At 70.6% G+C, this 115,343-nt stretch carries 82 protein-coding genes and 7 pseudogenes (2 of these 89 only partly in view); 43 read left to right on the top strand and 46 right to left on the bottom strand.

The features are described 5' to 3' along the window. The 4 genes from WMF39_RS08425 to WMF39_RS08410 form a co-directional block, all read right to left on the bottom strand. Positions 1-655, bottom strand: partial view of an amidohydrolase gene (locus WMF39_RS08425; RefSeq protein WP_437745031.1) — the beginning only. 674 nt of this gene lie to the left of the window's left edge; 655 of the gene's 1,329 nt are visible here — the first part of the coding sequence; its start codon is at positions 653-655; its stop codon lies beyond the left edge, outside the window. 213 nt (positions 656-868) lie between these two features. Continuing rightward, positions 869-1,240 (bottom strand): VOC family protein, encoded by a 372-nt coding sequence (locus tag WMF39_RS08420; protein WP_437745030.1) that lies wholly within the window; start codon positions 1,238-1,240, stop codon positions 869-871. Positions 1,241-1,672: 432 nt separating this feature from the next. After that, positions 1,673-3,610, bottom strand: coding sequence for an RICIN domain-containing protein (locus tag WMF39_RS08415; RefSeq protein WP_437745029.1), 1,938 nt, complete (start codon positions 3,608-3,610; stop codon positions 1,673-1,675). A gap of 88 nt (positions 3,611-3,698) precedes the next feature. Next, a complete protein-coding gene (locus tag WMF39_RS08410) occupies positions 3,699-4,637 on the bottom strand; it encodes a LysR family transcriptional regulator (RefSeq protein ID WP_437745028.1) in 939 nt (312 codons plus the stop codon). A 173-nt stretch (positions 4,638-4,810) separates the two neighbouring features. Between WMF39_RS08410 and WMF39_RS08405 the strand changes: the two genes are divergently transcribed. The 5 genes from WMF39_RS08405 (at position 4,811) to WMF39_RS08385 (ending at position 11,513) form a co-directional block, all read left to right on the top strand. Continuing rightward, positions 4,811-5,671, top strand: coding sequence for an NAD(P)H-binding protein (locus tag WMF39_RS08405; protein WP_437745027.1), 861 nt, complete (start codon positions 4,811-4,813; stop codon positions 5,669-5,671). Between the two features lie 604 nt (positions 5,672-6,275). Then, on the top strand, positions 6,276-6,620 hold the full coding sequence (locus tag WMF39_RS08400; RefSeq protein ID WP_437745026.1) for a YciI family protein: 345 nt from the start codon (positions 6,276-6,278) through the stop codon (positions 6,618-6,620). Continuing rightward, positions 6,617-7,858 (top strand): RNA polymerase sigma factor, encoded by a 1,242-nt coding sequence (locus tag WMF39_RS08395; RefSeq protein ID WP_437745025.1) that lies wholly within the window; start codon positions 6,617-6,619, stop codon positions 7,856-7,858. The genes WMF39_RS08400 and WMF39_RS08395 overlap by 4 nt, the downstream gene beginning before the upstream one ends. A 410-nt stretch (positions 7,859-8,268) precedes the next feature. After that, a complete protein-coding gene (locus WMF39_RS08390) occupies positions 8,269-9,666 on the top strand; it encodes a hypothetical protein (protein ID WP_437745024.1) in 1,398 nt (465 codons plus the stop codon). Next, entirely contained in the window at positions 9,663-11,513 is a 1,851-nt protein-coding gene (locus WMF39_RS08385) for a prolipoprotein diacylglyceryl transferase (protein WP_437745023.1), read from the top strand. Before WMF39_RS08390 ends, WMF39_RS08385 begins: the two co-directional genes overlap by 4 nt. Positions 11,514-11,557: 44 nt before the next feature. On the opposite strand, the gene WMF39_RS08380 is transcribed toward WMF39_RS08385, so the two are convergent. The 6 genes from WMF39_RS08380 to WMF39_RS08355 all read right to left on the bottom strand — a co-directional run bounded on the left by WMF39_RS08380 (position 11,558) and on the right by WMF39_RS08355 (position 19,451). Continuing rightward, the gene (locus WMF39_RS08380) at positions 11,558-12,142 is read right to left on the bottom strand and encodes an O-methyltransferase (RefSeq protein ID WP_437745022.1); all 585 of its coding nucleotides are present in this window, start codon (positions 12,140-12,142) and stop codon (positions 11,558-11,560) included. A gap of 285 nt (positions 12,143-12,427) precedes the next feature. Beyond that, positions 12,428-16,330: a protein kinase domain-containing protein gene (locus WMF39_RS08375; protein WP_437745021.1), complete on the bottom strand. Its 3,903-nt coding sequence runs from the start codon at positions 16,328-16,330 to the stop codon at positions 12,428-12,430. 63 nt (positions 16,331-16,393) lie between these two features. Beyond that, positions 16,394-17,092 (bottom strand): acireductone synthase, encoded by a 699-nt coding sequence (mtnC, locus tag WMF39_RS08370; protein ID WP_437745020.1) that lies wholly within the window; start codon positions 17,090-17,092, stop codon positions 16,394-16,396. A gap of 2 nt (positions 17,093-17,094) precedes the next feature. After that, entirely contained in the window at positions 17,095-17,637 is a 543-nt protein-coding gene (locus tag WMF39_RS08365) for a 1,2-dihydroxy-3-keto-5-methylthiopentene dioxygenase (protein WP_437745019.1), read from the bottom strand. Next, on the bottom strand, positions 17,634-18,272 hold the full coding sequence (locus WMF39_RS08360; protein WP_437745018.1) for a methylthioribulose 1-phosphate dehydratase: 639 nt from the start codon (positions 18,270-18,272) through the stop codon (positions 17,634-17,636). Before WMF39_RS08360 ends, WMF39_RS08365 begins: the two co-directional genes overlap by 4 nt. Positions 18,273-18,374: 102 nt before the next feature. Further along, the gene (locus WMF39_RS08355; protein WP_437745017.1) at positions 18,375-19,451 is read right to left on the bottom strand and encodes a glycosyltransferase family 2 protein; all 1,077 of its coding nucleotides are present in this window, start codon (positions 19,449-19,451) and stop codon (positions 18,375-18,377) included. Between the two features lie 403 nt (positions 19,452-19,854). Between WMF39_RS08355 and WMF39_RS08350 the strand changes: the two genes are divergently transcribed. After that, positions 19,855-21,483 (top strand): N-acyl-D-amino-acid deacylase family protein, encoded by a 1,629-nt coding sequence (locus tag WMF39_RS08350; RefSeq protein WP_437745016.1) that lies wholly within the window; start codon positions 19,855-19,857, stop codon positions 21,481-21,483. A gap of 525 nt (positions 21,484-22,008) precedes the next feature. Here WMF39_RS08350 and WMF39_RS08345 read toward each other — a convergent pair. The 9 genes and pseudogenes from WMF39_RS08345 to WMF39_RS08305 all read right to left on the bottom strand — a co-directional run bounded on the left by WMF39_RS08345 (position 22,009) and on the right by WMF39_RS08305 (position 36,301). After that, entirely contained in the window at positions 22,009-23,739 is a 1,731-nt protein-coding gene (locus WMF39_RS08345) for a hypothetical protein (protein WP_437745015.1), read from the bottom strand. A gap of 9 nt (positions 23,740-23,748) precedes the next feature. Beyond that, positions 23,749-27,699, bottom strand: coding sequence for an RHS repeat-associated core domain-containing protein (locus WMF39_RS08340; RefSeq protein ID WP_437745014.1), 3,951 nt, complete (start codon positions 27,697-27,699; stop codon positions 23,749-23,751). Positions 27,700-28,607: 908 nt separating this feature from the next. Then, a complete protein-coding gene (locus WMF39_RS08335; protein ID WP_437745013.1) occupies positions 28,608-30,506 on the bottom strand; it encodes a hypothetical protein in 1,899 nt (632 codons plus the stop codon). 271 nt (positions 30,507-30,777) lie between these two features. Beyond that, positions 30,778-31,599, bottom strand: a pseudogene (locus WMF39_RS08330) (transposase); the annotation flags it as partial. Positions 31,600-32,018: 419 nt separating this feature from the next. Next, positions 32,019-32,786, bottom strand: a complete 768-nt coding sequence (locus tag WMF39_RS08325; protein ID WP_437745012.1) for a glutathione S-transferase family protein — start codon at positions 32,784-32,786, stop codon at positions 32,019-32,021. A 241-nt stretch (positions 32,787-33,027) separates the two neighbouring features. Continuing rightward, positions 33,028-33,713 (bottom strand): annotated as a pseudogene (locus tag WMF39_RS08320) (phage integrase N-terminal SAM-like domain-containing protein); the annotation flags it as partial. Between the two features lie 337 nt (positions 33,714-34,050). Beyond that, on the bottom strand, positions 34,051-34,200 hold the full coding sequence (locus WMF39_RS08315) for a hypothetical protein (RefSeq protein WP_437745011.1): 150 nt from the start codon (positions 34,198-34,200) through the stop codon (positions 34,051-34,053). A gap of 467 nt (positions 34,201-34,667) precedes the next feature. Beyond that, complete coding sequence (locus WMF39_RS08310) at positions 34,668-35,111, bottom strand: hypothetical protein (protein WP_437586157.1); 444 nt, start codon at positions 35,109-35,111, stop codon at positions 34,668-34,670. A 743-nt stretch (positions 35,112-35,854) separates the two neighbouring features. Beyond that, positions 35,855-36,301: a YciI family protein gene (locus tag WMF39_RS08305; RefSeq protein WP_437745010.1), complete on the bottom strand. Its 447-nt coding sequence runs from the start codon at positions 36,299-36,301 to the stop codon at positions 35,855-35,857. A gap of 445 nt (positions 36,302-36,746) precedes the next feature. Here WMF39_RS08305 and WMF39_RS08300 point away from each other — a divergent pair. Continuing rightward, positions 36,747-36,965, top strand: a pseudogene (locus WMF39_RS08300) (transposase); the annotation flags it as partial. Positions 36,966-37,090: 125 nt separating this feature from the next. Here the strand turns inward: WMF39_RS08300 and WMF39_RS08295 are convergent. From WMF39_RS08295 to WMF39_RS08285, 3 genes are all read right to left on the bottom strand, one after another. Continuing rightward, on the bottom strand, positions 37,091-37,240 hold the full coding sequence (locus WMF39_RS08295) for a hypothetical protein (protein ID WP_437745009.1): 150 nt from the start codon (positions 37,238-37,240) through the stop codon (positions 37,091-37,093). A gap of 286 nt (positions 37,241-37,526) precedes the next feature. Continuing rightward, positions 37,527-38,735, bottom strand: a complete 1,209-nt coding sequence (locus tag WMF39_RS08290) for an RCC1 domain-containing protein (RefSeq protein ID WP_437745008.1) — start codon at positions 38,733-38,735, stop codon at positions 37,527-37,529. 272 nt (positions 38,736-39,007) lie between these two features. Continuing rightward, a complete protein-coding gene (locus tag WMF39_RS08285) occupies positions 39,008-39,982 on the bottom strand; it encodes a hypothetical protein (protein ID WP_437745007.1) in 975 nt (324 codons plus the stop codon). A gap of 423 nt (positions 39,983-40,405) precedes the next feature. Between WMF39_RS08285 and WMF39_RS08280 the strand changes: the two genes are divergently transcribed. Next, positions 40,406-40,732, top strand: a complete 327-nt coding sequence (locus tag WMF39_RS08280) for a hypothetical protein (RefSeq protein WP_437745006.1) — start codon at positions 40,406-40,408, stop codon at positions 40,730-40,732. 17 nt (positions 40,733-40,749) lie between these two features. After that, entirely contained in the window at positions 40,750-41,187 is a 438-nt protein-coding gene (locus WMF39_RS08275) for a cupin domain-containing protein (protein WP_437745005.1), read from the top strand. Between the two features lie 166 nt (positions 41,188-41,353). On the opposite strand, the gene WMF39_RS08270 is transcribed toward WMF39_RS08275, so the two are convergent. From WMF39_RS08270 to WMF39_RS08250, 5 genes and pseudogenes are all read right to left on the bottom strand, one after another. Beyond that, complete coding sequence (locus WMF39_RS08270) at positions 41,354-41,695, bottom strand: SCP2 sterol-binding domain-containing protein (RefSeq protein WP_437745004.1); 342 nt, start codon at positions 41,693-41,695, stop codon at positions 41,354-41,356. 120 nt (positions 41,696-41,815) lie between these two features. Further along, positions 41,816-42,409 (bottom strand): HdeD family acid-resistance protein, encoded by a 594-nt coding sequence (locus WMF39_RS08265; RefSeq protein WP_437745003.1) that lies wholly within the window; start codon positions 42,407-42,409, stop codon positions 41,816-41,818. Positions 42,410-42,589: 180 nt separating this feature from the next. After that, positions 42,590-43,327, bottom strand: coding sequence for a hypothetical protein (locus WMF39_RS08260; protein WP_437745002.1), 738 nt, complete (start codon positions 43,325-43,327; stop codon positions 42,590-42,592). Between the two features lie 326 nt (positions 43,328-43,653). Continuing rightward, positions 43,654-44,223 (bottom strand): MmyB family transcriptional regulator, encoded by a 570-nt coding sequence (locus tag WMF39_RS08255; RefSeq protein WP_437747956.1) that lies wholly within the window; start codon positions 44,221-44,223, stop codon positions 43,654-43,656. Between the two features lie 15 nt (positions 44,224-44,238). Then, positions 44,239-44,457, bottom strand: a pseudogene (locus tag WMF39_RS08250) (helix-turn-helix domain-containing protein); the annotation flags it as partial. Positions 44,458-44,511: 54 nt separating this feature from the next. Between WMF39_RS08250 and WMF39_RS08245 the strand changes: the two are divergent. Next, positions 44,512-45,414 (top strand): SDR family oxidoreductase, encoded by a 903-nt coding sequence (locus WMF39_RS08245; protein WP_437745001.1) that lies wholly within the window; start codon positions 44,512-44,514, stop codon positions 45,412-45,414. A gap of 184 nt (positions 45,415-45,598) precedes the next feature. On the opposite strand, the gene WMF39_RS08240 is transcribed toward WMF39_RS08245, so the two are convergent. Then, on the bottom strand, positions 45,599-47,104 hold the full coding sequence (locus WMF39_RS08240) for a trypsin-like peptidase domain-containing protein (protein WP_437745000.1): 1,506 nt from the start codon (positions 47,102-47,104) through the stop codon (positions 45,599-45,601). Between the two features lie 368 nt (positions 47,105-47,472). Here WMF39_RS08240 and WMF39_RS08235 point away from each other — a divergent pair, with 368 nt between their 5' ends. The 7 genes from WMF39_RS08235 (at position 47,473) to WMF39_RS08205 (ending at position 54,418) form a co-directional block, all read left to right on the top strand. Next, positions 47,473-48,054 carry an NADPH-dependent FMN reductase gene (locus WMF39_RS08235; protein WP_437744999.1) on the top strand — a complete coding sequence of 194 codons (582 nt, stop codon included), beginning with the start codon at positions 47,473-47,475 and terminating at the stop codon, positions 48,052-48,054. A 344-nt stretch (positions 48,055-48,398) separates the two neighbouring features. After that, entirely contained in the window at positions 48,399-48,983 is a 585-nt protein-coding gene (locus tag WMF39_RS08230) for a hypothetical protein (protein WP_437744998.1), read from the top strand. Positions 48,984-49,939: 956 nt separating this feature from the next. After that, positions 49,940-51,067: an alpha/beta hydrolase family protein gene (locus WMF39_RS08225; protein ID WP_437744997.1), complete on the top strand. Its 1,128-nt coding sequence runs from the start codon at positions 49,940-49,942 to the stop codon at positions 51,065-51,067. A gap of 636 nt (positions 51,068-51,703) precedes the next feature. Next, positions 51,704-52,366 carry a glutathione S-transferase family protein gene (locus tag WMF39_RS08220; RefSeq protein ID WP_437744996.1) on the top strand — a complete coding sequence of 221 codons (663 nt, stop codon included), beginning with the start codon at positions 51,704-51,706 and terminating at the stop codon, positions 52,364-52,366. Next, positions 52,356-53,345, top strand: coding sequence for an RNA polymerase subunit sigma-70 (locus tag WMF39_RS08215; protein ID WP_437744995.1), 990 nt, complete (start codon positions 52,356-52,358; stop codon positions 53,343-53,345). Before WMF39_RS08220 ends, WMF39_RS08215 begins: the two co-directional genes overlap by 11 nt. Beyond that, positions 53,342-53,629, top strand: coding sequence for a hypothetical protein (locus tag WMF39_RS08210; RefSeq protein WP_437744994.1), 288 nt, complete (start codon positions 53,342-53,344; stop codon positions 53,627-53,629). The genes WMF39_RS08215 and WMF39_RS08210 overlap by 4 nt, the downstream gene beginning before the upstream one ends. 138 nt (positions 53,630-53,767) lie before the next feature. Further along, positions 53,768-54,418 carry a glutathione S-transferase family protein gene (locus WMF39_RS08205; RefSeq protein ID WP_437744993.1) on the top strand — a complete coding sequence of 217 codons (651 nt, stop codon included), beginning with the start codon at positions 53,768-53,770 and terminating at the stop codon, positions 54,416-54,418. A 153-nt stretch (positions 54,419-54,571) separates the two neighbouring features. Here the strand turns inward: WMF39_RS08205 and WMF39_RS08200 are convergent, their stop codons facing one another. Continuing rightward, positions 54,572-55,315 carry a hypothetical protein gene (locus WMF39_RS08200; RefSeq protein ID WP_437744992.1) on the bottom strand — a complete coding sequence of 248 codons (744 nt, stop codon included), beginning with the start codon at positions 55,313-55,315 and terminating at the stop codon, positions 54,572-54,574. Between the two features lie 442 nt (positions 55,316-55,757). Here WMF39_RS08200 and WMF39_RS08195 point away from each other — a divergent pair, with 442 nt between their 5' ends. After that, the gene (locus tag WMF39_RS08195) at positions 55,758-55,982 is read left to right on the top strand and encodes a hypothetical protein (protein ID WP_437744991.1); all 225 of its coding nucleotides are present in this window, start codon (positions 55,758-55,760) and stop codon (positions 55,980-55,982) included. Between the two features lie 320 nt (positions 55,983-56,302). Further along, a complete protein-coding gene (locus tag WMF39_RS08190; protein WP_437744990.1) occupies positions 56,303-58,108 on the top strand; it encodes a carbohydrate binding domain-containing protein in 1,806 nt (601 codons plus the stop codon). A gap of 35 nt (positions 58,109-58,143) precedes the next feature. Here the strand turns inward: WMF39_RS08190 and WMF39_RS08185 are convergent, their stop codons facing one another. Next, positions 58,144-59,655 (bottom strand): serine/threonine-protein kinase, encoded by a 1,512-nt coding sequence (locus WMF39_RS08185; protein ID WP_437744989.1) that lies wholly within the window; start codon positions 59,653-59,655, stop codon positions 58,144-58,146. After that, complete coding sequence (locus WMF39_RS08180) at positions 59,652-62,099, bottom strand: FecR domain-containing protein (RefSeq protein WP_437744988.1); 2,448 nt, start codon at positions 62,097-62,099, stop codon at positions 59,652-59,654. Before WMF39_RS08180 ends, WMF39_RS08185 begins: the two co-directional genes overlap by 4 nt. A gap of 68 nt (positions 62,100-62,167) precedes the next feature. On the opposite strand from WMF39_RS08180, the gene WMF39_RS08175 reads away from it, so the two are divergent. The 6 genes and pseudogenes from WMF39_RS08175 to WMF39_RS08150 form a co-directional block, all read left to right on the top strand. After that, positions 62,168-64,009: an OmpA family protein gene (locus WMF39_RS08175; RefSeq protein WP_437744987.1), complete on the top strand. Its 1,842-nt coding sequence runs from the start codon at positions 62,168-62,170 to the stop codon at positions 64,007-64,009. A 24-nt stretch (positions 64,010-64,033) separates the two neighbouring features. Beyond that, positions 64,034-65,821: an adenylate/guanylate cyclase domain-containing protein gene (locus WMF39_RS08170; RefSeq protein ID WP_437744986.1), complete on the top strand. Its 1,788-nt coding sequence runs from the start codon at positions 64,034-64,036 to the stop codon at positions 65,819-65,821. A 1,019-nt stretch (positions 65,822-66,840) separates the two neighbouring features. Further along, positions 66,841-68,331 carry a DUF1592 domain-containing protein gene (locus WMF39_RS08165; RefSeq protein ID WP_437744985.1) on the top strand — a complete coding sequence of 497 codons (1,491 nt, stop codon included), beginning with the start codon at positions 66,841-66,843 and terminating at the stop codon, positions 68,329-68,331. A 15-nt stretch (positions 68,332-68,346) separates the two neighbouring features. Further along, entirely contained in the window at positions 68,347-69,723 is a 1,377-nt protein-coding gene (locus WMF39_RS08160) for a DUF1552 domain-containing protein (RefSeq protein WP_437744984.1), read from the top strand. Positions 69,724-69,775: 52 nt separating this feature from the next. Beyond that, positions 69,776-71,545 (top strand): glycoside hydrolase family 44 protein, encoded by a 1,770-nt coding sequence (locus tag WMF39_RS08155; RefSeq protein WP_437744983.1) that lies wholly within the window; start codon positions 69,776-69,778, stop codon positions 71,543-71,545. A gap of 21 nt (positions 71,546-71,566) precedes the next feature. Continuing rightward, positions 71,567-71,701 (top strand): annotated as a pseudogene (locus WMF39_RS08150) (M48 family metalloprotease); the annotation flags it as partial. 290 nt (positions 71,702-71,991) lie between these two features. Here WMF39_RS08150 and WMF39_RS08145 read toward each other — a convergent pair. From WMF39_RS08145 to WMF39_RS08135, 3 genes and pseudogenes are all read right to left on the bottom strand, one after another. Continuing rightward, a complete protein-coding gene (locus WMF39_RS08145) occupies positions 71,992-72,540 on the bottom strand; it encodes a hypothetical protein (protein ID WP_437744982.1) in 549 nt (182 codons plus the stop codon). Between the two features lie 783 nt (positions 72,541-73,323). After that, positions 73,324-74,232, bottom strand: coding sequence for a helix-turn-helix transcriptional regulator (locus WMF39_RS08140; protein ID WP_437744981.1), 909 nt, complete (start codon positions 74,230-74,232; stop codon positions 73,324-73,326). A 181-nt stretch (positions 74,233-74,413) separates the two neighbouring features. Then, positions 74,414-75,831: pseudogene (locus WMF39_RS08135) on the bottom strand (amidase). 213 nt (positions 75,832-76,044) lie between these two features. On the opposite strand from WMF39_RS08135, the pseudogene WMF39_RS08130 reads away from it, so the two are divergent. Continuing rightward, positions 76,045-76,290: pseudogene (locus WMF39_RS08130) on the top strand (Uma2 family endonuclease); the annotation flags it as partial. 83 nt (positions 76,291-76,373) lie between these two features. On the opposite strand, the gene WMF39_RS08125 reads toward WMF39_RS08130, so the two are convergent. Further along, positions 76,374-76,988 carry a glutathione S-transferase family protein gene (locus WMF39_RS08125; protein ID WP_437744980.1) on the bottom strand — a complete coding sequence of 205 codons (615 nt, stop codon included), beginning with the start codon at positions 76,986-76,988 and terminating at the stop codon, positions 76,374-76,376. Positions 76,989-77,093: 105 nt separating this feature from the next. Next, positions 77,094-78,371, bottom strand: coding sequence for a serine hydrolase domain-containing protein (locus WMF39_RS08120; protein ID WP_437744979.1), 1,278 nt, complete (start codon positions 78,369-78,371; stop codon positions 77,094-77,096). A 673-nt stretch (positions 78,372-79,044) separates the two neighbouring features. Here WMF39_RS08120 and WMF39_RS08115 point away from each other — a divergent pair. From WMF39_RS08115 to WMF39_RS08090, 6 genes are all read left to right on the top strand, one after another. Next, positions 79,045-84,975 (top strand): PAS domain-containing protein, encoded by a 5,931-nt coding sequence (locus tag WMF39_RS08115; RefSeq protein WP_437744978.1) that lies wholly within the window; start codon positions 79,045-79,047, stop codon positions 84,973-84,975. 177 nt (positions 84,976-85,152) lie between these two features. After that, positions 85,153-86,400, top strand: coding sequence for a hypothetical protein (locus tag WMF39_RS08110; RefSeq protein ID WP_437744977.1), 1,248 nt, complete (start codon positions 85,153-85,155; stop codon positions 86,398-86,400). Between the two features lie 377 nt (positions 86,401-86,777). Beyond that, the gene (locus WMF39_RS08105; protein WP_437744976.1) at positions 86,778-87,368 is read left to right on the top strand and encodes a GTP-binding protein; all 591 of its coding nucleotides are present in this window, start codon (positions 86,778-86,780) and stop codon (positions 87,366-87,368) included. Positions 87,369-87,438: 70 nt separating this feature from the next. Next, positions 87,439-87,663 carry a DUF2188 domain-containing protein gene (locus WMF39_RS08100; RefSeq protein WP_437744975.1) on the top strand — a complete coding sequence of 75 codons (225 nt, stop codon included), beginning with the start codon at positions 87,439-87,441 and terminating at the stop codon, positions 87,661-87,663. Positions 87,664-87,887: 224 nt separating this feature from the next. Continuing rightward, positions 87,888-88,256: a molecular chaperone DnaJ gene (locus WMF39_RS08095; protein WP_437744974.1), complete on the top strand. Its 369-nt coding sequence runs from the start codon at positions 87,888-87,890 to the stop codon at positions 88,254-88,256. A 591-nt stretch (positions 88,257-88,847) separates the two neighbouring features. Continuing rightward, positions 88,848-91,313, top strand: a complete 2,466-nt coding sequence (locus WMF39_RS08090) for a cellulose binding domain-containing protein (protein WP_437744973.1) — start codon at positions 88,848-88,850, stop codon at positions 91,311-91,313. Between the two features lie 190 nt (positions 91,314-91,503). Here the strand turns inward: WMF39_RS08090 and WMF39_RS08085 are convergent, their stop codons facing one another. The 8 genes from WMF39_RS08085 to WMF39_RS08050 all read right to left on the bottom strand — a co-directional run bounded on the left by WMF39_RS08085 (position 91,504) and on the right by WMF39_RS08050 (position 100,631). After that, positions 91,504-92,508, bottom strand: a complete 1,005-nt coding sequence (locus WMF39_RS08085; protein WP_437744972.1) for a rhamnogalacturonan acetylesterase — start codon at positions 92,506-92,508, stop codon at positions 91,504-91,506. 257 nt (positions 92,509-92,765) lie between these two features. Continuing rightward, positions 92,766-93,938 (bottom strand): hypothetical protein, encoded by a 1,173-nt coding sequence (locus tag WMF39_RS08080; protein WP_437744971.1) that lies wholly within the window; start codon positions 93,936-93,938, stop codon positions 92,766-92,768. Continuing rightward, on the bottom strand, positions 93,935-95,005 hold the full coding sequence (locus tag WMF39_RS08075; RefSeq protein WP_437744970.1) for a tetratricopeptide repeat protein: 1,071 nt from the start codon (positions 95,003-95,005) through the stop codon (positions 93,935-93,937). The genes WMF39_RS08080 and WMF39_RS08075 overlap by 4 nt, the downstream gene beginning before the upstream one ends. Continuing rightward, positions 95,002-95,628, bottom strand: coding sequence for an RNA polymerase sigma factor (locus WMF39_RS08070; RefSeq protein ID WP_437550779.1), 627 nt, complete (start codon positions 95,626-95,628; stop codon positions 95,002-95,004). The genes WMF39_RS08075 and WMF39_RS08070 overlap by 4 nt, the downstream gene beginning before the upstream one ends. 87 nt (positions 95,629-95,715) lie before the next feature. After that, complete coding sequence (locus tag WMF39_RS08065) at positions 95,716-96,954, bottom strand: arabinan endo-1,5-alpha-L-arabinosidase (protein ID WP_437744969.1); 1,239 nt, start codon at positions 96,952-96,954, stop codon at positions 95,716-95,718. A 252-nt stretch (positions 96,955-97,206) separates the two neighbouring features. Then, the gene (locus WMF39_RS08060; RefSeq protein ID WP_437744968.1) at positions 97,207-98,130 is read right to left on the bottom strand and encodes a TolB family protein; all 924 of its coding nucleotides are present in this window, start codon (positions 98,128-98,130) and stop codon (positions 97,207-97,209) included. 69 nt (positions 98,131-98,199) lie between these two features. Continuing rightward, complete coding sequence (locus WMF39_RS08055; protein WP_437744967.1) at positions 98,200-99,690, bottom strand: MDR family MFS transporter; 1,491 nt, start codon at positions 99,688-99,690, stop codon at positions 98,200-98,202. A 251-nt stretch (positions 99,691-99,941) separates the two neighbouring features. Then, the gene (locus WMF39_RS08050) at positions 99,942-100,631 is read right to left on the bottom strand and encodes a hypothetical protein (RefSeq protein ID WP_437744966.1); all 690 of its coding nucleotides are present in this window, start codon (positions 100,629-100,631) and stop codon (positions 99,942-99,944) included. 831 nt (positions 100,632-101,462) lie between these two features. Between WMF39_RS08050 and WMF39_RS08045 the strand changes: the two genes are divergently transcribed. From WMF39_RS08045 to WMF39_RS08000, 10 genes are all read left to right on the top strand, one after another. Beyond that, the gene (locus WMF39_RS08045) at positions 101,463-102,185 is read left to right on the top strand and encodes a TRP-like protein (protein ID WP_437744965.1); all 723 of its coding nucleotides are present in this window, start codon (positions 101,463-101,465) and stop codon (positions 102,183-102,185) included. Next, complete coding sequence (locus WMF39_RS08040) at positions 102,185-103,060, top strand: DUF4388 domain-containing protein (protein WP_437744964.1); 876 nt, start codon at positions 102,185-102,187, stop codon at positions 103,058-103,060. Before WMF39_RS08045 ends, WMF39_RS08040 begins: the two co-directional genes overlap by 1 nt. Next, entirely contained in the window at positions 103,057-103,860 is an 804-nt protein-coding gene (locus tag WMF39_RS08035) for a ParA family protein (RefSeq protein ID WP_437550767.1), read from the top strand. The genes WMF39_RS08040 and WMF39_RS08035 overlap by 4 nt, the downstream gene beginning before the upstream one ends. After that, entirely contained in the window at positions 103,832-104,401 is a 570-nt protein-coding gene (locus WMF39_RS08030) for a hypothetical protein (RefSeq protein ID WP_437744963.1), read from the top strand. Before WMF39_RS08035 ends, WMF39_RS08030 begins: the two co-directional genes overlap by 29 nt. 52 nt (positions 104,402-104,453) lie before the next feature. Then, positions 104,454-104,828: a hypothetical protein gene (locus WMF39_RS08025; RefSeq protein WP_437744962.1), complete on the top strand. Its 375-nt coding sequence runs from the start codon at positions 104,454-104,456 to the stop codon at positions 104,826-104,828. 405 nt (positions 104,829-105,233) lie between these two features. Then, positions 105,234-107,051, top strand: coding sequence for a serine hydrolase domain-containing protein (locus WMF39_RS08020; RefSeq protein WP_437744961.1), 1,818 nt, complete (start codon positions 105,234-105,236; stop codon positions 107,049-107,051). A gap of 357 nt (positions 107,052-107,408) precedes the next feature. After that, a complete protein-coding gene (locus WMF39_RS08015; protein WP_437744960.1) occupies positions 107,409-108,662 on the top strand; it encodes a GAF domain-containing sensor histidine kinase in 1,254 nt (417 codons plus the stop codon). Between the two features lie 95 nt (positions 108,663-108,757). Next, a complete protein-coding gene (locus WMF39_RS08010) occupies positions 108,758-109,174 on the top strand; it encodes a Smr/MutS family protein (protein WP_437744959.1) in 417 nt (138 codons plus the stop codon). 55 nt (positions 109,175-109,229) lie between these two features. Continuing rightward, entirely contained in the window at positions 109,230-110,630 is a 1,401-nt protein-coding gene (locus tag WMF39_RS08005) for a sigma 54-interacting transcriptional regulator (RefSeq protein WP_437744958.1), read from the top strand. 115 nt (positions 110,631-110,745) lie between these two features. Next, a complete protein-coding gene (locus tag WMF39_RS08000) occupies positions 110,746-111,384 on the top strand; it encodes a hypothetical protein (RefSeq protein ID WP_437744957.1) in 639 nt (212 codons plus the stop codon). 79 nt (positions 111,385-111,463) lie between these two features. On the opposite strand, the gene WMF39_RS07995 is transcribed toward WMF39_RS08000, so the two are convergent. Further along, positions 111,464-112,807: an MATE family efflux transporter gene (locus WMF39_RS07995; RefSeq protein WP_437744956.1), complete on the bottom strand. Its 1,344-nt coding sequence runs from the start codon at positions 112,805-112,807 to the stop codon at positions 111,464-111,466. A gap of 556 nt (positions 112,808-113,363) precedes the next feature. Between WMF39_RS07995 and WMF39_RS07990 the strand changes: the two genes are divergently transcribed. Further along, a complete protein-coding gene (locus tag WMF39_RS07990) occupies positions 113,364-114,872 on the top strand; it encodes a carboxypeptidase regulatory-like domain-containing protein (protein WP_437744955.1) in 1,509 nt (502 codons plus the stop codon). 436 nt (positions 114,873-115,308) lie between these two features. On the opposite strand, the gene WMF39_RS07985 is transcribed toward WMF39_RS07990, so the two are convergent. Next, on the bottom strand, positions 115,309-115,343 hold the end of the coding sequence (locus WMF39_RS07985) for a hypothetical protein (RefSeq protein WP_437744954.1). 328 nt of this gene lie beyond the right edge of the window; the window shows 35 of its 363 coding nt (coding positions 329-363); its start codon lies beyond the right edge, outside the window; its stop codon occupies positions 115,309-115,311.

The raw sequence follows: 115,343 nt of genomic DNA, 5'->3' as shown, positions 1-115,343 counted from the left end.
CGACCTGCTCCTCGCTCTCGGAGAGGTGGATATGGACGCCCATGCCCTCCCTGCGCGCCGTCTCGCCGACGGTCTTGAGGAACTCCGGCGGGCAGGTGTACGGCGCGTGCGGGCCAAGGCACGTCTTGATCCGGCCGCCGGCCGCGCCCTGGAAGCGGCGGGCAAAATCCACGGCCCCGGCGAGATCCGTCCCGACCTCGCTGGAGAGGCCGAAGACGCACCACGCGAGGAGCGCCTTCAGGCCGCTCTCTTCGACGATCCGGGCGACGCGATCCATGTGAAAGTAGTGGTCCGCGAACCCGACGGTGCCGCTCCGGATCATCTCGGCCGCGGCGAGATAGGCGCCCCACTCCACGTCGTCCGCGGTGAGTGCGCGCTCGGCGACCCATATCTTTTCATTGAACCAGCGATCGAGCGGCAGATCGTCTGCAAAGCTCCGCTCGAACGTCATGGCTGCGTGCGTGTGCGCGTTCCAGAAGCCGGGCAAGGCGATGAGATCGGTGCCGTCGAGCACCTCGTCGGCAAGAAAGCCGGGGGGCGCCTCGCCAACGGCCACGATCGAGCCGCCCTCGATGGCGATGTCGACCCCGCAGAGCACATCGCCCGCGTCGTTCAGGGTGATCACATCGACGGTCTTGACGAGGAGCGCGGGCATGATGTTCTTACATCATTCTTTGCGCGAGCGTTCAAGGCCCGTGCTGCGTATTCACTACGGACGTGACGGCGCGCCGCGCGAGCGTACACATTGAACGCCGCCGCACGCAGGCGGGGTCGTCGTGGGCCTGCTCCAAGCGGTTGCTTCGAGAGACGAGCGCCGCCTCGCGGCGCTGCGCGGGCCGACTGCGGAAGACGGGCCGGCGGGTGGAGCTCAGCGCACCATGGTGAAGAAGTTGAGCTTGTTGCCGTCCAGGTCGCGGAAATATCCCCCGTAGAAGCTCTGTCCGCGCGGCCCCGGCGCGCCCTCGTCCTTGCCACCCAGCTCCAGGGCCTTGCTGTGGAGCGCGTCCACCTTGGCCGGGCTATCGACGACGAGCGCGACCATCACCCCGTTGCCGACCGTGGCCGGCTGGTGGTCAAAGGGCAGGGCGACGGCGAGCGCGGGCGCGTTCGGCTTCACCGCCCAGATGATCAACCGCTCGATCTGCAAGAGCCGCGTCGCGCCCAGCCCGCCCAGCAAGGCGTCGTAGAAACGAGCGGCGCGCTCCAGATCGTTCGTGCCCAGCGTGACATATCCGATCATCGATCTCTCCGTTCATTGGAATGGTTCGTCATCGTTGGCCCGCCGTGCTCCTCCGCGCTCCAGTGACCGGAGCGGGTCTCGCTTCCAGGCGACCCACGACACTGCTCGCGGGCCGCGCTGGCCGGTGGAAAAGCCCGATCTCCTACGACCACGTTTGGACGGAGACGTCCCGGCCTGGACGCAAACGTAAGAGCACCACGAGCGTATCCTGGTCGAGGCGGGGTGGGAAGGCGTGCCCGGGGACCAGGGAGCAGCAGGGGAACGGCCGGCCGGGGAGAGGCGGGGGCGGTGCGCCGGGCGGCCGGAGGCGCCTGCGGCAACGCTGCGCTGGGCGGTGGGTCAGGTCGCTCGGCACCGGCGGCGAGGGCTCCGGCGAGCGCGGGAGCGCCCCCCTCCCGCTGCTCGATCGGGAGCAGGGTAGCGCCGCGCGCCTCAGCGCGGGAGGAACAGCTGCTCGGGGAGCGCGGTGTTGCAGGGCTCCTGAACGATCTGCGCATACCCCGCGGTGCTGGCATCCTCGACGCTCAGGCACTTCTGGCTGTTCACGTTCATGATCGACCGATAAGCGCCCACCGGCCGCAGGACGAACTTCTGGTTGGGGTTGCCCGTGCAGGTGTATTGGATGAGCTCGGCGCCGTCCTCGAGGCTCGAGTAATAGATGTCGAAGCAGAGCCCGCTGTGCTTCGGCTTGATGAACACGCTCCCGTCCGGGTCACCCGTCGGGATGAGCTCGAAGCTCTGGTTGGGGTTGCCGGTCGCAGGCCATTGAATGATCGGCGAGAGCGGCGTCGTCTCCGAGTAATAGACGTCCATGTTGAGGCCGCTGTTCTGGTTGGTGAAGGTCACCGCCGGGTTGGTGCTGCTCACGCTCCCGAAGTCGACGGTCGTGTCGAGCTTGGGGGAGACAGAGTAGCCTTGGGGATGCGCCTGGACGTAGAAGAAGTTCCAGTCGACATAGATCCCTTGGAGCACCTGGGTGTGCGTGACGGAGAGCGGCACCTTGCCGTTGAACGAGCTCGGCGCGGAATAGACGGTTTGATACGTCGGCTGGAGGGTCGAGACCGCGAGGAACGGGAGCGTGTGGAGCGTCCCGGTCCACTGGTCGACGAGGTCGACGGGGTTCCAGTACGGATAGCCCTGCGCCGAGGTCATCCGGTAGCTCCAGGCCGACGTCAGCCCCGTGCTCTGATCGATCGCGGTGAAGTCGGACAAGGACACGGTGGCGCTGTCCTGGAAGCTGCACGAGAAGCTGGCGCTGGCCGCGTCGGTGCCCCCCTGCGCGCCGACGCTGCAGCCGACGGAGCGCGTGAACGAGTTTTGCCCGTTCGGGGAGTTGGGCACGTGGGCGTACGGGCTCAGCGCCGTGCTGCCAGGCACGACGCTGACGTTCAGCTGCTGCTGGTAATAGCCCCGGTTGAAGTTGCTGTTCGTGTTCAGCGGCCCCGGGTTTGCGCCCGCGCCCACGCCGGTGATGACCATGAATTTGTTGTTGGGCGTGGTCGAAGCGACGAGCTCGACCTCGTAGCTCAGATCCAGGGTCGCGACTTGCGAGGTGCCGGGGACGGTCCACCACGAGGAGCCGTTCACGATGAACTGGCGGTAGGTGCCTGGAGGGGCCGCGCTCGCGACGGAGAGGGCGAACGGCTGCACGATGGGCGCAGCCGCGAGCGTGCGGATGCGCGCCGCCACCTGGGCCGCGACGTCCTCGCGTGACGGACCGGGCGTGGGCGTGGCGCCCTCCGCGGCCTGCCCGGCGAGCTCACGGTCCGGCGCGCGCGCCGCCAGCTCCTCGGGGAACAAGGTAGCGGCCTCGTGGCTCACCTTGATCGTGGCGGAGGGGGACCTCACCGGCGTCGCCTCGATGTTCCCGTAGAGCTTGATGTCGAACCTCGTTCCCCCGCGCGATGGCTCCACGATCGCCACATCGCCCGCGACGCCGTAGCCGAACACCGCGGCCATGCGCGCCGAGTCGCGGACATTCTCGAAGACGAACGGGACCCCGGCCTCGCTCGCGGCCTTGACCAGCGACCGATACATCGCGAGATCCGCCTCACCGAGCTCGTCCATGTCGGCGATCACCGCGCCCGTTCGGCGAAGGAGGTCGCTGCGCTCGGCGGCGCCGGAGCGGAGCGAGTCCAGAGCGCTCTGCGCCGACGTCGCCTGGAGCTCGCCGGCGAGGTGATGGAGGACCGGTGTCCTGTCCGCGGAGATCGGGGTCAGGGCGATGAACCCGGTACGCGCGGCGGGCGCCTCGGACGTCGACGAAACGTCATCGAGCGGCTCGACGTCGGGGCTCTCGCAACCTGTTTGCACAGCTCCGAGGGCGAGCGTCGAGAGCGAGAACACCAGGCCGACTCTGGAACGGATCATGGATTCCTCCCTTGCGGCTTCCTTCGCCCAGGCGAGCGATCGCGCCGTCAGGTCCAGTTACGGCCGACATCGGCATCGGTTTCGCAACCTACTCGCGGCGGCTGCGGCCGGCACGCGCCGGGTCGGTCGCCGGCAGCTCCCCGAGGAGGTGGTCGATGCAGGTCCGGACGGCGGCCGTCAGCGCGCGATGCGCGCGATAGAGGAGGCTGACGCCGCCGGCCTCGGCCTCGTAGCCCTTGAGGACGCGGACGAGGCGCTTCGCGGCCACGTCCTCGGCGCAGAACACCTCCGGGAGCATCGCGATGCCGACGCCCGCGAGCGTCGCGCGGTAGGCGGCGGAGGACTCGCTCACATAGAAGCGGGGCTCGAAGGCGACGCGTCGCCTCCGGCGCCCCTGCCCGAGCGTCCATGTGGCCATTCCGTCCGTCGCGTGCACCGCGATGCAATCGTGACGCGCGAGGTCCTCGATCCGTTGGGGAACGCCCCGCGCCTCGAGGTAACGCGGGCTCGCATACAGCAGCTTCCGCGTCGCCCGCCAGAGCTCTCGCGCCACGAAGTCGGTGGTGTCTTCCACGTGGCCCGGGACGATCGCGATGTCGAAGCCCCCGGCGATCAGGTCGACCCGCCGTGAATCGATCTCGAGGTCGACCGACACGCGGGGGTGCTTCGCGAGATAGGTGCAGACGACGTTCGCCACCGCGGCGCCGAGGGTGATCGGCGCCACGATCCGCACGCGTCCGCGCGGCTCACTCTGGAGCTCGCGGACGAGATGCGTGCCTTGCGTGAGGTCGTCGATCGCCCGTTCGGCGTGGCCGAAGTACGCGCGCCCGGCCTCGGTCAGATCGAGCCGCCGCGTGGTTCGCTCGAGGAGCCGGACACCGAGCGCGGACTCGAGCCGCGCGATGCGCCGGCTCACCGTGGAGACCGGCACGCCGCGCTCGCGGGCTGCAGCCGAGAAGCTGCGCGTCCGGACGACGCGCACGAGGAGCGCGGCGTCGTTCAGGTCCAGATCGATTCGTGCGTCCACGACAACAGTCCCTTCCCTCCAGGCACACTAATGCGCTCCGGCGGCCGCCGCTAGGCTCGACGACGTGAAGAAGCCCATCGTCACCGGGCCACGCGGGGCACGGAGCGCCGCGCCCGCGTGATCTTTGGGATGACCGCGCAGGGTCGCTGCGCCGAACGCAGGAGGAGGTTGTCATGATCATCGTCACTGGAGCCAACGGTCACCTCGGCCGAGCCGTCATGGAGCGGCTCCTTCAGCGCGTGCCCGCCGCTCGGCTCGGCGTCAGCGTCCGCGACCCGGAGCAGGCCAGCGCGCTCGCCGAGCGCGGCGTCCGCGTGCGCCGGGGGGCCTTCGACGACGCCGCGAGCCTGCGCCACGCCTTCGAGGGCGCCTCGCATGTCCTGATCGTCTCCATCAACAGCGCAGGCGAGACCGCGGTGCGCCAGCATGAAGCCGCGCTCGAAGCGGCGCGCGCGGCGGGCGCCCGCCGCGTCCTCTACACGAGCCACATGGGCTCGAACCCGGCGTCCCGCTTCGAGCCCATGCGCGACCACGCAGCCACCGAGGCCTCGCTGCAAAGGTCGGGGATCGCATTCACCTCGCTTCGCAACGGGTTCTATGCGGCGTCCGCGCTCATGCTCCTCGAGCGGGCGCTCGAGACGGGCAAGCTCGTCGCGCCAGAAGACGGTCCGGTCTCGTGGACAGAGCACGGCGACCTGGCCGACGCGGCGGTGATCGCGCTGACCGACGAGGCGCGCCTCGACGGGTTGACACCGCCGCTCACCGCCTCCGCGGCCCTCGACCTCGCGGACATCGCGGCGATCGCCTCGGAGCTCATCGGGCGCTCGATCACGCGGGTGACCGTCAGCGATCACGCGTTCAGGGCAGAGATGGTGTCTCACGGCGCCCCTGAACACCGGGCGGACCTCTTCCTGGGCATGTTCGCGGCGAGCCGAGAGCGCGAGTTCGCCGCGGTGGATCCGACCCTGGAGCGCCTGCTCGGCCGAGCGCCGATGTCCATGCGTCAGTACCTGACGGCGCGCCTGTCACGCTGAGGCAGGGGGGGGACCTCGAAGAGCAGGTCGGCGCAGCGAAAGTCCCCTGAAAAAGCGACGCCCATATCAATAACCTATTCTCCCGGTGCTTCGTCACGCCACCGGGTCGCGTGGGAGCACGGGGCTTCGCGCGGCGCTCCTCCTCCGCAGCGAGGCGCCTCGCGAGCGCTCCCTGCGCGCCGTCGAGCGCTCTGGCGCGCCACTTGTATGCCGTGCTGAGGGGCATCTCTCTCGTCCCGGCGATCTCTCGTACAGAGGCCTTCCGGCCCCCTGTCATTTGTGATTTCCTGTCGCGCGAGCAGTCCCGCGGGGTCACGCCCGGTGCAACGGGTCTGCGCGTGACCTTCGAGGGGCGCAGCGCCATGACCCGCGTGACGCTGGAGCACACGGGGATCGTCCCGATCCGATCCAGCAAAGACCAAGCAAAAACCATGCCGTCACGTGGCCGTACTTCATCCCGCGGCTCGGTGTTGCCGCGAGCGGTGGAGACCCGGGGCCGACCCCCTGGAAAACGTCGCCGCTAGCCAGAGGTGTCCAAAATCCACCCGCTCGAGCGTCATAGGGTGTCGGTCAAGGGGATCGACCCAGCTCATCAGGAGAAAACATGCCGAAGTACTTGTGTTTGCAGCGCAGCCTTCCGGGCGGGGAGCCGCACGGAGAGAAGCCCTCGCCCACCCAGATGCAGGCGATGTATGCGAAGTTCAACGACTGGCGAGAGAAGTTCCAGAAGAACTTGGCCGACCTGGGAGGACGGCTCGGCGCGGGACGGCTGGTTGCGCTGCAGCCCGCGCCGGATGGCCCGTTCGTCGAGGTCAAGGAGCTCGTCGGTGGGTACATGATCGTCTCCGCCGCGAACCTCGAGGAGGCGATCCAGGTCGCCCGCGAGTGCCCGGGACTCGTCCGCCCCGGCTCGGGCGTCGAGGTCATCGAGATCCACGCACCCGGATGACCTCGCAGCTCGGAGAACACTTCTTTCGGCACGAATACGGCCGGCTGGTGGCGATGCTCTCGCGACGCGTCGGGACGCGCCACCTCGAGGCGGTCGAGGATACCGTGCAGCTCGCCCTCCTCGCGGCTGTGGAATCGTGGTCGAAAGGTGCCGTCCCCGAGAACCCGTCGGCGTGGCTCTTCCGCGTGGCACACAACCACTTGGTGGGAGAGCTGCGCCGACGCGCGCGCCGCGACGAGCTCGCAGAGCAGCACGGTCGCGGCGCCCTGGACTCCACGGACAGCGCGCCTACCGCCTTTCTCGCGGGAGACGTGCGCGACGATCTGCTCCGCATGCTCTTTGTATGTTGCGACGACGCGATTCCCGTCGAGTCACAACTCGTCATCGCGCTGAGGACGCTCTGCGGCTTCGACGTCCGGGAGATCGCCGAACGGCTCTTCACGACGGAGGCGAACGTGTACAAGCGCCTCAGCCGCGCTCGAACTCGACTTCGAGACCTGCCGTTCGAGCCCGATGATCTCTCGACGGAGCAGCTCTCTTCACGGTTGCCCGCCGTGCAGTCCATCCTCTATCTGCTGTTCACGGAAGGCTATCTCTCATCTCACGCGGAGGGCGCCATCCGCCGCGAGCTTTGCGACGAAGCCAGACGGTTGACTCAGCTCCTCGCCGAGCATCCGGTGAGTGCGAAGCCTGAGACGTTTGCCTTGTTGGCTCTGATGCACTTTCACAGTGCCCGCATGACTGCTCGACAGGATGGCGCCGGGGGCCTCTTGCTGCTCGAAGAGCAGGATCGTACGCTCTGGGACCAAAGCGAGATCGAGCTGGGCTTGTCGTGGCTCGCCAGGTCCGCGGAAGGCGACCTCTTCTCAAGGTACCACGCGGAGGCTGGCATCGCCGCCGAGCACTGCCTCGCTCCCTCGTTCACCGAGACGCGTTGGGATCGCATCGTCGAGCTCTACGTGCTCCTCGAACGGCTCGCGCCGTCCGCGATCCATACGCTGAATCGCGCAGTCGCGGTGGCGGAATGGCGCGGCCCAGCCCACGGGCTCGCGGTGCTCGAGGGGCTCGAACCACCGTCGTGGCTCGTCGGATCCTACCTCTGGGCGGCAGTGCTCGCAGACCTGCACAGGCGCTGCGGGCACACCGACCTCGCGCAGCGCTATCGGGGCGCGGCCATCGAATCAGCTCCGTCACAGGCCGTGAGAACGGCGCTTCAGCGCCGACTTCGAACCGCCTGATACGGGATGGTCTCTACTGCACCCGCTTGAAGAAGTGGAGCACCTTCACGCGCGGCCAGTAGATGGCCGCGGCACGGGCTCTCCCACCAGCAGGCGGCGCCAATGGTGCTCCAGGATACATTATGTCCGCCTGGTCTATGAACCGGCAGGCCGAGCGCGGCCGTTCGCGTCGGTGGGTCGAGCGCTGAGAGCCGCCCTCCTTCATGCGGGATGGACGCCATGGCGGGTACACAGAGCGCCGGTTCGCGCACAGGGCTCCATCGGTCACCCCTGGATCACGGCGATCTTCGCGGGGTGATCTTTTGGTACTGTGGTCGCAGGCGCCCCCGCCGGCCTGATGCGCGCTCGCTCGGTCGAGCAGGGCGCACCCTGTCGGGAGCCATGCGCCTGATGGGGTTTGAGGGAGGGGCATGCGAACCAAGGCCTTCATCGAGAGAACGATGCTCCGTGCTGTCGCGCTGCTGGCGCTCCCGGCGCTCTGCGCGTGCGGCGCGGAGACACCGCCGTACGACGACCTGCCGCTGCGCGACGCGCTGAGCGCCGCGCCGGAGGTCCTCGCCGCCTTGCCGGAAGAGGTCCTGCGCGACGTGGCGGTGCGGCTGGAGGAGGCGCACGGCGAGCCGGGGGACGAGACGGCGATCGACGGCGCGGAGATCGCGAGCGTCCCCGCGCTGGTCCGCAGCGCGGACGCGGCGCGGGACGAGGTGGGGAAGGACGCGATCGTCCTCGGCGCGCTCGAGCCGTCCGAGGACGGGTTCGTGCTCCGCGCGGTCACGCCCATCGCGGGGGCGCACGAGCCCGAGGCGCCGCTCGATCGATCTGTGCCCGCCCTCGCGGGGCCACCGGCGTCGCCGGAGACCGCGCCGCTGGAGGACGCGGCGCTCGGCGGCCGGGCGGGCCAGATCCTGGCGGAGCTCGCGCGGCGCGCGGACGCGCAGGACCTCGTCCGCGTCACCGGCCTGCCCGCGGGCGTCATCGCCCAGGATCACACGGTGTACGTCAACGCCGCGTGGCTCGTCGCGCTGAGCGCCCTCTCGCCCGAGGACGCGCCCGCGCTCCCCACCCCCTCGGGCGGCGCCGCGATGCCCGCGTGGCCCCGGAGCGAGCCGCGATCCGTGCGCGTCAACCCCTATCACCTCCCCTCGTCCGTCGCGGAGTGCGCCGCCGAGGTGCGGGACGTATGCACCTGCGCCGTGGCCGGGCGGTGCGAGCACGACCGCACCGACCCTGCGTTCGCGGACGCCCAGGCGGAGTGTTCCTGGGTCAACGCCGGGGCGCTGAACGCCGAGGCGCTCTGCATCCTCGCGCTGCTGAGCATCGACGGGGTCAAGGAGTGCGTCCTCTCCGCGGGCAGCGGCGCGTGCGCCGCGCTGCCGATCGCGGGGCGCGACGGCGCGCTGGCGTTCGCCGGGGACGAGGGCTGCATGGCCGTTCTCGACCGCTGCCTCCAGTACGGCAGCCCGACGGTCCCGGCCGTCACCCCGAGCGCGCCGAGCGGCACGTCGAGCAGCGACGACTGCGGCAGCTGCGGCGGCTGCGACAGCTGCAACGAGGACGTCGCGGGTTGCAACCAGAACTGCAGCGATTGCAACCAGAACTGCAGCGATTGCAACCAGAACTGCCGCGACTGCAACCAGAACTGCAAGGACGGCGATCCCTCCACCGGCAGCAACTCGAGCTGCAGGCTGAGCGCCGGCCGGCGCGATCCCGCAGGAGGCCTCCCGCGCGCGCCCGTGCCCCTCGGCGCCGCGTTCTGGCTGCTCCTGCCGGCGGGTTACATGCTGCTGCACATCCGGAGGCGGCCGTGAACCGGGCGGTGATGCTCTGGCTCGAGCGCCACGGCCTGCCGCCGTGGCTCGCGCCGACCTACACCATGATGGTCGCCCTCGCGGGGCTCCTCGGGGCGGCGGCGTTCTTCTGGCTCGTTCGCCGGGATCGGGGCGACGTGGCCGTGGAGGGCCGGGCGCTCCTCTCGGGCTACGTCGCGGCGCTCCTGGGCGGCTACGTCTTCGAGGCGCTGCGCGCCGCGCCCGAGGCGATGGCGAGGGGCTCGTGGGGTCCGATGCTCCACGCCGGCCGCGCGGCCTACGGGGGCCTCATCGCCGGCGTCGCCGTGGCCGGCCTGGTCCTCTACCGCCGCGGCGCGGCCGTGCTCCCGTTCCTCGACCGGCTCGTGCCCGGGCTCGGGCTCACCTACGCCTGCGTGCGCACCGGGTGCTTCCTCGCGGGGTGCGACTACGGCCGCGTCACCGGGGGCGCGCTGGGCGTCCGGTTCCCCGCCGGCAGCCCCGCGGCGGCGGACCACGCGGCGGCCGGCTGGGTGCCCCTCGGCGCGCCGAGCCTGCCCGTGCACCCCACGCAGCTCTACGAGGCGGCGCTCGGGGCGATGGCGAGCGCGCTCGCCGCCCTCTGGCTCGTCCGGGGGCACCGGGACGGGCGCGCGTTCGGGACATGGCTCGCGCTCTACGCGGCGGGCCGGTTCTTCATCGAGCTCCTCCGCGGGGATGCCGGGCGCGGCGTGTACGGGGGGCTCAGCACCGGCCAGCTCGTCTCGCTGGCGCTCCTGCTGGGGCTCGCGGCGGCCGTCGTGCTGGCGCGCCGGGCTCGCAGCGCGCGGCGCGCCGCCGCCGTGGCGCCCGCGCTGGTGGCGCTCGCCTCCCTGAGCCTCGCCGCGGGCGAGGCCGCGGCCCAGCCGGCTCGCCCCGCGCCGCCCGCGCCAGCAAGGCCCGAGGCAGCGACGCCCGCGGCCGCGAGCTCCGCGCCGGCTCCGGCGCCTGCTCAGAGGCCGTCGCCGGCACCAGCGCCCCACCCGTACGCGCCGCCGCCCGCGGGCGGGCAGCCCGCGCCCTACCCCTACCCGCCGCCCGCGGGCGGGTATCCCGCCCCCTACCCCTACCCGCCGCCCGCGGGCGGGTATCCCGCGCCCTACCCCTATCCGCCGCCCGCGGGCGGGTACCCCGCGCCCTACCCCTACCCGCCGCCCTCTGGCGGGTACCCCGCGCCCTACCCCTATCCGCCGCCGCCCGCAGGTGGCCCTCCCCCGGCCTACCCCTACTACCCGCCGCAGGCGGGCGGATACCCCGCGTCCCCCCCTCCCTCGCCCGCGGCTGCCGTACAGCCGCAGAGGCGCACCCCGGATACGTCGCCGGGGCCCGCCGCGGAGCGGCCCGCGACGGGTCATCAGGCGGAGGCCAACGCGCGGCGGATGGCGCTCTCGCTCGGGATCTCCGGCTACTTCGTGCCGGGGCGCTTCACGGTGAAGGACGGGATGTCCGTGGATCTCGACGTCCTCGCGCGCCTCCGCCTGAGCGAGACGCGCCGCTTCGAGGTCGGCCTCGAGCTCCGGACCGTCTCGACCACCGACGTCAACCAGCTCGCAGTCGGCGCGCCGCTCCGGCTCGTGATGGGGGTCGGATCGCACGTCGAGATGTCGGTCGGGATCACGCCGGGCTACCACCGCATCTTCTTCGACTCCCCCTACTTCGAGAGCGTGGGCGCCTTCGGCGCTCGCTTCGGGTGGGGGATCCAGCTCCCGATCACCTCACACCTGTTCCTCGGCTTCTCTCCGCTGAGCTTCCTCGTGCTCGCCTCGGACGACGTGGACGCGCTCGTGGCGTACGAGCCCGGGCTCTGGGCCGGCGCAGGATTGCTGTGACAGCCGTCGCTGGAGCTGCCGGCAGCTCCGGGCCCCGTCGTTCTCTAGGCGCTAGCGATCCTGGTCGCGATGATGAGCCCTGACGACCAGCAGAGCTTGGTCAGCACGAGATCCTGGCGTCGCTCGAGCGCGGCGATCAGCTCTGCCACCTTGGGGGCGTGGTCATCAGGCCAGTTGGGCTGAGGGAGCATGTCGTCGATGACATAGAGCCCGCCGGGCTTGATCAGGCTCAGCGCCTCGTCGAGGGCGTAGTACTTGCCCGGCCATGTATCGGCAAAAACGAGCTCGAATTGCTGACCCCGGACCGAGCGCAAGAAGGCTTCGCCATCCATGTTCTTGAGCGTGAGGCGGGGGTCGCCTCCGAGGTGCTGGCGTGCCACGGCCTGGACCTTCTCGTCGTGCTCCACGGAGACGAGCGTGGAAATGGCATTCATGCCATCGAGGATCCAGCACGTCGAGATGCCCGTGCCGGTCCCGAGCTCGAGGAAAGCGCCCGACTTGGTGGCGGCGAGCGTACGCAGCATCGAGCCCGTCTGCCTGTCACTGGCCATGGCAAACCCGATCTCCGCGGTGGCCCGCTCGATCTCCTCGAGCACCGCAGGCGGTCTCAAATTCTCCAGATCCTTCATGACCCGATCCCTCTTCACGCGGCCAACCGCGCGCGACTGTACAGCACCTCGATCTGGCGGCCCCCCTGGAAAGAGCCAGCGGTGGAGGGCGTGCTGCGCGGGGGGGCGGCGGGGCAGGCCCCCACAAACCCCGAGCGCCGGCCCGCAGCGCAGCCGGTCGCCCCCCGATCTCGCCTTCCGAACAGCGGGCAATGGCCCCCCAAAAGGCGCGAGTTTGTGGGACAGCCCCGCCGCCCCCCCGCGCAGCACGCCCTCCACCGCTGGCTCCGCTGCAGCCGTCCGAGCTCACTCCCCGAGCAACGCCCGCGCGAGCGTCAGAGTCCGTGCGTTCGCGGATACGTTCTCGAGAAAGCTCCTCCGGAGCGCGGGCTCCTCGATCCTGGCCGCGCGAGCGAGCAGCGCCGCGCGCTCCTCTCGGAGGACCGCGCGCGCCGCCTCCGCGTCGCCCTTCGCGTGCAGCGCCTCGGCGTACAGCGCAGGGATCACCTCCTGCCGCATCAGGAAGACCGTGCCGGCCTGCCGCTGGAGCGCGAGCGCCTCGCCGGCCATCGCGCAGGCCTCCTCCGTCCGCCCTTGCCGCAGCCGGATCTCGGCGAACAACGAGAGATGCACGGCCCCGGCGAAGGGCGCCATCACCGCCGGATCCCCCGCCGCGCAGAGCTCCTCCTCCGCCTGGGCGAGATCGCCGAGGAGCAGCCGCCCCTCGGCGAGGAGCTGCCGCGGGATCACGCTCCGGCTGCGATGGCCGCGCGCGAGCATGTGCTGGAGCAGGCTGCTGGACATCTCCACCGCCTCGGTGAGCCTGCGCCGCTCGAGGAGCGAGACGATCCGGCACGTCACCGAGGTCGTGAACACGTAGTCGAGCAGGCCCTCTGTCGCGAGCACGCGATCGAGGCACCCATCGGCGGCGGCCATGTCGCCGAGCCTCGTGTAATCGATCGCCACCAGCATCCACGCCCAGGCGACGAACAGCCCGCTGCCGAGGGACTCGGCGCGCCGCGCCGCGGCGAGGTTCGCCTGGAGCGCTCCCCACAGGTCCCGCGCCGCATGGCAGCGCCAGAAGCCGCGGGTGAGCTCGATCCAGAGGGCCGCATGGAGATCGCCCTCGACGGCCGGCGCGATGACGTGCTCGAGCCGGCGCACGATCCGCTCCGCCAGCGCCGTCCTCCCGTCCCAGAGCAGGCTGAAGACGATCCGGGTCGCGAGCTCCGGGCTCAGGACGTCGACGGGGAGCTCCTCGGCCAGGAGGCGCGGGATCAGCACCTCCACGGCCCGCCGGTCGTCGCAGAGCGCGACGCAGTACATCGCGCCGCTCAGGGCACGCCAGGAAGCGAGGCTCCCGGGCGCGGCGAGCTCGAGCGCCTGGAGCGCGCTCGCGTGGGCGCGCGCGGCGTCGTCGGTCCAGATGAGGGCGTTCATCCGGAGCAGGTGGAGCTCGGCCAGCCGCTCGCCCTCGGCCCCGCAAGCGATCCCCTTCTCCACCCGCGCGAGCGCCGCCTGCACGTCCGCCCCGTGGAGCGCCAGGGTGGCGGCGCGCAGGTAGAACCCCCCCGCGCGCGGCCCATCCCCGCCGCGCGCGAAGTGCTCGGCCAGCACCATCGGATCCTGCTCGCCGGCCGAGAGCAGCCACTCCCCGGCGAGCCTGTGCCCGACCGCCCGGTCGCGCTCGGTGAGCATCGCGTAAGCCCCCTCCCGCAGGAGCGCGTGACGGAACGCGATCTCCTCCTGTCCCACGAAGCGCGAGCTCGGGCGGCGCTCGAGGATCTCGCGATCGAAGAGCTCCGCCCAGGCGTCCGCGTCGCTCGGCCCCGACGCCAGGGTGCGCGCGCCGAGGAGCGCGCTCACACCGCCGATCCACGACACGTCCCCGAAGACGCTCGCCGCCCGGAGCAGCCGCCGCACCTCGGGATCGAGCGCCGCGAGGCGCGCCTCGACCATGCCCAGCACCGTCTCCGGCAACGCGCCGCCGCGCCCCTCGGCCACGGCCCGGACGAGCTCCTCCAGGTAGAAGGCGTTTCCCGCGGCCCGATCCACGATCGCCGCCACGGTCCCCGGCGCGACCGACGCGCCCAGCGCGCCGCGCACGAGCTGCTCGGCGGCCCGCGCGGACAGCTCGCGCAGCCGGATCTGCGTGAGCCCTCGCTCGATCCAGAGCCGGGGGAAGAGCTCGTGGACCTCGGGCCTCGCGAACGCGAGCACCGCATAGGGGCGCTCGCAGAGGGCCCGCAACGCGTGATCGAAAATTTTCACCGAAGGCGCATCTCCCCAGTGCAGATCCTCGAGGACGACGAGCATGGGCCGCGCGCTCGTCACGGCGCGCGCGTAGTCCAGGTAGGCCTCCTGGATCCGGTCGGCCATGTGCGCCGGGTCCTGCCGCGCGGCCCGCACCATCGGCCCGCCGTCGGCGAGAGGAACGCCGAGCAGCTCGCCGAGGAAGCAGGCCACGCGCTGCTGCTGCTCCCCCGCGAACAGCTGGCCCACGGCCCGCGCGAGCTTCTCCCGCTGCGCCTCGGGGGCCTCGCCGGCCGCGATCCCGAGCGCGCCCCGGAGCGACCCGGCGAGCACCGCGAACGCGGAGCCCGCGCCGATGGAGTCCCCGCTGCCGACGCCCAGCACGAGCTCGGGATGGCGCGGCCGCAGCGCCTGGACCAGCTCGTGACGCAGGCGCGATTTGCCCACCCCCGCGGCCGCGGTCACGAGCGCCACCGCGGCGCGCGGCTCGGTGAAGCTCTCCTCGACGAGATCGAGCAGGCTGCGCAGCTCCCGAGCGCGCCCGACATAGGGGCTCGGCTTGCCCAGCAGCCTGCGCGCGCCGTCGGCGACCTCGCGCTCCGCCTCCACCCAGGAGAGCCCGTCCTGCTCCGCGACGTCGAAGCGCGCGTCGAGCAGGGCCCGCGTCACGGCGTCGACCGCGACGCGGAGGTGGCCCGGGCGGTCCCGGGCGGCCGCGTCGTCGAGCAGCGCGGCCGCCCTGTCCAGGACCTCGCCGAGCAGCGATCGTCCCGTCGACTCGCCGCGCCCCGTCACCAGCACGACGTTGGCGCCGGGGACCGACGCGCGGATCCGCAGCGCGCAGCGGGCCGCGATCGCCGCCTGGTCGGTCGCGCTGCCCGCGCCCGCCCCCGCCGCGAGGATCGCCACGACCGCCCCGCTGGCCAGCTCCTGCACGACCGCGCCGAGGGGCGAGGTCTCGTGCCGGACGGCGGCGACCGCGCTCCGCTGCGCTCGACCGGCGGGCACGATCTCCGTCGACGCCGGCGCGCTGACGTCCGCCGGCCCGACGGCCACGATCGAGCAGAGCCACACCTCCGCGGCGGTCACGAGCTCGACGGCGGCCAGGCTGGAGCGAGCGCCGCCCGCCGACGCGGCGCCGAGCGCGTCGAGGCAGCGCACCACGGCCGCGCCGTCGGCCGGGCGCCCCTCCGGGCGCTTGGCCAGCATCTGCGCCAGGAGCTCGTCGAGCGCCTGCGGCACCTCGGGCCGCAGCGCGCTCGCCCGCGGCGGCTCCTCCTGGAGGAGCTTGGTCAGGATGGTCATGAAGTGCCGCCCGTGAAACGCCGGACGACCCGTCAGGCACTCGAAGAGCACGCACCCGAGCGAGAAGACGTCCGCGCGCGCGTCGAGCTGCGCGCGCTCCCCGCTGGCCTGCTCGGGGGCCATGTAGCCGATGGTGCCCACGAGGGCCCCCGTCCGCGTCAGCCGCGCCGAGGCGCCCGAGAGCCAGGCGATGCCGAAGTCGAGCACCTTCACCCGGTCGGCGGCCCCGCCCGGAAGGAACAGGTTGCTCGGCTTGATGTCGCGGTGGACGATCCCGCGCGCGTGCGCCGCGCCGAGCGCATCCGCCACCGCGCGCACGAGCGCGACGCTCTCCTCCACGTCCAGCGGCCGCCGCGACAGCCGGGCCGAGAGGCTCTCTCCGGCGAGCCACTCCATCGCCAGATAAGGCTCCCCGGTGGGCGCCACCCCGTGCGTCACGTAACGCACGACGTGCGGGTGATCGAGCGTGGCGAGCGCCCGCGCCTCGTGACCGAAGCGCGCCGCTGCCTGCGCGTCGAGATCGCCGAGCAGCTTCACGGCGACGACATCGCCGCTCGCGCGATCCACGGTCCGGTAGACAGCGCCCATCCCTCCCGTTCCCGCGAGCTCGACCACCTCGAACCGGCCGGCGAGCAGTCTGCCGTGAAGCATGCGCGCCAAGGATGTCAGCGCGGTCACTCACGCGCCAAGCGGAACGAGCCGCCGCCGGGCGAGCTACGGCGCGATGTCGTCGAAGCGCTCCGCGACGGCGTGGCGGCTCTCCGCGTCCCGCGCCGTCCCCGGCCTGAGCAGCTGCACCGTGCGCATGCCGGCGGCCGCCGCGGCGTCGAGCTCGGCCACGATGTCGGACAGGAACAGCACCTCTCCCGGCTGCAGCCCGAGCGCCTCCGCGATCCGCTGGTAAGCGCCCGCCTCTCGCTTCGGCCCGGTCGTCGTATCGAAGAACGCCGTGAACAGGCCGGTGAGATCGCCGGCCGTCGTGTGCCGGAAGAGGAGCTGCTGCGCCTCGACGGACCCGGAGCTGAACACGGCGAGCGTCACCCCGAGGTCTCGCCATCTCCGCAGCGCCGGCTCCACGTCCGCATACACGTGGCTCCGGAGCCCCCCCGACTCGTAGGCGCTGCGCCAGATCTTGCCCTGGAGCGCCTTCAGCGTCGTCTCCTTGCGATCCTGGTCGATCCACGCGAGCAGCGCCGCTGCGAGCTCGCCGTCGCTCACCGCCTGCTCGCCCTCACCCCGCTCGCGCGCGACCGCGCGCCGGGCGGCCTCGACCTCCGGGCCCCCGGCGTGCGCCGCGACGTACGCGGCCAGATCCCGGCGCGCCACGGAGAACAGCGTGTCGTGCACGAAGCGCACGTCGGTCGTCGTCCCCTCGATGTCGACGAGCACCGCGCGCGCAGAGAGCGCCGCCACGCTCACGCCTCGAGCCGCGGGAAGCGCGACGCGATGTCCGACCCGGTGTGCTCGGCGACCCACCCCTTCGGGTCGGAGAACCACCGGATGCAGGTGAACGAGGGCTCCGGCCCCATGTCGAACCAGTGCCGCGTCCCGGCCGGTACGCTGATGAGATCGCCCTTCTCGACGAGGAACGAGAGCACGCGCTCGCCGTGATGGATGCAGAACAGCCCTCGCCCCTCGACGAAGAAGCGCGCCTCATCCTCGGTGTGGATGTGCTCGTCCAGGAACTTCCGCCTGAGCTCGGCGTGGTTGGGGGTGCCCGGCGACACCGACACGACGTCCGCCGTCACGAACCCGCGCGCCTCGGAGAGCTGCTTCACCGGCCCCGCGTACGCCTCGAGCACCCGCTCCTGCGCCGTGCCCGGCGGCAGCGGGCGCTCGGCGGACCAGCGCTCGAAGCGGATCTGCGCCTCTGCGGCGACGCGGGTGATGTCCTCGAGCGTCGTGTATTCGTCGGCCCTCGTCGGGTCGCTCTCCCGGTAAACCCGCAATCGGCTCATGATAGCCCTCCTTCCAGCAGCGCGCAGTCCAGCATGAACTCGATCGCCTCGATGTGGCGGATGGTGCTCGCGATGTCCGAGCCCCATGTGTACAGGCCGTGACCTGCGATGAGGTAGCCGTACACGGGCGGATGCGCCGACATGAACGCATCGACGTCCTCCGCCAGCTTCCGGATGTCCTGCGTGTTGACGAAGACCGGGAGGAGCACCGTGGCGGTGTGCGTCGCCATCCCGGAGAGCGCCTTCGCCACCTCGTAGCCCGAGAGGGTCACGTACCCCTCCTGCGCGCACCGGCGCGACAGCACCGTCGCCGCCCGCGAGTGGGTGTGCGCGACGGCGCCGATCTCGCTGGAGTGCCGGTAAAGCTGGCAGTGCAGCGCCGTCTCGGCCGACGGGCGGGCCGGCGAGGGCCCGGTCAGCCGGCCGTCCGCATTGACGACGACGATGTCCGACACGCCGAGCGCGCCCTTGGGCCGCCCGGACGCCGTGATCGCGAGGGTGCCGTCGCCGAGCCGGGCGGAGAAATTGCCGCTCGTGGCCGGCGTCCAGCCGCGCTCATGGCAAAAGCGGGACAGCTCGATGAGCTCGGCCGCGGCCGAGGAGAACGATGCAAACGGCGTCCCGCGTACGCTCACGGCGCAAACATACCAAAGCGAACGCGGGCGATCAACGCGCCGCGCCGCCGCTCGATCCGCGTCCGAGCCGCTGAACCCGGGGATCACCCGCGCTGCCCGCGCTCACGGCGCCGGAAGGCGCTCGGCCTCGCGCCGGCCAGCGCCGTCCCGCGCGCCGCGGAGCAGGCCGGCCCAGAACCCGAGCCCGTGCGCGGCGTGCACCGCGGGGAAGATGGCGCAGAGCAGAGGGAAATCGCGCGGCGAGGCGCGCCGCGCGAGCCGGAGCGACTCAGCGATCACGAGCGCGGCATAGGCGAGCAAGGCGAGCGCCAGCCCCGGGCGGACCGCCGGCGCGAGCGCTGACGCGAGCGCGAGCAGCGCGAAGGCCGTCACCATGCAAAACGGCAGCGCCGGCCGGAGCGACAGGAACCTGCGGCGGCACATCAGCGTGCGCGCGCGCCCCTTGCCATACGCGAAATACTGCCGGACGAGCGCGGCGAACGACGACCGCGGGTAGTAATGAGCGACGATCTCCCGGGACAGGTAGACCGCGCCGCCAGCCTCGATGATGCGCTGGTTCAGCTCGGCGTCCTCGTTGGTGATGGCGGCCGGGTCGTAGAGGCCGGCGATCTCGAACGCCTCGCGCCGGAAAGCCCCGTTGAACACCGACTCGACGAACCCCTCGCGCGACGGGTCCCGGTACGCCGAGCCGCCCACGCCGAGGGGGCTCGAGAGCGCGGCGCAGAGCGCCCGCTGAAAGCCGTTCCGGTGGCGCGGCCGCGCCGCGCCGCCCGCGTTGAGGGCGCCGGTCCTCCGGAGCGCCGCGACCGACGCAGCCACGTAGTCGCCGGCGTAGTCGGCGTGGGCGTCCATCCGGACGATCACCTCACCTCGCGCCCGGCGAATGCCGATGTTCATCGCGGCGGCCTGGATCCGGTCGGGGTTGTGGAGGAGCGTCACCCGTGGATCCTCCGCCGCGACGCGGCCGACGAGCTCCCGTGTGCTGTCGGTCGAGCCGCCGTCGACCACGAAGATCTCGAGGAGCTCTGGAGGATAACGCTGCTCGAGGGCGCAGCGGAGGACGTCCTCGATGTAGCGCTCCTCGTTGTAACAGGGAATGACGATGCTGCACCGCGGCCGCTCGGCGAGCGGGCGCAGAGAGAGACGCCCGCCTCGAGGCGCGCTCGCTGTTCGATCCATGGACTCCCCCGGTCTCTCGCGGGTCGAGCCGACCCGCAGCAGGACTGCGACAGCCGCGGATACAATCGCGGGGCCAGGCGATCTCGCGCGGTCGCCCGGAGCGAACTGCACTGCGCGACGCGGCCTGGACCCGGCCGGGGCAGGCCGCTGGGCTCGGGCTGCACACCGGCGGGCTCATGCGAGGGGCGCGCGGCGCGAGCGCAACCGGACGAGCGCCCGGGCTCATGCTGGCAGGGCAGCGGCTCGAAGCGCGCGGCCGCCGGGCGCGAGCGCCACGGAGCCCGGATCGGGGGGCGCGCGGCCCGCACGGAGCTCATGCTCCGCTCCACGGCCATGCCCCGGTCCGGTGGGCTTTCCACGGTTCCGCGTGGTCCGCGAACGAGCTTCTCGAGGAGGCGTGCAGATGGACTTCGATCTCGTCATCTCGCGGGGAACGATCCTCGATGGCAGCGGCCAGCCTCGCTACGTGGCGGACCTGGGGATCCAGAAGGGCAAGGTCGCCGCGATCGCCGGGCCAGGGGCGCTCGCGGGAGGGCGGACGCTCGACGCCAGCGGGCTCGCCGTCGCGCCCGGCTTCATCGACATCCACTCGCACGTCGACTGGCTGCTCGCGCTGCCCGACCACGAGGACGTCCTCGCGCCGATGGTCGCCCAGGGCATCACGACCGTGGTCGCGGGCAATTGTGGCCATTCCCCTGCCCCGGTCACCGAGGCGTCGATTCCGCTGGTGGAGCACTCCGCGGAGATCCTGAAGGACGGAGCGCTCGCCTACCGGTGGCGCTCGATGGGTGAGCTGCTGAGCGCCCTCGCGGCCGGCGGGCTGCTCGTCAATGCGGCGCTCCTGGTCGGCCACGGCACGCTCCGCCAGGCCGTCATGGGCAACAGCGCCGCTCCCCCGAGCCCGGAGCAGATGGACGCGCTCTGCGCGCTCGCGCGCGCGTCGCTCCGCGAGGGCGCGTTCGGGCTCTCCGCCGGGCTGGCCTACACGCCCGGGGTCTTCGCGCGAAGGCACGAGCTCCTGACGCTGCTCCGGGCGGTGGCCGACGAAGGGGGCGTGTTCACGGTCCACGGCCGGGCCTACACGTGGATATCGCCGTTCTACAGGCCGCTGCTCCTCGGCCCGCCGCACAACCTCCGCTCCGTCCGCGAGCTGCTCGGCCTGGCCGAGGAGAGCGGCGCGAAGATCCAGCTCTCGCACCAGATCTTCATCGGCCGGCGGACGTGGCCCACGGTGCCCTGGGTGCTCCGCGCGATCGAGCGGGCCGTGGACAGAGGGGTCGACGCCGCCTTCGACGCGTTCCCCTACACGGTCGGCAACACCACGGTGAACGCCCTCTTCCCCGCCTGGGTGCTCGACGGCTTCCGCGCCCGCATCGACGACCCGGCCGTCCTCCGCCGGCTCCGGCGGGAGTTCGCGATGTTCCGGCGGCTCCTCGGGCTCTCGTATGCCGACATCCGGCTGCTCTGGGGCGGAGCGCCGGAGCTCGCGGCGCTGGAGGGGCTCGATTTCGAGGCGATCGCGGGGCGCCTCGGCGGGAGCGAGTTCGACGCCTACGTGCACGTCGCCCGCGTGAGCGACGGCAAGGCGCGCGTCCTCCTGAACACGTACTCGGGCGTCGATGCGCACGACGAGCCGCTCCGGGCCGTGCTCTCGCACCCGCTCTGCGCGTTCGAGACCGACGCGATCCTCACCCGGCGCGGCCAGCACAACCCGGCGTCGTTCGGCACGTTCCCGCGGGTGCTCGGCCACTACAGCCGCGACGTCGGCCTGTTCCGGCTCGAGGAGGCCGTGCGCCGGATGACCTCGCTGCCCGCCGAGCGGATCGGGCTCCGCGACGTGGGGCGCATCTTGCCCGGGCACTGGGCGGATCTCGTCGTCTTCGATCCGGCCACGGTGGCGGACAACACGACGCCGCGGCGGGCCGACGCGCCGCCGTCGGGGATCCGCGCCGTCCTGATCACCGGCGAGGTGGTGGCGCAGGACGGCGCGCTAACGGGCAAGACCCGGCAGGGGCGCCTCCTGCGCAGGTAGGCGGGGCGGCCATACCCTTCATTGACGCTCAGGGACGTTCGGTTCCGACCGCTTCAACAGGATCGCGCCGGAGCGCGAGATGAGCGATGGCTCCATCGTTCCGCATGTCAGAAATCCCGCCAGGAACACCGGCCGATGGCGAGCAGTCGCCGGAAACAGTAGCGATTTTCATAGTTTCCGCCTGTTTCACCGCCGCGGGTGGCTCCGGTGGGCCCAACGGGGCGCCCTGCACCGGCGCGTCGCCCGCGGTGAAGGGCCCGCGGCATCACCGATCCCACCGTACGGCCACGCTGCACGCGCTGGTTGAGATAGAGGACCTTACGCGATCCACATCCCTCCTGAAAAAGCGACGCTGTATCAACAACTTATCCATGCATTCGCCAGCAGCACCGCAGGAGCGTCGCGGCGCTGCGCGCGTCTCCCCCAAGCGCCTCAATCCACAATGGGGCGAGCGGGGCAAACGCAGCACCCACCGGAGCGGGCAGGGCACCCGGAGCAGGGTGGGCCGCCGGTGCCAGCGCTCGATCAGCGCGCAGCCTCGCTCCGCTCGATGCTCAGCTCAGGATGGTTCGCCTGGATCCATGCGAGCGCCTGCTCGATCACCGCAGGTTCGTCCGCGTAGAGGATACAGGGGGACACGCAGAACTCGAGGTAGGCGGGCGTCGACCAGATCACCAGGTCGTCGCTCGTCCAGAACGACTGCGTCCGGTCGCTGAGCTCGGGCGCGCGCGGGACCCCAAGGGCCCGCGCCAGCGCCTCGCCCACGTCCTCGGAGAGGCTCGCGCGATGGCGGGCCGGCCAACCCGGGATCACGTCCGGAGCCTCGTGCCCCAGGGCGAACCGCTCCAGGAAGATGCGCCACGAATCGGCGAAGACGAAGCGCTCCACCACCCCGTCGTCGGCGACGATCGCGCCGTCCGCGGCCATGAAGTACAGGCCCTTGGAGAAGGCGCCGATCGGCACCAGCCCGTCGCGGGGCAGGACGCCGCCCTCGAGCTCGAGCGCGGGGCCCAGCCAGTAGAGCTCGCCCTGGTCGCGGGAGACACAGAGGCCGCCCGCGTGCTGCTCGAACGCGAGCAGCGGGTCGCTGGCCGCGACGCCGTGAGGCGCGAGCAGCTCCTCGAGGCGGGCGCGCGAGGCGGTGCGCTGCGGATCCCGGAGCACCCCCCGCGCGCGCAGGGCGTTTACCGCGCGGTCCGTGAGCACGCCCCGGAACCCCTCGGCGGCGAGCATCCATCGCGTGTGCACGAGCCGGTCGCCCGCCGGCGGGAGCTCGCGGCGCTCGAGCACACGCCCGCAGAAGTCGCGCTCCTGGACGAGCGATACGCCTGATGCGGTGCGCTCGACGCGCAGCGCTCCCTGTTGCTCGGGCCGGTCCAGGCCGACGGGCACGAGCCCGCGGCTCGCCGGCGCGGGGGCTTCGCCCGGATCGCGGAGAGCCACGGTGACCTCGTCGCCGGCGATCGCCGCGACCGCCGGCGAGCCCGCGAGCGCTTCGACCGCCCGGGCGAGCCGCTCGACCGACCTGGCGAAGACGAGCGTCCGGTCCGGCGCGGCGCCCGAGGGGTGCCCGTCGAGGAGGACGAGATCCTCGGCGTCCCAGACCGTGTGGTAGGCGTCGCTCGCGGCCGCCACGAGCCGAGCGCCGAGCGCCTCCGCGAGCCGGGCGCCAGCGCGCGGCCGAGCTTCGAGGCGCAGGTGGTGGAGGCCGCGCTGCGCGATGTCGAGGAAGCGCGCGAGCTTCTCGACCAGGATCACGGGGGACCCCGCGTAAGGCAGCAGCAGCTCGCCCGCCTTCCTCGAGAGGTCTCGGACCGAGATGGTGCCGTCCTCGGCCACGAAGAAATCGACCATGCCCTGGGCGCGTTCCGCGCGGTCGTGAGAGACGTCCAGGTACGGATCGAGCCCCGCGAATGCAGCGAAAGGCGCGCTGATCCCGATGGGCCAACAGCCGGCGCGAGACAGCGCCCTCGTCATATTGCGTTCCAGCAGCGCCGCTGGGCCGAGGAGGATCTCCCACCAATCTCGCGAGGGGGGACCGAAGGAACCGCCGCTCGCGAGCTCCAGCGGGTCCCGCGCGCGATCCGAGCCGGCGAAGCCGCCGATCGCAGCCTCGGCGGCGAACAGCGCCTCATGGGTGGGAAGCCCGCGCAGACGCAGCAACTTTTCCAGCTGTTCGCGTCCGGCACGACGCGCCTCGCTGCGGACGATGCCACGGCGGGCGAGGGTCTCGATGGCGAAGGGGGAAATCTCCATGGTGGGACCTCAGCGCGGCATCTGCACCCGCATGTTCGCTGCATTGCGTGGGTTCATGAGGCTCCTCGCGCTCCTCGTCGGTGCGCCCTGGTTCATCGCTTGTTGCCATCCGGGGCTCGGATTGTCGATGCCCGGCGTGGTGCGGCCCACCAGGTCCACGAGCTCGTTCGGCGGTGCGCCCTGGTTCGCCTGATTCTGGAGGTTGCGGAAGAGCACGCCGCAGTTCGGGCAGGCGTTTCGTGCTCCGCCGCCCTGCTGCGTCGAGCTGATCCCATCGATCTCTCGGAGCGCGCCGCGGAGATGCTGGTTGTTCGGATCGCTGGCCGAGCCGCATGTCCCGCGCGGCAAGTTGTTGCGTCGCTCATAGTCATAGAGATGCTCGCTCAGCGCCGCCGGCTCGGAGCAGTTCGCCGGATGGCGCGTCGCCTGAGGGAATTGCCCGTTGGTCGAGCCGTTCGCGGCCTGAACGGGCACCTGCGGCGCCATGTTGTTCCAGACCGCGGGGTGGATGTCGACCGGGTTGTCGGGATCGCGCGCGCCTTGGCTCACACCGCTCGCGTTCGGCAACGGCGTGCGGCTGCCGTCCGGGTTGATCTGCGAGCGCTGGATGTTCGTGGTCATCGCTTGCAAGCCGTCGAGGTCCACCGTGTTGAGCGGCGAGTTGTCGGCGAAGCCGTAGCGGCGGACTATTTCGACGGGATCCGGGCTGATGTAGCGGCCAATGTCGGGGTCGTAATAGCGATGCCTGTTGTAACAAAGGCCGGTCTCCTCATCCGCGTACTGGCCAGGAAACCGCAGCGGCGTGAAGGCCTCTCCCTGCACCGCGCCGAACGCGCGCGCCCGCTGCTCGGCCGCGATCTGCCCCGAGGACGTCACGAGAAGATCGGGGAATCCATTCGGCGCGCTCACGTAGAACCGGGGCGCGCCGCCGTCATCGATGTGCGCCAGCGGGGCGAAGCTCCCATCCGGGAAAACGTACGTTCGCGTCTCGGTCACCGGGACGTCCAGGGACGCGTCGCGCACACGCACCTCGTGAAGCAGGCGCTGATCGTCCCAGACGAAGCGAGTCAGGGCAAGGAGCTGTCCTTGGCTCGAGCGAACCCGCTTGGCCAGCCGCCGGCAGAACGCGTCGTAAATGAACTCCACGATGCGCCCGTCGGGCGCGACGACCGAGGCCAGGCGCCCGCGTCCATCCCAGGTGTACTTCCAGCGGCGCCCGTCGGCGAGGCGTTTTTCCACGAGGCGCGCGCGCTCATCGTAGGCATAGGCCGTCTCTCCCCGCTGCAACAGGGCACCGCCGCGATCGTACGCGTGCTCGCCGGCCTCGGTGGCGTAGAGGTTGCCGACCTCGTCGAAGCCGAAGAGCTCCGCCCTCCCGTGGGCAGGGATCTTGGCGAGGAGCTGTCCCATGGGATCGTACCGGTATCCCGTCGCGCCGAGGCGCGCGTCGAGCTCCTCTTCGAGAAGACCTACAGGGGAGTAGCGATACTGCGTGTCCGAAACGACCCCGTGCGCGATGGGCCCAACCCACTCCGGCTCGCCCGGTCCAACCGCGGCGCGCGCTGTCGCGGAGAAGACGCGCCGCTGGGCGAGGCGACCGGCCGGATCGAAGTCGTACTGAATGCGCCCGCCGCCCGGAAGGACGGCCTGCCGCTCGCGACCGAGCGCGTCGTAGTGGAAGTCCACAACCTCCCGGCCGAGCGCCATCCGCGCGATCTTGCCCATGATGTCTCGATGCATGTGCTCGACGTACCCGAGCGAGCTGACGCGCCGCGTCCTCCGCCCCATGGAGTCGTAGACCGCTTCAATCGTGTGGCGGACGCCGAGCGTGATCTGCTCCTCCTTCACGAGGCAGCCCCGCTCATCGTATGTCAGGTAGCACTCCGTGTCAGGCGTTCGTGCATCGGTCAGCCGCCCCACCTCGTCATAGGCAAACTCCTCCACCCCACCGTCGTAGATCCGCTTGATCAACTGCCCGGCTGCGTCGTACTCGTATTCGACCAGCTCGCCGGTGCTGCTCCGCCACTGCGTCAGCCGGCCGAACAGATCGCGCCGGAAGTCGTGCGTGCGTCCGTCCATCAGCTCCTCGCGGATCACGTGTCCTGCGAGGCTCCGCACGAAGCGATGAACCTGCCCGCGCTCGTTGTGCACCTCGATGAGGTGGCCTTCGCGGTTGTAGCGGTACCGGATGGGCCCCGCGCCGTCGTGCTGCACCTCGCAGAGCACGTTGAGCCCACCCCAGGTGAGCCTGCCGACGCGCCTGGCCGCATCGACGATCCGCGCCAGCCGCCCCTCGGCGTCGAACTCGAACGTGGTGACCCCGCCCGCTGGATCGGAAACGGTGCGCAGCAGGCCGCGCGCGTCGTACGCGTAGCGCGTCACGGCGCCGAGCGCATCGATGGTTGCTACGACGCGGCCGAGGTCGTCGTAATAGATCGTCTTCTTCGCGCCGTTCGGCTCGATCACGGCCGTGCGGTTGCCGTGCGCATCGTGCTCGAAGCGGGTCACTCCCCCGTTCGGAAGCGTTGCCACGCTCACGAGCCCACGCTCGTCGTAATCGTACATGACGATAGCGCCGCGCCGGTCCTCGACCGCGAGAAGATTGCCCAGATCGTCGCGTGTATACCGGAGCGCGCTCCCATCCGCGCGCACGAGCTCGGTCAGCGCGCCGCGATCATCGAAGGCATACTGCGTCCGGCGGCCGAGCGGATCGACGACCGCTGTGACGCGCCCTGCCGCGTCGCGCTCGAAGCGCGTCGTCGCGCCCATGGCGTCCCGAAAAGCGACGATGTTCCCGAGGGAGTCATACTCGTGCGAGAGCACGCCCGCGCCCCATGTCGACCGGTCCACCTTGCCGTGCTTGTTGCCGAAAAAGCGCCGGACACGGAGCGAGTCCGCGACTTCGGAGTAGCCGTCTCCCGAGAACTCCAGCTTGCAATGGAATATGCCACGCGCTCGCGTCACGCCGTCCGCGAGGAACACAGGCACCCCGGCCGCGAGGCTTGGGTCCTCCTGAGCGGGGTATTCACCCCAGGTCTCGATGCAGCGTCCCTCACGGTCGTACCGGTAGTGGACCACGAGCCCGCTGCGGTATGCGTGGGTGACGAGGCGGTGCTCCTCGTCATAGGCGTACCGGCACACATGTCCCTCGGCGTCCGTAGCCTCGACGAGATCCCCGCGCTCGTCATAGCGGTACGTGAAGAAGGCGTGCCAGCCGGAGGGGCTCGTGGTCGTGCGCACCTCAAAGGCGGCGATTCGGCCCGAGCGCTCCCGCCGCACGCGCACGAAGCGCTGAACGCAATCGCGGATCCACGCGAGGCCGGAGACATCGTAACCCAGCTCGATGCAGTTCCCGTTGCGGTCGAGGAGCGCGGTCAGGCGGTAGCGCGACCCCAGCTGATGGCGCTCGTTGAACAACAGCGTGAGCCCGTCCTCGGTCGTGAGGGCGAATCCCCAGGCCGCGCGACGCAGCACGATCTGCCCCACCAGCGGGCGCGTCTCGCCCTCTTCCAGCAGCGGGGCCGTCACCACGGTGCCGTCGTCCTGCGTGATCCGCACGGCGCGCCTGGAGAGCTCGATTTCCCAGGAGAGCGAGTGGCTCCACCCGAAGCCAAGGCCCATGTCGCGATCGCGCGCAGAGGACGAGTAGCGCCGCTGCACTACGAGCGGCAGCGGACCGGGCAGGCCGAGGTCGAGCGTCGGCAGCGTGAAGACGCGGCCGGTGACCACGTCGACCGGATCGCCGGCGGAGGTGCCGCCGGAGCCGCCGTGGACCGGGTTGGAGCAAGCACCGGCCCCCTGTCCATTTCCGCAGCCGTTGGCCCCCTTGCCGCCGCCGTCAGGGTTGTTGCCGCCATGGTTAGCGCTCCCGCCCTGACCGTCTCCATTCCCGCTGCCGCCCCTGCCGCCCTTGCCACCACCGCCGCCTCCACCGCCCATGATCCAGACGCCAGGGTTCATTCCAGGGATCGCAGGGATGTTCGGGACCGGAGCCGTGCGCGCCATTCAGGCATGGTCCCCAGCGATTCTCACCCCTGTCAAGATGAGAACTTGGGTGCCCAGACGCGACCCAGGAAGCCCGCGCGAGACGCTGGAGCATCATCGAACGGGACTCCTTTCAGAGTGGATTCTTCCAGGTGCAGCATGCATTGTCGCGGGAGACTCAGGCGATGACGTGCTACCCGCCCCGAGGGCGGTGCGTTCGATGTCGGCGCGCGGGTGGTCACCAGCGCCGAACCCGGCGCCGGCGGGAGCCTTCCTGCTCGGAGCGTCAGCGGCGCTCGCTGCAAGCAGCTCGTCGGCGATGGCCGGTGCCACCGGCAGCCCGATCAGCCGACCGAGCGCCTCGTGAACGATCCGGGCCGCCACTTCATCCCCGAGGGCGACGGCGCGGCTCAGGGTGCTGGCAAGCGAGGCGACCACGACCGCCCGAGGCGACGGATCGGTCACGGCGAGCTCCCAAGGCCCGGGGCTTGACCATTGGGCCCGGGTTGGGCCCATGCCCCATGAGGGGGTGCGATCCGTCGTCACGCCCTCCCCAAATCCCCGGGGATGCGACGGATCGCGACGGTTCGCCCCCACGGAATCGTCCCGCCAGGATTTCTGGGACGACGAGGCGGATGCGGAAGAAATTTCAATAATTTCAATCTGTTCTGTCTGATTCACGGCCGGGTCGCTCGCTGGCGTGGGCTCGTCGCTTTTCGTGATTGGCTCGTTAGCGAGGCATCGGAACAATAGCGCCAGGCCCGTCAGCCTGCCCCGCCCATCGTGAGCACCATGCGCCAGCGTGTCTACGAACCGCGACTGTGGCGGGCTCCGACGGACAGGGGAGCACCATCGTTTCACGATAGCTGCGCACCGCATGAGCGTTAGAGCATTGTGGCCATCTCGGGCGGCCAGAGATCGCTCGGGCTCAGGGTGCAGGTGACGCGGGGGTAGACGAAGTCGGTTTCCTCGTTCTCCCTGCGGCGGAGCTGGAGGAATTGGTGGCGCTCCTCGTCGTTGGCCAGGGTCAGCGGTGTGCCGTCCGCAAGCTCGGGACGCCCGTCACGAACACATACCCAGGTCTTCGAGGTGCGAAACGTGCCCCCGAGCCAGGGGTTGTCGGGAGCGTCAGTCGCGGGGTCCAGCACGATCCGGTGACGGAACCTTCGATTGGTGTCGGCGGAGAATACGACGACGCGGCCGTGGAGGAGTGGGATTACGAAGGAGGGCCCCCCGGGCTCCTTCGACTCCACCATCAGCCGCCGCGACGGCCCGGCCTGGGGGTGTTCGTAACAGGAGAAAAGGGCGATCTCGCCGGCATCGTCCAGGTCGAGCGCCTGGTCCGAGTGGGCGCGCATGGTGGCGTAGGCGCGGGTGTAGACCTCCAGCAGCGCGTTGTTGAAGGGTAGCGCGAGCGAGGCACACGCGCGGATCTGCCGTGCGAGCGTGGTGTGGATCGGCCGAAAACACTGAGCCGGGAGCTTGTAAGCGGTCGTGGTGCGGATGATGGGGACCCCGCGCGGGCCGTCGCTCACCACGAGCACCGCGCCGCGCCGGCCTTTCCCGAGCTCCTCGAGCCGAGCCGACGCGGACAGCGCCGCGAAGAGGTCGCCCTCGGCGGGCACGGTGTAGGTGCGAAACATGTCCGACGCCTCGTAGATCGGCGCCCGGTAGTCCCCTGCGTTCATGCTGAAGCGAAAGCCGTCTCCGTAGTCGATGGGGGCCGACGTCTTGTTCTCTTCGGCGTACAACCGGCGAAGCGCCGTCATCCCCTCGGGCGTGGGGGCCTCCAGCTCCACCCGCGTCCCGTCCTGGAGCAGGAATGTGCGCCCACCCTCGTGGACCGCCTCGGTCTTCGAGCAGCGCACCACGTAGCCCAGCCGGGTCGGGAGCCGCGCGGCGTCCAACTCGGACGGCACTATCTCGTGAGTGTAGCGTCGGTTGGTCGACAGCGGCATGAAGAACACCGAGTTGGGATACAGCGTGATCGTGAACTGGTCCGGAAATGTGTGTCCCTCCTCGGTCTCGATCTCCTTGTATCGGAAGCGGAGCCGGGTCAATCCGGTGATCGCCCGGTGACCACGATCGAAGCGGTCGCCGGTGATGGGCGCGAGCCGATCGAGGAGTTCGTAGAAGGTGCAGAAGGCCATGACGCCGTCGCCCGGCATGTCCTTGGTCTTGTCGGCGTGGGACGAGATCCGGGCCTTCGCCTGCTTCCTCTCGGCGTCGGCCGGAGTGTTGTGATAGATCTGCGCCAACACGTGGTTGAGCGGCGCCGCCCCCGAGAAGACCAGCGCCGCCTCCTGGTTCAGCGCGTCGACGATATGTCGGTCGGTGGACCGGAAGTTGTCGGTTGGGCCCGACAGGTTGGTGGAGCAGCGCAGCAGGCGGAAAAACAGGGCATCTTGCTGCTTTCGGACCGATGTCAGATAGATCCCGGTGCGGTGTGCCGTCCCCGGTTTGGTGGACTCGGTCAGCGACTGGAATGTGTGCTCGCCGCGGATCCGCTCGACGTAGTTGACCTCCGGGTCGAAGAAGGACCGGTAGTACACGCCGAGCCCGTGTACGTCGATCGGCATCCGGCCCAGGCCCACCACCGGCCAGGCGAGGTCACCCGCCGGGTAGTTGTAAGAGCCCTCCCGGATCACCAGGACCCGCGATGCGGCCGAGAGGTCGAGGGCGGTGGCCTTCGACACGTCACCGCACAGGTAGACGGCCTTCCCCCCGAGGTCGGGCATCCCCGCCGAGGGGGCGGTGACCACCGTGCCGGCGAAGCCGTCCATCAGGCGGTCGTCGCCCCGCGGCGAGAGCACGATCAGGACCTGGCGGGTGTCGACGATGCGGGCTTCGGGGGTCATGGCGGCAGGATATCACCGGGAGAAGCCGGGCTCTCTCGCGCGCAGCGACTCGCGCCCCATGGGGTCGGGGTCGACCGGCGCGGTCGCCGACACGACACCCGGCATCCGGGCTGCGTTCGCCGCTGGCACGTCGCTTGCCCCTCCGTGTCGCGCCGACCGTTCGCAGTCCCCGTCCCCCCAGATGGTCTGGGCTTTCCTAAGAAGCTCCTGCCGCAGCCTGCCCCTCGACGAGCGTCAGGCCCAGCGCATCCGCCCGTCGGCGGAGATTGGCGATCGATCGTTGCCGGTAGCGCTCTTCGTAGTAGTTCGCGCCCGGATCGACGTAGGCCGAGCCGTGCCGCAGGGTGTTGTAGAAAAGTACGGCGATCTTGCGGGCCGTGGCCGTTATAGCCTTCGCCTTGCCGATACGCGCGGCGAGTCGCCGGAAGAACGCTCCGAGCCCTGTGCTCGTTCGACTCACCGAGACCGCTGCAAGGCGCAGCAGGGCCGCTGCACGATTCGCCGAGGGGCGTGTGCGGGAGCTGAGTACCTTGCCGCCCGAAATCTTGGTGCCCGGTGCGAGCGTCAACCACGAGGTGAAGTGTTTTACGGTAGGCCAGCGCGTCATGTCGGTACCGCACTCCGCCACGATCCGCAGCGCCGAGGACGGGCCGAGGCCGTTGATCTGCGTCAGGTCGACGCCGAGCATCGCATGCAGCAGGGCATGGACGTCGAAACGCGGTTCATTCCTCTGGGCCTTGCGTGAGCGTGGAGGAGGTGGTGGCGGGGCAGTCTCCTTCTGTGGCAACGCGCGGACGGTTCGCTCGATCTCGGCATCGCAGTCCTGCAATTTGGCTTGGTAGGTGTCGTAGAGCTCGATGGCCTGCCGAAGAGCGAAGACGTGCTCCGGCCGGTAATTGCCCGTCAGCGCCTCGCAGATCGTCTCGACCGATGCTTTGCAGCGCACGTCACGGTGAGCCGCCAGCACTTCGGGATCGCGCTCAGCACCAATGATCGCCCGCAAGATCTTCATGCCGGTGAGCAAGACCGACCTGATGGAGCCCTTCCCGAGGCTCAAGGCCTACTACGAGCGCTGTCAGGCCCGCCCGGCGTGGCAGCGCACCCTTGGCCTCTACGCCGAGCGACTCGGCGTGAACGTCGACGACATCCGCGAGAGCGTAAGTTCTCGTCACGACAGGGCAGCGCAGGCAGCGCGAGGAGTTAAGAACAACGCGCACCAGCCGCCGCAATTCCTGGACAGGGCGGCCACCAGTCGGTCTAACGTAGCAGTGTGCCGCGGGCGCGCAGCGCCCGTCAGCACCAGCGCCAAGTTCGGCGGCTCTTCCCATCAGATAGCGCGCAAGATCCCATTGGGGGATCATCCAGCCACTCTCGGCAGGGAGAGCGGCGCTCCTCTTCGATTCTTCCGCGTCAGTCGCCTGCGCATCGGTCAGGCCGCTATCGAGCACCGGCCGGTGCGGGGCGCGCCCGCCGGTGACGGTCGTAAAGCGCGTCGCGCCAGGCCACGAGATCAGCGTAGCGTTCCGCAAGCGCTGCGTGCCGCCATGGCGCGCGCGCCGCCGGGCTCAGAGCGATGTACCGGGTATCGACCGGCGCGACGAACTGCAACGTCACGGCCATCGCCATGTCGGCGTACGTCAGGCCCTCGCCGAGCAGGTAGGCGCGGTCACCGGCGAGGGCTTCCCGCAGCCCGTCGAGCTCGCGCGCGAGCGTCGCGTCCGCGACGGCGAGGGCGGCGGCGTCGATCCCGTACTTCCGCCGGAGAAACACGATCGCCAGGTCCGCTGCCGGAACCGACGCGCGTCGCACGGGTGCGGGAAGAAACGGCGGCTGCATCTCGACCTTGGCGGCGCGGTCGTGCGTGAGCCGCTCGAGGTAGAGCGCGCGGCCAGCCGCGAGCGCCGTCTCGCTACGGGCGTTCCACGCGGTGATCGCCGCGTCGTGGTCGGGCGGAAAGAGCGTCGGTCCGCGGCCGATCTGGTCCGCATGCAGCGCGATGGCGAACGAATCGGTCAGCACGCCGTGCGGCGTGACCAGCGCCGGGGTGCTGACCCTGCCGGTCGGTCGTCGCGTGCGCAGTCGCAGCAGCAGCTCACCGAGCAGCGGCACGTGCTCGCGGTAGCTGTACGCGAGGCCATGGTGGTCCAGCGCCCAGCGAGCTTTCTCGGACCAGGGAGCGAAGTGTTCGGCAATCAGCGTTCGCATGGTCCCTCAGGGAACAGAAAAAGCCCGCGCCCGTCCAGCAACGTCACGGGCCCGTGTCGTCGGGAGCGAGCTTCGCGACGTCTCGCCCGTCGGAGAGGGCGAATCGGCTGAAGAAGCTCCGCCAGTGACCCCCTCCGACGACGTCACGTTCCCGTCGAGGACGGGCGTTACGAAGAGGTAAGCGTACATGGAGGCTCGATCCTCTGGAGGGCGGCTCATAGAGTCCACGTCTCCCATGTCCACCGAGGCCGCCGCGGTTCAGCACGTGGGTGTAGATCATCGTCGTGCTCACGTCGCGGTGGCCGAGGAGCTCCTGGATGGTGCGGATGTCGTAGCCGGCTTCCAGCAGGTGCGTGGCGAAGGAGTGACGCAGGGGGTGGCAGCTCGTGCGCCTCGATAGACCGGCGGCGAGGGCGGCCTCTCGCACCGCGCGCTGGAGCACCGTCTCGTGCAGATGATGCCCGCCTGAGCTGACCTGTCTCCCTGTCGCGATAGGGCCGCGTCGCGGGGAAGACCCATTGCCAGGGCCATTCCCGGCCGGCGTTCGGAACCTTGCGGTCCAGGGCGTCGGGGAGGGGCACCCAGCCGGCGCCGGCCGCGACATCGGCGGCGTGCTGGGCGCGCACGGCGGTGAGGTGATCGGAGCGCGAGGACGTGGGTATAGAGGAAGAGGATGGCGGCGAGGGCTTGGTTCTGGGTCGAGGCGCTGACGTGCTGGTCGGTCGCCAGGTGCGTGAGGAACGCCTCAACGTGGGCCAGGCCGAGGTCGCGTGGGTGGCGGCGGTCATGGAAGAGAATGAAGCGCCGGATCCAGGCGCAGTACGCCTCTTCGGTGCGAGGGCTGTAACGGCGGGTCCGGATCGCCTCGCGGACGCGTTCGAGGAGGCGCGGGGGGCGCGCCGTCGGCGCTTCAGGGGTCCGGGGCATGGCGGCGCTCTCGGCAGGCGCCGTGCCAGGCGCGAAGGCCCAGTTTGTTGGGGATCGGCGGCGGCCTCCGGTTTTGCGGGCGCCAATTCCGCCATGGCGGCCGTCAGGGGTTCGGGCGAACCCACCCCGCCCAGGCTGCGTGAGCGCGAACTCATGCGAGCAAGCAAACATGTTCCGTTGTAATGCTCTGGATCAACCAGCCCGACCGGTGAATGCTTACCGGCACGCAACCACCACGCGCGGGCGATCTCAGTAGAGCCCGCGGGCGCCGGCGAGCGGCAAAGCTCCGGCAACGAGTCGACCCGAGCGGCGGGCTCGACGTTCGGCCCAAGCCTGCTCACCCCTCCGGTGCCACCGGCAGCCCGAGCAGCCGACCGATCGCTTCGTGAACGACCCGGGCAGCCACCTCATCCCCGAGGGCGACAGCGTGGCTCAGGGTGCTGGCGAGCGAGGCGACCACGGCCGCCCGAAGCGACGGCTCGGTCACGGCGAGCTCCCCAGGCCCGAGGCTTGACCTTGGGCCCGGGTTGGGCCCACGCCTTCCGAGGGGCTGCGATCCGTCGTCACGCCCTCCCCAAATCCCCGGGGATGCGACGGATCGCGACGGTTCGCCCCCGCGGAATTGTCCCGCCAGAAAAAACGACCGATGACGAGCGGCCGCCGGAAACAGTAGCAATTTTTATGGTTTCCGCCTATTTCGACGCTGAGGGCGGCTCCGGTGTGGCCGAGCGGGGCGCCCTCCGCCGCAGGGCGATGGCGCAGCGCCGGGCAGCTCATCCGGAGGCGGGGACAAGGGGCGTCACATCCGCCCGCACGGACGGCAAAAGCTGCCCGAGCATCTGCCTGCCGAGCGCATTGAGCTGTCGCCGCCGGAGCCTTTCACCTTTCACGCTCGACGTCGAGACCCACCCATCCGCTACGTTTGCATCTCCGCCGGCGGCGTGCCCGGCGGTTTCACTGCTCGACGCCCTCAAGCGTGTGGCAGCCATTGCACGAGAAGTCGCCGGTGTTGGTCATCGGGTCGTACGCGGCGATCTGCAGCACATCGGCCATCCGAGGCATGACCGTCTCGAACATCCATGTGCCCCACCGCTCGATCTCCGGATCCTTCACGTACTCGGCGAACGCCTCCTCGGTGGCGGGGAGCGGGGGGAGGTCGGGGCTCGGCATCGCGAAGGTCCCGTCGGCCGCGCCGCTGCCGTGACAGGTCACGCACGTCATTCCCTCGAACTTCGCGTCGAACGCGACGAAGGTCTCCTTCATCTCCGGCAGGACGACATCCTCCATGAACGCGAAGCGCTGATCGAAGCTCATGTCCTCCCACGCGACGGGCGCGTCGTCCTCCTCACCCCCACATGCAGCGACGATCAGGCACATCGCGATCAAGACGCGCTTCATGACCATATTCCTTCTCCCTTCGTGACAGCTCGTGCAGCTTCTCATCCGGCGGCTCGAACCGCTCTTCCCGGTCGCGGCGGCGACGAAGAGCGCATGCCCCGAGCGCCGCCGCCGTCCCCGGCGACAGCCGGCGTCATGATCGCGACCGGCTGTACCCCATAGACCCCGCTGCCCGAGGAAACTCATCGCTGAAAAAAACGCGGGGGAGAAAAATCGAACGCCCATCGGCCCAGACCGCTATTATGTATCTTGGAACACAAATCGGGGTACATCCAAGCCGACGCCCACGCACTCTACGACGCCCTGTTCCGCGGCACGTCCCCAAGGGGCGCTCGTGCCGACGAGGGACGTGGACCGCCGCCGACCGAGGTCGGATGCTGGTCGTATTGCCGCACCAACAGCTCGCTCGGCGCCCAGGGAGGCATCGACCCGTTCCGGGTCACGTCGCGGATCCGGTTCGCCAAGGACACGACCGTCGCCGACTCCTCGAGCGGAAGGGCGCGATGCCGCCCGCGACATGGCAACCCACGCACGTCTGCCGGACGATGGGGTAGACCTCCCGGTAACACGTCGGCGCGCCGGTTTCTCCCGGGGTCTCTGTCGGTCGTGGTCGGGCCGGGTTGGACATTGATGACCGGAGATGCCGCGCGGGGCTGAAAGTGACGCCTGGCCACCCCTTCCGCGGGACCGCGCGCTGAATCGACAGACACGTGGCCAATGACGCCGGCGCTTCGTCGCCCGGCCTACTGCGCCCTCGAGAAGGACACGCTCCACGTCGGCGCCACCTCGGCGATGATCTCCCTGAACCGCGGCGGGATGTCCGAGAGCTCCGTCATCTGGTGGATCGTGAGCACCTCGGCGCTGCCGAGCCCGACGGGGCAGCGCAGCGCCCAGGCGATCGCCTCTTCCTTCGAGCCCACCTCGATCAGGTAGAAGCCGCCGACGAGCTCCTTCGACTCCGCGAAGGGCCCGTCGAGCAGGACGCGCTTCCCCCCCGAAATCCCGACGCGCGCGCGCGCCCCGGCGGGATTGAGGCCCTCGGACGCGACCAGCACGCCGGCCTTCTGCATGTCTTCGTTGTATTTCATGTACGCGGCGAACAGCGCCTCGTCCGGGGGCGCATCCGCCGCTGCCTGTGCGTCGTGCTTCGCGTCGTCGGTCGCCGGTGCCGCGGTGATCATGAATCGCATCGTCGAGTTTCCTTCCGGTTCGAAGAGGAGCGCCCCGGCGGCGTCGACTGCCCGGCCCCTGTCTCCACCGTCACGACGAACGGGCGACCACGCGATCGACACGCGGGGCGATCTTTTTTTGAATTACACCTAAGGCTTCGTAATCACGATGTTTTCTTCTGGCGGGCGGAGCTGGACGGTGGGCCCGGACGGGGAGCTCGCCGTCCCGGGGCCGGCAGGGCGGCCCCGGCTGCTCTCCGGGGTCGCCACGGGCCGGGGAGCGGGGCCGGCCAGGCCCGCGATTTTATCTGGAGGCGACCGATGATTCCTGACGCCCGCGGGGGGGTCTATGTTCAGCCACACGCTCTTCCCGATCTACGTCGCCGCGTTCCTCTGGGGGGGGCTCGGGCTGCGCGACCGCCGGGTGCGCGCGCTGCTTTCGGCGACGCCGCCTTCCGACCGATGAAAGCGCAAAAACAGCTGGCAGCTCGCCGAGGCGGCCGGCGACCCGACGCCGTACGCGCTGCAGCACCTGCTCGGTCGTGCGCGCTGGGATGCAGACGCCGTGCTCGATGACCCGCGCGCCTACGTCGTCAGAGCATCTCGGCCATCGCACGGGCGTGCTGGCGCTCGACGAGACGGGCTTTTGAAGAGGGGCACGCGGTCGGCCGGCGTACAGCGGCAGTAGCTCTGCCTGCTTATCCTATCCTGAAATTATAAACTCAACGTCTGCTCGTCCGCTACGTCCTCCCGCCACTTTCGTTCGGTCAACGTGGGCGAGGTGCGCTGCGGTGTTTGGTCCCAGCTTGCTCACCCCTCCGGCGCCACCGGCAACCCGAGCAGCCGACCGATCGCCTCGTGAAGGACCCGCGTCGCCACCTCATCTTCGAGGGCGACGGCGCGGCTCAGGGTGCTGGCGAGCGAGGCGACCACCGCAGCCCGACGCGACGGATCGGTCACGGCGAGCTCCCCAGGCCCGGGACTTGGCCCTTGGGCCCGCGTTGGGCCCATGCCTCCCGAGGCGGTGCGATCCGTCGTCACGCCCTCCCTGAATCCCCGGGAAAGCGACGGATCGCGACGGTTCGCCCCCGCGGAATCGTCCCGCCAGGTCTCCGGACCGTCGTCTTGGCGCGGGCTCTCGACGGCCGCGACCGGGTACGCCGGGCGCTGCTCCGAGGCGAGGCGCGCGCGCTCGGGCTCCACTGCGGCGACGGTGTCCGGACGACCCCGTACGAGAGCGCCGAGGCTACAGCCCGAACACGTAGACATCTCTGTTGCTCGTGGGCCAGCAGGCGATCTCGCCGCTCGCGAGGGCGGCGCAGGCTTCCTTGTAGCCGGCAGTGACGTGAACGGCCTCCGGGATGTCGATCGCCTCCAGTGTCATCCTCGCGGAGAACCGCCAGCAGACGACCCTGCCGCCCTGCCGGAGCGCGCAGTACCGGGAGTACCCGGCGCTCACCTGGATCGCATCGTCGAGCCCGGGCACCTCGACCGGCTCGGCGTGCGAGGAGGAGCCATCGCTGCCCCAGCAGACGACCTTGCCCGTCGCGAGGCGGGCGCAGTCGTTGGACCAGCCGGCCGCGATCTCGACGGCGCCCTCGACGCCCTCGACGCGCACGGCCGTGTCCGTCGTCTCACCGGTGGTGAGCCGTCCCCAGCACACCACCTCTCCGGTGCCCCGCAGCGCGCAAGTGTGCATGTAGCTCGCCCCAACCTGCACCGCGTCGTCGACACCGGTGACCGTGACCGGGACCGGCGCCTCCATCTGCCCGGCGCCCTCGACGCCGAGCAACGGCGAGAAGGGGTCGCCCCAGCAGATGACGTTGCCCGAGCCGAGGACGCCGCAGGCATACTCGAAACCCACGGAGACCTGGACGACCCCCTCGAGCTCCGGAAGCACGGCGGGCACCTCGCTGATCTCCTCTTCGGGAATGCTGCGCAGCAAGAGCGGCCCGTTGATGTCCGAACCCTGGCAGGAGACGCGCCCGTCAGCGTGGAGGAAGCACATGTGCATGGGATGGTTGGACGCAGCGACGACGTCGCCGAGGCCCGGACGCTCAACCGGGCCGGCCAGGCGCTCCTGCCGGAGGACTCCGCGCCACCAGCAGAAGACCTTTCCGGAGGTGGTGATGGCGCAGTTCGGAGCGCCCTCCGCGATGCGCACGGCGCACTCTGCGGCAGCGCAGGAGGGAGCTGGCGCCGGGCCGGTCGATGTGCTGGTCGAGCCGGTCGAGGGAGCATTCTCGCCACCGGCACCGGCGCCGCCGGTCCCCGCGCCGGCAGCACCGCCGCCGCTCCCCGCGCCGGCAGCACCGCCGCCGCTCCCCGCGCCGGCAGCACCGCCGCCGCTGCCACCCGAGGTGCCGTACGGGGCGATCTCGACGTAGCCGCAGGCGGCAAGGGCGGCGGGGAGAGCAACGGCATAGAGGAGAGGAGCGACGATGGAGCGCGGCATGAGGTCCTCCGTTCGGCGGGCGCTTTCGCCGTACGGAGGAACTATGGGAGCGGGCGGCGGGGGCGCTCCTTAAACAGATCTTAAAGCGATGCCGGTCAGCCAGCTTGGGCGACGCGGTGGTGGCGCAGGACGGCGCGCTGACGAGCAAGACCCGGCAGGGACGCCTCCTGCGCAGGTAGACGGCGCGGCGGTGCCCTTCGCTCACCAGGCGCGTTGAGCGAACGCCCGCGCAGTTGCGCAGCCCCGCGCGCAACTGCGCGCCACGCCCCGGGTCAGGGGCACGTCGCCGAGTCGTCGTTGTTGATCACGGACGCTCGTGGAACGCCGGTCCGCTCACGGAGCTCTTCCGCTTCACAGGTGGGGAGCTTCGGGTTCGTCGTGATCTCGAGACCGTAGTGGATCCGCTCGAGCGAAGAGAGTCCATCGAGGCTGCTGAGCTCCCGGTTGCTCGAGATGGTGAGATTTTGCTCGATCGCCCGGAGCGCAGAAAGTCCATCGATGGACGTGAGGACGTCGTTGCTCCCGATGGTGAGATCTTGGTAGACAGTCTCGAGCGCCGAGAGCCCCTCGAGGCTCTCGAGCTTCGCGTTGCCGACGAGGAGGAGGTTGGCGAGCTGACTCACGCCTTCGAGGCCCTGCAAGTTCCTGAGAGCCGGGTTGGACTTGAGCGCCACCGCGCCCGTGCCGGCCAGGTTGCGCAGCCCGGCGAGGCTCGCCAGGACGGGGTTGTTCTCGATCTGGATGCCGTGGCGCACCGTCGTCAGACTCTCGAGTCCGCCCAGGTCAGCGAGGCGGAGGTTCGAATGGATGTTCAATGAGCCATCCACCGCCTTCAGGCCTTGAAGCCCCGTCATGCTCGCGAGCGTATCGTTGTTCACGATCGTCAACCCCGCCGCGATGGACTCGAGCCGCTCGAGCCCCTCGAGCGTGGGCAGGTTACGCGTGTACCGGATGGTGATAGTGCCCGTGACGCGCCGCAGACAGCCAAGGCGGTGCAGCCGGTTCACCCCTTCGCTGAGCGTCAGGTCCCCCTGGACCTCCGAGATGAGCGGCAACTCGTCGACGTCGACCTGGTACTTCAAATCGAGCGAGCTCGAGATGGGCCGCGCCGTGGCGCAGTCCAGCTCCGCGGGCGCCCCCACGCTCCCGCCGGTTCCCTCCGGAGCCCCGCCGCTCGTGCTGCCCGCGTCCATGCCGCCCGAGCTCGCTGACGCGCCGCCGTCGCTCGACCCAGCCGATCCGAACATGCCACCCGTACCGGAGCCGTTGCCCGTGGCTCCGCCCGCGCCACTTCCTCCAACACCTCCTCCTGACGCCGTGTTCCCGGCCTCCCCGGAGCCGTCGACCTCGGAGGAGCTTCCCCCTTCCCTGTCGCCCGCGACGCCTGGATCATCAAGAAGCACCCTACCGCAAGCCAATGGGCCTCCTGCTGCGACGAGCCCTGCCGCCGTAATCGGCGCCCAGCACCAAACCCACCTGCTACGCACCGGCATGACCGAACCTCCGCCACCCAGTATACGCTCAGGCGATGCCCCGGGGTGAGGGGTGGCGCCCGGCGAAGCCGCGCGGCTCGAGTCCACACCGTCACGCGCGCCGAAGGTTGCGCCGCCATTGACGGAAATGTGCCATGAGCGCGAAGCGCCGGAGCACCGGGCCCCCGCGGCGCATTCATGGCTCGGGCGCGCGACAAGCCCGTCATGAATCGACGGCATCGTTCCCCGGTGCCTGGCAGTGCAGGTGAAGCGCTTTCACATGCGCGGCGCATGCTCACTCGCCGATCGTTCCCCGATACGCGGCACCTCGGCGACGGCACGCCGCGTGCTCGCGACGAGGTGATGCGCTGGGCAGCGTTCCTCAACGCCGACATGCACAGGGCCTTCAAGCCGATCTTCACGCCGCATCGGTTCCTCGCTGCCCTCGAGCTTCTCCGCTTCAGCGAACGCCTGCGCGCCGACCCGGCCGCGCAGAAGGCGCGCGCGATCGACGCGTCTCCCTGACCGATCACGAGGATCCCATGCTCCAGAATCTCCGTCTCGCCTCTCGCACTTCGCGGTTCGTGAAGAGCGCCGCCACCGTGGCGACCGTCGCGGTGGGCCTGCTCGCCGACCCCGCTGTCGCCGCGCCCGAGCCGGTCGTCACGCAGCTCCTGACGAAGGAGCTCGCGAACATCCCCGGAAAGGAGGTGATGATGCTCCTCGTCGACTACCCCCCCGGCGGCGCCGATCCAGTGCACCGTCACGACGCCCACGGCTTCATCTATGTCCTCGAGGGCTCGATCGTGATGGGCGTGAAAGGCGGCAAGGAGGTGACGCTCACCCCTGGCCAGACCTTCTACGAGGGGCCCAACGACATCCACACCGTCGGCCGGAACGCGAGCACCAAGAAGCCCGCGAAGTTCCTGGTCGTGCTCGTGAAGAACCGGGGCGTGGCCCCGTTGCTGCCCGTCCAATGATGCATCTCGTGAACGCACGACGACGGGCGGGCAGGTGCTCGCAGGAAGAGGGGACGACGCTGCCTGCGCGGATTTTGCGAATTGCCGCGCAGATCGCTGACGACGAACGTGCCGCCGTCCAGAATGCTCACTTGCGGTTCCATGGGCCCCCTCCGATGACGGTGGCTCAGCGCGTCGCTTCCGGAGCCTGTTGATCTCCCGAAGAGAAGACGCTCTGAAACATCTGGGCGGCGCCCAGGTCTCCTCGCACGCCGACGCGGCCCTGCATGATCGCCGTGATCAAGTTCTGTTCACCGCGAAAGATCCGCAGAAAATCGTCGAGCGAGCACGAGAGCTGGCAGTCCTCGATCGCGCCTTCGGACGCGATTCCGAAGGACCCGTCGGCGATCTCAACGACGACGCGCTCGTCGTCGCTGAGCTGCACGGCGCACACCTTCCGTGTTCCTCGCAGGCGAGCGTCGTAGCGTCCTGCCGCGAGATCCTGGATGAGCTTTCTTGCTGGCGACATGACCAAAGAGTGTGTCCCGTTTGCCAACCTGGCCTTCGCGCTCGCCGCGCTCGCCGCGCTCCCCGCGCTCCCCACTCCGAGCAAGGGTGTGCCCATCTGCACGGCGCGGAGGTCGCCTCTTCACGGTCGCGCGTGGAGCACGCGAGCGCCGCCCAGCGCGATCAGGATCATCGACATACCGCCGGTCAGGAGGCTGATTCCGACGAGCAAGCCGAGCACCCTCACGGCCGTGGTGACGCCGCCCGTGATGATCAGCATCCCGAGCCCCAGCGCCAGGATGCCGTCGAACACGAGCCATCCCGAGCCCCGCAGCCCGCGGTGCTGATAGGCGCGGATGAGCTTGAGCGCGCCCTCGGAGACGAAGTACGCCGCGGCGATCACCATCAGCGCGAGCTTGCCGGTCATCGGGGCGACCACAAGGAGGAGCCCGAACGCCACCTGCACCAGGGCGCTCACGAGCTCCCAGCTGGCGCCGGCCCAGCCGCGGCTCTGGATGGCGTGACAGCCCTCGGCCACGCCGGCGAGCACGATCAACCAGCCGAGGGCGATGGCGGTGACCCGGGAGGCGACGAAGGGCATGACGAACGCGAGCACCCCGAGCACCATCGAGGCCACGCCGATCGCGAGGAACCAACCGCGGTTCTCCCGCACGGTGTGAAAGTCGACCTGCGCAAAGCGAAGCGACCTCGGGGACTCTCCGAGCGGAGCAACCATGGGCGACCTCTCTGGTTCGTGGAGCACGCGTGTCCCGTCGGTCACCCGCCGCGCGAGGACGAGGTGGCCGGGACCGCGTCGGCCTCGAGCATCGTCCATGCCAGTGCGCCGGCGGGAACATTGTGCCTGGCGCTCGTGGGAGGCTTCACGGCCGAGGGCGGCCAGCAGCGCACCGCCTGATCAGCGGACGGCGGCCTTCGCGGCCCTGGTGCTCGGGCTGGTCGCCTGCCGGACCTCGCGCCGCTGGAGATTCGAGCCCTGCTTCGCGCGATTGGCGCTCTTGCGCGTCGACTTGCGCGACGGGCGGTCCTGCGCCGAGTCTTCGAGCGACGCGGTGGCCTTCCGTGTCCTCCGCATCGTGTTACGCCGCGCCGTCGAGCCGCCGCCCGCCTTCCGGTCGGTCGCGCTCTGCCCCGGAGCGGCCGTGTCGACGGGAACGTCACGCCGCGACTTCTCGGGCCGCTCCAGCGCGCGCTCGAGGTTCTCCTTGCTGCGCCCCACGCGCCGCCCGATGAAGCTGCCCTCGGGCGATGGATGACCGGGCCGCGCCGGGGCCGCCGCGCTGCGCTTCGCCGCTCGCGCCGTGGGCTTCGGGCCGCGCGCCGGCGCGCGTGATGCGGCGCGCGGCGCGCGCTCGAGGGCGCTCTGCACGGCCCGTACGATCCCCGGGACGGCTCTGTCGATCGTCTCGCGCGGCTCTTGACCTCGCATCTGGTAGACGATGCTCGGGTGCCCGCTCAGGACGACCTTCACGTCGCACGCGACGTCGACGCCGCCGCGTGGCCCGTTCACGTCCGTGAAGCGCACCGTGAGCCGCTCGATGTCGGGCGCGAACCGCCCGAGCTTCGCCCCGAGGGTCTGGCGCACGTGCGCCCTCGTCGCCTCGTCGACGCCCACGCCGAAGGTCCGCACCGCCAACGGGGTCCGCTCCGTCGGTGTGCGCCCGGCGCGCGCCCGGACCGGTCGTGGCACGGTGGAAGGGAACTGCGGACGTCGCCCGGTGGATGGTCGCCCCATGCGCGCAACATCGAGACCGGCCCCCCGTCGTCAAGCGTCGCGGCCACCGGCGACATCGTGTTCCTGTTCCACCCGCCGCACCTCGGTCGGCTGCCAATCCCCGCCCGCCCGGTCACCCACGCATCCACCGTCGGCGTCGGAGCCGCTTGCCGGCTGCTCGTCAATGCGAGTGACAACCCGTGCAAAACAGGGCCGTCTTCACCGGCGGGTCGTTGTTCGGATCCTCGTCAGGTTCCGGACCGTTGGACCAGCTGCGCGATGGCGCGCGCGCTTGCCTCGTTCGCGGGTGAGAACACGAACATCGAGAGGCCGTCGCTGCCTTCGACGTGGAACACCGACGACTCGAGCACGATCTCGCCGACATCGGGACGGACGAGCCGCTTCTGGAACCCGCCGTGCGACCGGATCTCACCTTCGTCCCACAAGCGGCGAAAGTCGGGGCTCGTCTCCATCAATTCGTCGATCAGCGCCGTCGCCTCGTCAGATTGGCCGGCACGCGCGATGTCGACGCGAAACGACGCGAGACAGGTGCGGCGAACGTCTTCGACGTCGTGCACCTTGTCTTCTGAACCCGGCTGGAAGACCCGGCGCAGCAAGTTGCGGTCGCGCTCCGGTACCACCGCATAATCGCCGAGCACCGCGACCGCCGCGCGATTCCAGGCGACGATCTGGAACGTCGGCGTCTTCACGAACGCAGGGACGGAGAGGTTGTCGAGCACGCGCTGGAGCGACGGCGTGACCGCCACGGGCGGCGCGGGCTTGCGCGGCGGCGGGCGGTCGTGCGCCAGCAGGAACAACATCTCGCGGTTCGTATCGTCGAGCTCGAGGGCGCGGGCGAGGCGTTCGAGCACGTCGTCCGATGGCACGCCGCCGCGACCTTGTTCGAGCCACGTGTACCAGGTGATGCTCACGCCGGCCCGGGCGGCGACCTCCTCGCGGCGCAATCCGGGAGTGCGTCGGCGCGCGGTGGTCGCGGGATGGACGCGCCCGCGGCGGTCGCGCAGGAACGTGGGGAGGGTGGTAGCCGCCATACCAGTATAGGCGCCCGTCTTTTCGGACGAGCTCTCCGAACGTACGGTCCTCGCATGACCAAGTCAATGCGAGTGTTCGTCACCGGCGCGACTGGCTGGATCGGTACGGCGGTGCTGAAGGAGCTGCGCCGGGCCGGCCACAGCGTCCTCGGCATGGCGCACAGCGATGCGGGCGCCGACAAGTTGAATGCGCAGGGCGTGGAGGTTTATCGCGGCGACATCAGGGATCCGAGATGCCTCGTCGAGGGCGTCCGCACGACCGATGCGACGATCCACCTGGCGTTCCACATGGACTTCTCGGACTTCCATGGGATCAACCAGATCGATCGCGATGCCATCAGCGCGATGCTCGACGCAATGGCGGGCACGAACAAGGCGTTCGTCGGCACGAACGGCACGCTGGTGGTTTCGAGGCCCGGCAAGGTCGCGTTCGAGACGGACGAGTCGCCGGCGAGCTCGCCGCTCTCGGTCCGGCTGCAGGCCGAACGTCTCGTGGTCGATGCTGCGAAGCGCGGCGTGCGTGGCAGTGTCATCCGGCTGGCTCCGACGGTCCACGGCGCTGGTGACAAGGGCTTCATCGCAATGCTGATCAATTTCGCGCGCGAGAAGAAGACCGCTGGTTACGTCGACGATGGCGACCATCACTGGCCCGCGGTGCATCGCGACGATGCGGCGCGGTTGTACCGGCTTGCCGTCGAGAGCGCACCGCCGGGATCCGTGTTGCACGGCACCGCCGAGGAAGGCATCACGATGCGCGCGATCGCGGAGACGATCAGCAAAGGCACCGGTGTGCCGACGAAGAGCGTGCCGGCCGCTGAGGCAGGCGCTCACTTCGGATGGATGTCGATGGTCGTCAGGCTCGATAACCGGACCTCGAGCGAGGCGACGCGTGAGCTGCTCGGCTGGAAGCCGGAGCAATCGGGCCTGCTCGACGACATGCGCGCTCACTACTTCTGATCTACCATGCAGCCATCAACGGCCTGTTCGTACCTGCCGTTCTTCATCATCGGCCGCTATGAGCAGAGGCGTCCCGCGTCGTGGAGCAGCGACGCATCGAGCGGCCAAGGGCCCTGAAGCGCAGGGCGCCGCCGCCCTGAGCTACCTCCCGCGTCCAGCAGGCGGGTCGGACGAGAAGCCGCGGTCAGTTGGCGGGCGGGATGAAGAGGCCCGGGCAGGGTTCGTCGCCGAAGACCCTGTCGCCGAGCCGGTACATCGTGATCTTCGGGTTCGGCGCCCAGTTCCAGCTGCCCCCGGCGTGGGAGTAATCGTTCGACTGGTTGAACGCCTGCCAGCTCGACGCGTGGAACGCGATGTTGAACCGGTCGGTGGAGGACGAGGGATCGACCGAGAGGAACGGGAGGCGCACGTCGAGGTAATGCGTCGCGCCCGCGCAGCCGCCGCCGGGCACCTCGTGGAAGCTCATCTCGAGCTCGCTCGAGCAACCCCAGCACGTCGCCTCGAGCGAGCCGGGCGGCTCCTGGCTGAAGTAGTACCGCACGGTCGAGCCCGCGAGGTACACGCTCTCGCTTCCCGTGTTGCGCACCTGGATTCCGGGCGTCACCCAGCTCGGCTGCGGCGCGTGGGAGTCGTACAGCACCTCCAGCTGGCAGTCCGCCGGACACGACGTGGTGCTCTCGCCGCTGCTGCACACGCCGTCGCCGCAGGAGCAGTCGCTCGCGCACGAGGCCGGGCTCTCGAGCGGGCCGCAGGCGCCGTCACCGCAGGAGCACAGGTCCGAGACCGTGCGCTCGCACATGGCCTGGATGGCCCGGAAGGCATAGGTCACGTCCTCGCCGCGGCACGCGTCGTCGGCGCAGGTGAACGGACGCACGCAGTCGCCGTCCTGCACGAAGTCGCGCTCGCCGCGCACCAGGATGCCCACGAGCTCCTTCGTGTTCAGGTCGAACACCCCGGACCCGGAGTTGCCCACGAACGTGTCCAGGTTGCCGACGAAGAAGTCGAGGCTCGGCGCGTTGCTCCGGATCGCGGCCCCGTCGGCCAGCTTGAGCGGCAACCCGCGGGGGAAGCCGTGCACGACGAGCGGCGTGCCGATGGCCAGGGGATCGCTCGACACACGCACCGCGGCGGGCGTCCGCCCCACGACCGGCCGATCGAGCCGCACGACCGTGTAGTCCGCTCCCCGCCGGTCCTGGTAATAGCTGACGAAATCCACGCAGCTGTAGACGTCATCGCTGGTGATCTGGCCGAGCTGGCCGGAGGGCGTCATCGCATAATCGAAGACGAAGCGGCTGCTATTGCAGTTGTTGATGCAGTGCGCGGCCGTGAGCACCAGGTCGTCGTCGATCAGCGTTCCGCTGCAGTCGGCGAGCGCCGGCTGGGACGCGAAGCGCTCGTCGGGGCACACGCCGTCGCGCCCCGCCCACGTGGGCCCGGCGATCTGGATGTCGTTCGGGTCCGAGTCGTCGACGGCCGACGCGGGGATGAGCGCCACGGTGAAGTCGAGCGCCCGCGCGGCCCAGGCGGGATCCGCGTACGTGAAGGGCTCCTCGCGGTCATCCTGGCCATAGATGACCTCGGAGCGGGCCTCGCCGGCGGCCTCCTCCCCGGCGGGCGCGGGCGCCGCGCACCCCGCGGCGGCCCCCACGGACAACAAGCCAGCAGCAATGATGAAGTGGTTCGCTCTCATGACAAGCTCCCAGGTGTTCGAGGCAGAGCGAGGATCACCGGGCGGGCCCGATGACGACGTGTCGATGCCTGGCCGGCGTCGAGCAAGGATCTGACGCCCGACAAGCAAGGACCGCTGAGTGGCACGCTCTTCCCGTTCTCAGCGAGGGGGATCTACTTCCTCGTGAGGCGCGCACCAATTCATATGCGCCATGGACCTCATGCACACGCTGCATCGAGCCGGCGCGGCCCGGGGCGCGAGCGCCCGCGGGGGCGCGCCCCTGACGACGGATTGACCATTGTCCAATGGATTGGCGCCGCCTCCAGCAGGCGGACATCCCGGATTTACCCTCGTCGCATCGGGAGAACGTCCTCCTGGGGAGCACCACCATGAAGGTAGCCATCTTGACCGGCAGCGTGAGGAGCGGGAGACAGTCGCACAAGATCGCCCATCACCTGGAGCGGAAGCTCCGGGAGCGGGGCGCCGAGGCCGATCGGATCGATCTGGCGGAGACGCCGTTGCCCATCCTGGAGGACCGGTCGGGTCGCCCCCCGCAGCTCCAGGCGACGGTTCAGGGGCTGAGCGCGCGCCTCCGCGGGGCGGACGCGCTCGTGTTCGTGACGCCGGAATACCACGGGAGCTTCTCGGGCGTGCTCAAGAACGCCCTCGACCATTTCTGGGAGGAGTTCAGCAAGAAGCCGATCGGCGTGGTCGCGGTCTCCGCGGGGAAGCTCGGGGGCATCAACGCCTCGACGCAGCTCCAGCACGTGATCCTGAGCCTGGGAGCATTCCCCCTGCCCCTCAAGCTGCTCGTCCCGGAGGTCCAGAGCGTCTTTGACGAGTCGCTCCAGCTCAGGAGCGAGCAGGTCGCGAAGGCGGCCGACAGGTTCCTCGACGAGTACCTCTGGTTCGCTCAGGCCATCGTCCAGGCGAAGCAGGCCGGCGAGATCTCCCGGCCCCTGGTCGCATGAGGCCCCGCGCCTAAGATCGTCCTCGCCGGCAGCAGCTGCGCGCCAGGCGCGCTCCCCCGATCCGGGGCCGACGAGGTGGGCGCGAGGGTCGACGGGTCGTCCTCCTACATCGACCTCCACGTCCACGCCGACGACAGGAGCGCAAACGGGCGTGCGGGCAAACGGGCGAGCGACCTGGAAGAATAACGGCCGGACGAGGCCAAGCGTGAAGCTCACGAACACCGCTTGGCTCTCCGGCGAGGCAGCCAGGGCTCCGGCTCTCGGGAGCAGGGCGTCTTGCGGTGTGGCGCGATGTTCGATATCGTCGGTCGTCGGCGGAAGGAGCGCCTCAACCACCATCGGATATGGTTCAATACGTTTCTCCTCATCCCGGGCTCGAGGGCCCCGGGGCCACCTTTACGTCGGTCGCCACGGCTCTCGGGGCGCACGGAGACATCGGCAAGAAGGTGCTCTCGACGCTGGGCGTGTCCGAGCTGGTCGCGGGCGAGTGGTACCCTCTCCAGATGCTCCTCGACATGCTGAAGGGCGTGGCCCGGGCGACCGGGGACCATACGCTGCTCGGCATCGGGAAGGCGATCGTGGATCACGCCGTGTGGCCGGCCATGCCGCCGACCATGGTGGATGCCCTCCAGATCGTCGACGTGGCATACCACATGAATCACAGGCTCGACGGAGAGGTGATGTTCGATCCGGCGACCGGCGTCATGCGGGAGGGGATCGGCCACTACCGCTGTCATCCGGAGAAGCACCAGATCATCATGGTCTGCGATACGCCTTATCCCTCGGAGCTCGATCGTGGGATCCTGCTCGGCACGGCGCGGCGAGCGGCGTCGCGCGGGGTCAGGCCGCGCGTCGACGTCGTGCTCGACGAGTCCCGCCCGTCGCGGAAGCGCGGCGCCGACTCCTGTACCTACCGCGTCACCTGGTGAACCGGCGCTGCCGCCCTTCTCCTGCTGGACGCCACCGGCGGGACGAGCAGGAGGCGTCTCCTCCGGGGCTCCGCGCGCGGCGCGCAGCCGGCAGCAGAGCCTCCGCCTCGTCGCGTCGCCTCGTTGGCCGGGCGCGGTCGACCTCGAGACCTCCGGCGGGCAGGAAGCCCAAGCGCCTTTGTGGATGTCAAGAGATTTTAGCCTCTCCAGCCTCCAGCGCATTCCGTTCCATCCCCTATTTGTGAACGTACACACATGCGGCCATGGCCACGTCGCCTCAGGGCCGGCCGAGCGGACCAGCGAAGATCGCGATCCTGCGCCCACCCTCCGGACGGGGCGCTCCGAACGAGCCCTGACCCGACGCGGCGCTCCGAAGGAGGCCCGCCAGCCTCGTCCTCCCGCGGGATCGAGGACAGCCGCGGGCCGGTCGATTGGAATTGACATCGGGAATGTGAGCGTTCACTTTCCTCCTCGAGGGGCCTCCTTTTGCTTTGACGATCGACGGCGTGCCGCCAGGGTCCGTGGGGCGCCTGAAGACCCGTGTCCACGTGCCCCGTCAGCACCGCGGGAGGATGGCAAGGTCAGATAGACATCGAATGTTCCATGACACCGGCCGATGGCGTGCACGACCTCTGCCTGCGTTCGCGGGGAACCGGTCCGATCGGCTGTTCAACCTGGACCATTTCGATTTCAAGCTGGGTATTCTGCCGTCGGCTCAGGCAGCCCTGCGCTCGCCCCGCGTCGTGATTGCATATCGCGACCCCGCCCGGCCGGCGCCGGGCCGGGTTCTGCCGCATCCGAGCTGCGACAAAGATTCATAGCGTGGGTCGAGTCGAGGGCGACGCCTCGGGGGCACACCAGGCCACCAGCGACTCGAATCGCGGAGAGACGCGAGTGGAGTCCATTTCTTCGATCGCTCGAGGTAATACGGTGTCGTTATGAGAAACAAATCGAGTTTGGCTTTCACCTTGGCCGCGCTGGGCATGATCGTCGGCGCTTGCAGCGGCTCCAATGGCGACGGCGACGTTGAGGGGAGCGGCGGAGCCCCGGCGGGCGCAGGAGGGAGCGTGAGCGGCTCGGGCGGCGAGCAGGCGAGCACCACCGGAGGGCCTCTGCCTACGGGCTCGGGCAGCTCGCAGAGCACGGCCGGAGGGTCTGACCCCTCCGGCTCGGGCGCGGGCGGAGGAGCGGCTGCCGGCGGCGGCGGCGGCGGGGAGATGGCGGGCGGGAACGGAGGCTCGGGCGGCGACGGCGGCGGCTTTACCGGCACGTGCACCGAGTCACGACCGGCCGGCGGGAGCCGGTCGGGGAGCGGCCCTCACAAGGTGGTCGTCGAGACGAATTCAGACCCGGGCATCAACCAGGGCACCATCTTTCGTCCGGAGGATCTCGGTGGGAACGCCAAGTATCCGATCTTCGTCTGGGGGCAGGGCGCATGTTCGCGAGACGGGCTCGCGACTGAAGCGGCCATGGCCGAGATTGCCTCGCATGGCTACTTCGTGGTGGCGGACGGGACGCCGGGAGGCAAGGAGCCCAACCGCGAGCTCGGGGGCGGCGGCGACGTGCTGCTCGCCTACGTCGACTGGGTGATCGCCGAGAACGAGAAGCCTTGCAGCGCCTACTACCGGAAGATCGAGACCACGAAGGTCGCCGCGAACGGCTTCTCCTGCGGCGGCTTGATGGCGGCGGGGACCGCCGCAGATCCCAGGATGACGACCTGGGGACACACGAGCAGCGGCTCTTTCTCGGTGAATCGGGCATTCTATGAATCGATTCACACACCCGTATTGATCGTCACCGGCACCGCGGATAGCCTGGGCGCGAACGAGAACGGCGCGAGAGATTTCGAGAACATCGCCGCCTTGGGTGACATCCCGGTCATGATGTTCGCCAAGGTCGGCGCGGACCATGGGGGCGATCTGTGGGCTCGCAACGGCGGCGAGTTCACTCAGGTCAGCCTGGCGTGGCTCAACTGGTGGCTCAAGGGCGACGAATCGGCCACCGGCAAGGGCATGCTCGTCGGCGCGAGCTGCCGCTTCTGCACCGACAGGACCTGGAACGTCTCTTCCGCCAATCTGCCCTAGTACTACAGCCGCACGTCGCCGAATCTCCGCGGATTCCGTTGAGCGGCCGGACGATCGTGACGTGGCCGGCCAGCTCGTCCGCGCGGATCCCGAAGTGGCACAGGAGCGGGAACCCCGCGCCGAGGCAGGCGCTGGCGAGCGCGAAGACAGGCAGCGTCGAGGCCGGCTCCACACCGCGGCCGACGAGGTGCGCGACGGCGGGGGCCACGAGGAAGGCCGCGAGCGCCCCGGCGAAGATCACCCCGCCCACCCGGTAGAGCTGTCCGGAGCGCTGCGCCGCCGCGCTCCGGCAGGAGCGGGGCGAGCTTCGTCGCGAGGGTCTGCGAAGGCATGCTTGCGGCCCTCGGGGCGAATCCGGGGGATCAGGTGGCCATGATGCCCTCACAGATCGGCCTGGCAAGCGCATTCTTTGGTGTCCGGAGCACCAGCGGGGGTCTCGCTTCACCCGCGCCCCGCAGGCTGCGGATGGGCGCTCCGCTGCGGCGGGCGCAGCGACGCGGACCTGGCGGGCGCGATCGCGATTTACGAGGACGCCGCCGCGCTGCTGGAGCAGGTGGACGCGCTCCTGGCCGGACTGGGCGCCGTTGAAAAAACTTCGCGGCCCCCGAACAGTTTCGGCCTCGGCGGCAGTCTTGGATGGGAGAGGCCAAGATTACCATGAAACTGTACGATTTCGCGTTTTCTCCCAATTGCCGCAAGGTCCGCGCCGTCGCCTACGAGCTCGGCGTCTCGTTCGAGCCGGTCCACGTCGACCTGTTTCAACGAGCTTCCCGCGCGCCCGAATTTCTCGAGCTGAACCCGAACGGGCGCGTCCCGGTGCTGGTGGACGACGATCTGGTGCTCTGGGAGTCGACCGCCATCATGCGTTACCTGACCGCAAAATGTGGCGGCGACCTGGTGCCGGCCACGGCGCGGGCCCAGGCCGAGCTGGATCGCTGGCTGGCCTGGCAGCTCGCGCACCTCGGACCGGCCATGACCGCGGTCGCGTTCGAGCGCATCGTGAAGCGCCTGACCGGCCAGGGTGCGCCCAACGAGGCGGTCATCGCCACCAGCAGCGCCGACTTCGCGCACCTCAGCAAGGTGCTCGACGCGGCGCTGTCCGGGCGCGACTACTTGGCCGGATCGCTCTCGCTCGCCGATTTCGCGCTCGCGTCGCACTACAGCCTGGCGCCCCTGTGCGGGCTTTCGCTGGCCGAGTTTCCGCACCTCGAGTCGTGGCTCACGCGCGTGCTCGGCCGCGATAGCATGCGCCGCGCCCTCGCCGACGCCCAAGCCGCCATGAGGCCCCATGCCGCCTAAAGACGACGCCACGTTCTTGCAATCGGTCGAGCCCCTGCGCGGCGCGATCCGCCTGCATTGCTACCGCATGCTCGGCTCCGCGCACGACGGCGACGACGTGGTGCAGGAGACCTGGCTGCGCGCCTGGCGCGCCAAGGATTCGTTGGAGGACGAGGCGCTGGTCAAGCCGTGGCTCTACCGCATCGCGACCAACGTCTGCCTGGACGAGCTGAAGCGCCGGCCGCGGCGCTTGTTTCCGACGGACGCGTTCCCCGCGACGGAGGACGCCAAGCCGCCGCTGCCGCGCGTCGAAGAGCCCGTCTGGCTGGAGCCGATGCCCAGCGCCTGGCTGGAAGGCGTCGAGGAGCGCGACCCCCAAGCGCGCTACGCGCTCAAGGAGAGCGTCGCCCTGGCCTTCGTGGCGGCGCTACAATGCCTGTCCCCGCTGCAGCGGGCGACGCTGCTGCTGCGCGACGTGGTCGGACTGTCGGCGGCGGAGACGGCGCAAGCGCTCGCTACGAGCGTGGAGGCCGCGAACAGCGCCTTGTTCCGCGCCCGCAGCGCGATCGGCAGCAAGCTCGGCGGGGCGGAGCCGGTCGACATCGCGACGACCACGCAAGTGGATCTGCGTTTGCTCGAACAGTACGTGCGCGCCTTCGAGGAGGCGAACTTGGACGCCCTGGTCGCGTTGTTCCACGAAGAGATGCGCACCACCATGCCGCCGGCGCCGACCTGGGTCTCCGGGCGCGCCGCCAACGAGCGCTTCTACCGGCGGATGTTCGGCAGCATCGTCCCTCGGCAATTCCTGCACTTGCGCATCGCCGCGAACGGACAACCGGCATTGGCCTTCTATCGTCCCCGAGCCGCTGGCGCGCCACACACCCTGTCAGCGATTCAGCTCGTCACCACGCGCGACGGCGCGATCGCGACCGTCGACCATTTCATGCTGCCCGAGGTGTACCCGCTGTTCGGCGTGCCGTCGGAGCTGCCCACCTCATGAGCGAGTCCATGCTGCCAAGCAACAAAATCACGGCGATTTACGGCGCGGCCGGCGCCAGCGGCGCCGCGTCCGCCAAGGAAGGCGCACGGCTATTCCTGACGGGGCGAGAGCTCGCGCCAGTCCAGGCCCTGGCCGACGAGATCGTCGAGAATCTGCCAATGTTGCGCGCGCCTCGCGTTGTGCTCGTCGGACATGAAGCAGAAGGGGATGCGATCTGTGCGAGGGTAGGCCGCGCAAAGCCATTCCGACCTGTCAAGAATTTTCTGCCAACGGCCGGCGGTTGACACAACGTACAAAAAGTACGATCCACTGATCCGCCTATAAAAACCAACAGATCCAACGAGTTCACTCGGCCGTGTAATACTGCTCACACCACGTTGAGGATTATTCCCAGCCGACCGAACCAGGAAAGGCTTGCTGCGATGAGCGAACTGACCATCTGGACCTACGACTGGGTGCCTGAAGGCCCTCGTGGTTTTGTGCGTGATCTGAGGCTGAGATGGGCGTGTGAGGAAGCCGACCTCATCTACGTGGTCAAGACAATCCCATTCGATGGTCGCGAGACCAATCATCTCGCGCGCCAGCCATTTGGCCAAGCTCCGTTCCTGAACGACGGAGAGCTGGAGATATTCGAAAGTGGTGCGGGGCTGCTGCATCTGGCCCGGAAGAGCGGCAAGCTGATGCCGCCCGATCCGGCCGGAGAAGCGGAGACATTGCAATGGACGATCGCCGCGCTCAACTCGATCGAGATGGTCACCGTACCGTGGTGGTTTCTGAAAATGTGCGGCGATGAGGACAATCAACTTGCCGGATGGATGGGCAAGCGCCTCGACCAGCTCGAAAAGATACTGAGCGAGCGAGAGTGGCTCGCGGCCGGCCGCTTCACCGTCGCAGACCTGCTGATGGCGGATGTGCTACGGGTCCCGGAGGTCCGCTCTTTCGGCGATCGGCCGGCGACCGAGGCCTATGTAACCCGTGTGACGGATCGCCCCTCATTCAAGAAAGCCCAGGCCGACCAGATTGGCCTTTTCAAAGCGGCCGACGAGAAGAGAACAGAAAAAGGGGCAAACTGACGAGCGGCTTGGCCTCTGTCCTTCGCGCACCGCGCTCGAGCCGCTCGCGCCCGATCGTGTGAACGAGCTGAGCCCCCGGGTCGCCGCGTCCCCGACCGGCGACAGAGCGCGGAGTCGGCGAAGGTGCCAAGGAAAGCGGCGCGGCGAGGGTGACTAGCGCCCCCGGCGCACGACGCGCGCGATCTTGCGAGACAGCGCGTCCGGCGCGACAGGATAACGCGCCACGTCCGCGGCGCCCGCCGCCACGAGCGCGTTCATCCGGTCCGAGGAGAGCCCGGACGCGCACACGACGGCGCGCACGCCGGGCGCCGCGCGGCCGAGCGCCGCGAGCAGCGCGCACGCGCCCTCCACGTCGGCGCCGGCGTCGATCACCGCCACGCCGAGCCCCGCATCGAGCAACGCGGCGGCGTCCGGCACCTCGGCGAGGTGGATCCCCTGCGCGTCGAGCCCGATCTCGCACGCCTCGCTGAGCCCCTGGCCCGCCGGCGCGAGCCGGAGCAGCGCGACCGTACGCTCCGGCACGGACGCGAGCTGCGCGGTCTCGCCGTCCGGCCAGGCCTGCGCCCGCTCCGCCCGGCCGCCGAGCGGCGCGTCCGCCTTGCGCGCGGGCAGCCGCCGCGCCTCGGCCTCCCGCGACATCGCCTCGTCGAGCCGCGACCGCGCCGCCGCGGCGCTCTCCGGGCGCTTCTCCGGCAGCTTCGCCAAGAGGTCCAGCCGGAGCCGCTCCAGGAGCGGCGGGACCGGCGGAGCCCCCGGCGGCCGGCGCAGCGGCGGCGGGATCGAGAACATGTGCATCGCCATGAGCTCCACCGCGGGGAGGCCGACGAACGGCGGCGTTCCCTGCAACAGCGCCGTCAGGATGCAGCCGCACGCGTACAGATCGGTGCTCGGGCCCACCGCGAGCGAGCGGCACTGCTCCGGCTTGAGGTCGCGGTGGACGATGCCGCTCGCGCGACGCCCGGAGCAGCGCGCCGAGCGACTGCCCCTTGAGCAGCTCCATCACCAGGTAGATCTGCCCGTCGCCGCCGTCCTCGTCGCCCCCGAGGTCGAGCACCTTGACCACGTTCCGGTGCACGCCACCGAGGGTAACTGTCCCGGATGCACGAAGAGGGCGAGGAAGTCGATGACTTCGTTCATCGCGCCGCGCGGGCCGTGAACGCGAGTTGACAGATGTCCAATCGAGGCCCTCGCAGCGCCCCCGCCGAGCCTGTCACACGCTCGGCGCAAACGGGCCTCTCTTTACAACTCTTCACAATTGAACTCAGGATTCAGACGATGAATTTTTGTTCGCCAGAGCTTGACGGCCGCGCTCGCATCGAACACTTTTCCGCCTGCATCGATGCTGGCGCTGCTTGGATCGCTCGCCACCGGCTTCGGGGCGCGGCTCGATCTGGGCCGCGTCTGGCGGGAAGTATTGCTTAGGAGCATACATTCGAGCTGCGAGGCGCTCTCGCGTCAGTGCGACCAGGAAGAGCAGGAGTACCTGCGGCTGTATCCGCCCATTGCGTCCACAATCGTCAACTCGAGCCCGATGCAGCCGCCTTACGTGTCGACTTCGCCCTAGAAGGGCCGGCCGCTCAGCGGCGGAGGCCGAGGCTCCGCCCGCGGGGTGAGCGCGCGTGATGGCCGGCGTGAAGCGAAGGCGCGCGGGGCTTGAGGGCTCGGCGGCGTGGTCTTTCCGTCATCAGCACGAGAGGGAGGCGCGCTCGGGAGGGTTCGGCTTGAAGGATCGGGCTTGTTTACTTTTATCCCCGTCGGTGCGACGCGGCGATTGACGGATGTAGTGATGGAGAGGATCGACGCAGCTTGGAGTCGCGATGCACGCTTCCCGTGCGCGCGAGCCCTGAGCCTACGCTTCCTCGTTTCGAAGAAGAAGGTTGGTTCATGATGTTGGTTTCCAAGAAGATTAAGTTTAGAAGCCTCGCTGGCGTGCTCGCTAGCTGTGTCGGTCTGGTCGCCGCTCAGGCGTCGGCAGGCGTGGTCGTGGGTAAGCCCACCCCGCACGGCAACACTGCGTACCCCGAAGCCGGGACAACCATGGCGCGGGCAGGAACCTTCACGCTGGTCGGCGCGCTCCAAGAGCACGTGAAGATCAGCGGCGAGGCAGAGCCCACGTTCCCCAGCACGATGCAGGGCGCCGTCTACTTGATGAACGGGACGAGCGCCACGCCCGCGCGCGTTTACCAGTTCCCGGGGGTCGTCCAGCACAACCTCCAGGCCGGGAGCCAGCTCGCCATCTCGAATCGCTTCCTTGCGTTCGCGACGCGAGGCTCGAACGCCGCCAACTCTCCGCATGCGAACTCCGTGTTCATCGCCCGGAACAGCAACGGCTCATGGGCGGAGTGTCCCCTGGTCAGCGGTCAGCGAAACTGCAACGGCGCGGTGCGCGAGAACGGACAGAACATCAGCCACGCGCTCACTCGCATCCCGCTCACCTACCCCGCGCTCAACAGCTTCAAAGACATCGCGCTCGCCCTGTCCGACGACTACCTCGTGATCGGCTACAAGCGACACAGCGTGCTCGAGATCTACCGCTACAACACCTCGAACGACACGTGGGTCCTCGAGCTCTCGCTCGACGAGCCGGACGAGCGCTTCACCGGCGCCGCGGTCGCGATCGACGGCGACCTTGTCGCGGTCGGATCGCCGTGGTCCGAGGGTGGCACCGCCGGGGCCGAGCTCGGCTCGGTCCGCATCTTCCGCAGGAATGCCAGCAACAGCACCTGGAGCGCCGTGGCCAACACGAACGGCTATTTCTCGACCGGCGCCTTCGGGCGAAGTCTCGCCATGGCTTCCGGGAACTTGGCTGTCACGTCCGGCGCGACATTCCTCGTCAACGTCGTCATGCCGCAGCAGCACCTCTCGTTTTACCGGGTGGCGGCCGACGGTGCGATCTCTGCGCACCAGTCTCTGGAGACTGCCTACCCGCACGTGCACCTGGCGCTTCACGGCGACACGTTGGCCAGTACGGTCAGCAGTGGAGACGAGGGCCTTTCGCTCTACAAGCGCGATGCCGCGTCGGGGCAGTGGGCCTACGAGACCGGCCTGATTCGCGACTTCTACAAGAGCGTCAACAGCTCCAACAGCGGGTACGGCGGCATCGATCCCATCGGCCTCGTAGGTGATGACCTGGTGCTCGGCTGGCGCGCCTTTTCGGGCCTGCTGGGCGGCGTGATCCACGAGAAGGCCAGCCTGATCGACGCTTGCCGAGATCCTCTCAACCTCGTGACGAATTGTTCTTTCGATAATGTGACCAACACCACGCTCGCCGGAAACCAGAGCAGCAGCGGCTGGCAGCTCCTCAACTGGAACGGCGCCTCGGCGTGGGCGGACTGGAGCGGCCGCCAGATGCGCATCAACGTGCAGCAGCCCGGCTCCGACATGTGGCACATCCAGGCTCGCACCACGGTCAACTTGCCGCAGGCGGGAAGCTACCTGCTGACATTCCGCGCCAAGGCGGACGACGTGCGCACGTTCGTGGTGAACCTGGGACGCAACGGCAACGGCGACAACAACTGGGCGAGCTACGGTCGCGTGACCGCGGCGGCGGGCCCCGAATGGGTCATCTACTCGTTCGAGCTCCCGAACGTCCCGCAGGACTCCGCGGCGCTCCTCGACTTCAACATCGGCAACGCAGGAACCGCGGCCGTCACCGTGGATAGCGTGAAGCTCGTTCGTCTGACGCAGTAAACGCGTCGCGCAAGTCGCAGAAGAGGGGCTTGGCGCTAGCGCCCCCGGCGCACGACCCGCGCGATCTTGCGAGACAGCGCGTCCGGCGCGACCGGATAACGCGCCACGTCCGCGGCGCCCGCCGCGACGAGCGCGTTCATCCGGTCCGAGGAGAGCCCGGACGCGCACACGACGGCGCGTACGCCGGGCGCCGCGCGGCCGAGCGCCGCGAGCAGCGCGCACGCGGCCTCCACGTCGGCGCCGGCGTCGATCACCACCACGCCGAGCCCCGACTCGAGCAGCGCGGCGACGTCCGGCACCTCGGCGAGGTGGATCCCCTGCGCGTCGAGCCCGATCTCGCACGCCTCGCTGAGCCCCTGGCCCGCCGGCGCGAGCCGCAGCAACGCGACGGCGCGCTCCGGCGCGGGCGCGAGCTGCGCGGTCTCGCCGTCCGGCCAGGCCTGCGCCCGCTCCGCCCGGCCGCCGAGCGGCGCGTCCGCCTTGCGCGCGGGCAGCCGCCGCGCCTCGGCCTCCCGCGACATCGCCTCGTCGAGCCGCGACCGCGCCGCCGCGGCGCTCTCCGGGCGCTTCTCCGGCAGCTTCGCCAAGAGATCCAGCCGGAGCCGCTCCAGGAGCGGCGGGACCGGCGGAGCCCCCGGCGGCCGGCGCAGCGGCGGCGGGATCGAGAACATGTGCATCGCCATGAGCTCCACCGCGGGGAGGCCGACGAACGGCGGCGTTCCCTGCAACAGCGCCGTCAGGATGCAGCCGCACGCGTACAGATCGGTGCTCGGGCCCACCGCGAGCGAGCGGCACTGCTCCGGGCTCATGTACTCCGGCGTGCCCGCGACCATGTCCTTCGAGGTGAGCGTCGGCCCGGCGTCGAGCGGGTCGTCGATGTGCGCCAGGCCGAAGTCGACGACCTTGGCGACGCGCTCGCCGTCCTGCTCGGCGAGCAGCACGTTCTCCGGCTTGAGGTCGCGGTGGACGATGCCGCTCGCGTGCGCGGCGCCCACGCCGTCGAGGATGTCCGCGAACAGGGCCGCGACCTCCGCGAGCGGCAGCAGCTCGCGCGACGCCCGGAGCAGCGCGCCGAGCGACTGCCCCTTGAGCAGCTCCATCACGAGGTAGATCGAGCCGTCGCCGCCGTCCTCGTCGCCCCCGAGGTCGAGCACCTTGACCACGTTCCGGTGCACGAGCCGCGACGCGGCGCGCGCCTCGCGGAAGAACCTCCGCCGGCTCTCCGGGAGGATCGCGACGTGCGGGTGCATCGTCTTCACCGCGACCGGAACGCCGAGGAGCACGTGCTCCGCCTCGTAGACCTCCCCCATCCCGCCCGCGCCGAGCAGCCGCACGAGGTTGTACTTCCCGCCGAGGACCCGCCCGGCGCGCGCCCGGTGCGGCGCGCCCGCACCGGGCTCATCCGAGAGGAGCGTCTCCGCGGCCGCGAAGCGGTCGGCGCGCGCTCGAGGCGCGGGCGCCCGCCCGTCCGGCGCCCGCTGGCCCTTCAGCACGGTGCGGTCGGGGTCCCCGTCCGGCGGCGGGCGCTCGCCGTCGCCCGCGCTCACGGCGACGCCTCGCGGAAGCCCACCGCGATCTGCGCCGTCACCGGGCCCTCGCCCTCGTCGCGCCACGGGCTCACCCGCACCGACAGCGCCCCGAAGAGCGCGCCGCCCGCCTCCACGCCCGCCGACAGCCCGCCGAGCACGTCGTCCGCCCTGACCTCCCGGTAGACGATGTGCAGATCCAGCGCGCCGTGCAGCCGCAGCCACGGCGCCGGATCCGCCGTCGCCCCCGCCAGCAGGAAGCCCTGCACGGCGGGCGTGGCCGGCTCGCCGTCCGCCGCCGCGCCCTCGCCCCCCGCCGCGCCGTCGCCCGCCCCCACCGCCGCGCCGTCGCCCGAGGCGCGGATGCGGGCCCCGACATCGGTTACCCACGTGAGCCGGCCCGCGGCGCCGCCGAGCGCGATCCCGGGCTCGATGCGGAGCGGCGGGCTCCCGTCGGCCATGGGCACGCCCAGGCGGAGCGTGGGGCCGAGCTCGAGCTCCGAGCGCCCGAGGCGCAGGACGCGCGCGCGCGCGCCGAACCAGCCGGTGCTGCCCGCGCCCGCGCCATCCCCCGCACCGGCCGGGTTCGAGCGGAGCGCGACGTCGAGGCCCAGCGGGCCGATCGCGCCGCTCGCGCGCACCTGCCCCGCGGCGACCCAGCCGCCCCCGGAGCGCGCCGCGGCCGCGCCGACGGCGGCGACCGAGGGCGGCGTCGGCGCGAGCCAGAGCCCGTCGGCCACCCCGGACATCGGCAGGAGCGGGAGGTACGCGCCCAGCACGGGCGCGGCCGGGGGCGGAGGCGCGGCGCGCGGCGCCTCGGGCGCGGCGGGCAGCTCGGCGTCGCTCGTCCCGATCACGCCGCCGCGGCCGTCGGCGACGTCGAGCCGGACGCGCAGCGGCTCGCCGGGGCGCAGCGCCTCCCGGGGCAGCGGGATCCGCGCCGTCAGGGCGCCGCCGCGATCGCCACCGGCGAGCGCGACGGAGCGCACCCCCCCCGGCAGGTGGGCGAAGAGCCGCGGCGCCACCCGCCGCGCGACGTCGACCCCGGCGAGCCCTTCGAGCTCGACCCGGGCCTCGATCGCCGGCCCGCCCGGCGTCGCCGCCGCCGCGCGCGAGGCCGAGACCACCGCGCCCACCTTCGTGTACCGGACCGGGAGCGACGTCGCCGCGCCGGGAACCGCGCTGCCGCGCTCGCGCAGCCGGAGCGCGCGCGGGGCGCGCTGGAGCAGATCGATGCGCTCGGGGACGGGGCCGAACGGGCCGTCGTCGAGCGAGAGCTCGAGCGCGGGAGACGGCGTGAGCTCGATGATCCCGTACGGGTTCGCGGTGATCTCCTGCGCCGCCGGGACGACGCCCCCGGCGGCCCGCGCGGCGACGAGGTGGAACCTGCGCACCGCGCCCACCCCCAGGTACTCCTCGCGATCGACGACCCGGACCCGGAGGAAATAGGCGCCTGCCGGCATCTTCTCCGCGCGGAACGACAGCACGTCCGGCTTCACTTCCTCGCGGGCGATGAGATCGTTGAACTCCGGGTCGCGCGCGATCTCGACGCGGTAGCCGGCCGCGGCCGGCGCCGGCTTCCACGACGCCGACAGGACGCCGAGCCCCTCCGGGGCGAGCGCGATCTGCGCGGCGTCCGCGGTCGTCCATTCGACCGGCGCCGGCAGCGGGCGCGGGCGCGCGGGCGGCGCTCTGCCCACGAACCGGGTGCCGTGGTCCTTCGGGACCACGACGGAGAGGCCGCCCGACGTGACGCCCGCCTTGCCGTCGAACACCGCGACCGTCGTCCGCTCCCCGCGCCGCTGCACCACCGTGTCCCGCGACGACGCGCTCACGCGGCCGCCCCCGCTCGCGGCGACCTCGACCGACTGGCCCCGCAGCGCGGCGAGCGCGGCCTTCACCTCGCCGTCCGCGAGCTCGACGGCCGCGGGCGGCGTCTTCGATACGCGCGCTCGGCTCGCCGTGCCGTAGATGACGACGAGCGTATTCGGCGCGAGGAGCACCCGAGTCCGATCCACAAACTCGATATCTGCCCTCCCCTCATCCAGCGTGTTCACGCTCGAGTTCGTGAGCAGGGGCATCCCCTGAGCCGCGGGCGACCAGGCGCCGCCGGCCGGGCGCGCGCGCACGTCCGGGTGCATCGACCGGAGCTTCGCGTCGGGGATCGACGTCACCTCGGCCGGGAGGACCAGCGTGAGCCCCTCGGCGAGCGTCGTGCCCGGGCCGCACGCGACGCGGTTGTACCGCTGGATCAGCGCTGCATGCCTGGACGAGCCGTAGAGGACCGCCGCGATGTCGTCGCAGGTCTCTCCCGCCTGCACGCCCCATTGAATGACCGCCTCCGGATATCCGGGCGTCGGCTCTCCGGCGCTCGACACGCCGACGTATCCAACGTGGATCGCAGCGTGGGTGGCGCAGCCGAGGAGCACCGCGATAGCGACGGACTGGCCATTTGACGGTGCCACGGCAGCGGCACGCTACCGGATCGAGATCGGCGTTGCAAGGGACCAGGCAATAGGATACGAGCAGACCGATGGCGTATTGGTCGGCGCGCGTCATCGCGCCCCTCCTGGCCTCCCCGCTGCTCGTCGCAGCGGCCACGGCTTCCATGCCGGCCGCAGCGCAGGAGGCCACAGCGCTCGACAGGCTCGCTCCCGCGCCCGCGGGCGACGGGCTATCCACTGTCCCTTCTGCCGGCGTATCGGGGGAGCTCCGGCCCGCGGTCGGACTTCTGTTCTCCTATTCTCATCAACCCCTCAGCCTGCGCGGGACTGCGCCTGCCGGGTCGGTAACGTGGGTGGGCCGGCAGGCGATCCTCCACGCGCTCGCGAGCGTCGAGCTCCTGCGCCGGATCAAGCTCGATCTCGACGCGCCGTTCGTGCTGGACCAGGGCGGCGCGTCCGGCGCGCTCGGCAGCATCCGCGTCACGGCGCCCGCCGGCGGCGCCACGCTCGGCGATGTCCAGGCGGGAGGGAGGGTGACGCTCCTGCCCCAGGAGGGGCTCCGGCCGGCGGCGGCGCTCGGGCTCTCCGTCTGGTTGCCGACGGGAGACGAGGCGGCGTTCGCCGGCGCGGGCGCCGTGCGCTACGCGCCGCGGGTGATCGTGGGGGCCGAGCACCCGGGCTTCCGCTGGTCGGCCTCGGCGGGGGGCCGGTTCCAGAAGGCCTCGGCGGACAGCCTGACGGGCAGCGAGGTCCTCTTCTCCGCGGGCGCGGGCGTCCGCAAAGGCCCGCTGCAGCTCGGGTCGGAGCTCTCCGTCTGGGCCGCCGCCGGCGAGGGGTCGGCGCTCGAGGTCCCGGGCCGCGCGGGGGCCGAGATCCTGCTCACGGCGCGCTGGTCGCTCGGCCCCCTCACGCTCGACGCGGGCGCGGGCCCTGGCTTCGGGCGGCTGCCCGGCATACCGAAGGCGCGCTTCTTCGCGGCGCTCGGCGTCGCCGCGGACGTCGTTCCGTCGGCGCCCCCTGCCGCTGCCCCCTCGGCCGTCGCCGGCGCGTCCACCGGGACGAAGGGCGCTCGCGGCGCGGCGCGGGCCGCGCCTCCGGCCGCCGACTTCGACGGGGACTCGGTCCCCGACGCGGAGGACGCCTGCCCCCGGGTCATCGGCGAGGCGCGCCCGCCGGCCGCGGCGGCGGGCGCCCGACAGGCGTTCCGCCGCGGCTGCCCGCCGGACCGGGACGACGACGGGATCTACGATGTCGACGATCGCTGCCCGGACGTGCCGGGGGTCAGCAGCGCGGCCGCCGACGCGGGACCGGGCGGCGCGGGGCCTGGGGTCACGTCGGAGGCGCCTGCGCGTGCGGGGTCCCAACCCACGTCCGCAGCACCGGCGAGCGCGGGGTCCCAACCTGCGTCGAAGCACGGGTGCCCCGCGGACACGGACGGCGACGGCATCCCCAACGCCGCGGACGCCTGCCCCTACGAGCGCGGCAAGCCGAGCGAGGATCGCGCGACGCACGGCTGCCCGTTCGCTGTGCGCATCGAGGGCTCGCAGATCGTGATCCTGCAGCAGGTCCAGTTCCGGACGGGCCGGGCCGAGATCGAGCCGGAGAGCTTCGAGCTGCTCTCCGAGGTCGCGGCCGTCCTCGAGGAGCACCCCGAGATCGCCCGTGTCGCGGTCGACGGCCACACGGACAACCAGGGCGCCGCCCAGGCGAACCTGAGCCTCTCGCAGCGCCGCGCGCTCGCCGTCGTCGCGTGGCTGACCGCGCACGGCATCGACGCCCGCCGCCTCGAAGCGCGCGGCTTCGGCGCGCGCCGCCCCCTCGCCGACAACCGCACCCGAGACGGCCGGGCCAGGAACCGCAGGGTGGAGTTCCAGATCCGCAAGCGCACCGACGAGGGCGCGGCCGGCTGGAAAGACGGTCCTCTTGAGTGACGCATCGCCCGCGGAGGCCTCCACGTGAGGGAATTCTCGCTCAAGACGAAGGCGATCGCGCTCTTCACGGCGATGGCGCTCGTCCCCGTCGCTGTCGCCGTGACGCTCCTCATCGACGTGAACCGGCGCGCCGTGCGGACCTCCGAGGAGAGACTGCAGACGGCGATCCTCTCCGAGGTGGCCTCGGCCTCGATCCAGCTCATCCGGGACGTCGAGAGCGATGCCGTCGCGGCGGCGGCCATCTTCGGCCACGCCGCGGGCGGCGCCATCCGGGACGAGGACGCGGTCGCGTCGGTGCGCGCCCTCGTCGCGACGCGCGGGCTCGTCGATGCGGTGCGGCTCGAGGTGCCCGACGCGGGGATCAGCACCTTGATCCGCAAGGCGTCGTCCGACGCGGACGTCCCCGCCGCGCCGGCAGCGCTGCGCCAGCTCGCTGACGAGCGCGGCGTCGGCTTCGGCGTGATCGGGCCGGCCCGCGGCCTCCTCGTCGCCCGCGTGCGGCCCGCCGGGGACGCAGGCGCCGGCGCCGCGGCGCCGCCTCCCCCGGGCGGCCCGGCCGGCTACGTGGTCGCCGAGGTGCCGCTCGACATGCTCGGGCTCAACCTCGAGGTGATCGCCGGGCGCCGCCTCGGGAGCCGCGCGGTGCGCCTGCTCATCGCGGGCCACGACCGCCAGGCGATCGCGGCGTTCGGGGTGCCGGGCGTCGCGCCGGGCAGCGATGTCTCGTCCTTGCCGATCTGGCGCAACCTCCCCTCGGGCGCGGGGTTGAACGACAGGATCGGCGTGCTCGCGCCGCACGACGAGGGCGGCCAGCGGATGATCGGCGCCATCGAGACGGTGCCCGACCTCGGCTGGGCGGTCGCGATCTGGCGCCCCGAGCCCGAGGCCTTCGCCGCGCTCGACGAGATGCGGCGCCGCGGCCTCGCCGTCGCCGCGGGCGCGCTCGTCCTCGCGCTCGCCCTCGCGCTCGTCACCGCCCGCCACGTGACGCGCCCGATCCTCCACCTCGTCGCGCAGGCGCGGCTCATCGGCGCCCGGCGCTGGCGCGAGATCGCGCTCGGCGACGCGCTGCGGGGGCGGCGCGACGAGATCGGCGAGCTCACGACCTCCCTCGGCCGCATGGCCCAGGACCTCGAGCAGGGCGAGGCGGACATCGCCCGGGAGGCGAAGCTCCGCGGCGATCTCGGCCGGTTCATGGACAGGGCCGTCGTCGACGCGATCGTGCGGGGCGAGCACCCGCTCGCCCTCGGCGGCAAGCGGGCGGCCGTGTCGGTGCTCTTCGCCGACGTCGTCGGCTTCACGCCGCTCGCCGAGTCGCGCGACGCCGAGCGGATGGTCGCCCTCCTCAACGAGCTCTTCTCGATGCTCACCGAGATCGTGTTCCGGCACGGGGGCACGGTCGACAAGTTCATCGGCGACTGTGTCATGGCCGTCTGGGGCGCCCCGATCGCGCAGGAGGATCACGCGCGCCGCGCGCTCGCGGCCGCGGAGGACATGATGCGCTTCCTCGAGACGGCGAACGAGGAGTGGCGCGAGCGGTACGACGTCGAGGTCCGCCTCGGCGTGGGCGTGAACTCCGGAGAGGCCATCGTCGGCAACATCGGCTCCGACAAGCGGATGGAGTACACCGTGATAGGCGACGTGGTGAACGTCGCCTCGCGGCTCGAGGCGATCGCGGCGCCGAACCAGGTGCTGGTCTCCGAGGCGACCCGGAACCTCGCCGGCGACGCCTTCCCGCTGCGCGCGCTGGGCGAGCGCAACCTGACGGGGCGAAAGACGACCACGGCCGTATACGCGCTCGATCCGGGCTGAAGGGGGCACAGCGCGCCCGCGCCCGCGTCCGTCAACGCGTGGTGGGGAGTTCCCCCGCCCTGCCGGAACGATGGCCCCGCCGAGGCCCCATGGGACGCCGAGATTTCTGTTGGTGGTTTATGACGTCTTGGCGGCTCAAAAAAGCCCCGCCTTCAGCCAAAGTACCCGCACCATCGGTGTTACCCGAGCTCGTTCGGTCGCGCTCAGGGCCCTGAACGCGCTTGGTTGACGCCGATGCCCCCTCCGTCGAGCGCACCAGCGGAGGGGATGTCGCTCATCCGGACACTCGAACGACGTGCACATCCCATTCAGGTCGAAGCAAAAAGATACCGTTTCGCCAATTTGTGAACGTTCACAAATCCGGTGCAGGTGCAGGCGCAGGCGCACCTCGCGCGATCGCGGCGGCCGGCGCCCGCCCTCTTGACGCAGCGATCCGGAGGAGCTCGCCAGCCCTGCCCTCCCTCGGCCTCGCGGAGTTGCGCGGACCGGTCGATTGGCGTTGACCTCGGCCATGTGATCGTTCACATTTGGTTCAAGGGGCATCCTTTAGCTTCGCGCATGAGCGGGTCGCCCTGCGCGCCGCGCCCTTCGTCATCCAATCGAGTCCTTGTCGATTCTGGAGCTCCGTTCGCCCGACCGCCGCGAAAGCGATGGCCGAGCGATGGTGCTTGGTGTTCTTACCGAGGGTGAGCCACCGGAGGACACCACAGACCTCGTCGATTCGACGGGGGTCGAGAAATCCTCGGTACGGTCCGCCGGGTCACCCCGTCGCATCATCGGAGAGCAAGATGAAGAAGCCGTCATGGCACGAGCTCCGTTTCTCGAGAGAAGTCGCCGCCGTTTGCGCGCTCGCATTCGCGGCTGCGTGCACGGGCGCGCTGGGTGACACGACGGACGGCGCTGGGTCATCCTCTGTCGGCGGCGACGGATCACCGACGGACTCGGATGTCGACGGCGACGGATCACCGACGGGCTCGGACCCGCCGCCGTTCCAGCCCGCGGCCGGGATGCTGCGCCGTTTGACGAGAACGCAGTTCCGCAACGCCGTGCGCGACATGTTGGGCGTCGAGGTCGATATCCACCAGCTCGACGCCGACAGCTGGAACGGGAACTTTGCTGTCGTCGGCGCCGCGACCGTCGTGACCTCGGAGCGAGGCGTCGAGCAGTACCACGCGGCCATCGAGGGCGCCGTCGACGCGGTGTTCGCCGATCCCGCGAGGCGAGACCAGTTCATCGGCTGCGCGCCGAGCGGCGCGGAGGACGACGCTTGCGTGCGTGGTTTCCTCCAGGCGCTGGGGCTTCGCGCGTGGCGCCGCCCGCTCGAGGCCGCCGAGGTCGACCGGCTCGCGGCCGTCGCCACGAAGGCCGCGGCCGAGCTCGAGAGCGCCGTCGAGGGGGCCCGCTGGGCGACGGTGGCCCTCTTCACGTCTCCGAACTTCCTGTATCGCCCGGAGCTCGGCGCTCCGAGCGCCGACGGGTCGCTGCGCTTGACGGGCTACGAGATGGCGTCCCGGCTCGCGTTCCTTGTGTGGAACAGCCTGCCAGACCAGGAGCTGCTCGACCAGGCCGCGAGCGGGGCGCTCGGAACGGTGGAGGGGATCCGCGCGGCGGCGACGCGGCTGCTCGAGGCGCCCGCGGGGCGCGAGGCGGTCGGCGCCTTCGCCGAGGAGTACATGCGGCTCGATCGGATCAGCACGCAGGCAAAAGACACGGCGCTCTTTCCTGAGTATAGCCCCGCGCTGCGAGCGGCGATGGTCCGCGACATGCGAGGCACCTGGGAGGTCCTCGCGTTCGACGATCGAACGAGCGCGCTCGACCTGTTCTCGACCACGAAGGTCGTCGTCAACACCGAGCTCGCCCAGCTCTACGGTCTCGACACGGCCGGCCTCGGCTCGGGCGCCTTCGAGGTCCGCTCGTTGCCCGCGGACGGCCCGCGCGTCGGGATCCTCAGCAAAGCGGGCTTCCTCTCGCAGTTCGCGAACCAGAAGGAGGGCTCTCCCACCTTGCGCGGCAAGTTCATGCGTGACGCCCTCATGTGCACGCCCATCCCGCCGCCCCCCGGCGACGTCGCCCTCGAGCTCCCGGAGCCGCCTGCGGACAAGCCCCTCACGAAGCGTCAGCGGCTCGAGATCCACCGGACCGAGCCGGCCTGCGCCGGCTGCCATTCGTACATGGACCCGCTGGGCCTGCCGCTCGAGACCTTCGACGCGATCGGCCGCTTCCGCACGACCGACCACGGCCTGCCGATCGACCCGAGCGGCGAGTTCGACGGGGTGCCGGTCGCCGACGCGCGCGCGCTCGGCGTGACCCTCAGCTCGGACGCCTCGGTCGCGGAGTGCCTCGTCCGCAAGTACTACACGTATGCAGCGGGTCACGAGGAGAGAGACGTGGACGAGCGCGTGCTGGACGCGCTGACCGCCTCGTTCGAAGGGTCGGGGTACAAGCTGCGCGAGCTGGTCCTCGACGTCGTGACCAACGACGCTTTCTCGTCCGTCGCCCCCCAACCCTGATCGCAGGTACCCCCAATGACGAACAAAGTTTTGAACCGACGAACTGTTCTCCGGGGCATGCTGGCGACGGGCGCCGCCGTCACCATCCCGCTCCCCTTGCTGGAGATCATGCTGAACGAGAGCGGCACGGCGCACGCTCAGACGAAGACCCCGGTCTCGCCGCTCTACGTCACGTGGTTCTTCGGGAACGGCACGCTGCCCGGTCGCTGGAAGCCGACGCGCACGGGCTCCGGTCAGGCCTGGGACCTCAGCCCCGAGCTCGAGCCCCTCGCGGATCTCAAGTCGTATCTCACGGTGATCAGCGGCCTCGAGAACAAGCTGGTGGTCTCCGGCTCAGAGCACCCCACGGGGTCGGCGGGGGCGACGACCGGCGCGCCGCTCAGCGGGAACGCCGTGCGGGCCGCTTCCATCGACCAGGTCGTCGCGAACGCCATCTCGGAGGGGGCGCCGTACCGCTCGCTCGAGGTGGGGGTGACGCCGGCGACGCCGAACGGCGCTCCGGACTCGCTGCATACGGTCTCGCACAGGGGGCCGAACGCGCGCAACAACCCGGAGTTCGATCCAAAGGCCGTGTTCAATCGATTGTTCATGAACGGCCTGCCCGAGCCCAGCGACGACGGCGCGGAGCAGGCCGCGAAGCTCGCGAACGTCCGGAAGAGCGTGCTCGACTCCGTCCTGCAGGACGGCGCGAGCCTGAAGCAGCGGCTCGGGGCGGCCGACAGGCATCGTATCGAGGAGCACCTCGAGTCGATCCGCGCCATCGAGCAGCGCCTCGAGACCATGCCGTCCGGCGGCGGCCCGACGTCGGCGTGCAAGAGCCCGACGGCCCCCACCGCCGGCAAGGATGCGCAGAGCGAGGCCCCCCCTGCGGTGAACACCGCCATGGTCGAGCTCTCGGCGCTCGCGCTCGCCTGCGAGCGGACGCGCGTGCTCTCGTTCATGTTCTCGCTGCCCGCCGCGCACGTCTACTACCGGCACCTCGCGCAGGACATGAACGACGACTTTCACGACACCATCTGCCACGGAGATGCCGGGGATCAATCGAGCCAGCCTCGCGTCGACAAGGGCGTGATGTACACGATGCGCTGCCTGAACGAGTTCTTGACGAAGCTCAAGAACACGCCGCACGGCAGCTCGAACCTGCTCGACAGCTCGCTCGTGTACGTCACGTCCGACACCGCGTGGGGTAAAGTGCACACGAGGACGGAATGGCCGGTGCTCTTCGCCGGGAAAGCCGGAGGGCGGCTGCGCGGCGACGAGCACCGCAATTTCCCCGGCGACAACCTGAGCAAGGCGCTCCTGACGGTCGCCCAGATCATGGGCTTGAACGTGACGGAGATCGGCATCGACGCGGGGCGGGTCACGTCGCCGCTCGCGGGCATCCAGGTCTGACCGCGCCAGCACGCGCCGCGATCCCGCGGAGGGATGGAATACCATGCACCGCATGCTTTCCCGACATGCTCCCTTCTTGCACGCCACGCTGGTCCTCCTCTCATCTGCCGCCTTCCTCGCCTGCGGCGACGACGCCGACACCTCCTCTGCTGGCAGCGGCGGCGCCGGCGCTTCCGGCGGCGGCACCAGCGCCGCCAGCAGCGGCGCCGGCGCTTCTGGCGGCGGCACAGGCACGGCCAGCAGCGGTCAGGGCGGGTCCGGCGGCCATCCTCCGGCGAACCTCGTCGAGCCCGGCGATCCCGGGCCGGGTGATGTCACCTTCACCGTGCGCGCCGATCGGGATGTGCGCCCCATCAGCCGGCTCATCTATGGCGCCAACTGGGCCGAAGACCTGGACGGCGAGCAGCGCGGCACCACCGTCGTGCGCATGGGCGGCAACCGCATGACCGCGTACAACTGGGAGAACAACGCCTCCAACGCCGGCTCGGACTACATGCACCAGAACGACGCGCACCTCGCCGGGAACAGCCCGAACGGCGATGTCCCCGGGGAGGCGGTGCGCATGCACGCCGAGGGCGCGCTGGCGCACGGCGCCGCCTTCATCGCGACCATCCCCATCTGCGGCTATGTCGCGGCGGACAAGGACGGCGGCGGCGACGTCGAGCAGACGCAGAATTACCTCGAGACCCGCTTTCACCCGACGATTGCGCGCAAGGGCGCTCCCTTCTCCTCGTCGCCCGATCTCGACGACAACGCCGTGTACCAGGACGAGTTCGTCGCCTGGATGAAGCAGGCCTTCCCCGACGCCTTCGAAGGCGACGTCGCCAGCGTCCTGTTCTCGCTCGACAACGAGCCCGACCTCTGGAATCACAGCCACGAGCGCATCCACCCGGAGCCGGTGCGCTACGCCGAGCTCGTCGACAAGAACATCGAGTTCGCTTCCGCGATCAAGGACGTCGCGCCGAGCGCGCTCGTCACCGGCTTCGTCTCCTACGGGTATTCAGGCTATGTCAGCCTCCAGGGCGCGCCCGACGCGGACGGCAACTTCATCGAGTACTGGCTCGACGCCATGAAGGCCGCCGAGATGAGCGAGGGGCGCCGCCTGGTCGACGTGCTCGACCTGCACTGGTACACGGAGATCTACGCGAACGGCGAGCGTCTCACGGGCTCAGACGCCTCCCCCGAGTCGGTCGAGGCCCGCGTCCAGGCGCCGCGCTCGCTCTGGGACCCGACCTTCGTCGAGGACAGCTGGATCGCGAACGACGTCGTGAACGGCCCGATCACGCTCATCCCCTGGCTCCAGGGCCTCATCGACGCCCATTACCCGGGCACCGCCCTCGGCATCACCGAGTACAATTACGGCGGCGGCAACCACATCTCCGGCGCGATCGCGCAGGCCGACGCCCTCGGCGTCTTCGGCCGCGAGGGCGTGTTCCTCGCGACGATCTGGGATCCCGGCGAAGAGGTCTCGATGCTCCGGGCCGGCGTGCGCGCCTTCACGAGCTACGACGGGCAGGGCGCGCGCTTCGGCGATACGTCCGTCCGCGCCGAGACGAGCGATGTCGCCAAGGCCACCGTGTACGCGAGCATCGACGAGGCCGATCCGAGCCGAATGGTCCTCGTCGCCATCAACAAGACCGCTGCCCCGCTCACGGCCGCGGTGACCCTCGCCGCCCACGAGAGCTACACGGCCATCGACGCGTGGCAACTCACGTCCACCAAGGCCGATCTCGTGCCTGCGGATCCCATTGCGCCGCGCGCCACGAACGCCTTCACCTACGCGATGCCGGCCCACAGCGTGTCGGTGCTGGTCCCGCGATAGCGGTCCATCGGTCGCGGCGCCAGCCTGTTCTGGCCTGTCCGCAAGAACCTCGTCGTCGGGCTCGGCGTTGTGTCCGCCCTCGACCTCTCGGAGCTCAACGCCGTGCTCGCCCACGAGTTCGGGCACTTCGCCGCTCGATCCGACGCTTTTCCACGCGCAGGAGCCACGCGAGGGCGACGGGGGCGCGGCGACCAGGGGCATCGAGACATCCCGGCCAACAAACGGGATAAACCTCGACAAAATCCAGAGAACAATCTTGGCTTTCTAGCCAATTTCAGGTTCCATCCAGAATTTTGTCTCTCCGATCCAGATAATAATGGCCTAGATCCAGAGAATCAATTCAAAAAACCAGTTCGACGAACCCTGGATCCAGAGAAAGCGCTCAGGAATCGAGCAAATTGGGCCGACCTGAGCGAGCCGCGGGTGGCGGGCGCAGGACGCGGCGCTCAGCGATACGGGCAGTCGAAGTTCCAGCGAAGATTGATGCCGTATTCGCGCGGACAGTAGACCACGTGGGTCTGCACGTCGTTGCTGAGCCCGAAAGGCTGGTTCAGGTCGACCGGCGTGCCCGGCGTTCCGCCGGTGATCCGCCACTGGTAGACGGCGTCCGCCGACCAGACGAGGTTGATCCCGTATTCGCGCTCGCGGTATTTGATGTACTTCTCCGCGCTCGGGTTCGTGACGAAGAGCGCGACCGGCTCGCCGTACCGCACCGCTCCGCCAGCCTGGGGGATGAACCGCACGTTGCCCAGGTTCGAGCCGCTTCGCCACCCGAGGTTGATCCCGTACCTGCGCTCGCTGTACACGACGTACTGGTCCACGAACGTATTCTTGAGACCGACGTACGAGCTCTCGGTGATGGTGCAGGGCACCCCCGGCGTGCACGCCGGTCCCTCTCCCCACCATTCCACGTCGGGCTCGGAGATGGCGAGCTCCGCCTCCTCGACGCGCTCTTCATCCTGTGCTGAACCCTCGCTCTTATCCGCTGAATCCACGGCGCATCCCGTCATCAGGAGGGTCGCGAAAGGCAGCCCGAACACAACACATCGCAGGCCAAAGGACTTGTTCTCAAGCTGATTCGATTTCATGTGAGCTCCTCATGGTTGCAGGGAATTGCCGCCGCAAAGCGGCCTCGACGGATGAGCGCCGGCGCGTGAGCCGCATGCGGGTCCGATCGCTCCAGCGCGACCTGCGTCGGCTCACACCGCTCCTGCGTCACCTGTCGTCGGTGCCGGTGTCGTCGGCGGCGTCGGTGAGCGACAGCAAGCGAGATGCCATGCGAGGAGGCCGTTGCCGAGGCGAGGCGGATGCGTGATGCGGAAGATGACTGTCCGCATTTTCCAGCGATCCGAGCGCCGCCGCGCGTCGAGACCGGCGCGTTCATCCACGGGACCGGCGAGCCACGCGGCGTCGCGGACACATCAGCGAGCTCCCGGCGCGCCAGCAACGCCGCCCGTCGAGCGGCGCTCGAGCGGGTCGCTCGTGCACATCACGGTCGAGTGACGCCGGCGTCGGGCTCGACCCCGGAATCGACAAAGCGCGCCTCTTCAACGTACGCGACGGGCTCGGCCGCTTGTTTGCATCGCTCGGGCCCGCGGCGGAGGTTCGAGGAGCCTCGCAACAGGGAGAAGTTCGCGAGAACTCGACGACCGCCCACGGCGCACCGCGCGATGTCGTCTTTCACTCCCCTGCTTCGCTACCCCTCTCACGCGGCTCTTCGGGGTGACGCTACCCGGTGAGTGAGCCCTGCGATCTGCCGGCGATCAAACGCTCCGCGGTTAAAATGCCCACCCCACGGCGACCTTCGCCGCGGGAAAGAGCTTCGTCCTGGCACCGGAGGAGAGCTCCTCGCCGGCAGTCTCGACACGAGCGCTGGGGAAGTAGAGCCCGACGACGCCGGCGTCGAGGTCGAGCAGGGGACCGTGCCTGGACACGAAGCACTTGCTGGGGTTGGCGTACCCCACCTGGGCCGCGACTTCCGTGATGCTGAGGTGGCGTTGCGCCAGCAAGCGCCGCGCGCGCTCCAGGCGCTCGGTGCGCAGGTAAGCGAACACGGAGGTGCCGAACAGCGTCCGAAAGCCCGTCTTGAGCTTCACTTCGTTCAAGCCGACGTGGCGAGCGAGCTGGCGCAGGCTGGGCGGCGCGTTCATGTGCTCCACGAGGAGGCGCCGCGCGGGCTCGATCTTCAGCGCCAGCTGCTCGCATTCCGCGCCGCTGTCCAGGAACTCGTACCGGGTGCTGGTCGGCTGCGTGGTGTGCTGCACGTGGAGCACACCACCGCGCAGCACCTCGCTCGTCCCATCGGACGAAATCATGCGCGGCCCGGCACCGCGACTGAGGTTGAACTTCAGCGGAGTGGCTGCGGTGCGAAACTGGAACCCCCACGGTTGCTCCCAGCGAAGCCGGGTGGTGCTCAGGCGGATACCGGAGCGCAGGCGGATGGAGCCGGTGGAGCCGGCGTTGCCGTGGCGGTCCCAGCGCATGCGGTGCTCGAAGGGGCTCGGCTCTTCGATCTGCGGGCTGCTCTGGATCACCCTCTGCGCGAAGCGCGTCAGATCCCCTGGTTCACCGCGGAAATCGACCGAAGCCCTCCCCGCACTGTAGCACGGCTCCGCGCTCGCCCCAGGTTGCGCGTCGTGCCGGTGCCACTCACCGTCTTCTGCAGTCGCGAACGCTGCGTCGTACACGCGCTTCGCGAACCTGCTCTATGTCGACACCCGCAGCGCGGGCTTCTCCTACGAGCTCGCGACCGTCGACCCGGCTTCGGACTGCCACGGCGAAACGTCACGGCGCGCGCCGTGGACGCGGGTTGGGCTGGGGCCCGCGGATGGCTCCCGGCCCGCCACGGCAGCATGGACCGCGCTCCCGTCAAATCGCCGGCGCTCGATAGCCGCCGAGCTCCCGCTCGATGTGACCGGCCAGGGCGAGGACGACATCCTCGCGGAAGGGGCGTCCGATGATCTGGACGCCGACCGGCGTTCCTCGCGACGAGGTGCCCGCGCGCACGACGACCGCCGGCCACCCTGTCATGTTGTAAGCGAACGAGTAGCTGAATCCCGCGTAGACCCCGTGCTCGATCCACGCATCGTGGGGCAGCGTCTCGAGGACACACGGCGGGCAGACGATGGCGTCGACGTCCTTCATGAAGCCGAGCATCCGCCCCCGCCACGCGTCCAGCCGCTCGACCGCCGCGGTCAGCTCACCGCTCGGCAGCGGCTCGCTTGTGAGCGCGGCCGCCACCTCGGCGCCGGGGTCCGTGGTCCCGGCCAGATCCAGGAGCCGCTTCAACCAGGCGCCGCCGTCCGCCCGGAAGATATCTGCGTCTATCGTGAGCACGTCGCTCAGCGCGTCGGGCTTCTTCGACTCCACCCGCGCGCCGCCCGCCTCCAGCGCCGCCGCCGCGTCCATCACCGCCTGGCGCACCGCCGCGTCCGGCGCCGCGATCCCGTTGTCGGTGTGCATCGCGATCCGCAGATCCCTGAGCTGCACGTGCTTCGGGTCGCCGAGCGGCGCCGGGATCAGCGCCGCGTCGCGCCAGTCGGGCCCCGCCAGGATGCTGAAGAGAAGCCAGAGATCGTCGACCGAGCGGGCCATCGGCCCGAGCACGGTGAACGATTGGAGCAGCCCCTCCGCCGGGACGATATGGCCCGTCCGCGGGATGCGGCCGGTGGTCGGCTTGAGCCCGGCGATCCCGCAAAAATGCGACGGCACGCGGATGCTCCCGCCGGTGTCGCTTCCCACGTCGAACGGGGAGCCGCCCGCGGCCACGATGGCGCCCGCCCCCCGCTGGAGCCGCCCGGCGACAGGTCGAGACCATACGGATTGTTGGTGCGCCCGTACACGGCATTGTTCGTCTCGTAAGACCACGTCATCTCGGGCGTATTGCTCTTGCCCAGCAGGATCGCCCCCGCTTCCTTGAGGCGCCGGACCACGGTGGCGTCCTCTGCCGGAACGAATTTCGTTCGCCCGCTCGTGCCGCCGGTCGTCACGACGCCGGCGGTATCGATCGAATCCTTGATCGTCATCGGCACGCCGTGCAGCGGGCCAAGGTGCTTGCCTCTCGCCAGGGCCCGGTCCGCCGCCCGCGCCTCGGCTCTCGCCTCGTCGGCGCGGAGCTTCACCACGGCGTTCAGCCGCGGATTGATCTGCGCGATGCGCGCCAGGTGCGCCTCCACGACCTCGAGCGACGACACCCGCTTCCGGCGGATGAGATCCGCCAGCTGACCCCCGGTCGCCCGTGTGAGCTCCGACAGCGCCTCCGCTGCAGGCTCCTCGACGGGCGTCATCCCATCGCATGCGCTCGACAGGGCCGCCACGCTCCCGGCGAACGCCCGCAAGAAGAAGCGGCGCGAGATCTCCCCTGTGTGCCCGGCGGCGCAGCACGCTCTCGAGCGTCAGGAGCGGCGCCTCGCCTTCCTCGAGGCCCTGCACCAGCTGCCCGAGCACGAGAGCGCCGTCCACGCCTTGCTTCGCCGCACGCCCCCGGGCAGTCTCCGGTCATGGGCCAGCCCGCCGAGAAGCAGCGCCGCGCCACGTACACCGACCTCGACGCCGTCCCAGCGAACAAGGTGGCGGAGCTCATCGGGGGCACCTTGCACGTGTCCCCCCGGCCGGCACCGCGGCATTCCAGGGCGGAGAGCGCGCTGCAAGGGGAGCTCTTCGGCCCGTTCGACCGCGGGCGCGGCGGGCCCGGCGGCTGGACCATCTTGGTCGAGCCCGAACTCCACTTCCCCGATCCGGACGCGGAGATCGCGAAGCCTCTTGTGCTGGCCCACGAGCTCGCAGAGCAGGGTCGCTCAGCCGCCGCGCGCGCCCGCGGATTCCTCTTCTAACCCTCCAGGTCCTTGAACGGCTCGCGCCAGGCCTCGAGCTCGTCCAGCTGGTTCGACAGCCGCTGCACCTCGGGATAGTCGGCCAAGGGCAGCCGCGCGCGTGCGGCATACGGAAAGACGAAGGCCACGCGGAAGTCGGCATAGCTCAGCTTGTCGTCGATCAGCCAGCGGCGGCCCTTCAGCAGACCGTTCAGGATCTCGGCGAAATGTCGGAACTCCTTCAGGTGCCGGTCCATGACGGACTGCTCTTCTCGGTCGGTCGTGAACGTGGGCTTGACGATGTATTCGAAGTAGAGCGCGCTCGCCGGCGGATTGAAGTGCTGGTGCGCCCAGCTCAGCCAGCGCAAGAGCTCCGGAAGACGAGCGGGCGGGGGCCAAAATTCCGAGCCAGTCAGCTGGCACAGGCGACAGGCAATGGCATCGGCTTCCCAGAGGGGCGTGCCGTTCTCGATGAGGATCGGGAGGCGGGTGTTGGGGTTGAGCGTTCGGAAGAATTCGATCTGGTCCGGCGCGAACGGGGCCGCGCGGATGAACTCCACCGGCGCCTGGACATGCCGTGCCACTGCCACGGCGAGACGCGGGTTTGAGTTGTGCGAGTAGTAGAGTTTCATCTGACCTCCGTCCGGGCCCGCGCCGCCGCGGACCCACCCAGCTGACCCGTTGGATGGATATCAAACCATCTGCGCCGCCGTCAACCGGGTGGAGGGCGCCGGCGCTCAGCGGTGCACGGCGTTGATGATGCCGTCGAAGAACTCGGTGCAACCGACGTTGTCGAGCATACGGTTCCAGCCGAGCTCGTCGAACGGCTGCGGCAGCCCGTGGTTGGTCAGGAGGACGCCGATGATCTCGAGATCCGGATCGACCCACATGAACGTGCCGGCGCCGCCCGCCTTGCCGAAGGCGCGCGGCGACAGGCGCATGCCGCCGTTCGAGAAGCGCCGCGTCCGCATCTCCCACCCGAGGCCCTTCGGGGCGAGGAGCAGGTTGTTGATGGGTGACGTGTCGGTCTCCGCCTCCGTCACGTAGGGCGTGTTGTTCTTCTTCATCTGCCCGACCAGATCGGGCCGCAGGACCTCGGCGCCGCCATAGGCGCCGCCGTTCAAGATCATCTGGCAGAAGACGGCGACATCGAGCGCGGTGGTGAACACGCCGTCACAGCCGGCGATGCCGCCCAGCGCGAAGTCCTGCTCGTCCTGCACCTGCCCCCGCACGAGGCAGCCCCGGCGGGCGGAGTACCCCGTGGCCGCGACGCGCTCGACGAGCTCCGGGGGCGGGTTGTACATCGTGTCGCTCATGCCGAGAGGACGCCAGACGCACTCTCTCGCGATGGCGTCGAGATCTTCCCCCGCGGCGGCCTCGATCATGCGGCCGAGGAGGCGGTAGGTGAGATCGCTGTACAGCGCCGATCTGCCCGTCGCGTATTCGAGCGGCGTCTCGGCCATGATGCACCAGGCCGTCTCGACGTCCTCATCCAGGCACTGGTTGTCCAGCGGCAGACCGGACGAGTAACGGAGCATGTCGTAGACGGTGACGGCCGCCTTTCCGTTGGCGGCGAACTCCGGCAGGTACCTGGCGACCGGCGCGTCCAGCCGAATCACGCGCTCCTGCACGAGCGCGAGGGCCGCCGCCGCCGTCGAGAGCACCTTGCTCATCGACTGGACGTCGAAGATCGTGTCGAGCGTCACCGGCTCGTCGGCGCCGGCGACCTTGCTGCCGAAGGCCCGGTGACCCACGATGACCCCGCGCCGCGCGACCAGCGCGGTGGCGCCGGGAAACAGGGCGTCGTTCACGCGGCGCTGGATCCGCGCGAAGACGTCCTCCAGCCGCTCCGAGCTCATGCTCACGTCCTCGGGCCGCCCCGCGGTGAGCGTCGTCGAGCAGGCGCCTCTCCATGGGTCCGAACCGAGCGCGGGCGCCGCGGCGGCCACCGAGGCGAACTGGGTCATCCCTTGCAAGAACATCCTGCGGTTGACCGCTCGTCGTTGATCGATCATGGCTCTTCCCAACCTTGCTTTCGTGAAGAACGAATCCTTCCACGGCGTTTGCCCCCCCGGTTGGCCGGAGGCGCGTTCAGCGTGGGCGTCTGGCGTGAAGGCTCGCAATTTGTACGCCAGCGTGACCTGCCGTCTCCTCTTCGAGCTGCACCGCTAAAAAGAGCTGCTACCTGGCCGCTGGTTTCAGCTGAGAGGTCCGGCGCGTCCCCTTCAATGGAGTTGGCACGACTGGAATGGAAGCGCAATCGATTGCGGGATGACGCAAGCAGATGACATCCTGGACGACCGTGGACGACCGCGGACGAATGAACGCGCTGTTCCCGAGGGGTCACGGGCCCTCGTGGCCTGACGTCTCCCCCGCTTCCTCTCCCGTCGTCTCTCTCCCCATCACTCGCGCTCTCGCGCGCCAGCGGACGATACGGGGAGGGTTCTGCTCAAGGCCGAGCTCGGCAGACAGCGTCCGACGGCGCTGCGATCGACGCGGCTCGCCTTGACCGGCCGTCACGCCGCAGCCGACGCGTCGAGTCGATCATCGGACGCCTGGACCGCCGCGGCGCCGGCCGCTCACCGCTGGTACCGATCCTGCCTGTCGATCGACAGCGCAGCGCAGCGCAGGCGCCTTCGAGCGCAGCCGCGCCCCGGAGGCGTGTGTCACGCCCAGCACGCCAGAGCCATGCAAACAGCGACCGAATACCTCGCGGAGGCCGTGCTGGACGAAGGGCCGGATTTCGCGCTCTACCGGGCGCGCGAGCCGGCGGGGCGGAGCGTCCTCGTCAAGGCCCTGAAGGTCGCTCACCCCTCGACGGCCGAGTACGAGGCGCTGCGGCGCGAGCTGGAGGCGACGCGGCTGGTCGGCTGCGACGTGGCCATGGAAGCGGCGCGGATCTGCACGTTCCATGGCCAGCCCGCGCTCGTGATCCAGGACGACGGAGCGACGCCGCTCGCCCGCCTCATGGGCACCCCGATGGCTCTCGGCCGGTTCCTGAGGCTCTCCACCGGCATCGCCGGGGCGCTGGCGACGATCCACGGGCGGCAGATCGTCCACCTCGGCCTCACCCCGCACCGCGTGATGCTCCTGCCCGGCGACGCCATCAAGCTGACCGGGTTCAGCCCCTGGTCGCTCTCGCCGGGCCGGTGTAGCCCCCGATCGGCCCGTCCGTCCCCCTGCACCTGGCCGTACCTGTCGCTCGAGCAGGGCGGGCGCCTCGGCGTGGCGATCGATCACCGGTCGGACCTCTACTCCCTCGGGGTGATCCTGTTCGAGCTCCTCACCGGACGGCTGCCGTTCGCCGCGAACGATCTGCTGGGATGGCTCTACTGCCACGCCGCGGTCGTCCCCCCGTCGCCGCTCGTGTCCGTGCCCGGGCTGCCCTCGACCGTCGCCGAGCTCGTCCTGAAGCTGCTCGCGAAGCTCCCCGAGGACAGGTACCAGAGCGCCGCCGGCCTCCAGCACGATCTCGTCCGGTGCCGGGAGGCGCTCCGGACGGAGGGGCGGATCGCGCCGTTCCAGCCGGGTCTCGCCGACGTGCCGCCGCCTCTGCGGCTGACCCCCGGGCTCTACGGCCGCGCCGGCGAGGTCGCGCGGCTGGAGGGCGCGGTGGCGCGCGTCGGGCGCGATGGCCGGGCGGAGCTCGTCCTGATCTCGGGCCCGCCGGGCGTGGGCAAGACGCGCCTGGTCCATCACCTGGGCGAGTCGGTCCGCGCGCCCGCGGCGCGCTTCACCGGCGGCAGGTGCGAGGTGGCCCCGCGCCATGCCCCGTGCGAGGCGCTCCTCGCGGCGCTGGACGGCGCGCTCGTCCAGGCCCTCGAAGAGGGCGAAGCGTCGCGCGCGGAGCTGCAGCGCGGCCTCGCGGGGACGCTGGGCGCGAACGCGTCGCTGCTGGCCGGCATGCTCCCGGCGCTCGCCCGGATCCTCGGCCAGCAGAGCCCGCCGCCCGAGATCCCGCCCCCCGAGGCCGAGGCGCGGTTCCTGCTGGCGCTCAGCCAGCTCCTCGGCGCGCTCGCGCGGCCGGGGAAGCCGCTCATCGTCTTCCTCGACGATCTCCAGTGGACGGACGCCGAGACGCTGAAGGTCGTCGAGCGCTGGGCGACCGACCCCGACGTCCGCGACACGCTGATCCTCGGCGCGTACCGGAGCAACGAGGTCTCCGATTCCCACGCGGTGCGCCGGATGATCCGCCGGCTCCGCGCGCAGGACGTCGCCGTGACCGAGATCGCGATCGCCCCGCTGTCCGCCGACGCGGTGACCTCGTGGGTGGCCGACTCGCTGCGCGCCCCCCGGGAGGAGGTCGCCCCGCTCGCGGCGAGCCTCCACGAGAAGACAGGGGGAAATCCGCTGTTCATCGCGCAGCTCGCGGGCACGCTCCACCAGGAAGGGCTGATCCGCTTCTCGACCACCGCCCGAGCGTTCCGGTGGGATCTCGAGAAGATCCGGGCGAAGAGGTGCTCGGACGACGTCGCCGAGATCATCGCCGCGAACCTCCGCAGCCTCGACGCGGGCACGCAGGACGCCTTGCGGCGGTTCGCCCTGTTCGGCGACGCCGCGGATCTGACGACGCTGGCGCTCCTCCTCGGCTGCCCGGAAGACGCCGTCATCGAGCGCCTGCAGGCGGCCTTCGCCCTGCGGCTCATCGTCCGGATCGACCGCGAGATCCGCTTCCTTCACGACCGCATCCATCAGGTCGCCTACGAGCTCACCCCCGCCGAGCAGCGGCCCGAGGCGCACCTCGCCGCCGCGCGCGCCCTGCTCGACGGCCTCCCGCCCGACCGCGTCGAGGCCCAGCTCTTCGAGATCGTGCGCCAGATCACCCGCGGAGCGCCGCGGATCACGTCCCCGGAGGAGCGGACGCGGGCCGCCGAGCTCAACCTGCGCGCGGGCCGGAAGGCCCAGGCCGCGACCCACCACGCCGCGGCCATCGGGTTCTTCCTGCTGGGCGCCGAGCTGCTCGCGGGCGCGCGCGGGGAGGCGGCGCGCGCCGGGCTCGCGTTCGAGCTCGACTTCGCGCTGGCCCAGTGCCGGTTCGCGACCGGCGAGCTCGCGGCCGCGGAGCGCATCTGCGCGTCGCTGTGCGAGCGCGCCTCCGGGCCGTGCGTGGCCGCGACCGTGTACGCCCTGCTCGCCGAGATCCAGGTCGCGCAAGGCGCGATGGACGCCGCCGTCGAGAGCTGCGTCGCGGGCTTCGGCAACTGCGGGCTCCCCCTGCCGCGCCACCCGGAGGCCGCCGCGGTGGACGCCGCCGTCGCAGCGGTCCTGGGTCGCCTCGAGGGCGGCGCCCTCGCCATCGCCGCCCTCCCGGACCTGCCGCCCATGACCGACCCGCGCGCCCGGGCCGTCTGCGATCTCGCCGCCACGCTGTACCAGCCCGCTTACCACGCGAGCTGGGACGTCATGGCGGCCGCCGCCAGCGCCGCGGTGGAGCTCTCGCTGACGCACGGGAACACGAGCAGCTCCGCGGCGGCCTACGCGACCTTCGGGCTCGTCCTTGCCGAGCGGCGCGGGCGCCCCGCGGACGCGTTCGCCTTCGGCGAGGCGGGCTATCGGCTCGCCCAGCGCGAGGAGCACTCGCCCTACAGGCCCAGGGCGAGCTTCACGTTCATCGTCTTGCTCGGCTACCTGGAGATGCCTGTCCGACGCTGTCTGGAGCTCGCGCGGCGCGAGCTGGACGCGGCGCTCTCCGCCGGCAACTACCCCTTCTCGTGCTACTTCGGCCACCAGCTCATCGCGTTTCAGCTGTTCGTCGGCGACTCCCTCGACGACGTCGCCGAGGAGGCTTCGCGGCGCCTCGCGCTCGCCGAGCGCACCTGCGGCCCGGTGGACCAGGACATCTTCCGCGATCAGCTGCGGCTGCTCGCGCGGCTGCGCGACCCACCCGCGCCCGGCCGCCCTCCGGAGCGCTCCGCGGACGAGCTCGCGCGGAGGGCGCCGATCAGGGCCTTCTATGGCCATCTCCTCGACCTGCAGACGCGCGTGCTCCTCGGCGATCTGGGCGAGGCCGCCGGAGCGGCGGAGCGCGCGGGCGCCTTGCTGCACGCCGCGCGCCGCTTCCTCGGGGCCGCCCAGGTTCACTTCTACGCGGCGGTCGCGCGCTCCGCCGGCCACGCCCGCGCGCCCCCGCCAGCCTGCCTCGAGGCCGTGCGCGCGCACCTCGCCCACCTGGCGGCGCTCGCGGACGCGTCCCCGGAGAACTTCGCACACCAGGTGGCCCTGGTCTCGGCCGAGCTCGCGCGCCTCTCGGGCGATGAGCTCGCCGCGGAGCGCGGGTACGAGCAGGCCCTCAAGGGCGCCCGCGCGGGCGGGTTCGTCGAGGTCGAGGCGCTCGCCAGCGAGCTCTGCGCGCGCTTCTACGAGCAGCGGGGGCTCGACACGGCGGCGAGCGCCTACCTCGCGCGCGCCCGCGACAGCTACGAGGCCTGGGGCGCGCGGGCGAAGGTCTGCGCCCTGCTCCAGCAGCACCCCGAGCTCGCGCGGCGGCCCGCGTCCGGGGGTGGCGACGTCAAATACCTGGATATGCTCGGTATTTTGAAGGCCTCGCAGGAGATCTCGAGCGCGCTGGTCCTGCCCCAGCTGCACGCCCGGCTCCTGCTCGTGGCCATGGAGCACGTGGGCGCGCAGCGCGGCTGCCTGCTCCTCTCGACGCCGGAGGGCCTCGTCCTGGCGGAGGCGAGCGGCGATGGCGAGCGGGCCTTCGGCCCCGCCGGCCACCTCGCGGCGCCGTCGCAGGTGCCCCTGTCGCTCTGCGCAGCCGTCCTCCGCACCCGCAAGCCCATCGCGATCGCCGACGCGGCCGCGCCGCACCGGTTCGCGATGGATCCCTATTTCGGCGACGCGGTGCGCCCTCGGCGCTCGGTCCTCGGCGTGCCCATCGTGCGCCAGGACGAGGCAATGGGCCTGCTCTACCTCGAGAACAACCTGGTCCCGGGCGCCTTCTCCACCGCGGAGCTGGGCGTCCTCGATGTCCTCGCGTCGCAGGCGGCCATCTCGCTCGAGAACGCGCGGCTCTACGGCGAGCTCCAGCAGGAGAACACGCAGCGCCGGCGCGCGGAAGCGTCCTTGCACGACAGCAGCTCGCTCCTGCACGCCATCCTCGAGAACACGCCCGCCGTCGTGTTCGTCAAGGCCCCGGACGGGCGGTACCTGCTCATCAACCGCCGTTACGAGGACGTCGTGCACGTGAGCCGCGAGGACATCCTCGGCAAGACCGACCACGAGCTGTTCCCGACCGAGATCGCCGACGCGGTGCGCGCCAACGATCTCGCCGCGCTGCGGGAGGATCACCCCATCGAGAGGGACGAGTTCGTTCCGGCCCCCGACGGCATCCACGCTTTCCTCTCCCTCAAGTTCCCGCTGCGCCATCCGGACGGGACGTCGTATGCGGTGTGCGGGATCGCGACGGACGTCACCGAGCGCAAGCGCGCCGAGGAGATGCTGCGCCACTCGCACGCGCTGCTCGAGGCCACGCTCGACTCGACGGCGGACGGCATCCTGGTCGTCGACGACGCGGGCCGCCCCGTGCGGCACAACCGCAGGTTCAGAGAGATGTGGGGCATCCCCGAGCAGGTGCTCCTCTCGCAGGACGACCGCCTGGCGCTCTGCCTCGATCAGCTCGCGGACTCCGAGCAGCTCCTCCAGGAAGCGAGGATGACGAGGAGCGTCGACGACCCCCGCGAGGCGAGCGGCATCGACACCCTGACGTTCGACGACGGGAGGGTCTTCGAGCGCTACTCCCAGCCTCAGCGCGCGAGCGGGCGCATCGTCGGGCGGGTCTGGAGCTTCCGCGACGTCACGACGCGCGTGCAGGCCGAGCAGCAGCGGGACCGCCTGCTCGCGGACGAGCAGCGGGCGCGCGCCCGCGCGGAGGAGGCCGTCCGCGCGCGGGACGAGTTCCTCTCCGTCGCCTCGCACGAGCTCCGGACGCCGCTGACCAGCTTGCAGCTCGCCGTCCACTCGATGGAGAAGAAGCTCTCGCGCGGCCCGGAGGGCATCGAGCGGGCGCGCGCGTCGGTCGATCTCTCGCAGCGGCAGATCAAGCGCCTCGTCGCCCTCGTCGACATGCTCCTCGACGTCTCCCGCATCCACGCGGGGCGCCTGGAGCTCGACCCGATCGAGATCGATCTCCGCGCGATCGTGGGAGAGGTCACGACGTACCTGGACGACCAGCTCGCGCGGGCGGGCTGCGCGCTCGACGTGCGCGCCGCCGGGCCGGTCGTCGGCCGCTGGGACGCGCAGCGCATCGAGCAGGTCGTGACCAACCTGCTGAGCAACGCGATCAAGTTCGGCGGGGGCAAGCCGCTCGAGCTCACCATCGCGTCGGACGGAGAGACCGCCCGGCTCTCGGTCACCGATCATGGCATCGGCATCCCCGCCGACGTGCGAGAGCAGGTCTTCGAGCGGTATCGCCGGGGCGTCTCGTCGCGTCATTACGGCGGGCTCGGGCTGGGCCTCTACATCACGCGCACCATCGTCGAGGCGCACGGAGGGCGGGTGAGCGTATCGAGCGAGATCGGCAAAGGCTCGACCTTCTCCGTCGAGCTGCCGCTCTCGCGCGACGTCAAGCCGCCCGCGGGCGGCCGGGAGCCGCGGCGGCGGCGGCGCATTGAAGATTGAGTAGCGACGAGCGCGTTGACACCGGACGCGCCGGCGCTACCCTGGGCACACCGGTCAGGAACAGGATCCGTCATTCCACCGACCGACGAGTCATGACGGGCCGCGCTCGCGCCTGGCGACGATGGACCTGAGAGTGTCCCTGATCCCACATGGGGTCTCGGGTGATGAGGTCGCGCCATGCGAAAGGCGGAGATTGAGGCCCTGGTGCGCGCGCACCGGGGCCGTGCCCGTCCCGTCGCGTTCTTTCATGTGCTCCGTCAGCCGTCGCTGGAGCCAGACGATCATGCCTTCCTGTCCGAGCACATCGACGAGCTCGGGACATCCGATCTCCTGCGCTGGAGGGCGCGCTGCGAGAGCGGCTTCAGCGGGCCGGTGATCCGGCAGCTCGCGCGGCTCGCGATCCAGGATCCCGCGCACTTCCAGCACGAGGTGCTGGGCGTGCCGCGCCTCGTGCTCGACGAGGAGGAGTGGATCGAGCTGTCGGATCTCGTGCGCGGCAAGGTCCCGGCGGGGATCTACGAGCGCGTGCTCGAGCGTTGCCGGCGCGAGCCTGTCCAGTGGCCCTCGGGGTTCATCCTCGCGCCCAAGGTCCACAAGGGGCTGCCGCCGCTGCTCGACGGGGACGAGCTCGACGGCCTGAACGGGGAGCGCCCCGCGCTGCGCGATCTGCCGGTCCCGAAGATCCTCGCGGCGAGGCGGGCCGGGGCGATTTCGCTCGACGACGACGCGCTGGCCGCGCTGGCGATGGAGCGCGCGCGCGGCTCGGACGAGGACTGGAGCGTCGATATCCTCCATTTTCCCCCGGCGCTCCGGGACGCGATCCTCGAGAAGGCGCGCCGGACGCCGCGGGGCGCGGAGCGGGCGAACCTGCTCGGCTGGCTCGAGGCGCACGGCGTGGCGCGGGCCACGCTGATGGACATCGCGCTCGGCGCGATCCGGGCGGGGGACGACGCGTATGCCGTGCTCTCCTGGCTCGCGCGCCAGCTGACGACGCGGGCGGCGTGGGACAAACACGGCCTGGAGACGCTCTCCACGCTGATGTCGGCGCGCGCCTTCTCGGAGATAGGCGAGCTCGTGACGCTCGCGTGGAGCGAGGCCAGCCAGGGCGGCAAGGAGGTCTCCCGCGGCTTCCTGGAGGCGATCCAGGTCGCCTTCGCGCTGGTGCTGCTCGGGATGGCGCGGGAGGCCCTCGCGGCGGGCCGCGAGGCCGGCGCGACGGCGGCGCTGTCGGCGCTCGCGTGCCTCGACCCGCCGTCGCGGGTGAGCCGCGCTGTGCACGAGCTCCGGCGGATCCCGGGCGCGAGCCCCGACGTGGTGGAGCTCATCGCCGTGAACGAGCGGCTGGTGAAGCACAGCGACGCGCGCGACGCCTCCCTGGAGGGCTTCGTGGCGGCCCTCCACGCGATCGCCGACGCGTCTTCGTGATCGCCGCCGGCGCGGCGCCGCTCGCGGCGGCAGCAGCGGCGCGTCCGCTCGCCGCCGGCCGCGCGTGACGTAGCGCCGGGGAGCAGGCAGCGCGACGCGCCGCGCGACGTGCTGGGGGCGCGCCTCGCGGCGCGCGGGCGCCCCCGGCGCGGCGCAGGACGCCGGGACGCGTGGGGGGCGGCCAGCGCCTCGCCTCCCAGCGCGGGATCGACCACGGACGCCGCTTCCAGCGCGGGCACCGGTGGCCGCCTTCGTTTTCATTGCGCTGGACGACCGCAACCATCGCTTCCAATGCGGTGGCCTCCGGTCGCTTTCAATTTCAATGCGGGGACCGGCCTTGCCTCCCCCTCGAACGTCGACTCTGGAGGAGCACGCCGATGGCGTTCATCAACTATGCGAGCCGGGAGATCTACTGCAAGATCGTCTATTACGGGCCCGGCCTCTGCGGCAAGACGACGAACCTTCACTACGTGTACGATCGGACGGTGCCGAGCGCCAAGGGGCGGCTCATCTCGCTCAAGACCGAGAGCGATCGCACGCTGTTCTTCGACTTCCTTCCGCTCGATCTCGGGGGCCTGTCGGGCTTCCGGACGCGCCTTCAGCTCTACACGGTGCCGGGCCAGATCTTCTACAGGGCGAGCCGGAAGCTCATCCTGAAGGGGCTGGATGGCGTCGTGTTCGTGGCGGACTCTCAGCGCGCCCGGCTCGACGCGAACGTCGAGTCGATGGCCGATCTGTGGGACAACCTGGCCGAGGAGGGCCGCTCGCCCGGGCGGCTGCCGTTCGTCGTCCAGTACAACAAGCGGGATCTCGACGGGATCGCCGATATCGACGAGCTCCGGGAGCTCCTCAACCCGGGCGGAGCGCCCGAGTTCGAGGCCGCGGCGGCGAGCGGGCGCGGCGTGTTCGACACCCTGAGGGCGATCTCGAAGCTCGCGCTCAAGGAGGTGCAGCGCCGCCAGCGGTAGGGCCTTCGCGAGCGCCGATCGGTTGCGGCTCGCGCGCGCCGGGCTCACCCTGCCGGAGGGAGGACACGCCATGACACAGAGATTCGCCTACCACGTCATGCCGGACCCCGACGGCTGGGGCTGGGTGGTCGCGGCCGAGGGATACGTCACCCGCTCGCTCCCGTATGGCACCGTGCAGGAAGCGATCGAGTCCACGGAGGACCTCGTCCGCCAGCACCCGGGGAGCACGCTCGTCGTCGACGAGCAGCCGCCGCAGCTCACGCCGATCGAGATAGAGCATCGGCTCGCGGCGTGACCGCGGCCAGATGGGTCGCCTCATCGAGGCGATGAGCCGGGCCGTCGAGCTGCTCGCCGCCACGGGGCTCGAGCCACGGCAGCGGAGCTCGTCCGCTCTCACCCAGCTCGATCAGCGGACGCCTGGCCCCGCGCTGGGCCTCCGCGCCGCGCCTGACGCGACATTTATCGCCGGGACGCGAGAGAACGCCTGCTCGCGCACAGGAAGTACAGTACACCCGACAGATGGCAGAGACGTGCGGGATTTGCGGAGGCGACGGTCGGATCGCCAACTCGTTTGGAAACACGACCACGTGCCCGAGCTGCCACGGCTCCGGGCGGCGGTCCGACGACGGGGGCTTCCGGGACGTCACCAAGACGAAGGCCTCGCACCACCGGCCGACGAACGTGGCGGCCGTCGTCGAGAAGCAGACGTGGCCCGGGACCTTCGAAGGGGGCCAGCTGGCGAACGAGGTGCGGGCCAGCGCGACGGTCTCGAACGAGACGAAGGCGAAGCTGACGCGAGAGATCATCGAGCACGAGGGCAGCCACGGCAAATGCACGCAGACCTTCATCAAGAAGATCCGCAAGCAGATCCGCCCGGCGGCGCCCTGATCCCTGGCGCGGCTCGCGGGCGCGGCGGCAGGTCCGGCTTCCGCTGACGTCAGGCGTCGAGCAGGCGCGCCAGCAGCCAGGCCCACCGGCAGCGCCCGGCCTTACAGACGCCTGAACATTTGTCCACAGCGTGTGGATTATTTGTGAACAGTGTCGAGCTAGCACGCCGCCGCGGGCTCACACGCGCCGCCCTTTCCCGGTGTCCGACGAGAATCGGCGGCTCCGGCGCTGCTGCGGTGGCGGCGGCGATCGTCGTGGACGAGCACGGTCACTCGTCTGCACGAGATCGGCACGGGATGATGTCGAGAAGATGTCGAGAAATCGCGGGCAAGGGAACCTCGGTGGGCGCCCGCCATCATCAGGCTTCGCGGGACGATCACGCATTCTCGTACGCCGCAAAAACTCCCATCTGCCGAAAAACGCGGAGGACGAGTGGCTTTCGTGATTGGGTCCGAGCTGCTCGAGCAACCATGGAGGTCATTCATTGATCATCGGTCTCCGAGCGCCGCCGGCCCCAGGGCCACCGGCGCTGGAAGCCGAGGACCTTTCGCGTATCGCCTCGCGCTCCGCGTGCTCTGAAAGGAACTTTCCATGCGAACTTGCTTGTCGGCAGCGACCGCCGCTGCCCTCGTGCTCCTCGGAGCGTGCGTCGTGGAGGACGCCTACGGGCCCGAAGGGGGGCTCGAGCAACAGGAAGCCTGGGATCAACCGCTGACGGGCGACGGGCTGACAGCCACGCTGACGGTCGCGTCGGACTGGGGGACCGGGTACTGCGCCGACGTCGCCATCCGGAACACGGGAACCACGACGACGACGAGCTGGCGGATCACCACGAACCTGAACGGCTCCACGCTCACGAACGCGTGGAACACCACCACGAGCGTGAGCGGGTCGCAGCTGGTCGCCACGCCCGCAGCGCACAACGCGACCCTGGCGGTGGGGGCATCGACGAGCTTCGGGTTCTGCGCCAACGCGAGCGGCCCCTCGCAGCGCCCAGCGCTCACCAGCGTGACGGCGGGTGGGTCCGGCAGCAGCAGCGCCAGCGCCAGCAGCAGTAGCAGCGCCAGCAGCACCAGCGCCAGCAGCAGCAGCAGCGCCAGTAGCAGCAGTTCCAGCAGCACCAGCGCCAGCACCGGCAGCGGCGGCGCGGGCGGGTCCGGCGGCGCGGGCGGCTCCGGCGGCAGCGGCGGCTCCGGCGGCAGCGGCGGCGCGGGCGGCTCCGGCGGCGCGGGCGGCGCCGCCCCGACCGGGCATTACCAGATGGAGGACCTCGATCGCGGCGTGGTCGCCGTCAAGGTCTCGAACGGCGTCTACGTCGGATGGCGGATGTTCGGTTACGAGTACGACGCAGCGAACCCGAGCGCGATCTCGTACGATGTGTACCGCAACGGCACGCGCATCGCGAACGTCACGAACAGCACCAACACCCTCGATACCGCCGGCACCAGCTCGTCGACTTATACGGTCCGGGCAGTCGTCGGCGGCGTCGCTCAGGCCGCCTCCCCCGCCGCCGCGACCTGGGGCCAGAACTACCTCCGCATCCCCCTCACGGCCCCCGCGGGCGGAACGACTCCATCGAAGTGCGATAACGCCGGCGAGAGCTACTCGTACTCCGCGAACGACGTGAGCGTCGGAGACGTCGACGGCGACGGGCAGTACGAGATCATCCTCAAGTGGGATCCCTCGAACGCCAAGGACAACTCCCAGGCTGGGTGCACGGGGCCTGTTTACCTCGACGCCTACAAGCTCGACGGGAAGCGCCTCTTCCGCATCGACCTCGGGAGGAACATCCGGGCGGGCGCGCACTACACGCAGTTCGTCGTGTACGACTTCGACGGCGACGGCAACGCGGAGATCGCGGTGAAGACCGCTCCCGGCACGCGCGACGGCGCGGGCGCCTACCTCAGCCGAGGTCCCGCGGCCTCCGACGACGACGCGGCGGACTACCGGAACGCCGCGGGCTACGTGCTCACCGGCCCCGAGTACCTGACGGTGTTCAGCGGCGCGAGCGGCGCGGAGCTCGCGACCGTCGCCTTCGACGTGGCCCGGGGGACGGTCTCCTCGTGGGGGGACTCGTACGGCAACCGGGTCGATCGGTTCCTCGCGAGCGCGGCGTTCGTGAGCGATCTCGGGACAGGCCAGGACGCGAGCGGCAAGCCGGCGATCCTGATGGCCCGCGGCTACTACACGCGAGCCACCGTGACCGCGTGGAGCTTCCGCGGCGGCAAGCTCACCCAGATCTGGAAGGCCGACAGCAACGCGAACACCGCCTACACGGGCCAGGGCGCCCACTCGATGGTCGTGGCCGACGTCGACGCCGACGGGGCGCAGGAGGTCATCTACGGGGCCTCGACGATCGACAGCAACGGCACCCGGAAGTGCTCGACGGCGCTCGGGCACGGCGACGCGCTGCACGTCAGCGACTTCGTCCTCTCACGCCCGGGGCTCGAGGTGTTCGTGCCGCACGAGGACGGCACCAAGCCGACCTACGACATTCACGACGCGAACTCCTGCGCGATCCTCAAGCAGGGCCCCGTCACGGGGGCCGACACCGGGCGCGGCGTGGCGGGCGACGTGCTCGCGAGCAACGCCGGCGCGGAGATGTGGACCAACTCCACGGGAGGGCTCCTGTCCGCGACCAGCGGGTCGAACGTCGGGAGCCAGCCCGCGTCGGCCAACTTCCTGATCTGGTGGGACGCGGACGAGCTGCGCGAGCTGCAGAACAACACGTCGATCACCAAGTACGGCGGCGGCTCGCTCCTCAGCTGCAGCCAGTGCGCCTCGAACAACGGCACGAAGTCGACGCCGGCGCTCACGGCCGACCTGCTCGGCGACTGGCGCGAGGAGATCGTGTGGCGCGAGTCCGACAATTCGGCGCTGCGGCTGTACACGACGACGAACGTGACGACGCGCCGGCTCTACACGCTGATGCACGACCCCCAGTACCGCATGCAGGTCAGCTCGGAGCAGACCGCCTACAACCAGCCGCCCCACCCGAGCTTCCACATCGGCGGCGGAATGGCGGCGCCCCCGAAGCCGGACATCCACGTGAAGTGACGTCGACGCCCTGACCAATTCCCTCATTCTGTTGGCATTTTATCAAAAGAAAAGATTGAACAGGGAGGCGGGGAGACGGGGAGGTTCATGGGATTTCACTCCCAATCTCCCCGCCTCCCTGTGAATTTTTCCGAAATTAGAGAGGATGCTTCAGGTCAATGCCGCGAGCTCGACAGGCGCGTCGGTCCCGTCACTTCCGGTACTGCGCGAGCGTCAGGCCGGCGTCCTCGGTGCCGTCGGCCACCAGGCCCGCCATGACCCGGGCGCCGGTCTCGTTGAAATGGGTTCCGTCGACCGTGCCGTCCGCCCGGACGAGGAAGAAGTCCTCGCCCGCCGCCACACACCCGATCGAGTTCAGGTGGGCGAGCGTCTTCGCGTTGAGATCGATGACGGCCACGTCCAGCTCGTCTCCGAGCTCCCGCATCGCCTTCGCATGGGCGCTCAGGCCGTTGCCGAATTCGTGGCTGTCCCCGGAGCACGATCGCCGCGGGGGCGGGGTGACAAGCACCGGCGTCGCGGCGCGCCCCTGCGCGCCCGTGATGTACTGCTCGAGGTACGATTTGAAGTCCGTCGCGGGGTCCAGGTAATAGGGAATGGTCTCGCCGTCGTGCTCGTACGTCGCGGTCTTGTTGCTGTCGTTCGTGCCGAACTGCACAAGGAAGTAGTCTCCGCTCTGGATGTCCTCGAGGACGTCGTCGAGGCGGCCCTCGTCGATGTACCGGCGCGCGGTCCGGCCGCCGATGGCCCGGTTCTCGACGCGCACCCGCTCATCGAAGAACTCCCCCAGCATCTGGCCCCAGCCCGCCTGGTGAAGGGCGCTGTTCACGTAGGTCTGAACGGTCGAGTCACCGGCGATGTACACCGTGACGTCCGGCAGCTCGGCGCTCCCGCCGCCGCCTTCCGAGCCGCCTGAAGCGCTCGTGGCCCCCCCGGCCGCACCGCCGCCGCCCTCTCCCGCGCCGCCCACACCCGCGGCGCTGGGGCCGGAAGCGCTGCTCGCACCGCCCGCACCGCTGCTGGCGCTTGTGCTTGCGCTGGCGCTGGCGCTGGCGCTGGTGCCGCCACCGCCGCTGCCTGTGGTCTGCGTGGCGGGGTGATCGTCGGGGTCTCCCGAGCTGCAACCCCCCGACGCGAAGCCGATGCCGGCGACGAAAGAATGAAGCACGACGGTCATGAAGATGGGCCGAATTCGCATGACGAGCTCCTGCAGGAAGACAGTGCACGACGAGCACGCGTCGGGTGCGTGCCCGGAAGGACGTACGTGGTCAACGTGGGTGATGAGAGCGCGAAGCGTCCACAAAGCACCGCTCTGTCCTCCCCACGTGCGCCGAGGCGGCTGCGATCAATCACGCGTCGTTCGATTTTCTCGCGGGCGCCTGGCCGTCGCGTCAAAGCGCAAATTTTCATAACAACGACCATCCCACGGCTCGACGCCAGGCCGACGCGACGCCGTCAGAGCTCGACGCCGAGCAGCACGCCAGGCCGGAAACGGTACCGCGCAAGGACGGTCTCGGTCCCTTGCTCGAGCGCGAGATCGTAGCGGACGCGCGCGGGATCGAGCTCGACGAAGAGCTCCGTGAACAGCCGGACATCGCGGCTCAGCGGCAGCTTGGCGACGGCGCCGGCCACGAGCACGAGCGCGTTCGAAGCGCTCGCCCCGGCGGCGACGAACGACGGCGCGCCAGCGCTGCCTGGCCGCGGCGCCGCCTCGACATGATCGAGGCCCGCGCCGAGCCGCGCGCCGAGCTCCAGCGGCGCCGCGCCGGGCGTGAGGGCGTAGAGCCAGGAGGCGCCCGCGCGGAGCGCTATCGTGCGGAGATCGAGGCCGATGCGCGGCTCCTCGTAGCGGCGCTCGAACTGGTACTGGATGCGCGCGTCGAGGGCGAGCCGCTGCCGCCCCGAGCTCCCGCCGAGCGCGACGCGAACGCCGGGGCCGTGCGTCCAGCCGAGCTCCGTCGAGTGCACCGTGACGCCGTAGAACGCCCCGAGCTCCAGCGCGCCGCGCAGCGCCGGCGCAACCTGGCCCGGCGCGCCGCCCGGCGGCGCCGCCTGGCCCGGCGCGCCGCCCGGTGGCGGTGGCGCTGCCTGGCCCGCCGGCGCCGCCTGGCCCGCCGGCGCCGCCTGGCGGAGGACGAGCGCGCGCGCCTGATCCCGATCGAGCGACGCGCGCGCGCCCCCGCGCAGCGACCGCAGCGAGAGCTCCACGACCTGGGCCACGGACTCGCGATCGAGCTCGTCGAAGCCGCCCGAGAGCTCGATCGAGCGCACCAGGAAGCGATCGGCCACGGGATCGGTGAAGTAGAGCGCGGCGCGGCGCGGATCGCTCACGTCGATCCAGCAGGAGAGGGCCACCCCGGAGGAGGCTCGCGCCTCGAAGAGCGCCGCCGCGTCGAACGTCGGCGCGACCCGGAACCGGAGCGTGAACGCGGAGAGCGCCTGAGATTCGAGCGCCGCCCGGATCGCGCCGAGGTTCGGCGCGGGGCCCGTCAGCACGATCTCCACCACCGGCGCGCCGGGCGACGCGGACGCCGCCGAAGGCCCCTCCTCGATGGCCGTGGCGCGCGCCGCGGAGAGCGCGATCGCCGCGGCGACCCCGAGCCAGATCGGCGCTCGCTCCGTGATCACCCTCCGAGCTCGGCGAGGCGGCGGCGGGCGTGCTCGACGTAGGGCGAGCCCGGGTGCTCCCGGAGCAGGCGCCGCCAGGTCTGCGCCTCGTCGCCGGCGCGCCCGAGCGCCCGCAGGGCGCGCCCGCGGCCATAGAGCGCCTCGACCGCGAGCGGGCGCGACCCGGCGACGCCGAGGTACCGGTCGAACTGCGCCAGCGCCGCGGCAGGCGAGCCGTCCTGGAGGAGCAGGCCGCCCAGCGACACGAGGGAGAGCGTGGCCTCGGGCGACGACGCGAACCCCTTCTGGAGCGCGCGGTAGAGCTCGATGGCGCGCCGGGAGCGGCCGGCGCGCCGCGCGTCGTTGGCCTCCCGGAACAGCTGCTCCGCCGTCGAGGCGGTCGGCGATGCGCTCGGCGAGGACGCCGCCGCGCTCGGCCCGCGCTCGGCCTCGCGCGGCTTCGGAGCGGCGGCCGGCGCGCGCTCCGGCGGCGCCGCTCCGGTGGGCGCCGGCGCGGCCTCGCCCTCGGACGGATCGGCCCCGAAAATCTCGGCGGCGCGCGCACGGGACACCGCCGCGCGCAGCGAGGGCTCGAGCAGGCGGGCGCTCCGCCCCATCTCCGCCGCCGGGCGCGGCTGGACGAGCGCCGAGGTCGCGAGCGACACTCCGGCGACGAGGACGGCCGCCGCGGCGCAGAGCCAGGCGCTCCGCGTCCATCCGGCCCAGCGCCGCCCCGCGAGGAGGGTCCCCGGCCGAGCGCCGCCGTCTCCGCGCCGGACGTCGTTGTCGGGCCGCACGGGCGCGCTCGCGAGCCGCACGGGCGCTCCTTCGCGCCGCCGCCGCGCCGGCGCTCCCTCGCACGGCAGGTCGATCACGGCCCCGCCGATCGCGGCGTTCGCGATGCGCGCGAGGAGCTCTGCGTCCCCGGGCTCCGCCGCGCCCGCGGCGTCGAAGTCCAGCGCGAGCACCCAGCTCATCCGGCACGACGCGCAGGTGCCGAGGTGGGCGTCGAGGGCGAGCCGGTCCGGCTCGGTCGCGACGCCGCGGCGCACCCGCGTGAGGAGCTCGCTCCGGCAGTCGGCGGTCATGTCTCCCTGCCCCGGAAGAGCTCGGCCAGCTTCGCGTTGTTGGCGAGCGCGCGCCGCAGCGCCTCCTTGCCGAGCCGGAGCCGACTCCAGACCGTGTTCGGAGAGACGCGGGCGAGCGCCGCGATCTCGTCGACCGTGTAGCCAAGCACGAAATGGAGGGCCAGCGCCTCCGCGGTCGCCTCGGGCATCCTGTCGAGCACCTCGAGCACCATCTTACGCCGCCGGCTCGAGACCGCCTCGGCGAACGGCGACGCGCCGCTCTCGTCCGGGGCCACGTCGATCGGCGCGCCCGGCTCGTCGAAGCGCGCGCGCACGCTGAGGCGCCGGCGCGCGCCGAGCGCGGTCATCACGGCGATCCGGTTGGCGAAGTGGAGCACGGTGCACTCCGCGCGAAAGGACGGCAGCGCCTGGAGCAGCGCGAGCACGGCCTCCTGGGTCACGTCCTCGACGTCGGGGTGATGCGGGCCGAGCACCTTCCGCACGCTCCGCAACATGGCGCCGCCGAGCTCGGTGATGAGCGTGCGGATGGCCGCCGGATCGCGCCCCGCGGCGGCGCGCGCGAGCCCGAGCAGCTCGTCCGCCCGCGGAGGCGCCCCCTCCGGCGGCGCGTGGAGGTCAGTCACGGGCTTTCGCATTCTGGCGACGACGGTGGAGTCCATGAGTCCCGATCAGCAGGGCGCGCAGCGCGGAGCCCGGCGGCGGTGGCGCGACTAGGGCCCTCCGGAGCGCGGAAAGCCGTCGGTGTCCCACGCCAGATCGGAGATCCGCAGCGTGGGGGCGCCGTTCGACTGCGCGTCGTAGGCGTGATAGACGTTGTAAGCGCGATCGCCGGAGAACAGCACGGCGTTGTGCCCGGGCCCTCGCCAGCGGGAGCCTCCTTCCACGACGATGCTGCCGCCGCCGGACATCATCGGTGTCCCCTCCTTGTCGACGTACGGGCCTGTGATGCTCTTCGAACGACCGACGGCGATCTTGTACGTGCTGTCCGTCCCACGGCAGCAGGCGTCGAACGAGACGAACAGGTAATAGAAGCCGCAGCGCCGGACGATGAAGGGCGCCTCGAGCGCCCCGCGGGCGTCGGGGCGGGCGGCGAGGGCGTGGAGCTCCTCGTCGGCCCGCTCCCCCGACGGGGCGAGCTTCACCATCTTGATACCGCCCCAGAAGCTCCCGAACACGAGCCACGGCGTCCCCTCCTCATCTATCGCGACGTTGGGATCGATCGCGTTCCAGTCGTCCCGCGCCGCGCCGTCGTTGGAGCAGATGGCGGCGCCGCGGTCCGTCCAGGGACCTGCCGAGTCGAGCGATGCCTTCGTCGCGTGCCCGATGCACGACCGGTTGCTGCCGAACGTGGAGGCGGAGTAGTAGAGATGGTAGGTGTCGCCGAAGCGCGAGATATCGGGCGCCCACAGGTCGCTCACGCCCGGGACCTTCTGTTCCAGCCAAGCGGGCTTCGCGTCGAACACCCGACCGGCGGCCTGCCACGCGGTGAGGTTCGACGAGCTCTTCATCGGGAGCCTGTCCCCCGTCTGGAACAGGTAGTAGCGGTCGCCGGCCTGGATGATGGCCGGGTCGTGGGTCCCCAGGTTCCCGGACAGGGGCAGCGCCTCTGGCGGGCTCGCCGGGTCATAGAGGGCATCGGCGCACCTGTCCGCGGCCCCTCCCGCGCCGCCGCTGCCGCCCGCGCCGCCGCTGCCGCCCGCGCCGCCGCTGCCGCCGACGCCGCCGCTCCCGCCCGCGCCGCCGCTGCCGCCGGCGCCCCCGGCGCCACCCACCCCGGACGTCGCGCTCGGATGGCCTCCCGCGCCGCTGCTCGCCGTGGTGGAGGAAGCGGTGGTCGTGCCGCCGGCGCCGGTGGCGCCGCTGTCCTGGCCGCCTGACCCGGAGCCCTGCGCCGAGGGCTCCGTGCTGCAGCCCGCGAGCGTTGCGACGACGCCGATCAGGAGGCTCAACGTGGGCGAGGACACCCGTCGTCGCCGTGATCGGCAAAGCGTGAGACGCATCGTGAACTCCTGAGGATCCATGGGCGGATCATCCGTCGAGGTGCTGGCCATGAGGTCGGCTCGATGTCCTCCGGGACGAGTCGTCCCGCTCTCCCACGTGGGCCGGAGCGCCCACGATCCATCATGGGTTGCTCGAGCTTCTCGTGGAGCGTCAAAAACCGTCTTTGCAGAAATTTTACACCAAGACGGCGATGCCACGACTCATCGTGCGACGCGCCGAGCTTCGTAGATGTCGGCCACCCCGCTCCGCGTCGACGCGAAGAACAGGGCGGCCCCGTCGGGCGAGAGGTGAGGATCGGTGTCGCGCTCTGCGGGAAGGTTCAGCGGCTCACCGAGCGACTCCGCCTCTTCGAAGGCCGCCTCGGTCGACGGCCGTCGCGCCCAGAACAGGTCTCCTCCGCCCTCACGGCTCGATCGGAGCAGGATCTGGCGGCCCTCGTCGAACAGGAACGGAGCGTGCTCGTCGCCCGCGCCGTCCAGCCCGGCGAGCGGGGCGAGCGCGCCCCAGGGGTCCTCCGGGCGTTCGCGCGACGCGATCGCGATGTACGTCTCGGCGCCCGGGGGCTCGACGCCGACCACGACGCGGAGCTCGGAGGGATCGACGTGGGGGGACATCACCTCGCCGTCGCCGGCGACGAGCGCGTCCACGCGGGCCGGCGCGCCCCACGGGTCGTCTCGGCCGGCGCGCTCGGCGCGCCAGATGCCCTTCGGAGCGCGCTCGCTGAAGAACCAGATCCGGAGCCCGTCCTCGGAGACGCAGGGGGTGTCCTCGACGCTATCGGCGCTGTTGAGCGCCTCCACGGCGCGCGGCGCCTCCCAGGGCGAGCCTGGCGCCGCCCGCCGCGACGCCCAGATATCGCGGCTGCCGCTGCGATCGGACATGAAGTAGATCTCGAGGAGATCGCCTGTCAGCGTCGGGTCCTCTTCCCTGGCGTCGCTGTTCAGCTCCGTCACCGCCGCCGGCGCATCGAACGTCGGCCGCTCCGGCGCGCCCGCCGCCCCCCCTCCCCCGCCCTGCCCCGGCGCGAACACGCCGATCACGAAGCGCTGGTCCTCGCACCCCGCCCCGCCGAGCGCGAGCCCGAGCCCGCACGCCACCGTGATCCCCCGGGACCGCCACCTCATCCACCCCCGTTCATACGCGCCCATGTGCGCTGGATCGAGCCCCGTCCCTGGCGACGCGGGCGGGTCGCCTCACCCGACGCCGGCCTCGCTCGGCGGCGCGACGGCCGCGTCTCCCCCGGCGGCCTGGAGCGGCACGCGGGGGAACCACAGCGCCGCGATGAAGCCGGTGACCCCCATGGCCGCGATGATCCAGAACACGGTGGTGAGGCCGGACGTGAGCGCCTCCCCGAGGTGCTGGAGGATCGACGGATCGAGGCCGCGCGCCCCCTCCGCCGTCAGGAGCCGGCTCGCGGCGTCCGCGGGGATCGACGGGTCCTTCGCGAGCTGGGCCGTCAGGACGCCGCCCATGACGCCCACCGCCACGACGCCGCCGAGCAGCCGGGAGAACATCGTGCTCGCGGTGGCGATCCCCCGCTGATCCCACGCGACGCTGCTCTGCACCGCGATGAGCAGCGCGACGTTCGACAGCCCCATGCCCACGCCGAAGACCAGCGTCGTCGCGCGGAGCATCAGCGGCGTGTCGTGCGCCCCGCCGAGCGCGAGCGCGAGCCCCGCCGTCGCCGTGACGCCGAGGCCGATCCAGATGAGCGGGCGGAACCCGACCCGGGGGATGAGCCGCCCGCCGATCGCGCTCGCGACCGGCCAGCCGATGAGCATCGGCGCGATGGCGCTGCCGGCGTCGGTGGGGGTGCCGCGGAGCACGCCCTGCACGAAGAGCGGCACGAACGTGATCGTGCCCATCATCGCGCCGCCGAGGATCGCGCCGGCCACGTTGGAGATGAGCATCACCGGGCGCCGGAAGAGCGGCAGCGGGATCATCGGCTCGGGGGCCCGGCGCTCGACCGCGAAGAACGCGGCGAACAGCGCCGCCGACGCGACCGCCGCGAGCAGCGTCGTCTCCCCGCCCAGCCTCCCCGTGGCGAGCAGCAGCGCGACAACGCCGGCGGACAGGAGCGCCGCGCCGAGGAAATCGAGCTCGTGAGGCCGCCTGTCGATGCGCTCGTGGAACGAGGTCGCCACGAGCGCGACGGACGCAACGCCGAACGGGATGTTGATGTAGAAGACCCAGCGCCAGGAGAAGTAGTGCACGATGAGCCCGCCCACCATCGGGCCGATGATGCCGAACAGCCCCCAGGCGGCCCCGAAGACGCCCTGGATCCGCGCGCGCTCCTTGAGATCGAAGATGTCACCCGAGATGGTCATCGCCATCGGCTGCATCGCCCCGGCGCCGGCCCCCTGGAGGGCGCGGAAGGCGATGAGCTGCGGCATCGTTTGCGCCGCGCCGCTCGCGATCGAGCCGAGCAGGAAGACGGCGATGCCGAAGAGCATGATCGGCTTGCGGCCGTAGATGTCCGACAGCTTGCCGCAGATGGGCACCAGCACCGACGAGGTGAGCAAGTAGGCGGTGGTGACCCAGGCGTACTGGTGAATCCCGCCGAGATCGCCGATCACGGTGGGCATGGCGGTGGCGACGACGGTCGATTCGAGGGCGGCCATGGCGAGGGCCAGGATCAGCCCGGCGACGGTGAGGGCGCGGTGCGTCTTGCGTTCTGGAGCCATGCAGGTGGTGGATGTGGTGTGGATGAGCCGGCGCGGCAAGCGGGACGCCGCGCCGCGCCGCGCGTCGGGGCGGAAGGCGCGGAAGGCGCGGCGAGCGCGCCGTGAGGCCCCCCGCCGCTCGCGCGGTCGGCGACCGCTGTCGGGGCAAGATGAGCGTCAACGTCTTGTGCAGAGAGCTCGTCGCATGACGAGCGCCCGGGGTGGGTCCCGTAGAGGGGGCGGTGCGACGGGCGAGGCTTAACCGCGCTGCTTCACGCGGCGAGCACCGACGACCGGGTCATCACCTGGCTCACGCCGTCCGTCTCGGGGTCGGCCACGGGGGCGCTCACGGGGTGCGCGAGGGCATAGCGCAAGAGCTCGTGTGTCCACGGCTCGAATATCGTGAACACCTCGTCCGCGAGCGCGATGTACCGCGCGCGCGTCTCGGCGTCGAGCGGGATGCGCGCGAGCTCGGCGTGGTCGGCGTTCACCGCGTGGCCCGACTCGCGCTCGAAATGGAACGAGCCGCAGTAGCGCAGCTGCGTGTCGAGGCGCTTCTCCAGGGCCTCCGCCAGGGGAAGCATCGCCCCGAAGAGCACGTTGCCGGTCTCTTCGATCGCCTCGATGATGACGAGCCGCTCGAGGCCCGTCGTGCCCTTGATGAGCGCGGTGAGCCGCGCGGTGAGGATCCGATTCTGTATCGTCTCCTCACCCCAGAGGAAGTGCAGCAGGTCCGTGCTCCGGCCCTCGACGTCGTAGCCGAGCTTGGACAGATCCTCCAGGTACCACGGCCAGTGATGGTCGTCCTCGCGTGTGTGGGCGTTGACCATCTCTTGGTATTTGTCCGCGGCGTGCTCCTCCCGTAATACGAATTTGTTCAGATCACCGAAGCTCAGGATGAAGTACGCCATGCATGGATAGAACGCGAGCCGCTCGCTCGGATCGAGCAGTTCGTTACGCATGTGCTCGAACAGGGGTAGACGAGCGTATGCCTGCTTCTTCTCGAAAATGTGCCGCAAGACCTGCCGCATGAGCGATCTCCTTTTCGGCTGTGGGGTGTCAGTTGGTTGAACAATCCCTCTGTTTGCGCGAACCAAGCGCCGTGAGCGCCTCGAGAGGCCTCAAGGCAAGATCACGGCGCACCGAGCATGGACGCTGCTGCTGGACCTCACCTCGGTTGAAATCCTGCGCTCTCCCCTCGCGCTGCATTCCGAGCTCGATTGCTGCTCGATTACTGGAATTTTCCACCAACCACCTCAGACGTTTCTGCAACGCTGCGGGGTGCGTCCAGCCGGTGCATCCACTGTAGCGCAAGCCCAACGTAAGTTGCACCCACAATCTTGGGATCACCATTCAAATTTGAAACAGCGGCCGGTGGGCGAACCGGCGCTGAGGTGCGATACGGCTTGCGACGTTCGCGATTGGCTGACGATTGATCCTGCGGGACGCCCGAGAGCACGTGGCGACTCAATGGACCGAATGTGGAAGCGGGCCGTGGTCATTGCCTCGTCCCATGTCTCCCCCGCCTTCCCATGGGGCGCATGTCGCGGCTCCCAGTGTTCTGGTGGGGTGCTGGCTGGTCCCACACGCGCGTACCTGAACGATGGCGAGCCGGTCACGATGGCGCGCCGGTATCGACGGCGCCGACCGAGGACGGCCGCCGCGAAGGTGCAGCCAAACAGCTTGAATGCCGGCGGTCGAGGCATGTAACTTGCCAGTTGTCCGTGAAAGACCAACACGACTCAGCTCTGATGGTGGAACCCGAGAGCCGCGCGCTCCCGAAGAGCGGACCCATGCGGGCGGAGATCGTGCGGCTGGTCCGTGAGAAGCGCTACGAGGAGGCGCTGGCGGTGCTGTACCGGGCGCGCTCGGAGTCGCCCGGCGATCGCGAGCTGCAGGCGAGCATCGAGCGGATCAAAGAGTTCCTCGCCGGCGCCTACGCCAAGCGGCTCGGCGGCCTCGATCAGGTGGCGGGACCCATCCCGGTGTCGGCGGGTCGCTCGCCCGACGCGCTCCTGGTGGCGCGGTACATCGACGGCGCCTCGACGTTCGACGACATCATTCAAATGTGCCCGCTCGGGCGGCTCCGCACGCTGCAGGTGCTGGTCGGCCTCTACACGGGGAGGGAGGTGGCGTCGCCGTTCAGCGACCGGCCGTCGGTCTCCTTCAGGCCGCAGCTGGACACGCTGCCGTCCGAGGCCGGCGCCGATCCGGGGCCGCCGACCATGCCGGAGCGCGGTCTGGATCGGCGACCGCCGGGAGCTCCCCCCGCGAGCGCGCCAGCTCCCCCCGCGAGCGCGCCAGCTCCCCCCGCGAGCGCGCCGTTCACGCCACGGGTGTACGAGACCGAGGAGGATCGGCTCTACCGCGAGGCGTTCGCCCGCGGCACCGCCGCGTTCGTGCAGCGCCGCTACGACGCTGCGATCGAGGCGTTCGAGGCGTGCGCGCGCATGCGCCCGGGTGATACGGCGTCGTCGGTCATGCTGCGCCGAGTGCGGCGCGACACGGGAGGCTGATGGCCATCGTCGTGGTCGCCGTTCCCGATCTGCGCGAGCGCATGCGGTGCATCCGCGTCATCGCCGGGCAGGCGCCGGTGAGCGCCCTCGGCGCCGCGACCTGGGAGGAGCTCGATCAAGCCCTCGATGGCGTGCAGAGCGCGGAGCTCATCATCTATGCGCCGTCGCTCCCGGGTGGGCCGGAGGACGCCGTCGCGCAGCTCCTCCGCCGCACGGCGCGGCTGGTGCTCGCCGTCAACGATGGCGTGGAGGTCCCGGGAGCGGCGAGCACCACGCGGGTGACGTGGCCCATCGCCGAGGAGACGCTCATCCTCATGGCGCACGCCGCGGGCGCGCAGTCGGCGCCGATCGGGATGAACTTCGTGCCCGTCGACTTCTTGCAGATGATCTGCATGTCCGGCGAGTCGCACGTCCTCGTGGTCAGCAACGCGAGCGCCGACGTGGGTCTGATCGAGGTGCGGCGCGGCCAGGTGTGGACGGCGTTCGACGGTCTCGGCGTGGGTGAGGAGGCGTTCGCGCGGCTCATCCGCCCTGAGATGCGTGTGCGCGTCACCCCGGCCGTCGGCTCGACGAAGGAGCGCACCATCTTCAAGGATCTGGCGGAGCTGGTGCTCGACTCGCTGCGCCGGATCGACGAAGGCAGCGTGGAGGCGCCGCCGCCGATCTCGTCGAGGCGGATCGAGATCGCGCTCATCTCGCCGGAGCAGCGCGCGGCCCGCATCAAGCAGCTCAATTCCGACGCGCGGCGCCTCTTGATGGAACGCAGCTACAGCGAGGCGGCCTGCGTCCTCATCGACCTCTCGACGCTCGACCCCGCATCCAGCCTCGTGCGCGCTAACCTGGAACAGCTACGCAAGCTCGGATACCCCAAATGACCCGATCCATCGCATTCGCCAGCCTCAAGGGCGGAGTCGGAAAGACCACCGTGGCGCTCAACTGCGCCTTCGCCTTCGCGCGCCGAGGCGCGCGGACCCTGCTCGTCGACACGGATCTGCAGGGCGCCATCGGCATGTCGCTCGACGGCGTCAGCGACCGGCCCGGCCTGGCCGCGAACCTCGCGCGAGGCGGCCCCCCGCTCGAGGGTCTGGTGAAGACCCGGCTCCCGGAGCTCTGCCTCTTGCCCATGGGCCCCGTCGACGCGCTCGATGAGGATCGCTTCGCCATCAACGCGCGCGAGGCCAACATCGTGGGGCGCATCCTGGAGCACAGCCAGCGCGACTTCGACCTCGTCCTCTTCGACACGCCGGCCGGGCTCGGCGGGATGTCGCGCATCGCGCTGGAAGAGGTGGACAGCGTCATCGCCGTCGCGCAGTGCGAGCCGCTCGCGCTGCGGGCCATGCCCCGGCTGCTCGAGCTCCTGGCGCGGCTCCGCGACATCGGCTCCGCCTGCTCCCTGCTCGGCGTGGTCGGCACCATGAGCTCGTTCCGCGATCCGGTGCTGCTGGCCTCGCTGGAGGAGCTGTGGTCCCTCTACCGCGATCAGGTCTTCGACACCGCGGTCCCGCGCGACAGCACGTTCCTCCAGGCGAGCCGCGCGGGCGTGCCGCTCGGTCTGCTCAGCCGCCGCCCTCCGGCGGTCTCCGCGGTGTTCGACAAGCTGGTGGCCGAGATCGAGGAGCGCCTGGGCTCCAATGCAGGAGGCGAGGATGACGGTCCGATCCGTCTCGTGGACTGACGCGCAGCGGGTGACCTCGCTCCTCGCGCGGGTGACCGCGACGCGGTCGCGGGAGCCCGCGACGCTCGTGACCGCCATGGGGGCAGCGCGCGCCGGCGCGCCGGGGAAGGCCGCGCCTGTGCCGGCGAAGGCCGCGCCCAAGGAGGTGAAGGAGGTGAAGGAGGTGCCGCGCCTCGTTCAGACCTCCGACAACCCGGCCGATCGGCTCGACGTGCTCGTCGCCTGGACGCTCGATCACCACCCGTGCGTGGGCGCCTTCGTGGCCGACGACAACGGCCTCACACTGGCGGCGCACGGCATCTCCGAGGCGCACGTGTCCCTCGTGGGCCCGCTGCTCTCGGCGCTGGTCGGCGTCCGCTCCATCCCCGGCGTCGACGCCACGGCGGGCGCGCTCTGGCTGGGCGCGCAGATGATGTCCTGGGTCGAGGCGCGCACGGCGCGCGGCGGCTTCTGCCTCGGCACCGTGGGCAACGAGGCTCTCTCCACGCGGTCGTTCGAGCAGCTGAAGGAGGCGCTCGAGACGACCTTGCGCGGGCTGTAGTACATCCGGGTTTTCAATGCGGGCGCGCGCGCCCAGGAGCGACGGAAGCACGATGATCGATACCAAAGTCCTCGACGCCGCAGTCCATGATCTCCGCAACATCCTCCGCGACGGGCTGCTGGCCACCGACATCTGGGAACGTTCGGCGGGCCTGTCGCTCGCCGGCTTCAACCAGCAACCGGTGGCGGTGGCCCTCTTCACGCGCATCACCGAGGAGCTGGACAGCTCGCTGCGCGACTCGAACTTCCCTCCGCTAGGGCGGTATTACCTGCTCGACATGGCGGGCAACCACACCGTGGTGGTGGTCAACCACGGGAAGCTGCTCCAGGGCATGCTGGTGGACAACAAGCGGGCGAACCTGGGGATCCTCATCTCCGTGGCCATCCCGCGCATGATCGAGACCATTGCGCACGCGAGCGGGCACTGAGCTGCTCGGCACCCCTCGCCCGCCTCGGCGCCGCTGCCCGGAAGAGCGACGCTATATCAACGACTTATTCAAAGGGACCTCCTTCACGCCACAGCGAGCTGCATCGCGCGCCGTGGACGTGGTGTGGATGAGCCGACGCGGCAAGCGTGATGCCGCGCTGCGCCGCGCGCGCCGCTCGCCGCCAGAGACCCCCACGCGGTGGTGCGGCGGCGTTGCGGTGTCATGACAGCGTGACAGCCGGCCGTCATGGCCGCGTGACAGCGCCCCTCGGAGCCGCGCGATCCCGGCCTTGAGCGGAGTGGCCTCTCGGTTGCAACGCCCCGAGCGGCCGCGCTGTCGCGCTCGCTTCGGCAGGAGCGCCATTGAGGCGCATCCTCCGCCCTGCCCAGAACGAAGGAAGAACCCATGAAGCTCAATCGATGGATCGCAGCGTGCTTTGGCGTCGCCCCTTCGCTCGTGGGGTGCGCAACCCCCCAGCCGGAGATCGAGCAAACGGCCTCCGAGGAGCGCGTCCAGGCGTCCTCGGACCGCCTCGATTTCATCGCCGCGACCCCGCCGCCCCTCGTGAACACGGCGCATGACGACCTCGCCTGGAAGCTCGATGACTACACGGGCTACCCGGCCCCGGGCGCGCTCACGCCGGGCATGATCGCCGCGGTCGTCAAGGGCAAGCACATCGTCGCGCTCGGGGCAGCCGGCTTCGCGAAGCTCCCGGAGCAGACCCCGATGACCGAAGACATGATCTTCAACATCGGCTCCAACACGAAGAGCATGACCGCCACGCTGCTCTCGATCCTGATCGAAGAGAGCCCCGCCCTCGACTGGGACACCACGCTCGCCGAGGCGCTCCCCTGGGCCACCGAGCCGGGCAAGGAGTACATCAAGCCCGCCGCGCGCAAGAACGTGACGCTGCGGCAGCTCGTCGCGCACCGCTCGGGCATCGCCTGCAGCTACGAGGTGGGCGACGCCACGGTCGACAACCAGCTGTACAGCCACCCCGATTACAGCGCCGGCTGGAAGAGCAAGACGCACCAGCAGGTGCTGAAGGAGTACGTGCGGGGGCCTTCCATCCCCGTCGGCGGGAACGCCACGGGGCTCCTCGCGGACTGCAGCGACACCATCGGGGTGTACCGCTACGAAAACGCGAACTTCACCATCGCGCAGGCGGTCATCGACCAGTGGGCCGGCATGGCGTTCATCGACTACGCCAGAGAGAAGCTCATCGACGCGCACGGCTTCGGGACCACCTACCAGACCTCCCAGGCGTTCTTCCTCGCGCAGAGCGGCTCGATCAACGGCACCGCCACGCAGAGGGCCTACTGGAATCCGTATTTCTTCAACCCCACGCACCCCTATCTGGCCGCCGGGAAGTTCGTCTGGGGCCACAACGAGGCGGGGACGCCCCACTCGGTGCTCGATCCGGACGTGGACCCCTGGGCCGTCGCGCCCGGCTCGGGCGGGTTCGCCTTCAACATCCTCGACTGGGCCCGCTACGCCATCGCCCACATGCGCGACACCTCGCCTGCCTTCACCAACGTCCACGCGCTGGACTTCTCGAGCTACAACTACGGATGGAGCTCCGGCCCCCGCTGGACCAGCGGCGGCATCCAGTATACCGGCCTGTGCCACTCAGGCTCGATCACGGGCATGCGGTCCAAGATCTGCGTCTACCCCGAGCTCGACATCGCCTATCTCTCGTTCGCGAACGGCGGCCCGGACGCGGGGGCGGCGAACGAGAACGTCGTCACCTGGATGGCGAGCCAGCCCGCCTACGCGCGGACCACGGGCGGGTGCAAGGACGACCCGGACCTCGTCGCGGGGGTGCAGCGCTTCTGGGACGACGAGATGTTCGGCTGCGCCGGCAGCGTGACCTACCCCGACCGCGCGGACCTTTGCAAGACCGGCTATCACGTGTGCAGCGCCGCGGAGTTCGTCGAGAAGAACAGCTATGGCTCCACGAACGCCGAGGCGCCGAAGCACCACTACTGGACCGACGACAACCTCAAGTACACCGGCGTGGGCTCGGGGAGCTGCTCCGCGGCGCCGGCCGGCATGAGCTGCGGCGCCAGCACCCCCATGCGCGTGTGCTCCCCCGACGGCGTCGATCCCGAGGGGAACCAATGCAACTGGGTCAACTGCGGCCACGGCGACAGCACCCAGAACCGCTACTTCGGCGGCTGCGCGGGCAACACCACGGCCGGCACGCTCTGCTGCAAGAGCTGACCGGCCACGGGGCCTGTCGCCGCTCCTCCAGCGCGGCGGGCCTCGGAGCGGCGCGCTCGAGAACGGGCAGCTCGGCGACATGAGCCACCTGACCAGCACGACCTTGCCTCGAAGGGCGCCGGCGTGCGCATCGGATCGCGCGCGTCGTTCCGTCCGACATGCCGCGCGCGTCCGCCCGAGCTCGTCCGTGTCGCCGGTCGCTCGCGTGGATTTGCGCCGGAGCGGCAGCCAGCGCCGCGCACATCTACCGTTCGGGCGACAGCGTCGTCATAACGACCCAATCCACCGTTTACCGCCGGCTCGCGCGTCCGCCGCCGAGCGCACGGTGTCGAGCGGATCACGGAGCGAGAAAGCAGCATGTCCGGAAAGGAAGCCCGCTCGAAGGAAGGTAGGCTGATATCGACACTCCAGCGCTTGCTCGAGCTCCCGGCGGCCGACCTGAGGCAGTCGCTCAACGAGGCGAGTGAGCTCCTCGTCAGCGCTCTCGGCGCCGACAAGATCGATATCTTCCTCTTCGACCCCGGCAGGAACACGCTGCGTGCGCTGGGGACGAGCAACACGCCCATGGGCCGGCGCCAGCGGACGCTCGGGCTCGACATCCATCCGGTCGCCAACGGCGGCTCGATCGCCCGCGTCTTCACGACCGGCGATCCCCACATGACGGGGCATGCGGACCAGGAGCCCGGCGAGCTGCCCGGCCTGGTCCACGAGCTCGGCGTGCGATCGCACATCGCGGTCCGGCTCGCCGTCGACGGCGAGCGGCGCGGCGTCGTCTCTGCTCACGCTGCCGCGCCGGAGTTCTTCTCCGACGAGGATCTCCGCTTCCTCAGCGCGATCACGCACTGGATCGGCGCCCTGACGCACCGGGCGGAGCTCGTCGAGCAGGTCACCTCCGCCGCGCTCGCGCAAGGCCGGCGCCAGGCCGCGGAGGAGCTCATCACCGTGCTGGCGCACGATCTGCGAAACTACCTGACCCCGCTCATGGGCCGCCTTGGTCTGATCCGCCGGCGCGCGGAGGTCGACGGCCGGGCCGACGATCTGCGCGACGTCGACCGCGCGACCGCCTCGGTCGCCCGGCTCGGCCAGCTCATCTCGGATCTGCTGGACGTGGGGCGCATCGAGCAGGGGCTCTTCGAGATCGTGCCTGCGCCCATGAACCTCGCCTCGCTGGCGCGGGACATCGCCGCTGCCCTCGGGACACCCAGCGTCGAGATCCGCGTCGAGGGCCCACCCGAGCTCGTCGTCGTGGCGGACAGGGATCGCCTCCGCCAGGCCCTGGAGAACCTCGTCAGCAATGCGATCAAGCACTCGCCCCCGGGAAAGTGGGTCCTCATCAAGCTCACCAGCGAGCTGATCAAGGGAATGGAGCACGTCCACGTCGACGTCATCGACCGCGGACCCGGCGTGCCTCCGGAGCTCCTTCCCCGCATCTTCGACCGCTTCGTCGCGAGCGGCAATGCGTCGGGGGTCGGCCTCGGGCTGTACCTGGCGAGCAGGATCGCAGCCGCCCACGGGGCCACGTTGGTCGCGAGCTCCCCTCCTGGAAGCGGCGCGACGTTCCGGCTGAGCATGCGTGCGGGCGGCCCCCCCGCTTTTCGGGACGAGCCCTGATCCCGATGCGGCACCGGCGCCGACGCCCCTCGCGCCGGCATGCGCCGCGGTCCGCGCGCGGTGGCGGGCGCCTCCGGCTCGGCTACACCGCGCGGATGCTCCGCCGGCTCCGCGCATGGCTCGACCGCGCGCTCTCGCCCCGCGCGCCCGCGCCGCCCGACCTCGCCGAGATCGGGGCGCCCGTGGCCGGGCCACCCGAAGGGGCGCCCGAGCCGCCCGGCGACGACGACGTCGTGGTCATGCCGATCGAGGACGCGATCGACCTGCACACGTTCGCCCCGCGCGACGTCGCCTCCGTGGTCGAGGAGTACCTCCACGAGGCGCAGCTGCGCGGGTTCCGCGAGGTGCGCATCATCCACGGCCGCGGCAAGGGCGTGCAGCGCCGCGTCGTCCGGGCCGTCCTCTCGCGCCACCCGGCCGTGGACGGCTTCCGCGACGCCCCGGCCTCCCGCGGCGGGTGGGGGGCCACCGTCGTGTGGCTCAAGGCGGCGGGCGGCGACCTCTCGCCCTGAGCCGCCGGCAGGGCCGCCTCTGGACGAGCACAGGCTCGCGCGTAAGATGGCGCGCATGCCGCGCCCCCCCGCCACGCCCGACGACCCCGGCCCGCCGAGCCTCGCGGCCTCCACGGAGCCCCGCATGGCGAAGGGCGAGGTGCTCGCGGTGCCCCGGATCGAGCTGTGCGTCGAGCGCGAGGGGGGCAAGCCCGCGAGCCGGGCCATGGTGCTCGACGGCGATTTCATCCGCATCGGCTCCCACCAGAGCAACGACCTCGTGCTCGCCGACCGCGCCGTCTCCCGCTTCCACTGCATCCTCGAGCGCGTGAAGTCCACGTTCCGGCTGACGGACGTCGGCTCGCTCAACGGGACGACCATCGCCGGCGTCCGCGTGCGCGACGCCGACGCCATCCTGCCGGAGTGCCGCATCGAGCTCGGCGAGTCGGTCGTGCGCATCCGCGACGCCGACGCCGTCGCCGAGACCGAGCTCGCGCGCGCGGTCAGCTTCGGGGCGCTCCAGGGCGTGTCGGTGCCCATGCGGCGCCTCTTCCCCGTCCTCGATCGCGTGGCGAAGAGCGCGCCCGACGTGCTGATCGAGGGCGAGAACGGCACGGGCAAGGAGGTCATCGCCACCGAGCTCGTCCAGCGCGGCGCCCGCGCCGACAAGCCGCTCGTCATCGTCGACTGCGGCGCCATCTCGCCGAGCCTCATCGAGAGCGAGCTGTTCGGCCACGTGCGCGGCTCCTTCACGGGCGCCACGCGCGACCGCGCCGGCGCCTTCGAGGAGGCCGACGGCGGCACCGTCTTCCTCGACGAGATCGGCGAGCTGCCGCTGGAGATGCAGCCGAAGCTCCTCCGCGCCCTCGCCTCGCGCGAGGTGCGCAGGCTCGGCGAGAGCCGGGTGCGCAAGGTCGATATCCGGGTGATCGCCGCCACGAACCGGCGCCTGGAGCGCGAGGTGAACAGCGGCAGGTTCCGCGAGGACCTCTATTACCGCCTCTCGGTGCTCACCGTGCGCGTCCCGCCGCTGCGGGAGCGCAAGGAGGACATCGGCCTCCTCGTCCACTGCTTCCTGAACGAGCTCGGCGCCATCGACAAGGTGCACCTCTTCGCCCCCGAGGTCATCGAGGACATGAAGCGTTACGACTGGCCCGGCAACGTGCGAGAGCTGAGGAACTACGTCGAGCGCCGCGTCGTGCTCGGCGAGGGCGCCTCCATGGGGGCGGCGCCGCCCGAGCGCAGCTCCGCGCCGCCGGGCGCCGCGCCCGAGGAGCCCGCCGCGAACATCGAGATGCCCTTCAAGGAGGCGAAGGACGCGATCATCGACCAGTTCGAGCGGCGCTACCTCGCCGCCCTGCTGGAGTGGTCGAACGGCAACGTGAGCCGCGCCGCGCGCAAAGCAGGGCTCGACCGGATGTACCTCCACCGCCTCCTCCAGCGCCACGGGCTGCGCCGCGCCGCCGCCCTCGACTGAGCCGGGCATGCCGGGCCACATCGGGGCCAGCCCGAGGCCACCACCCCTGCGATAGAAAAGGGCGCAGCGGTGCTGCACATGTCACAGTCGCGTCGCAATGGCGCGATCCGTCCGTGTGCGCAACCTCGCAAAATCTCTGAATATTTCAGAAACCGATCTGCTCCTCTGGCTCGCGGAGCATGCGCCAGCGACGGAGCTCCGCCACCCCGCGGACTTCCTCCCGGCGGAGCTCGCGGGCCAGGCGCAGCAGGCGCTCGGTCGCCCCCCGCCGTCGGCGCCGGCGGAGGAGCGGGTCGAGCGCCGCTGCGCCGAGTGCGCGAAGCTGCCGCCGAAGGCCGGGCTCCGCGTGGTCGAGGTCGGCGCCGACGCCGTCTGCGACCTCTGCGGCAGCTCGGCGAACAAGCGGGCAGCGCTCGCCATGATCGGCGCGTTCCACGCGCGCGGGCTGCGGAGGCTGCTCGTGGTCGGCGGCGGACCAGGCACGTCCGAGGACCTGCGGCAGCTGCTCGCGGGCGAGGTCGAGATCCGCATCGTGGACGGAGAGGGTCACCGCAATGCGACGAAGGCCGACGCCGATCTCCGCTGGGCGGACGTGGTCGCGGTCTGGAGCTCGACGATCCTCTCGCACAAGGTGTCGAAGCTGTACACCGATCAGCGCGCCAGCTTCCGCGACAAGCTCGTCACCGTCCCGAGGCGCGGCGTGGCCGCGCTGTGCATGGCCGTCACCGAGAAGGTGAGCGCGCCCGCGGGATGACCGGCGCCCGGCCGCCTTCCGCCGGGCGGCGCTTCACCCTTGCTCGGAGCGGTTGTTCGGCGAGCGCAAGCGCGAGCGCTCACGCGGGGCGGCTGCTCAGCCGCACCCGACGGAAGGTGCGCCGCGCGTGGGGCACCCAGCCCTGGAAGTGCCAGCGCGCGGCCATGACCAGCCCGCGGACCCACTCGTCGGCGGCGTAGGCGACCCAGACGCCGGCGAGCCCCCAGCCGAGGTGGACGCCGAGAAGCCAGGACAGCCCGACGGCCACGGCGAACATCGAGAAGACGCCGAACCCGACCGGGAAGCGGGCGTCGCCGGTGGCGCGGAGCCCGTTGATGACGACCAGGTTGAGCGTGCGGCCCGGCTCGACGAGGAGGGTCAGCCAGAGCAGCCGGGAGCCGGTGGCGATCACCTCGGGATCGCGCGAGAAGAGGCCGAGCAGGTGGGGGCCGAGCAGCGCGGTGGCGATCACCAGGCTCACGCACACGCAGAACCCGATCGCCAGGCCGCCGCGCACCAGGCGATCGGCGCCCTGCAGATCGCCGGCGCCGATGTGGTGCCCGACCACGATCTCGGTCCCGAAGCCGATCGCCATGCCGAACAGGAGCAGGAAATGCATGATCTGCATCGTGTACGTATGGGTGGTGAGCGCCGTCGGCCCCATGTTGGCGACCATCGCGAGGATGATCATGAAGCTGATGCGATAGACCACGTTCTCGCCCGCCCCCGGCAGGCCGATGTGCAGCATCTCGCGGAGGCGATCGGGGCGAATGCGCCAGAAATCCTCGAAGGTCGGGCGGATGCCGAGGCGCGAGATCCAGAGCTGCCGGTGCATCCAGAACGAGAGCGCGCGCCCGACCACCGCGGCCAGCGCGAGCCCCATCATGCCGAGCCCCGGAGCCCCGGCGACACCGAACATGAGCGGCAGGCTGAGCGCGAGCTGCACGATGTACATGATGACGATGAGGCGCAGCGTGTCGCGGGTGTGGGTGTGCGCGCGCAGCACCGAGCCCATCGAGAAATTCACCGCGTCGAACGCCAGCATCACGCCGACGGCGATCAGATAAGGCTCCGCGATCGGGAACAGGGAAGGCGGCAGGCGCATCAGCTCGAGCAGCGGCCTCGCGCCGATCGCGATGACGGCGAAGCTGAAGACGCCGAGCCAGAGATTGGCCGCGAGCGACGCCCGCGCGACCTGCTCCGCCCCGGCGCGGTCCCGCGCGCCGAGATACTGGGTGACCACCACGCTCGCGCCGACGCTGACGAAGCGAAAGGTGATCATGAAGGTCAACATGATCTGGTTGGACAGCCCGTACGCGGCGGCGGCCTCGTCCGAGAGGCGGCTGACCAGCCATACGCCGAACACGCCGACGAGCATGTGCAGCAGGTTCTCGCTGAAGATGGGCCAGGTGATCTCCAGCAAACGCGGGCGAGGGAGAGCGGGGGCAGGTAGGACCGATTGCAAAGCGCCGCATCCTACTCTGCCGAGGGGCATCTCGCCATGACGGAACACGGCCGCGCGGGCGCCGTCGCGCGGTCTCGGGAAGTCCCGCGATGTCCGGCGATGTCCTGCGCTGTTCGCAGCCGTTCCCCGCTGTTCCCCGCTGTTCCGCGCGGTGTGGTCGCGCGTCGCGCGTCGCGCGGCCGCGGGGCGCGGTGGTACGCGGAACGAAGGTTGGTGCCGCTGTCGCCTATCTCCTCACGGTCCGCGCGATCGCACGGAAACCTAGCGAGGCAGAGCGAAACCGAGCAAGACCGAGCAAGACCGAGCAAGACCGAGCAAGACCGAGCAAAGACCCCCGACTGCCCCGCGCCTCCCCCGGTGGCGCAGATGGAGAGGAGGGCTTCCGTCAACGCACGCAAGAGCGTGCTCTCGCTCGCATCCTTGCATGGTTGTCCCTTCCCGTGTCCCCGCGGTTCGATTACTCTGGGAAGGGGCGGAACAGGGCACACTCGTCCTTCTGCGCCTGGAGGATCAAATGGGGATATTGCACGGCAGCGCCCGATGGCTCCTGGCCGCGGCGGCCATGGCGCCGGCTGTCGCTGGCGGATGCTCCTGCGGCGATTCCGGCGGGACGATCGGCGCGACGTCCGGCGGCGGAGCCGACCAGAGCGCGGGTGGGGGCGGCTCCGGGGGAATCCCCTTCCCTGCGGGGGGCGGCTCCGGGGGAATCCCCTTCCTGGCGGGGAGCGGCGGGTCAGGGGTCACGAGCGGCGGGTGCGAAGGGCTCGAGTGCCAGCAGATCGCCTGTCCAGGCGGCGGCACGACCACCGTGAGCGGCACCGTGTACGAGCCCGCGGGCAAACTCCCGCTGTACAACGTCACGGTGTACGTCCCGAACAGGGAGCTTGAGCCCATCACCGACGGGGCGAGCTGCGATCGGTGCGATGTGACGCTCTCCGGCGATCCGATCGCGACCGCGCTGACGGACACGAACGGGCGCTTCGTGCTGGAGAACGTGCCCGTCGGGGTGGATATCCCGCTGGTCGTCCAGCTCGGCAAATGGCGGCGTCAGATCACGCTGCCGAAGATCGAGGGGTGCGTCGACAACCCGACCGTGGACAGGACGGTCCGCCTGCCGCGCAGCAAGGCGGAGGGCCACCTCCCGAAGATCGCGCTGACGACCGGCGGCTCGGACGTGCTGGAGTGCCTGCTGTACAAGATGGGAATCGACGCGTCGGAGTTCACGCCGGAGGCGGGCGACGGGCGGGTGAACCTGTTCGCCGGGCGCGCCATCGAGGGCGACAGCGCGACGAGCAGGTACCGAGACGGCCTGAACGACGGCGCCCCCTTCTCCCTCGCGCGGGAGTTCTGGGGCTCGCTCGACGACCTGCGTCGATACGACATGGTGATCCTGTCGTGCGAGGGATCCGAGTTCGGGGACGACAAGCCGGAGGCCGCGCTGCGAGCGATGTTCGACTACGCCTCCGCGGGAGGCCGCGTGTTCGCGTCGCACTGGCACAACACCTGGCTCCGGCTCGGGCCGGAGCGGTTCCCGGAGACGGCGGAATGGGACGAGGAGAGCGATCCCGACGACGGGCTCCCCGTGCTCGTCGACACCACGTTCCCGAAGGGCCTGGCGCTCCGGGACTGGCTCGCCAACGTGGGAGCGTCGACCGTGCCCGGGCAGATCGAGATCGACGATCCGCAGCACTGGGTCGACTCGGTGAACGAGGAGATCGCGACGCGGTGGCTCTACAACGAGGCCAACACCGATTTCGACGCGCCCGCGGGGGTCAAATACTTCACGTTCAACACGCCCATCGGCGCGCCGGAAGAAGAGCAGTGCGGCAGGTTCGTGTACACGGACATCCACGTGGCGGCGAGCGACGTCGCCGGGGCGCCGTTCCCGAGCGGCTGTGAAGACCGCGACGGGGCGCCGCATGAGCTGACCGCCCAGGAGAAGGCGCTGCTCTTCATGCTGTTCGACCTGTCCGCCTGCATCGCGCCGGACGACGAGCCGCCCCCAGTGCCGGTGCCGACGTGACGAGCGCCTCGACGGGCGCGGCGCTCGCGGCTTGACATTCCGGAGGCGCTCGCTCGCAATTTCCTGAGCGATATTGACGCCCTGCGCATGGATAGGCGGTTGCCCAGGGTGGTCACCCGACCACCAAGGGGAACACCGTAGCCTGCGTGGACCCGCGCGGCACAGCCCCCGCGCGCAGACCAGAGACGCAGCGCAGCAGCGTCCGCATCACGGGCTCCGCCAACTGGCATATTTTTTGCGAAATTTCTGTTGCCTGCACACCACAGCTCCCTCAGATCGGCGCCCGTGAAGGCTTCGCCTCACGCTCTCGCTGGAGACCACCGGCCGCGGTTGTAACCTGCACGCGCCAATACTGTATTCTGCCATACAAAAAGCGTGGATTTTATCCCTTGATCAGAGGCACGCAGAGGGCTTGCCATGGCGCTGAACTGCCCTTTTAATGCCGCGCCATCCGGATACTTCTCTTGGAGG

This window comes from Sorangium sp. So ce1504 (genome assembly GCF_051521635.1).
In the GTDB taxonomy this organism is placed as follows: domain Bacteria; phylum Myxococcota_A; class Polyangia; order Polyangiales; family Polyangiaceae; genus Sorangium; species Sorangium cellulosum_B.
This window is presented reverse-complemented; position numbering and strand designations above follow the sequence as displayed.

Bases quoted from the DNA above. Each gene is read 5' to 3' on its own strand.
- WMF39_RS08175 (WP_437744987.1), top strand. From the start codon at position 62,168: ATGGCGTATTGGTCGGCGCGCGTCATCGCGCCCCTCCTGGCCTCCCCG.
- WMF39_RS08375 (WP_437745021.1), bottom strand. From the start codon at position 16,330: ATGCTTCACGGCAGACTGCTCGCCGGCCGGTTCGAGGTGGTCGAGCTC.
- WMF39_RS08390 (WP_437745024.1), top strand. From the start codon at position 8,269: ATGCGAACCAAGGCCTTCATCGAGAGAACGATGCTCCGTGCTGTCGCG.
- WMF39_RS08270 (WP_437745004.1), bottom strand. From the start codon at position 41,695: ATGTCGCCAGCAAGAAAGCTCATCCAGGATCTCGCGGCAGGACGCTAC.
- WMF39_RS08265 (WP_437745003.1), bottom strand. From the start codon at position 42,409: ATGGTTGCTCCGCTCGGAGAGTCCCCGAGGTCGCTTCGCTTTGCGCAG.
- WMF39_RS08100 (WP_437744975.1), top strand. From the start codon at position 87,439: ATGACACAGAGATTCGCCTACCACGTCATGCCGGACCCCGACGGCTGG.
- WMF39_RS08115 (WP_437744978.1), top strand. From the start codon at position 79,045: ATGCAAACAGCGACCGAATACCTCGCGGAGGCCGTGCTGGACGAAGGG.
- WMF39_RS08220 (WP_437744996.1), top strand. From the start codon at position 51,704: ATGGGAGAGGCCAAGATTACCATGAAACTGTACGATTTCGCGTTTTCT.
- WMF39_RS08120 (WP_437744979.1), bottom strand. From the start codon at position 78,371: ATGATCGATCAACGACGAGCGGTCAACCGCAGGATGTTCTTGCAAGGG.
- WMF39_RS08280 (WP_437745006.1), top strand. From the start codon at position 40,406: ATGGCTCGGGCGCGCGACAAGCCCGTCATGAATCGACGGCATCGTTCC.
- WMF39_RS08405 (WP_437745027.1), top strand. From the start codon at position 4,811: ATGATCATCGTCACTGGAGCCAACGGTCACCTCGGCCGAGCCGTCATG.
- WMF39_RS08345 (WP_437745015.1), bottom strand. From the start codon at position 23,739: ATGGAGATTTCCCCCTTCGCCATCGAGACCCTCGCCCGCCGTGGCATC.
- WMF39_RS08400 (WP_437745026.1), top strand. From the start codon at position 6,276: ATGCCGAAGTACTTGTGTTTGCAGCGCAGCCTTCCGGGCGGGGAGCCG.
- WMF39_RS08380 (WP_437745022.1), bottom strand. From the start codon at position 12,142: ATGAAGGATCTGGAGAATTTGAGACCGCCTGCGGTGCTCGAGGAGATC.
- WMF39_RS08335 (WP_437745013.1), bottom strand. From the start codon at position 30,506: ATGGACGGCTTCGCCGGCACGGTGGTCACCGCCCCCTCGGCGGGGATG.
- WMF39_RS08050 (WP_437744966.1), bottom strand. From the start codon at position 100,631: ATGCGTAACGAACTGCTCGATCCGAGCGAGCGGCTCGCGTTCTATCCA.
- WMF39_RS08305 (WP_437745010.1), bottom strand. From the start codon at position 36,301: ATGCGATTCATGATCACCGCGGCACCGGCGACCGACGACGCGAAGCAC.
- WMF39_RS08285 (WP_437745007.1), bottom strand. From the start codon at position 39,982: ATGTTCGGATCGGCTGGGTCGAGCGACGGCGGCGCGTCAGCGAGCTCG.
- WMF39_RS08215 (WP_437744995.1), top strand. From the start codon at position 52,356: ATGCCGCCTAAAGACGACGCCACGTTCTTGCAATCGGTCGAGCCCCTG.
- WMF39_RS08325 (WP_437745012.1), bottom strand. From the start codon at position 32,786: ATGCGAACGCTGATTGCCGAACACTTCGCTCCCTGGTCCGAGAAAGCT.
- WMF39_RS08190 (WP_437744990.1), top strand. From the start codon at position 56,303: ATGATGTTGGTTTCCAAGAAGATTAAGTTTAGAAGCCTCGCTGGCGTG.
- WMF39_RS08195 (WP_437744991.1), top strand. From the start codon at position 55,758: ATGCTGGCGCTGCTTGGATCGCTCGCCACCGGCTTCGGGGCGCGGCTC.
- WMF39_RS08045 (WP_437744965.1), top strand. From the start codon at position 101,463: ATGCGGGCGGAGATCGTGCGGCTGGTCCGTGAGAAGCGCTACGAGGAG.
- WMF39_RS08095 (WP_437744974.1), top strand. From the start codon at position 87,888: ATGGCAGAGACGTGCGGGATTTGCGGAGGCGACGGTCGGATCGCCAAC.
- WMF39_RS08090 (WP_437744973.1), top strand. From the start codon at position 88,848: ATGCGAACTTGCTTGTCGGCAGCGACCGCCGCTGCCCTCGTGCTCCTC.
- WMF39_RS08155 (WP_437744983.1), top strand. From the start codon at position 69,776: ATGCTTTCCCGACATGCTCCCTTCTTGCACGCCACGCTGGTCCTCCTC.
- WMF39_RS08395 (WP_437745025.1), top strand. From the start codon at position 6,617: ATGACCTCGCAGCTCGGAGAACACTTCTTTCGGCACGAATACGGCCGG.
- WMF39_RS08030 (WP_437744963.1), top strand. From the start codon at position 103,832: ATGACGGTCCGATCCGTCTCGTGGACTGACGCGCAGCGGGTGACCTCG.
- WMF39_RS08365 (WP_437745019.1), bottom strand. From the start codon at position 17,637: ATGAGCCGATTGCGGGTTTACCGGGAGAGCGACCCGACGAGGGCCGAC.
- WMF39_RS08075 (WP_437744970.1), bottom strand. From the start codon at position 95,005: ATGACCGCCGACTGCCGGAGCGAGCTCCTCACGCGGGTGCGCCGCGGC.
- WMF39_RS08010 (WP_437744959.1), top strand. From the start codon at position 108,758: ATGCTCCGCCGGCTCCGCGCATGGCTCGACCGCGCGCTCTCGCCCCGC.
- WMF39_RS08160 (WP_437744984.1), top strand. From the start codon at position 68,347: ATGACGAACAAAGTTTTGAACCGACGAACTGTTCTCCGGGGCATGCTG.
- WMF39_RS08245 (WP_437745001.1), top strand. From the start codon at position 44,512: ATGACCAAGTCAATGCGAGTGTTCGTCACCGGCGCGACTGGCTGGATC.
- WMF39_RS08310 (WP_437586157.1), bottom strand. From the start codon at position 35,111: ATGAAGCGCGTCTTGATCGCGATGTGCCTGATCGTCGCTGCATGTGGG.
- WMF39_RS08060 (WP_437744968.1), bottom strand. From the start codon at position 98,130: ATGAGGTGGCGGTCCCGGGGGATCACGGTGGCGTGCGGGCTCGGGCTC.
- WMF39_RS08085 (WP_437744972.1), bottom strand. From the start codon at position 92,508: ATGCGAATTCGGCCCATCTTCATGACCGTCGTGCTTCATTCTTTCGTC.
- WMF39_RS08015 (WP_437744960.1), top strand. From the start codon at position 107,409: ATGTCCGGAAAGGAAGCCCGCTCGAAGGAAGGTAGGCTGATATCGACA.
- WMF39_RS08035 (WP_437550767.1), top strand. From the start codon at position 103,057: ATGACCCGATCCATCGCATTCGCCAGCCTCAAGGGCGGAGTCGGAAAG.
- WMF39_RS08290 (WP_437745008.1), bottom strand. From the start codon at position 38,735: ATGCCGCGCTCCATCGTCGCTCCTCTCCTCTATGCCGTTGCTCTCCCC.
- WMF39_RS08420 (WP_437745030.1), bottom strand. From the start codon at position 1,240: ATGATCGGATATGTCACGCTGGGCACGAACGATCTGGAGCGCGCCGCT.
- WMF39_RS08355 (WP_437745017.1), bottom strand. From the start codon at position 19,451: ATGGATCGAACAGCGAGCGCGCCTCGAGGCGGGCGTCTCTCTCTGCGC.
- WMF39_RS08105 (WP_437744976.1), top strand. From the start codon at position 86,778: ATGGCGTTCATCAACTATGCGAGCCGGGAGATCTACTGCAAGATCGTC.
- WMF39_RS08125 (WP_437744980.1), bottom strand. From the start codon at position 76,988: ATGAAACTCTACTACTCGCACAACTCAAACCCGCGTCTCGCCGTGGCA.
- WMF39_RS08340 (WP_437745014.1), bottom strand. From the start codon at position 27,699: ATGAACCCTGGCGTCTGGATCATGGGCGGTGGAGGCGGCGGTGGTGGC.
- WMF39_RS08240 (WP_437745000.1), bottom strand. From the start codon at position 47,104: ATGAGAGCGAACCACTTCATCATTGCTGCTGGCTTGTTGTCCGTGGGG.
- WMF39_RS08020 (WP_437744961.1), top strand. From the start codon at position 105,234: ATGAAGCTCAATCGATGGATCGCAGCGTGCTTTGGCGTCGCCCCTTCG.
- WMF39_RS08055 (WP_437744967.1), bottom strand. From the start codon at position 99,690: ATGGCTCCAGAACGCAAGACGCACCGCGCCCTCACCGTCGCCGGGCTG.
- WMF39_RS08110 (WP_437744977.1), top strand. From the start codon at position 85,153: ATGCGAAAGGCGGAGATTGAGGCCCTGGTGCGCGCGCACCGGGGCCGT.
- WMF39_RS08230 (WP_437744998.1), top strand. From the start codon at position 48,399: ATGGTTCAATACGTTTCTCCTCATCCCGGGCTCGAGGGCCCCGGGGCC.
- WMF39_RS08235 (WP_437744999.1), top strand. From the start codon at position 47,473: ATGAAGGTAGCCATCTTGACCGGCAGCGTGAGGAGCGGGAGACAGTCG.
- WMF39_RS08275 (WP_437745005.1), top strand. From the start codon at position 40,750: ATGCTCCAGAATCTCCGTCTCGCCTCTCGCACTTCGCGGTTCGTGAAG.
- WMF39_RS08040 (WP_437744964.1), top strand. From the start codon at position 102,185: ATGGCCATCGTCGTGGTCGCCGTTCCCGATCTGCGCGAGCGCATGCGG.
- WMF39_RS08005 (WP_437744958.1), top strand. From the start codon at position 109,230: ATGCCGCGCCCCCCCGCCACGCCCGACGACCCCGGCCCGCCGAGCCTC.
- WMF39_RS08205 (WP_437744993.1), top strand. From the start codon at position 53,768: ATGAGCGAACTGACCATCTGGACCTACGACTGGGTGCCTGAAGGCCCT.
- WMF39_RS08210 (WP_437744994.1), top strand. From the start codon at position 53,342: ATGAGCGAGTCCATGCTGCCAAGCAACAAAATCACGGCGATTTACGGC.
- WMF39_RS08350 (WP_437745016.1), top strand. From the start codon at position 19,855: ATGGACTTCGATCTCGTCATCTCGCGGGGAACGATCCTCGATGGCAGC.
- WMF39_RS07990 (WP_437744955.1), top strand. From the start codon at position 113,364: ATGGGGATATTGCACGGCAGCGCCCGATGGCTCCTGGCCGCGGCGGCC.
- WMF39_RS08025 (WP_437744962.1), top strand. From the start codon at position 104,454: ATGATCGATACCAAAGTCCTCGACGCCGCAGTCCATGATCTCCGCAAC.
- WMF39_RS08415 (WP_437745029.1), bottom strand. From the start codon at position 3,610: ATGATCCGTTCCAGAGTCGGCCTGGTGTTCTCGCTCTCGACGCTCGCC.